This window comes from Bacillus sp. AR13-1 (assembly GCF_008042285.1).
Lineage (GTDB): Bacteria > Bacillota > Bacilli > Bacillales > Bacillaceae_G > Bacillus_A > Bacillus_A mycoides.
In genome coordinates, this window is record NZ_QNUA01000001.1 from 57672 (window position 1) to 141996 (window position 84325).

At 34.5% G+C, this 84325-nt stretch carries 82 protein-coding genes (1 of these 82 running past the window's edge); 15 read left to right on the plus strand and 67 right to left on the minus strand.

What is annotated here, in order from left to right; all coding sequences use genetic code 11:
- From DN408_RS00330 to DN408_RS00340, 3 genes are all read right to left on the minus strand, one after another.
- On the minus strand, position 1 holds a 1-nt sliver of the coding sequence (locus DN408_RS00330) for a ring-cleaving dioxygenase (protein WP_002167825.1). The gene continues 938 nt to the left of window position 1, outside the view; just 1 of its 939 coding nucleotides falls inside the window; the start codon is cut by the window's left edge — 1 of its three bases falls inside, at position 1; its stop codon lies off the left edge, out of view.
- A 486-nt stretch (positions 2-487) separates the two neighbouring features.
- On the minus strand, positions 488-2062 hold the full coding sequence (locus DN408_RS00335) for an FMN-binding glutamate synthase family protein (RefSeq protein ID WP_078178572.1): 1575 nt from the start codon (positions 2060-2062) through the stop codon (positions 488-490).
- Between the two features lie 71 nt (positions 2063-2133).
- The gene (locus DN408_RS00340; RefSeq protein WP_002128540.1) at positions 2134-3261 is read right to left on the minus strand and encodes an alkene reductase; all 1128 of its coding nucleotides are present in this window, start codon (positions 3259-3261) and stop codon (positions 2134-2136) included.
- Between the two features lie 432 nt (positions 3262-3693).
- Between DN408_RS00340 and DN408_RS00345 the strand changes: the two genes are divergently transcribed.
- Entirely contained in the window at positions 3694-4788 is a 1095-nt protein-coding gene (locus DN408_RS00345; RefSeq protein ID WP_078178573.1) for an NAD(P)-dependent alcohol dehydrogenase, read from the plus strand.
- Between the two features lie 538 nt (positions 4789-5326).
- Here the strand turns inward: DN408_RS00345 and DN408_RS00350 are convergent.
- The 6 genes from DN408_RS00350 to hutP all read right to left on the minus strand — a co-directional run bounded on the left by DN408_RS00350 (position 5327) and on the right by hutP (position 12057).
- Complete coding sequence (locus DN408_RS00350; RefSeq protein WP_170935206.1) at positions 5327-5788, minus strand: CarD family transcriptional regulator; 462 nt, start codon at positions 5786-5788, stop codon at positions 5327-5329.
- A gap of 292 nt (positions 5789-6080) precedes the next feature.
- Positions 6081-7052, minus strand: coding sequence for a formimidoylglutamase (hutG, locus tag DN408_RS00355; RefSeq protein ID WP_078178574.1), 972 nt, complete (start codon positions 7050-7052; stop codon positions 6081-6083).
- On the minus strand, positions 7031-8302 hold the full coding sequence (hutI, locus tag DN408_RS00360; protein WP_002128543.1) for an imidazolonepropionase: 1272 nt from the start codon (positions 8300-8302) through the stop codon (positions 7031-7033). Before hutI ends, hutG begins: the two co-directional genes overlap by 22 nt.
- A gap of 12 nt (positions 8303-8314) precedes the next feature.
- Complete coding sequence (hutU, locus tag DN408_RS00365; protein ID WP_002033512.1) at positions 8315-9973, minus strand: urocanate hydratase; 1659 nt, start codon at positions 9971-9973, stop codon at positions 8315-8317.
- 23 nt (positions 9974-9996) lie between these two features.
- Positions 9997-11514 carry a histidine ammonia-lyase gene (hutH, locus tag DN408_RS00370; protein ID WP_002033511.1) on the minus strand — a complete coding sequence of 506 codons (1518 nt, stop codon included), beginning with the start codon at positions 11512-11514 and terminating at the stop codon, positions 9997-9999.
- Between the two features lie 102 nt (positions 11515-11616).
- Positions 11617-12057 carry a hut operon transcriptional regulator HutP gene (hutP, locus tag DN408_RS00375; RefSeq protein ID WP_000926519.1) on the minus strand — a complete coding sequence of 147 codons (441 nt, stop codon included), beginning with the start codon at positions 12055-12057 and terminating at the stop codon, positions 11617-11619.
- Between the two features lie 181 nt (positions 12058-12238).
- Between hutP and DN408_RS00380 the strand changes: the two genes are divergently transcribed.
- A complete protein-coding gene (locus DN408_RS00380) occupies positions 12239-13207 on the plus strand; it encodes a class I SAM-dependent methyltransferase (RefSeq protein ID WP_179957865.1) in 969 nt (322 codons plus the stop codon).
- 13 nt (positions 13208-13220) lie between these two features.
- On the opposite strand, the gene DN408_RS00385 is transcribed toward DN408_RS00380, so the two are convergent.
- A complete protein-coding gene (locus DN408_RS00385; protein WP_002167821.1) occupies positions 13221-13793 on the minus strand; it encodes a DJ-1/PfpI family protein in 573 nt (190 codons plus the stop codon).
- On the minus strand, positions 13790-14368 hold the full coding sequence (locus DN408_RS00390) for an AAA family ATPase (protein ID WP_002128548.1): 579 nt from the start codon (positions 14366-14368) through the stop codon (positions 13790-13792). Before DN408_RS00390 ends, DN408_RS00385 begins: the two co-directional genes overlap by 4 nt.
- 253 nt (positions 14369-14621) lie before the next feature.
- On the opposite strand from DN408_RS00390, the gene DN408_RS00400 reads away from it, so the two are divergent.
- Entirely contained in the window at positions 14622-14918 is a 297-nt protein-coding gene (locus DN408_RS00400; RefSeq protein WP_002033506.1) for a hypothetical protein, read from the plus strand.
- A gap of 109 nt (positions 14919-15027) precedes the next feature.
- Positions 15028-15459, plus strand: coding sequence for a DUF2621 domain-containing protein (locus DN408_RS00405; protein ID WP_002142746.1), 432 nt, complete (start codon positions 15028-15030; stop codon positions 15457-15459).
- Positions 15460-16010: 551 nt separating this feature from the next.
- Here DN408_RS00405 and DN408_RS00410 read toward each other — a convergent pair.
- Together DN408_RS00410 and ccdA are read right to left on the minus strand one after the other, a co-directional pair.
- On the minus strand, positions 16011-16517 hold the full coding sequence (locus tag DN408_RS00410; protein WP_002014224.1) for a CcdC family protein: 507 nt from the start codon (positions 16515-16517) through the stop codon (positions 16011-16013).
- 90 nt (positions 16518-16607) lie between these two features.
- On the minus strand, positions 16608-17315 hold the full coding sequence (gene ccdA / locus DN408_RS00415; protein WP_033729854.1) for a cytochrome c-type biogenesis protein CcdA: 708 nt from the start codon (positions 17313-17315) through the stop codon (positions 16608-16610).
- 488 nt (positions 17316-17803) lie between these two features.
- Here ccdA and DN408_RS00425 point away from each other — a divergent pair, with 488 nt between their 5' ends.
- Together DN408_RS00425 and DN408_RS00430 are read left to right on the plus strand one after the other, a co-directional pair.
- On the plus strand, positions 17804-18712 hold the full coding sequence (locus tag DN408_RS00425; protein WP_002128551.1) for an EamA family transporter: 909 nt from the start codon (positions 17804-17806) through the stop codon (positions 18710-18712).
- Between the two features lie 88 nt (positions 18713-18800).
- Positions 18801-19961 (plus strand): M20 peptidase aminoacylase family protein, encoded by a 1161-nt coding sequence (locus DN408_RS00430; protein WP_002128552.1) that lies wholly within the window; start codon positions 18801-18803, stop codon positions 19959-19961.
- 22 nt (positions 19962-19983) lie between these two features.
- Here DN408_RS00430 and DN408_RS00435 read toward each other — a convergent pair whose 3' ends face one another.
- From DN408_RS00435 to alsR, 4 genes are all read right to left on the minus strand, one after another.
- On the minus strand, positions 19984-20931 hold the full coding sequence (locus DN408_RS00435; protein WP_147739913.1) for an ABC transporter permease: 948 nt from the start codon (positions 20929-20931) through the stop codon (positions 19984-19986).
- Positions 20924-21835: an ABC transporter ATP-binding protein gene (locus tag DN408_RS00440; RefSeq protein WP_050000637.1), complete on the minus strand. Its 912-nt coding sequence runs from the start codon at positions 21833-21835 to the stop codon at positions 20924-20926. The genes DN408_RS00435 and DN408_RS00440 overlap by 8 nt, the downstream gene beginning before the upstream one ends.
- Before the next feature lie 94 nt (positions 21836-21929).
- Positions 21930-22505: an FtsX-like permease family protein gene (locus tag DN408_RS00445; RefSeq protein ID WP_002128556.1), complete on the minus strand. Its 576-nt coding sequence runs from the start codon at positions 22503-22505 to the stop codon at positions 21930-21932.
- A gap of 253 nt (positions 22506-22758) precedes the next feature.
- Complete coding sequence (gene alsR / locus DN408_RS00450; RefSeq protein WP_002128558.1) at positions 22759-23667, minus strand: acetoin biosynthesis transcriptional regulator AlsR; 909 nt, start codon at positions 23665-23667, stop codon at positions 22759-22761.
- 151 nt (positions 23668-23818) lie between these two features.
- On the opposite strand from alsR, the gene DN408_RS00455 reads away from it, so the two are divergent.
- Positions 23819-24184: a CidA/LrgA family holin-like protein gene (locus tag DN408_RS00455; protein ID WP_000872360.1), complete on the plus strand. Its 366-nt coding sequence runs from the start codon at positions 23819-23821 to the stop codon at positions 24182-24184.
- Complete coding sequence (locus DN408_RS00460) at positions 24181-24858, plus strand: LrgB family protein (RefSeq protein WP_002137763.1); 678 nt, start codon at positions 24181-24183, stop codon at positions 24856-24858. Before DN408_RS00455 ends, DN408_RS00460 begins: the two co-directional genes overlap by 4 nt.
- Positions 24859-24870: 12 nt before the next feature.
- On the opposite strand, the gene DN408_RS00465 is transcribed toward DN408_RS00460, so the two are convergent.
- Positions 24871-25284, minus strand: a complete 414-nt coding sequence (locus tag DN408_RS00465; protein WP_002137764.1) for an NUDIX hydrolase — start codon at positions 25282-25284, stop codon at positions 24871-24873.
- Between the two features lie 143 nt (positions 25285-25427).
- Between DN408_RS00465 and DN408_RS00470 the strand changes: the two genes are divergently transcribed.
- The gene (locus DN408_RS00470) at positions 25428-25628 is read left to right on the plus strand and encodes a DUF3903 domain-containing protein (protein ID WP_002167816.1); all 201 of its coding nucleotides are present in this window, start codon (positions 25428-25430) and stop codon (positions 25626-25628) included.
- 320 nt (positions 25629-25948) lie between these two features.
- On the opposite strand, the gene DN408_RS00475 is transcribed toward DN408_RS00470, so the two are convergent.
- The 15 genes from DN408_RS00475 to DN408_RS00545 form a co-directional block, all read right to left on the minus strand.
- Positions 25949-26704: a sulfite exporter TauE/SafE family protein gene (locus DN408_RS00475; protein ID WP_002137766.1), complete on the minus strand. Its 756-nt coding sequence runs from the start codon at positions 26702-26704 to the stop codon at positions 25949-25951.
- Positions 26705-26812: 108 nt separating this feature from the next.
- Positions 26813-26959 carry a BC1881 family protein gene (locus DN408_RS00480; protein WP_002014405.1) on the minus strand — a complete coding sequence of 49 codons (147 nt, stop codon included), beginning with the start codon at positions 26957-26959 and terminating at the stop codon, positions 26813-26815.
- 166 nt (positions 26960-27125) lie between these two features.
- Positions 27126-28853 carry an S-layer homology domain-containing protein gene (locus DN408_RS00485; protein ID WP_002167815.1) on the minus strand — a complete coding sequence of 576 codons (1728 nt, stop codon included), beginning with the start codon at positions 28851-28853 and terminating at the stop codon, positions 27126-27128.
- A gap of 220 nt (positions 28854-29073) precedes the next feature.
- Positions 29074-29643, minus strand: a complete 570-nt coding sequence (locus tag DN408_RS00490) for a hypothetical protein (protein WP_002167814.1) — start codon at positions 29641-29643, stop codon at positions 29074-29076.
- Positions 29644-29767: 124 nt separating this feature from the next.
- Positions 29768-30802 carry a nuclease-related domain-containing protein gene (locus DN408_RS00495; RefSeq protein WP_002185132.1) on the minus strand — a complete coding sequence of 345 codons (1035 nt, stop codon included), beginning with the start codon at positions 30800-30802 and terminating at the stop codon, positions 29768-29770.
- Positions 30803-30941: 139 nt separating this feature from the next.
- Positions 30942-31988 carry a GH25 family lysozyme gene (locus DN408_RS00500; RefSeq protein ID WP_002190411.1) on the minus strand — a complete coding sequence of 349 codons (1047 nt, stop codon included), beginning with the start codon at positions 31986-31988 and terminating at the stop codon, positions 30942-30944.
- Positions 31989-32127: 139 nt separating this feature from the next.
- Positions 32128-33891, minus strand: a complete 1764-nt coding sequence (locus DN408_RS00505) for an ABC transporter ATP-binding protein (protein ID WP_060750835.1) — start codon at positions 33889-33891, stop codon at positions 32128-32130.
- Positions 33891-35642: an ABC transporter transmembrane domain-containing protein gene (locus DN408_RS00510; RefSeq protein WP_002033485.1), complete on the minus strand. Its 1752-nt coding sequence runs from the start codon at positions 35640-35642 to the stop codon at positions 33891-33893. Before DN408_RS00510 ends, DN408_RS00505 begins: the two co-directional genes overlap by 1 nt.
- Positions 35643-35766: 124 nt before the next feature.
- Positions 35767-35988, minus strand: a complete 222-nt coding sequence (locus tag DN408_RS00515; RefSeq protein ID WP_001132292.1) for a YneF family protein — start codon at positions 35986-35988, stop codon at positions 35767-35769.
- Between the two features lie 78 nt (positions 35989-36066).
- Positions 36067-36507: a sporulation inhibitor of replication protein SirA gene (gene sirA / locus DN408_RS00520; protein WP_002014415.1), complete on the minus strand. Its 441-nt coding sequence runs from the start codon at positions 36505-36507 to the stop codon at positions 36067-36069.
- 156 nt (positions 36508-36663) lie between these two features.
- Positions 36664-38664 carry a transketolase gene (tkt, locus tag DN408_RS00525; protein WP_016092115.1) on the minus strand — a complete coding sequence of 667 codons (2001 nt, stop codon included), beginning with the start codon at positions 38662-38664 and terminating at the stop codon, positions 36664-36666.
- Between the two features lie 301 nt (positions 38665-38965).
- Positions 38966-39769 carry a phosphonate ABC transporter, permease protein PhnE gene (gene phnE / locus DN408_RS00530; protein WP_147739914.1) on the minus strand — a complete coding sequence of 268 codons (804 nt, stop codon included), beginning with the start codon at positions 39767-39769 and terminating at the stop codon, positions 38966-38968.
- Entirely contained in the window at positions 39769-40563 is a 795-nt protein-coding gene (gene phnE, locus DN408_RS00535; protein ID WP_002137773.1) for a phosphonate ABC transporter, permease protein PhnE, read from the minus strand. The genes phnE (DN408_RS00530) and phnE (DN408_RS00535) overlap by 1 nt, the downstream gene beginning before the upstream one ends.
- Positions 40560-41333, minus strand: coding sequence for a phosphonate ABC transporter ATP-binding protein (gene phnC / locus DN408_RS00540; protein WP_050000633.1), 774 nt, complete (start codon positions 41331-41333; stop codon positions 40560-40562). Before phnC ends, phnE (DN408_RS00535) begins: the two co-directional genes overlap by 4 nt.
- A gap of 95 nt (positions 41334-41428) precedes the next feature.
- Positions 41429-42367 carry a phosphate/phosphite/phosphonate ABC transporter substrate-binding protein gene (locus DN408_RS00545; RefSeq protein ID WP_002137777.1) on the minus strand — a complete coding sequence of 313 codons (939 nt, stop codon included), beginning with the start codon at positions 42365-42367 and terminating at the stop codon, positions 41429-41431.
- Between the two features lie 185 nt (positions 42368-42552).
- On the opposite strand from DN408_RS00545, the gene DN408_RS00550 reads away from it, so the two are divergent.
- Positions 42553-44136 (plus strand): bifunctional metallophosphatase/5'-nucleotidase, encoded by a 1584-nt coding sequence (locus DN408_RS00550; RefSeq protein ID WP_002128579.1) that lies wholly within the window; start codon positions 42553-42555, stop codon positions 44134-44136.
- A gap of 40 nt (positions 44137-44176) precedes the next feature.
- Here the strand turns inward: DN408_RS00550 and DN408_RS00555 are convergent, their stop codons facing one another.
- A complete protein-coding gene (locus tag DN408_RS00555) occupies positions 44177-44416 on the minus strand; it encodes a DUF896 domain-containing protein (protein ID WP_002014431.1) in 240 nt (79 codons plus the stop codon).
- A 45-nt stretch (positions 44417-44461) separates the two neighbouring features.
- On the minus strand, positions 44462-45118 hold the full coding sequence (locus DN408_RS00560; protein WP_002128580.1) for a YneB family resolvase-like protein: 657 nt from the start codon (positions 45116-45118) through the stop codon (positions 44462-44464).
- 141 nt (positions 45119-45259) lie between these two features.
- On the opposite strand from DN408_RS00560, the gene lexA reads away from it, so the two are divergent.
- Positions 45260-45874 (plus strand): transcriptional repressor LexA, encoded by a 615-nt coding sequence (lexA, locus tag DN408_RS00565; RefSeq protein WP_002087894.1) that lies wholly within the window; start codon positions 45260-45262, stop codon positions 45872-45874.
- 103 nt (positions 45875-45977) lie between these two features.
- Here the strand turns inward: lexA and DN408_RS00570 are convergent, their stop codons facing one another.
- From DN408_RS00570 to hflX, 31 genes are all read right to left on the minus strand, one after another.
- Positions 45978-46781: a DUF4097 family beta strand repeat-containing protein gene (locus DN408_RS00570; protein ID WP_002014437.1), complete on the minus strand. Its 804-nt coding sequence runs from the start codon at positions 46779-46781 to the stop codon at positions 45978-45980.
- Positions 46782-47324, minus strand: a complete 543-nt coding sequence (locus DN408_RS00575) for a DUF1700 domain-containing protein (protein WP_002128581.1) — start codon at positions 47322-47324, stop codon at positions 46782-46784.
- Positions 47317-47640: a PadR family transcriptional regulator gene (locus tag DN408_RS00580; RefSeq protein ID WP_002066545.1), complete on the minus strand. Its 324-nt coding sequence runs from the start codon at positions 47638-47640 to the stop codon at positions 47317-47319. The genes DN408_RS00575 and DN408_RS00580 overlap by 8 nt, the downstream gene beginning before the upstream one ends.
- A 227-nt stretch (positions 47641-47867) precedes the next feature.
- Entirely contained in the window at positions 47868-49667 is a 1800-nt protein-coding gene (locus DN408_RS00585; protein WP_078178531.1) for an ABC transporter ATP-binding protein, read from the minus strand.
- Between the two features lie 11 nt (positions 49668-49678).
- Positions 49679-50866, minus strand: coding sequence for a nucleotidyltransferase domain-containing protein (locus DN408_RS00590; protein WP_002128583.1), 1188 nt, complete (start codon positions 50864-50866; stop codon positions 49679-49681).
- 1 nt (position 50867) lies between these two features.
- Positions 50868-51341, minus strand: a complete 474-nt coding sequence (locus DN408_RS00595; protein ID WP_033713202.1) for a lasso peptide biosynthesis B2 protein — start codon at positions 51339-51341, stop codon at positions 50868-50870.
- A gap of 36 nt (positions 51342-51377) precedes the next feature.
- Positions 51378-51686, minus strand: coding sequence for a lasso peptide biosynthesis PqqD family chaperone (locus tag DN408_RS00600; protein WP_002128586.1), 309 nt, complete (start codon positions 51684-51686; stop codon positions 51378-51380).
- A complete protein-coding gene (locus DN408_RS00605; protein WP_002128587.1) occupies positions 51649-52620 on the minus strand; it encodes an aldolase in 972 nt (323 codons plus the stop codon). The genes DN408_RS00600 and DN408_RS00605 overlap by 38 nt, the downstream gene beginning before the upstream one ends.
- Positions 52621-52696: 76 nt before the next feature.
- A complete protein-coding gene (locus DN408_RS00610) occupies positions 52697-52822 on the minus strand; it encodes a paeninodin family lasso peptide (RefSeq protein WP_000712621.1) in 126 nt (41 codons plus the stop codon).
- Positions 52823-52837: 15 nt separating this feature from the next.
- The gene (locus tag DN408_RS00615; protein ID WP_147739915.1) at positions 52838-54775 is read right to left on the minus strand and encodes a lasso peptide isopeptide bond-forming cyclase; all 1938 of its coding nucleotides are present in this window, start codon (positions 54773-54775) and stop codon (positions 52838-52840) included.
- Positions 54776-55062: 287 nt separating this feature from the next.
- Complete coding sequence (locus tag DN408_RS00620) at positions 55063-56226, minus strand: aminotransferase class I/II-fold pyridoxal phosphate-dependent enzyme (protein ID WP_050000629.1); 1164 nt, start codon at positions 56224-56226, stop codon at positions 55063-55065.
- A 30-nt stretch (positions 56227-56256) separates the two neighbouring features.
- Positions 56257-56952: an HAD family hydrolase gene (locus tag DN408_RS00625; protein WP_002128593.1), complete on the minus strand. Its 696-nt coding sequence runs from the start codon at positions 56950-56952 to the stop codon at positions 56257-56259.
- Between the two features lies 1 nt (position 56953).
- The gene (locus DN408_RS00630) at positions 56954-57931 is read right to left on the minus strand and encodes an ATP-grasp domain-containing protein (protein ID WP_033729827.1); all 978 of its coding nucleotides are present in this window, start codon (positions 57929-57931) and stop codon (positions 56954-56956) included.
- Complete coding sequence (locus DN408_RS00635; protein WP_002128595.1) at positions 57918-58523, minus strand: sugar transferase; 606 nt, start codon at positions 58521-58523, stop codon at positions 57918-57920. The genes DN408_RS00630 and DN408_RS00635 overlap by 14 nt, the downstream gene beginning before the upstream one ends.
- Before the next feature lie 615 nt (positions 58524-59138).
- Entirely contained in the window at positions 59139-61373 is a 2235-nt protein-coding gene (locus tag DN408_RS00640; RefSeq protein WP_147739916.1) for a right-handed parallel beta-helix repeat-containing protein, read from the minus strand.
- A gap of 334 nt (positions 61374-61707) precedes the next feature.
- The gene (locus tag DN408_RS00645; RefSeq protein ID WP_016120648.1) at positions 61708-63267 is read right to left on the minus strand and encodes a lipopolysaccharide biosynthesis protein; all 1560 of its coding nucleotides are present in this window, start codon (positions 63265-63267) and stop codon (positions 61708-61710) included.
- 18 nt (positions 63268-63285) lie between these two features.
- A complete protein-coding gene (locus DN408_RS00650) occupies positions 63286-64554 on the minus strand; it encodes a hypothetical protein (RefSeq protein ID WP_016120649.1) in 1269 nt (422 codons plus the stop codon).
- A gap of 43 nt (positions 64555-64597) precedes the next feature.
- Positions 64598-65566, minus strand: coding sequence for a polysaccharide pyruvyl transferase family protein (locus DN408_RS00655; protein ID WP_078178275.1), 969 nt, complete (start codon positions 65564-65566; stop codon positions 64598-64600).
- Between the two features lie 63 nt (positions 65567-65629).
- On the minus strand, positions 65630-66838 hold the full coding sequence (locus DN408_RS00660; RefSeq protein ID WP_002014461.1) for a glycosyltransferase: 1209 nt from the start codon (positions 66836-66838) through the stop codon (positions 65630-65632).
- 119 nt (positions 66839-66957) lie between these two features.
- Positions 66958-68130, minus strand: a complete 1173-nt coding sequence (locus tag DN408_RS00665) for a glycosyltransferase family 1 protein (RefSeq protein ID WP_002128602.1) — start codon at positions 68128-68130, stop codon at positions 66958-66960.
- Positions 68131-68165: 35 nt separating this feature from the next.
- Positions 68166-69227: an EpsG family protein gene (locus DN408_RS00670; RefSeq protein ID WP_078178276.1), complete on the minus strand. Its 1062-nt coding sequence runs from the start codon at positions 69225-69227 to the stop codon at positions 68166-68168.
- Between the two features lie 35 nt (positions 69228-69262).
- Complete coding sequence (locus tag DN408_RS00675) at positions 69263-70156, minus strand: glycosyltransferase family 2 protein (RefSeq protein ID WP_002128603.1); 894 nt, start codon at positions 70154-70156, stop codon at positions 69263-69265.
- Positions 70157-70161: 5 nt separating this feature from the next.
- On the minus strand, positions 70162-71271 hold the full coding sequence (locus tag DN408_RS00680; protein ID WP_002128605.1) for a glycosyltransferase family 1 protein: 1110 nt from the start codon (positions 71269-71271) through the stop codon (positions 70162-70164).
- On the minus strand, positions 71256-72413 hold the full coding sequence (locus DN408_RS00685) for a glycosyltransferase family 4 protein (RefSeq protein WP_050000627.1): 1158 nt from the start codon (positions 72411-72413) through the stop codon (positions 71256-71258). Before DN408_RS00685 ends, DN408_RS00680 begins: the two co-directional genes overlap by 16 nt.
- A gap of 29 nt (positions 72414-72442) precedes the next feature.
- Entirely contained in the window at positions 72443-74272 is a 1830-nt protein-coding gene (locus DN408_RS00690) for a polysaccharide biosynthesis protein (RefSeq protein ID WP_050000626.1), read from the minus strand.
- A gap of 306 nt (positions 74273-74578) precedes the next feature.
- A complete protein-coding gene (locus DN408_RS00695) occupies positions 74579-75241 on the minus strand; it encodes a CpsD/CapB family tyrosine-protein kinase (protein WP_002128609.1) in 663 nt (220 codons plus the stop codon).
- Complete coding sequence (locus tag DN408_RS00700) at positions 75190-75930, minus strand: YveK family protein (RefSeq protein ID WP_002128610.1); 741 nt, start codon at positions 75928-75930, stop codon at positions 75190-75192. Before DN408_RS00700 ends, DN408_RS00695 begins: the two co-directional genes overlap by 52 nt.
- Before the next feature lie 270 nt (positions 75931-76200).
- Complete coding sequence (glnA, locus tag DN408_RS00705) at positions 76201-77535, minus strand: type I glutamate--ammonia ligase (RefSeq protein WP_002014472.1); 1335 nt, start codon at positions 77533-77535, stop codon at positions 76201-76203.
- 48 nt (positions 77536-77583) lie between these two features.
- On the minus strand, positions 77584-77973 hold the full coding sequence (glnR, locus tag DN408_RS00710; protein WP_002014475.1) for a transcriptional repressor GlnR: 390 nt from the start codon (positions 77971-77973) through the stop codon (positions 77584-77586).
- Positions 77974-78147: 174 nt separating this feature from the next.
- The gene (locus DN408_RS00715) at positions 78148-79419 is read right to left on the minus strand and encodes a methionine gamma-lyase family protein (RefSeq protein ID WP_002128611.1); all 1272 of its coding nucleotides are present in this window, start codon (positions 79417-79419) and stop codon (positions 78148-78150) included.
- On the minus strand, positions 79412-80683 hold the full coding sequence (gene hflX / locus DN408_RS00720) for a GTPase HflX (protein ID WP_050000625.1): 1272 nt from the start codon (positions 80681-80683) through the stop codon (positions 79412-79414). Before hflX ends, DN408_RS00715 begins: the two co-directional genes overlap by 8 nt.
- Before the next feature lie 92 nt (positions 80684-80775).
- Here hflX and DN408_RS00725 point away from each other — a divergent pair, with 92 nt between their 5' ends.
- Both DN408_RS00725 and DN408_RS31170 read left to right on the plus strand, forming a co-directional pair.
- Positions 80776-81399 carry a trimeric intracellular cation channel family protein gene (locus tag DN408_RS00725; protein ID WP_002014478.1) on the plus strand — a complete coding sequence of 208 codons (624 nt, stop codon included), beginning with the start codon at positions 80776-80778 and terminating at the stop codon, positions 81397-81399.
- A 99-nt stretch (positions 81400-81498) separates the two neighbouring features.
- Positions 81499-81636, plus strand: coding sequence for a hypothetical protein (locus DN408_RS31170; protein WP_002087943.1), 138 nt, complete (start codon positions 81499-81501; stop codon positions 81634-81636).
- Positions 81637-81667: 31 nt separating this feature from the next.
- Here DN408_RS31170 and spoVK read toward each other — a convergent pair whose 3' ends face one another.
- Positions 81668-82624 (minus strand): stage V sporulation protein K, encoded by a 957-nt coding sequence (gene spoVK, locus DN408_RS00730; RefSeq protein ID WP_002014481.1) that lies wholly within the window; start codon positions 82622-82624, stop codon positions 81668-81670.
- 113 nt (positions 82625-82737) lie between these two features.
- On the opposite strand from spoVK, the gene DN408_RS00735 reads away from it, so the two are divergent.
- Positions 82738-83700 (plus strand): tyrosine-type recombinase/integrase, encoded by a 963-nt coding sequence (locus DN408_RS00735; protein WP_002128613.1) that lies wholly within the window; start codon positions 82738-82740, stop codon positions 83698-83700.
- A gap of 116 nt (positions 83701-83816) precedes the next feature.
- A partial coding sequence (locus tag DN408_RS00740; protein ID WP_129146776.1) for a collagen-like repeat preface domain-containing protein occupies positions 83817-84325 on the plus strand: 509 nt, incomplete at its 3' end.

The following is an 84325-nucleotide window of genomic DNA, read 5'->3' on the forward strand; positions in this document are numbered from 1 at the left end:
CTTTCTCCACCCCTTTTTTTATTTCATTACAAAAAACGTTTATTCGCTAAAATTCATTATTCATTTTGTCCATATGATAAAGTTCAATCCGCAATACTATCTTTTACAAAATTGAGGTATCTCTCTAAAAAACTAACACATTTCATTTAGTTCAAAAATTATCTCGAATTCGAGATAATTCACAAAAAAAACTACAGTTCTTATGATTATATTTTAAATATTGATTTTATGATTTTGACTATCCTTCAAAAAATATCTTGAATTCGAGATTTATTATAGTCTAATTAGTTTTTATTGTCAATGCAGATATCGTTTCATTTTTTCATCAAAAACAATATTCTGACAACTCATCTCCATCAAATAATTTGTTTGAAAAAGAGCAACCGAAAAACGGGAACATCCATGTAATAAATTTCTACTTTTCCCATAACCAAAAAAGCCATACAAATGTATGACTTTTTTGATTATTTTTTGTTCAGCTACATATTCACTTCCCAATTACGGAAGGAAACAATTCCGAAAGTGGAACTACTTTCCCAATCTCATCTTTAAACACAATATGCTCTCTCGTTAAATGGCGCGGGCTCTTTACCCCTGCTGCTGCCGCTAATGAAAACAAACTATATCTCATACTAATAACATAGTTCATTACTCGCCATTTTTTCTCATACGGATCTAATGCTTTTTGGTAGTGTGGATTCGTGGTTGCAACCCCAGATGGGCATTGCCCTGAATTACATTGAAGTGCCATAATACAACCGCTTGCCATCATAAATCCGCGTGCTGAATTTACGGCATCTGCACCGATAGCTAAAGCAATCGCCACTTTATCTGGCGTGATTAATTTCCCGGAGGCAAACACCTTTAATTTATCCCTGACACCGTAATGATTTGCTGTATCAATAAATGTAAGTAATGCCGGTATAAGCGGCAGCCCCATACTATCTGCCATCGATTTATATGTTGCCCCTGATCCACCTTCTGAACCGTCGATTGTAATAAAATCTGGATAGATGTTTAATTCTTTCATTGCTTTTAATAAATCTTCCAAAGGCTTCTGTTGACCAATTACAATTTTCATGCCCACTGGTTTACCACCGTTTTCTTGTAAATCTTGAATAAAATATAAAGCCTCTGCGGCACTACTAATAAATGAAAAACGATTTGGCGAATTAATCGTTTCTCCTTCTCGTACTTTCCGAACGGAAGCGATTTTCTCATTTACCTTCTGTCCTTCTAAATGACCACCACGTATTTTTGCTCCTTGCCCAAATTTCAATTCAAACGCTTTAATATTACTTTCTTTCGCCTTCTCCATAAATTCCTTCATCGAAAAATTCCCGTCCTCGTCACGGTATCCAAATAATCCCGGACCAATTTGGGCAACGATATTTGCACCCGTATGTAAATGTTCTGGAATGACGCCCCCTTCCCCAGTATTAATCCACGAACCACCTGCCATTTTTGCACCAAACCCAGCTGATAAAATATAATTTTCTCCAATCGCACCGTAAGATGTCGCTGACGCTCCAAACATCCCATACAGTTTCCATGGATATTTACGATTTTCGCCCACTATAATTGCATCTTCTTCTTCATACAACCAAAGGTTTGTTGTATCCGCTGTCAATTTTTCTCTTCTTGAAAATAACCCTTCTTTATGAATCATATATTTTTTCCCCTCACGTTCTTGCGTGAGATTCACACTTAATTCATCTGTTAATGTGGGGAATAATGTATTAGCAATATAATAGCCAGATTCCTCAAAATCTCGTTTTGATCCAAAACCAAGTATTTCAGAACGGTATTTTGCTAGAAACATAACACTTTGAAAATCGTAGCGCGAAAAGGGCTTTCCGTCAGTATCATGATCAAACCAATATTGCCGAAATTCCGGGCCTATTTTTTCGAGTAAATAGCGCATTCTACCTAAGTATGGATGCAGTTTTAATATAGAATGATGCGTCCGTTTTTTAATAAAAAATGTAATGATAAAAAAGACAATTAAAAGTAGCATCAAAAAGAGCAATATACTAATAATAATGAGTAGCGCTTCACTCATTCCGCTTCCCCCTATATATGAAATTCCATAATAAAAAGAGAACACTCCATGTGTTCTCTTTTTATCCTTATTCACACTAACGTAGCAAGATGCTCTTTCGCGTCATATTCAACCAAACTTTCAGCATTTTTAATTCGCTGAACAAAATCTGGATTAGCGATTAATGGTCTTCCGAACGCCGCTACATCAATTGTTCCTTCTTGCAGTGCTTCTTCTGCCTCTTTCGGATTCAAATTACCTACTCCTACGATAGTACTATCCCAATACTTTCTTACTAATTGATGAAAATTCTTGCCGTCAGCAATAACTTGCGTATAATTCATCGTTGAAGGGTGAATCATCGTTAATCCAACTTCTTTAAACATATTTACAAACGTTTCAATTGCAAGTTCAGGATGTTCCCACATATAAGTAGGATTATCACCTTTAAAGGCAGAGAAGCGAAGAAGCGTTTTATCAGCTCCAACTGCTTCAATTACAGCCTGAACAACTTCTTTCATAAACGTTAACCTTTGTTTTAAGTCACCGCCGTATTTATCAATACGCTTATTCGCAAATTCATAAGTAAATTGGTCAATTAAATATCCGTGTGCACCGTGAATTTCTACACCATCAAATCCAGCTTCTATCGCATTCTTTGCGGCTTGTGCATATTGACCGATAACTTCTTTTATTTCTTCTATTGTCATTGCTTCTGGTGTATCAAACGGTTTACGAAAACGCGGAACATTCCCCTCCGCAGCAATAGCAGAAGGTGCTTGCGGCATTTGATCACCAATTATTTCGTGATGACTCATACGTCCAACATGCCATATTTGAGCAATAATCGTTCCGCCTTCTTTATGTACTGCCTCTGTAACAGGTTTCCAAGAATCGACTTGCGCTTGTGTATAAATACCTGGTACTCCTGGATTCCCTTTTGCTCTCGGGCTAATGACAATTCCTTCTGTAATAATTAGTCCAATCCCATCAGCAGCACGTTTTCGGTAATATTCGACTACGTCAGCACCAACGACTCCAGTCTCATTATTTGCAAAACATCTCGTCATCGGTGCCATCGCTATGCGATTACGAAGAGACCAAGATCCAATTTGAATCGGATGAAATAACTTCGTTTCTTCAATATTTTCAAAAGACCCCCAAGCGTTTATATTTGTTCCTTCATAAATACTTGCCGCTTTATTATTCGAACTTGTCATTTTTCTTCCCCCTAAAAAAATCTAACTATAATCGCATCATACTTACTTTTAGATAGTAACGTCAATTTATACGCTCTTACGTAGAAATATTCGTATAATAAAACTAACCGTTTTTAACTTTAAGGGTTCTGAAATTCAAGAATCTACTGTTTATTCTAATGTCCAGTAAGTGGATGAGGAAAATACTTATTAAGTGGATGTTTTCTTTTTTTCTAGTTTTATTACTATAGAATATATTGGTAATTAATTATTTAACTATTTACTAACCAAAAAGAACCTGTTTCCAATGTACTATGTTCAAACTTACACTAACGAGGTTTCAATAATTCATTTGTTTTTTAATTATACCAACGAAATTTTAGGAACTAATAAAAGACTCCTAGATAGTTGAAAGTATTTTTTCTTATTTAACTTTTAGAAAGAAGGATAACATTGAAAACAAAAGCTATCGTTTCTACACCTGAAAAAGATTTTAATATGCAAGAAGTATACTTAGACGAGATTAAAGACGATGAAGTATTAGTAAAAATTATCGCTTCGGGTATATGTCATACAGATGCAACAGTTTTAGACGGTACAATGCCAACACCAAAACCAGTTGTTTTAGGACATGAAGGTTCTGGTATCGTGGAAAAAGTGGGAAGTAATGTAACATCGGTTAAACCTGGTGACCATGTTGTACTTGGATTTTCTTACTGTGGTCATTGTGAAAATTGCTTAGATGGTAATGCTGCCGCTTGCGAAAATATGATTGAATTAAACTTCTCTGGAAAAAACAAACGCCATGTAACACCTATACACGATCTTAACAATAATGACGTTTCTCAATTCTTCGGCCAATCTTCATTCGCATACCATGCCGTTGTTAATGAGAATAATGCTGTAAAAGTACCAAAAGATGTTGATATACGTTTATTAGGACCACTTGGTTGTGGAATTATGACTGGTAGCGGTACGATCCTAAATTCATTACAGCCAAAACCAGGTAGTAGCCTAGTTGTATTTGGAACCGGTGCTGTTGGCCTTAGTGGCTTAATGGCAGCTAAAATTGCTGGATGTACTACAATTATTGCCATTGATATTCATGATAGTCGTTTAGAATTAGCGAAGGAATTAGGGGCTACACACACGATTAATAGCTTAAACGAAGATCCAGTTGCCAAAATTAAAGAAATTACAAACGGTGGAGCTAATTACTCATTTGAAACAACTGGCGTAAATATTGTTACACTGCAATCCATTCAATGCTTACGAGTAAAAGGTACAATGGCAACTGTTGCTGTTGGTAAAAAGGATTTAACTTTAAACGTAACAAATGAAATTGTCGTAAAAGCTATTACAATTAAAGGGGTAGTTGAAGGTGATGCAGTACCACAACTATTCATTCCAAAATTAATTAATTTCTATCAAAAAGGACTATTCCCATTCGATAAGTTTGTACAATTCTATTCTTTTGAAGAAATTGCTCAAGCATTTGAAGATTCTAAAACAGGAAAAACGATTAAACCTATTATCGTAATGGAGTAACATTTGTTTACTTTTTCCCGATAACTAACAAAACAAAAATATCCTGAAATGGAATAAATAAAATTAAAAAGGTTTCCTAAGTAGGAAACCTTTTTTAGTTGACCATATAAGGCTAACAATTCGTTTATCTCTTTTAAATAAAGAAAATAAACAATTATTATCTCCTCACATATGGAAAATCTCTTAACAATAGAAGTGGGAGTGGTTCAGTATTCTTCTAAAAATAATAACTTATATACCTAAAACAATGAAAGCCCTACCTCTCTTTCATCCTTACGGCTCCTCGTCCGTGCCAGTGTGAATCAGGATTGCAAAAATCAAGTAACTATTTTATCGAGTTATTTAATTAAACTTCGAACATTCGTAAAAGAAATTAAAAAATAAAAATGGATTAAATTGTAGTAATAACAAAAGAGGTTAATGCTCTAAAAGTGGTTTGAAAGAGTTGAATGTCTTTGAAATGATTGATTTTCTATAATTATATTCCCAAAAAATTCAAGATCTTTTTTGGGATGTAATACATTATCTACAATGAATCTTAACAAAAGCTTTTTATTTGATTTTCTGTGATACCTTCAATTAATCCCAGCTCACTAATCAAAAATTCATGTGCGTTATCTAACATTTTCTTTTCGCTTGCATTAAGTGCTTTTTCTTTCTGCATACGTAATAAATCACGTACAACTTCAGCACCTTCTTGTATTTTACCCGTTTTTATTTTATCAGTGTTCAATTTATACCTTTGTTTCCACGTAAGTAATCTATCTGATTCCCCATGCTGAAAAATATCTATTATGTTTGTTAATGCCTTTATATCTGTAACTGGTCGTATATTTGAACTCAATATTTTCCCCATAGGAATCATTACTTCCATATTACTAGCCGACATTTTTATAACATAATACTGTCTTTTTTCTCCTGAGATTTCCTTTTCTTCTATGGCTTTAATTATACCTGCTCCGTGCATTGGATAAACGATGTTATCGCCAATTTGAAACAAATAATCCACCTCCATATATGGTAACCTTCTCAATCTTAACACACATTTATTTTTTTAGCAAAATTTTTATAATATCACAAAATTATTTTCTATGTCAATTTATTTACACATAAAAATTCAGGCTGTACAGAAACACTAAAAAACCCGCGATTTTGTTACATTTCTACACCCATTTTCTCCAATTTTATATACCTTGTAAAACAAAAAAAACACATCACTACATATAAGTAGCGATGTATTTTTATATAATGACAAAAACGGTTGCTTCAAAACTTCACACACGATCCTTCGCTTATATACTAACCTGTTTACTAATCGTTTCTCGCGCTAAAAGAAAACTCATAATCACTTGCGCAGCTACTCTACTCGTCATATCCCTAAAATCAAGAGTTGGATCAATCTCTACTATATCCATCCCTTGAACGAGTGGCTCTTTACCAAGGAATTCAATTGCATCAAGTAAAGTTGTACTATCCATCCCACCAGGGCCAATTGCTGGACAGCCCGGCGCAAACGCTTGGTCTAGTACGTCCATATCAAGAGAAATATAAATAGAAGTCACATCTTGTTTTCTTAATACTTCAATACTTTCTGAAATAAGATCTTTTATTTTTCGCTCTCTTACATCTTTCATTGTATACACTGTCACGCCATGCTCTTTTGCATATTCATGGTACGCTCGTGCATTTGAAAAATTACGAATCCCAATTTGAACGAGCTGTTTTCCTGTAATCACATCATTTTCTAGCAAACTACGGAACGGTGTACCATTTGATGGACCACCATCATCTAAATTACGTAAATCATGATGGGCATCAAATTGAATAATACCGATCTTCCCTTTACTATTTGCAAAACCAGTTATACTCGGAAAACTAATCGAGTGGTCACCACCAAGAACGATTGGTATCATTTTCGGATTTACTTTCGTCAAGTGACCAACTGTTTTCGCAATTCGGTTATGACTCTCTTTTATATCTGTCACATGCATCGTAATATCACCACAATCATGAAGAACACTTTCTTTCATATCGTGTTCTTCTGTAATTGCGTACGTGCTATATGCATCCAACATTGAACGAATTGTTTTTGGTGCAAAACATGCTCCTGAATGACTAATAGATGGTTTAGAAAGGGGCGCTCCAATTAAGGCAGCACCGAATATTTCCACACCTTCCTCCCAATTTTTAATCATTTCGCTCCACTTCGTCACTTCACGATCGATAAACTTTGCATTTTTCTTTAAATAGTGGCCGTGCTCCACGATTGTTCACCTCTTGTATATGCGATATTCCCATTCTTCCATACTGTATTTACATGACTTACGCCGTAATGGTACGGTACGTAAGCGTAATTATAAGCATCCCATAAAACTAAATCCGCCTTACGACCAACTCTAATTTTCCCAGCTACATCGCCTCGATTAATGGCATAAGATGAGTTCACTGTTACCGCATTCCAAACTTCTTCTGGTGTCATTTTCAGTTTCAGCATCGCAATGCTCATAATAAGCTGAATGTTTTCAGTTGGACAGCTACCTGGGTTAAAGTCTGTAGCTAAAGCAACTGCAACACCTTCATCAATCATTTTGCGGCCGCGTGCGAAGCTTTCTTTATTTAAATAGAAAGTTGTTCCTGGTAATAAAGTTGCTACTGTATTAGAATTCGCAAGCATTTCAATTCCTTTATCAGAAGCGCCAACTAAATGGTCCGCTGATGCTGCACCAATTTCAGCCGCTGCTTCCGCACCACCAAGAGGGTCGATTTCATCTGCATGAATTTTCACATCAAAGCCAAGCTCTTTCGCTTTTAATAAAAATTCTTTTGATTCTTCTACAGAGAACACACCTGTTTCACAGAAAATATCAACGAACTCAGCTAATTGCTTCTCTTTCATTTCTGGCAATAGATCTAGCATCCATTGTAAAAATTCTTTCGATTTTCCTTTGTACTCTTTCGGAACTGCATGAGCACCTAAAAATGTTGAAACTAAATCGATTGGATGCTCTTTTTGTAATTGTGCAGTTGCCTCTAATTGTTTCCATTCTGTCTCATCATCCAATCCGTAACCACTCTTCGCTTCTACAGTTGTAACTCCGAAAGATAGCATACGGTCTAAATGGAATTTAGCTTTTTGAACAAGTTCTTCTTTCGACGCTTGTTTCGTTGCATTTACAGTTGAAAGAATACCTCCACCTTGTTCTAAAATTTCCAAGTACGGAACTCCTTGTAGTTTTAGCGCGATTTCATTTTCACGAGATCCACCAAATACAAGATGAGTATGCGGATCAACAAGACCAGGAGAAACCATTTTCCCACCGCAATCAATAACCTCTTTCGCTTGTAATCCTTTAGCTTCTTCCGCTGTTCCAACGAAAGTAATTACACCATTTTCAATTCCAACCGCACCGTTTTCAATAACAGGAAGCGTATTCATCGCTTCCCGTCTTAACAAGCCATCTTCTTGATCCATTGTTAGTAATTGACCGATATTTATTAGTAAAGTGTCCAGCATGTTTCTTCCTCCTTATTTCATCATTGGAATGTTAACGCCTTTTTCTTTCGCAGTTTGAACCGCTAAGTCATAGCCTGCATCAACGTGACGAACAACACCCATACCAGGGTCAGAAGTTAATACGCGTTCAATACGTTTTGCCGCTGCTTCTGTTCCATCTGCAACGATAACCATTCCAGCGTGAAGTGAATAACCCATACCAACGCCACCACCGTGATGAACAGACACCCAGCTTGCACCGTTTACACTGTTAATTAATGCATTTAAAATTGGCCAGTCTGCTACTGCATCACTACCGTCTTTCATAGATTCTGTTTCACGGTTTGGAGATGCTACTGATCCACAATCTAAATGGTCACGGCCGATAACGATCGGTGCTGATAATTCACCATTAGCCACCATTTCATTAATAATGCGGCCAAATTTCGCACGCTCGCCATAACCAAGCCAACAAATACGTGATGGAAGACCTTGGAACTCAACTTGCTGACGTGCCATACGAATCCAATTACATAAATGCTCATTATCCGCGAACTCGCGTAAAATAACTTCGTCTGTTTTATAAATATCTTCTGGATCACCAGAAAGTGCTACCCAGCGGAATGGTCCTTTTCCTTCACAGAATAATGGACGGATAAATGCTGGAACGAATCCCGGGAAATCGAAAGCATTTTTTAATCCTTCATCGAAAGCAACTTGGCGAATGTTATTTCCGTAATCAAATGTAATCGCGCCTTTTTCTTGCATTGCAAGCATTGCTTCTACATGTTTTTTCATACTTTCTTTTGATAATTGTACGTAACGTTCTGGATCTTCTTCACGAAGCTTCGCTGCTTCTTCTACTGTGTAACCTACTGGAATATAACCGTTTAATGGATCATGGGCAGAAGTTTGATCCGTAACTAAGTCAGGGATAATATTACGGTTTACTAACTCAGGTAAAATTTCTGCTGCATTACCTAATAATCCAATTGAAATAGGCTCTTTCTTCTCTTTATATTCGTTTGCAATAGCCAATGCTTCTTCTAATGATTCTGTATACTTATCACAATATCTCTTTTCAATACGACGATCGATACTACGCTTATCTACATCAATAGCAATTACAACACCGCCGTTCATCGTTACAGCAAGCGGTTGTGCGCCACCCATGCCACCTAAACCAGCAGTAATCGTTACAGTACCTTTTAATGAACCATCGAAATGTTGACGTGCCGCTTCACCAAATGTTTCATATGTTCCTTGTAAAATCCCTTGTGTCCCAATGTAAATCCAGCTACCCGCTGTCATTTGTCCGTACATCATAAGACCTTTTTTCTCTAGTTCACGGAAGTGATCCCAGTTCGCCCACTTCGGTACTAAGTTTGAGTTCGCTAAAAGAACGCGAGGCGCATCTTCATGTGATTTAAAAATTGCTACCGGTTTTCCTGATTGAACAAGTAACGTTTCATCGTTTTCTAACGTTTTTAATGAATCAACAATTGCATGGTAGCTTTCCCAATTACGAGCTGCACGGCCAATTCCGCCATATACAACTAATTCTTCTGGTTTTTCAGCTACTTCAGGATCTAAATTGTTCATTAACATTCGAAGTGCAGCTTCTTGAACCCATCCTTTCGTTTGTAACTCAGTACCTCTTGCCGCACGAATTGTTTGTTGTACTTTTTCCATTTCAATCTCTCCCTTTTCTCGTTTTATAGTGCTGCATTTACATCCAATCTTTCCTTTATTGAATAATTCGTTTTTAACCAATGCGCGATATTTTCAATATCCGTTGAGAATATACGGTCATTTGTAATAGAAGGCACTTGCTGACGACCTTGATGATAGAACGTTTTTGTAACTGTACTCATGTTTTCAATTCCGCGATATTCTGCTGCTTGCATCGCACAGATCATCTCAATTGCAAGAACACGTCTTGCATTTTGAATAATTTGATGCGCATGACGTGAAGCGATTGTTCCCATACTTACGTGATCTTCTTGGTTAGCTGAAGACGGAATTGAATCTACACTCGCTGGATGAGCTAACGTTTTATTTTCTGAAACGAGTGAAGCCGCTGCATATTGCATAATCATGGCACCTGATTGAAGTCCTGGTTCTGGACTTAAAAATGGTGGTAAGTCATTTAATTGCGGATTTACTAGGCGTTCAATACGGCGCTCTGAAATATTTGCAAGCTCCGCCATCCCTACTTTTAAGAAGTCCATTGCAAATGCAATTGGTTGTCCGTGGAAATTACCACCAGAGATTACTTTTTCACCGCCATCAAAAATAAGTGGATTATCTGTTGCTGCATTCATTTCAATTTCTAATTTTTCTTTCACATAATTTAAAACTTGCCAAGAAGCACCGTGAACTTGCGGGATACAACGAAGTGAATATGCATCTTGTACACGAAGTTCTCCTTGTTTTGTCACAAGTTTACTATCATGAAGAATATCACGAATTCTGCTTGCCACTTCGACTTGCTCTTTATAACCACGCGCTTTATGAACATTTTCATCGAATGCATCAATAATGCCGCGTAATCCTTCCATTGTCATCGATGCAATTAATTCTGATTGATAAGCACTTGCTTCAGCTTCTATATAAGAAAGAACCCCTTGCGCTGTCATTGCCTGCGTACCATTGATTAACGCAAGACCTTCTTTTGCTTCAAGTTCAATAGGTTCAAGTCCTTCTTCTGTAAGAGCAACCATCGCATGAACTCGTTTTCCTTTGTAGAACACTTCACCTTCACCTAATAAAACGAGAGCAAGATGAGATAAAGGTGCTAAATCACCGCTCGCTCCTAGTGATCCTTGTTGCGGAACGACTGGATGAATTTTACGATTTACAAACTCAAGAAGCATGTTTACAACAAGTGGTCTAACACCCGATACTCCTTTTAACATCGTATTAGCTCGTAAAATCAACATACCGCGTGATACTTCTTCAGGGAATGGATCGCCTATTCCGCACGCATGTGACTGAATTAAGTTGTGTTGAAGTGCTTTTACATCATCTTTTTGAATAAGTACATCACTAAACTTTCCAAATCCAGTTGTAATACCGTAAACGACTTTTCCGTCCTCTACAATTTTCTCGACAACTTCGCGGCACTCTGCCACTTTTTGCATACTAGTTGGGCAAGCTGTTACACCTTCACCTTCAAGTAACAACCTCTTCATTTCTTCAACTGTCAATGTGTGTCCTGTTAACGTAATCATTCTTTTTCCTCCTTATAAAGGCAAAAGGGGACCTTATCTTTTTAAGACAGACTTCTGTCCTAAAAAATAAGGCCCCCTTCTAACTAATAGACTATGGGCAAATCATATGTGATTAATTCCTAAACCAATCGCCTCATGCTCAGATCCTTTTACAGGTGCACCAATCGTTCCATAAAGTGCAACAGCAACCCATTCGCCTTCTTTTTTTCCGTCGTATGGTGTACCGCGCACAATCGCAAAGCGAAGTCCTACTGTACGAAGAACGTCTGCTAACTGAATTTGACCTCTCGTCACTCCGTACAAAGCTTCCATAATTGCATGATAAAGTGCATGTGTTTCTCTGTAAACATCTGTTTCAATAACTCGGTTGCTCTTAGCCGCTGTTTCCATTGCTGCTACTACTTTTTGCGAATTCATAGAACCAACTTTCCCAGTACAATATTTCCAACCTTTCGGAATAGATAATACGGGACTTTCATTCTCATCCGCAAGTGCCAACAGCATGGCCATACGACCAATTCGATGTGTTCCTTGAAGAAGCATGTGACTCTCTCATTTCTTTTGAATTATTTGAATATTACTTAATTTAAGAATATATGAAAACGGTTAAATCGTCAATAGTTTAAAATATTATTCAAGCAATTTTTTATCCCTCTCATACTTGTACTTGTGTACACAATTTATTTACAGATTTTTTTCAGACGTGCTATAGTCTCACTAACAGATGCAAAGGGGCGAAATTTCAGTGGCGAAGCGAAAAGATATTCATTTTCGAATTGAAGAAAAATTACTTACAAGGTTTGAAGACGCACTCCATTACGAAGGTTTAAATAAAACAGATGTATTAACACATGCGATTCAGCAATTTTGCATAAAGGTGGAATGTGAAAAAATGAATGATGTAAAACGCCAATACAACGTAAGTAACCATTTACAAACACGTATCGATACGCATAAACATTACGAAGAAAAACAAGTGAATGTAGATGAAGTCGTCATTGAACATTTACAACTCCAAGGGGAAGAAAAAATATTAGAGGTCGGGTGTGCTAACGGAAAATTTCTTTCCCTTTTGCAAACTAATGGTCATAAAGGACATCTAACTGGTTTTGATCAATCCGAAACTATGCTTTCTGAAGCTGCTATAACGAATAATATGATTGAATGGAAACTCGGTGACGCTAGTAAACTTCCTTTCGAAGCTAATTGTTATGACCTGCTAATCGCAAGGCATATGTTATACCACATGAAAGATGTCGAAAAAACTATTCAAGGATTCCATAAGATAATTCGTCCTGGCGGCGCCCTTTTAGCTACAACAAATTCTAAAGTTTCATTACCTCGTATAGATGAAATGTGTAACAAAATGTTAGTCACATTTGATTTACCAAAAACATCACCGTCAGTAGCTCCATTTTGTTTAGAAAATGCTAAAGATCTATTACACTCTGTTTTTTCAACTGTTGAAGAAACAATTATTCATAATGCACTTGTTTTTCATCATGCCACTCCAATCGTTAACTATATTTCTAGCATGTTCCCGTCGTTGAATATACCTGATAATATGTCCCTTCACACCGAAATGAAGGAATGGCTAAAAGAAGAAATAGAAAATGATTTATCATTTCATAACGGTATATGGCGCGATCCGAAAACGTTAGTGATTTATCGATGTAAAAAAGAAAAGAGCTAGCATTCGCTAGCTTTTACACGTTTTCCGGTAAAAGATTCTCCATCATTATATTGCCCTTTCCACTATAAAAATTTGTATTATGTTCATTCACTACTCCAAAATAGGAGGCAATCGCTAGTCCAAATGGCACAAATGCATGTCCTTGTGCTGTAATAATATTTGCGTGCTGTACAACTTCTGTATACACAAAATTTTCTACTGGAAAACAATCTAATTTTTGATAATCTATGGTCACTGTATAAGAGATTTCTTTTAGTAAACCTGCCCTTGCTAACGCATACGGTCCAGCACAAATCGCTGCCACTAATTTTCCTTGCTCAGAAAATTGACGAATAACTGAAAAAAGCAGTTTCGCCTCTTTCATATGTATTTCATCTCCGCCCGGAATGATAATCCCCTCATATTCTTCTACACGCACTTCACTTAATTCTATATGCGGCTGTACTTGTAAGCCTGTTTCACTTATAATCATTTCTTTTGTTAAACCCGCTGTAATGATTTCATATTTCTTTTTCAGCAATGCTGTTGCTACCGTTATTTCAAACTCTGCAAATGTCGGGTATACGAATAATAATATTTTTTTCATAGCCTTTTCTCCCTTAGCCACCCTATAAAATATGCCTCTAATTCGTCCACTGATAATATATTAGTGTCCACATAAGTTACGGGAAATTGTTTATACCATTCTTTTTCAACTTCTACTAATTTAAATTGTTCCTCAAATGTACTTCGATTTCTTGTCCTATCATTATTTCTCCTATCATACAAACTCTCTTTCGAAACATCTAAATAAAAAATTGCATCCGAACGGCATTCTCTTAATTTATACAATTCATCTTTTAATTCTGTTTCTATACCCCACTCTTTCCCTATCATCTTCGGATAAAAGAGTGTATAAAATTCAATATCTTCTGGTCCACGATCAAAAATCACGACTGAGCTTTTCACATTTTGAAACTCTTTTATTTTTGCTTCAATAAACATTTTTTGATTTGTAATAAACCCCTCTTTTGAGTTCATATCTAAATGTAATTCTTTTCTTTTTTCTACAATTGGATATGGATTTTCGTATATAATTGAAAGCTCATATTGCTCTAACCTTTTTGCCAATGTTGTTTTCCCACTTGCCATCGGTCCTTGGAGTGAAATTACGTATGTCATCCCTCTCATTCCCTTGTACTGTATTACATAAATAATAAACAGAATTTTGAAAACTATCAACAAGATATATATCATCTTGTTTCTTATTCTTATCTAACTTATAATAAAAAATAGAGATTATGACGGACGCAAAATAATGTAAGCTTGGAAATCCAAGCTTACATTATTTTTTGCTTTCCCTTTTCTTATAAAAAGAGTATACTAGATTAGAACGTATGTTCTTAATAATTACATACAGTAAGGAGATAGAACAATGGTATACGACACAAAAGCAATTTCTTGGAATGCATCTTTAAAACAACTTCAACGCCGCTATACAAACAAACAAGTTGACCGAAAAGAATTTGAAGATATTGAACTGATGGAATTCTTCCGCGATAACGACTACATTCCTTTACCTACACATATAAGCGGCCTATCAACAACACGTTTTACTTCTTACTCTATTTTCACAACTGAAGATAAAGATCGTAAAGTTGGCACACTCATCATTGAATATGTAGAAAATGACAATGATATTTTATGTGTTGAACAACTATACTTCGTTTAAATCACAACGCTTGGTCAAAATGATCAAGCGTTCTTGCTTTCTATGAATCTCATTGCTTATAATATAAATAAAATACAAAATATTGCTTTCGTTAAAGGAGGGCATACAATTGCTTGAAGGATGGTTTAGTTGGTTTATAGTCGTTTGGACTGTTGTATTATTAGGGCTTATGTCCATTGGTGGATATTTCATGTTCAGAAAATTCCTAAAACGGTTGCCAAAAGAAGACGGTATGTCCATTTTGGATTGGGAAGATCACTATATTAATAAAACAAGACACTTATGGGCTGACGAACAAAAACAATTGTTAGAAGAACTAGTAAGTCCCGTTCCGGAATTATTTCGCGATGTTGCTAAGTCAAAAATTGCCGGTAAAATTGGGGAACTTGCAATAAAGGAAAACGCTCCAAAAATTACACAAGATTTAATCATACAAGGATATATCGTTGCCACACCGAAGCGCGATCATAAATTTTTAATTAAGAAACTACAAGAAAAAGAGATTGATTATTCTAACTATAAAACTTTACTTGCAAAGTAAGCCCATTATTCCTTATAAAAAAGATTGCTATTTTATAGCAATCTTTTTTATAAGCTCAACTTACAGTTACTGATTTTGTAGCAATTAATCTCGCTTTCGCTAAATCTATCTGTAACCCTACAGCACTCGTATAAATCGTATCACCAGTACCTGTAATATTTACAGAGGTATATGTTGTATTCGCAGCAATTCATCCTGTTGCATTTATATTTGCAATATTAGATTCGGCTCAAGACACTTAAGCTAAGCGAAATTTCGTCATTAACATTCCACTTTCATGTTGTATCAGTACCATCAAGTGGAGTAATTGTTAATGAAGGAACGTCTCCTATACGATCCAACCTAATCTAACTTAGCCACCAATTACCGGTGATAAAACTTCAAACCAAATAGTATTCCTTATATCGGTCCATTCATAACGTCAAACTTAAATTGCTTCTTCGATGGTCGACAATTTATACATCACAACTAGAATTGAGGAAGTTACCTTTCAGTGATTAACAAAAAACAACGTCTAATCAGACGTTGTTTCTTTATACATATAACACTCTTTACGTTAACTTCATATCTTTTTCATTATAAAAACCGTCTTCTTTTTCCATTTCCTTCTGTAATTTCGTAAAGGAACGGTACATTGCAATTCTCCATGACACAATCATCGCGAACGCCAGTAAGAAGAACATGCCACTAAGTTGTCCTAAATCAAGAGATTGGCTTAAGTATGTTTTAAATACAATCCGCACGACAAGTAATCCAATTAGTATAAAAACAAATGCTTTTGAACGCTTCAAATAAATCTCTTGTCCTCTAATTTCAAATTTAGATGTTTTAATAAGAAAAATAGAGAAAAACAAACCGACGCCAATTGCTTCTAACATTTCTGCTGGAGTTAATCGAAATTCAGGAAAAACAAACATCAACGCTCCCGTGCTCATAAAAAATGGGGGAAGTATAATTTTTTTCAATGTTGCAGGTTTCTTAGCTGCTTTTAAACGAATAAACATCGCACCGACAGCCATACAAACAGCAACGATACTTGATAACAGAACTATGTTCATATTTTCTCATCCTTTTTTGTGGCTATATGCAAAATATAATTTTATTATATGCTTTTCCGTTAGTATTTCCAACATTTTCACAGAATAATACTAAAAACCGGTAAAACCACCAAATAAACTTGAGAAATATACGATAATTTTCGTCATCCAGTTAAAATATAGGAAGATACCCATGACAATCATAACGTATCCTCCAATCTTCATGAATTTCATACTATTTCTTTTAATCCAAGACATTTTCGTAATAAAGAATGAAAGTAGGAAAAACGGGATAGCAAATCCAAGTATGTAAGCAATCATATAAATCATTGCCGATTCTGGATTTGTTGCAGCTAATCCAATTACAGACACTAATATAGGTCCAGTACAAGGTGTCCATCCAGCAGCAAAAGCCAATCCAATTAAAACTGAACCAAAATAACCACTCGGACGATTTTTAAACGTAAATTTACGGTCTTGCATTAAAAACTTCGGCTTAAATACACCGACAATAATAAGACCAAACACGATGATAAATATACCGCCTAACTGTCTAATTAAATCTTTATAATTTGTAAAGATGCCTCCAATAAAACTTGTACCAAATCCAATTGCAATAAAAATAATTGAAAAACCAAGTAAGAAAAACGCTGTATGTATCATACTTCTTTTGCGAAGCATTGCATTTTCTTCTTTCAATTCAGAAACCGACATACCTGTTATGTATGATAAAAATGCCGGATAAAGCGGTAAGCAACATGGGGATATAAATGATAAGAACCCAGCTCCAAACGCTAAAAAAATACTAATATCTTGCATTATTCCACTCCTCTCCTCTTCAATATTGTAGCAAAAACAATTGAAAATACTATGGACATTTCATGAATTCACTTTTCCAACATGACAATAAGAAAAACTACCCTTTCACACATTTTCTAATAAAACGTTTTCATTCCCTTCTATTATATAGAAAAATCTCAATTGAATTATGAAACTCTTTCTAATTGTTACTAACATAACAAAGGTTCCACAGTTTCTCAAATGATTAGCACATTACAATTGACTTCACACCTATTGGCCTTAAAAAATTTTTTTCAAATGCTGTCTTTATACAACATAAAGCTGATTTTACAATACTTTAATTATTATTAATTTCAAGATTATGCATAAATATCATACTTTTATTATTATTCTATAAAATTTTGCACTTTTCTTTCATTTGACCCTTCATTTTTAATTTTGTATACTTCCCTCTAGTTATATATGTCCGTTACGGAACAATTTCATATAGATGGGAGGAATTTTTCATGCTTCGTTATTCTCTTTTAGTTTTATTAGGAGCGTGTAGTTATGGGGTTTTAGCTATTTTTGTTAAACTTGCATATGCAGAAGGGTTTTCACTTGGAGAGGTAATTGGTAGCCAGTATTTGTTCGGTTGGATTATTTTACTTGCTATTACACTTCTATTTTCTAGACATCGTGTTCCACTAAAACAAATGTTAATTTTATTCGTCGCAGGAACGTCTGCAAGTTTTACTGGAATTTTTTATTACGCTTCTTTAAAAACTGTACCAGCTTCTATTGCAATTATACTTTTATTCCAGTTCGTTTGGGTTGGAATTATCATTGAAGCAGTCGCAACAAAAACATTACCTTCAAGAGAAAAAGTTATTTCAGTAATCTTCTTACTTGCAGGTACATTTTTATCAAGTGGGTTATTAGAAACATCAGCTGGTGATTTCGATACGACTGGAATCATTTTAGGCTTATTATCTGCTATTACATTTGCAACATACATTTTCGTAAGCGGGAAAGTTGCCGTTGAAGTACCTTCTTTACCACGTGGTGTCCTTTTAATGGCTGGCGCTTTAACTTTAGTCATGATCGTATTCCCGCCAACATTTATTTTTAACGGGGCGATCTCTCAAGGCCTTTGGAAATACGGCTTAGGATTAGGAATATTTAGTATCGTTATTCCGTCCATTGCCTTTACAATTGGCATTCCAAAAATCGGTTCTGGATTAGCAACTATTCTTGGTGCAGCAGAACTACCAGTTACAACTATTATGTCTGTATTCGTTTTAAAAGAAGCTGTACTATCTTCACAATGGTTCGGTGTATCACTTATTTTAATCGGTATCGCAATCCCGCAAATTGCATACGCAATGCGTGGGCGTTATCGAAAACAGCATACTCATAAAAAAGTTGCAGCATAAAACGCGAGAGGATTTTCATTTGAGAATCCTCTCTTTTATTATTGTATAATTAATACAAATACTTCACTTAAGAAAGAGGGCATAATAAGTGGCATCTATTCCTGATCAATTAACAGAAAAACTTATTTCCATTCGTCGGCATTTACATGAAAATCCAGAACTATCATACGAAGAATTTGAAACGACAAAAGCGATAAAAAATTGGTTAGACGAGGCCAATATCACTATTATTGATTCCAATTTAGAAACAGGAGTTATCGCTGAAATTTCTGGTAATAAAAACGGACCAGTTGTAGCGCTTCGTGCTGATATCGATGCCCTTCCTATCCAGGAAGAAACTGACCTTCCATACACTTCAAAAATACAAGGTAAAATGCATGCTTGTGGGCATGATTTTCATACAGCTGCTGTATTGGGTGCGGCTTACTTATTAAAAGAAAAAGAAGCTTCTCTTAATGGAATTGTCCGCCTTATATTCCAGCCAGCTGAAGAAAGTAGTAATGGTGCTTGCAAAGTTATTGAAGCTGGGCATTTACGTGGCGTGCAAGCTATTTTCGGTATGCATAATAAACCTGATTTACCAGTAGGTACAATCGGTATTAAAGATGGGCCACTAATGGCCGGAGTTGATCGATTTGAAATTGAAATCCATGGTGTTGGTACACATGCAGCTGTGCCTGATGCCGGCGTCGATCCTATCGTTGCATCATCTCAAATCGTTATGGCACTTCAAACGATTGTAAGCCGAAATATTAGTTCTTCTCATAACGCTGTCGTAAGTGTAACAAACATTCATTCAGGGAATACGTGGAACGTTATTCCCGAAAAAGCAATATTAGAAGGAACTGTCCGTACATTCCAAGCTGAAACACGTGAAAAGATTCCGGCATTAATGAAACGTATCATTAATGGCGTTTCTGATGCATTAGGTGTAAAAACAGAATTCCGATTTTATCCCGGTCCTCCTGCTGTTCAAAACGATAAAGTACTCACTGATTTTTCTATTCATATTGCAGAGAAAATGAATCTAAACGTTATCTCTCCTACACCATCAATGGCAGGAGAAGACTTTTCTTTTTACCAACAAGAAATACCAGGTTCATTCGTCTTTATGGGAACAAGTGGTACACATGAATGGCATCATCCAGCTTTTACAGTAGATGAAAAAGCATTGCCTATTAGCGCAGAGTATTTCGCCCTATTAGCCGAAGAAGCTATTCATCAATTATTACAAACAAAAAGCCGTTAAGTTACCCTTAACGGCTTTTTGTTTATGCTGTTAAATCTCGTTTTATAAATACAGTATAGGAAACCCCTAAAAATACAGCTAAGTATAGAAGAAGCATACAAGAAGCAAATGGGAATGTTACTCCATCAATAAAGCTTCCACCCTTTAAAAGCCCATATAAATCTGTATTCGCTGGTAATAAATATTTCGCCCATTCATATCTTGCTGCCGGAATTAGCGCTATTCCCCCTGATAATGCAAGAAATAAAGAAATCCCGATTGCACCTCCGCTCGATCTCGTTAAAACGGAAATCATAAAGGCAAATGCAGCATACACAAGAGTTGGTAACCAAGATAAAATATAATATTTACTTGCTTCTACGAAAATATTTTGTTTTATTATATTTCCATTTTGAACGACAAATTCAGCCCAAGCTGGTTGTTGGAATTTATAAATAATCAACCCGCATAATACGGAAAAAATCATATTAAATATAAATAATAATGCCGCAAATATAACGATTGCCAAAAACTTAGATGTTAAAATTTTAAATCGGCTCGCTGGACGAATTGTTAAAAATTTATATGTTCCCCAGCTATATTCATTCGCAAAAATCGTACTCGCATATACGAGAATAAACGGAAGTAAAATTGGAAATACGATAAAACCTGTATCTCTCATAAATGAAAGCGGAGAACTACTTGCTGGCGCTGTATTCGTATCTAAATGCTTCATTTTAAGCTGGTATTCCTTTACAAGCTCGTCTCCTGACTTTTCTGTTAAAATATCCTCTTTTTTCATGCCGAGCTTTTTCTCAATTTCTACAGTGCGTTCTGTATAATCCGCTTTCCACCCTTTTGTTTCTGGCTCTAAATATTTTACCGTAACCCATCCTAATCCAATAATTAATACCGCAATAACTGAAAAAGGAATAATCGTTCGCTTTCGCTTAAATATTTTATACAGCTCGTTATAAACTAAATTAAACAATATCTTTTCCTCCTGTTAATTCTAAAAACTGCTCTTCTAGCGTTTTTCTTTCTTCATATACACGATAAACTTGAATGTTTTTCTCCATCAATGTACGAAGAATATTTGGAACTTCTTCATCTTTCACGTTTATAATTAATTCGTTTTCTTTTACTAAAACATCGTATTCTAAAACCTCTGCCGCTTTATTCGCATCATCTACACGTATATGTATTTCTTCTTTTTCTTCCTTTTTATCACTTTGAATATTTTGTGTTGCGACATATTCTCCATGCTGAATAATAATAACCCTGTCACACATTAATTCAACTTCTGAGAGTAAGTGACTAGAAACAAGAACAGCTTTTCCTTGTTCATGCGCAATTTTCTTTATGTACATCCGCATTTCATGTATACCACTAGGATCTAATCCGTTCGTCGGTTCGTCTAGTATTAATACATCTGGATTATGTATAAGTGCCTGAGCAATTCCTAAACGCTGTCTCATACCAAGTGAATATGCTTTTACTTTACGGTCAATTACTTGTCCCATTCCTAACAATTGCACTACTTCATCGATACGCTCTTCAGTCACATTCCCATTCATTCGTCCGAAATATGTTAAATTTTCATAGCCGCTTAAGAAAGGATAAAATTCTGGTGTCTCAATTACAGCACCAATTTTCGCAGCGGTTTTTTCAAATTGCTGTTTTACAGATTGACCAGCAATCCATACTTCTCCTTCTGTCATACGAATCATTCCGACCATCATTCGCATTAATGTCGTTTTTCCAGCACCATTTGGTCCTAATAAGCCAACTACTTCACCTTTTTTCACTTCAAAACTAATATTTTCTACTAACGTCTTTGAACCAATTCGCTTTGTTAATCGATCAACTTTTACGATCGCTTGCTCATTTATCATTCCATACAACCTTTCTTCTTAACTCTTTTTTTCAGTTCTTCCCACTGTATCATGATTAATAACATGTGTAAAATGAAGAAAAAGCCATGATTTCTCATGCCTTTCTCCTCGTTTCATATGACTTTTCATCCTTTAACCTTTGTGTAAACCTACAACATTTCCACATTGATATTATAATGACAGTTATCATAACAACTGCTGTTATCACTACCGCATACATCGTAATCGGTGCATTGGTTATCCCTTGGATTCCTACTGCTTTCATAAAAATAATAATAAATAATTTCAAAAATAACATACCATGAATTAATCCGAAAACAAAAGCTCCTCCGTAAGTTAATAATTGCTCCTGACATAATAAACATAACATTTCTTTTCTTGTCATCTTCACTACTTCATACGATTTAAACTCCTCTCTTCTTACCCGTAAAAGAGAGGTTGTCATTTTATATGTAACGAAAATACACACAAAAACTATAAATAGAAACATAGCATAAAACCACTTTACAAATATAGGTGTATATTCCGCTTTACTTATTACAGCTTCATTGAATCGGAATGATATCATAAAAAAACAAATCATTGTATTCATAGCAATCCACATAAATTGTTTTAACCTTTGGGCAGCAAATGTTTGTATATTTTTTCTCGCTAACCGAAATAAAGACATAATTTCCCCCTACCTTGCTTCATAACATACGCATTCTATACTACTAGTGTATAAAAATATGACATTTTAAACATCGCACTTCAATCGGAATCTTTACTAAGCCTTTAGTCCTAGAAACCACGCATATTGATCTCCTTAGCATTGAATAAAAAACAAAAAACGGAAATGCACTTTAGTTACATTTCCGTTTTTTGTTTAACGAGGTGAATCTTTATATAACTTAATTATCATGACTATCCTGTAACTTCATCAACTATTCAGCCTTCGCATCTTCCACTTCAATCCTCTTTTTCTCTCTTGCAATTTTCAAAAACTCTAACAACTCTGGATTGTTATTCATTTTTTTATAAGCCACTGACATTTCTGCAACAAAATTAGAATCACATAACTCTTTATATACAACTTCTGTTCTATACAATTTATTTGCGGATACAGGTATTACCGTAATTCCAATACCTGCCGCTACAAGCCCCATAACAGTTTGATACTCCGTTGCTTCTTGTACAATGTGCGGACTAAAACCTACATCACGGCAAAGCGATAAAATTGTATCATATAACGCTGGCCATACTGGTCTCGTAATAAATACGAACGGTTCATCCCTTAAATCTTCGATATGTATTTCGTCCTTTTCAGCAAGAGGATGTGCCTTCGGTAAACATAACGTACATGAAAGTTTTTGAATTGGTTCTAACTCAAGTAATTGCGTTGGAATTGGCGGACGTAAAAATCCAATATCAATTCGATTATCATGAAGTGCATGCACCTGATCCGGTGTGGACAATTCATGTAATGCTACAGACACTCTCGGAAATTTCTTTCTATACTCTCTGACGATTGACGGTAAAATATCATATATCGCCGCACCTACAAAACCAATTGAAAGTGATCCAACTTCTCCCCTTTGAGCACTTTGTGCAACTTCTACTGCTTTTTCAATTTGTTCAAACGCTTTTTTTACTTCTTTTAAAAACATTTCTCCTGCTTCTGTTAATTCAACCTTTCTCTTCGTTCTTGAAAATAACATAACTCCCATTTCTTTTTCTAATTGCTGAATTTGTTGACTAAGCGGTGGTTGTGTCATTTGTAAACGAGCAGCTGCTCGTCCAAAGTGTAATTCCTCTGCCACTACAACAAAATATTGCAAATGCCGTAATTCCATTTTGGACACCCTTTTCACTTTCGATTAATACATCTAATATATTAATAACATATAATTTATATATTAGACAAATATTTCGAATGAACGTATAGTAGAAATTGTTAATTCTTTTTTACAATTTTTATGTAAAAAACAAAGAGGTGGTTACTGTATGAAATGGTGGAAGTTAAGCGGACAAATTTTATTATTATTTTGTTTCGCTTGGACAGGTGAATGGATTGCAAAACAGGCACACCTCCCAGTTCCAGGAAGTATAATCGGTATTTTTTTATTGTTAATCTCATTAAAATTTAATATAGTGAAAAAAGAATGGATACAAGACGGTGCAGACTTTTTATTAAAAGAACTTATTTTATTTTTCATCCCTTCTGCAGTCGCTGTCATTCGTTACAAAGATACATTATCACAATATGGAATCGATCTCATTTTAATTATCGTGATTAGTACACTTTGTGTTACTCTCGTAACAGGACTTTTAACAGAATTGCTATTAAAGCGGAAAGGATCAACACAATGATCGGCTTTCTTTGTTTACTATTAACACTATTCACATATTGGGTATCTAAAAAAATGTATCAACGCTGGAATTGGAGTCTGCTTTCTCCCCTTCTTGTATGCCCAATCATTTTAATAGCTTTATTACTTGGATTAGATACACCATACGAAACCTACGAATCTGGTAGTCATTGGCTAACAGAATTATTAAAACCTGCAACAGTTGCTTTCGCATGGCCAATCTATAAACATTTTGATCTATTAAAAAAACACGGCACTGCTATTTTAATTAATGTCATTGTCGGTTCTTTTCTATCTGTTATTACTTCCGCACTACTAGCTAATTTTTTTCAAATTGACTCTACAATAGAACAAAGTTTAGCACCGCACATTGTAACAACACCTATTGCAATGGCTATTTCAGAAATGATTGGCGGCATGTCACAATTAACAGCAGTTTTCGTTGTATTAACTGCCTTAACTGGAGCGTTATTCGGTCCTACACTCATACGCATATGCCGTATTAAAACAGCGCTCGCAAAAGGTATAATGCTAGGTACTAGCGCGAATGGGACCGGAACATCAAAAGCATTTGAAATCGGTCCTGTAGAAGGTACAATTGCAAGTTTATCAATGCTTTTAACAGCTGGAGCTAGTTTAGTTATCGTTCCACTTTTCTTATCTTGGATACACTAAAAAAGCAAGTATTTACACACTTGCTTTTTTATTTACATATCGGTATATTAGCTCGTAATCCTCTGGAAAAGCTAATGATAATTTTCCAACTTCATGTATCCCTTTCCAATCAATCTCATGTATTAACTCATCCGGATCTTGGATTTTCATATTACCGCCTATTTTTTTAACAAAGTAATAATGAACATACACCGGAATCCCGTATGTAATACCTTCTTTTTCGTATATTTTATTTACAACCTCCACATTGTAGCCTGTTTCCTCCCAAACTTCCCTGATACAACATTCTTCTAGTGTTTCTCCCTTTTCAAGTCCTCCACTTGGGACAGACCACCTTTTTTCTTCCCCTTCTTTTCCTTGCAATACCATTAAAATTTCATTTCTTTCATTCATACAAATAGCTGCCGTACCTATCCATCTCTCCATATACATCCCTCCCCTACTAAAATTCACCTTCTTTTTTATTTCCCCTTTGAAAAAAAAGAGGAAATAAGTAAAAAGATGCCGAAAGTTTACATCAACTTCATGAGCAGTCCCTTCTTAGAAATTCAAACCGGAAGGATGAAATTATGATTTCTAAATATGTTGTGGAATGTGTTTTTTGTGAAGAAAACCGAAAACCTCGGCAATCCATTGTCACAGTGCCTGCTACTTCTCAGCTACTAGCCATTCAAAAAGTACGAGCTGAATGTAAACGTCGCTTCGGAAAAACTTTATTATTGCAAACAGAAATTAAAGAAGACTTACTCATTGAACAAAAAGAAAGCTGACCATAAATTGGCCAGCTTTCTTATCCGATCATATTTTCACATGAAGATTAGGGGCATCCTCTTTAAGGATCGGGATTTACCCATTATGTGCGTTCCATAATGGTCATCGAACAATATATTTCTATACAATAAACTATTGAATAGAATAGGGCAAAACTTGTTCGCATTTTTAGAAAAGGGATAGGGATATAATTCAAGTAATACTTCGAATACTCGAACTTTATACTCATTATATTAAAGCAAATCCTTTTATATGAGAAATATGAATTACTTACATAATTCATTCGTAAAATATATTAATAGATTTCTATATATTCTCTTTAATCTACTAACAACATACATCCAGCTAATATTGGTGTCATAATCATCGAAAACCTTAGAAGCATGCGAGGTGCATAATTTGTAAACTTAGCTCCTATATATGCTCCTAACATTGTCCCGATTAAAACTTGTACTAATAATACATAATCTAAATACCCTTCCGAACTATATCCAAACCCACCTCCAATTGCGATTGGTAATATAACGAGCATTGTCGTCCCTACAGATTGACGGATTGTTAAACCTAATAAAACCATTAATCCGAGTTGGATAAAAGGTGCTGAGCCAATACCAAATGCACCTGCTAAAATTCCAGTCACCAATCCGAGGAATATACATTTAATCACGTTATCTTTCGAAAGTTCTTTATGCCCTTTTAAAGACGACTGTGATCTTTTTTGAAACATAATCAACCGAATAAACATAAAAATTGCCGATAAAAATAACATACCAGCTGTAAACCAATGCAACAGATGTGCTGGTATTAACGAACCAAACTTTGAACCAATAAAGGAACCAATCGCGCCAAATCCCCCAACAACTCCGCCTATTACAAGCACAACATTCCCTTCTCGGTAATGACTTACTACTCCAGATAATGTCGTAAATGCCATCGCAGTTAAAGATGTTGCAAGAGCAACATGAATAGGGATATGGAATACTAGAGTGAGTATCGCGATGATAAATCCTGCTCCCCCTGCTCCGACAAATCCTAATAAAACTCCCATTAATAACATTGTTATAATAATTGCCACATAATTCCCCTCCAATATCCCAATTATCTATCATATACACACTTCTATACAAACAAAAAGCACCCTAAGCGGATGCTCTGACTACTTTTCTTTATTGATAATATGTACTTAATCTTGATTAATTAAAATAACAGCTGGACCAGAAACAACTACTCCGGCCACTTCTATCTTTTCAAATTCCATCACTGTAATAGATATAACCCCTTCTCTTTCCATCAATTCCTTACTCAGGACTTCAGTCGGTATTGATTTCACCGTCCTACCTCCTTTTCATTTTATACAAAATTACAAAAAACTACCCAATGCATCTAAATATATGCATCACCTCCGCTTTCATTCCTTATTCCAGTCAAAATTCACATCACCTTTCTATAACATATTGAAAAATAAAAAAGCACTCGCCAAAGCGAATGCCTTTCCATTATTTACTCTCTATTACTTTTAACATTCTATTAATAAATGCTGCCGATTCCCCACGTGTTGCAGAACCTTTTGGCATAAACTCATTATTCTCATTCCCTTTTACGATACCTAACCCATAAACACGTTGAACCGCCTGTTTATCATACGCTAAATTTTGATCCGTAAATGGTAATGGAACTAAATTACCTTTAATATTTTTGAATTGCAATGCACGATCAATCATAATGACAGCTTCATCACGTTTAATCGTATCATTCGGAGCAAATATATCATTTCCTCGTCCACTTATAATCCCAGCACTAGCTGCACGATTAATACCATCTACTAGCGATGGATGAGCTGTGCTTAAATCTTTGAAATTCGATTTCCCCTCTGGTAATTGCAATGATCTTGAAACTAAATTCGCAAATTCACCACGTGTTACAAGACGTTCTGGCCAGTAAGAACCCTTCCCGTCTCCAACCATAATACCTCTTTTATCTAATTCACGAATATCCGCTTCATACCAACCGCCAGTTATATCATCTTTATGATTCGCATCATAATAAGCTTTCGTTCCCTGTAAAAATGGCTCCCACGCATTATTCCTTATCATAATGGCCGGACAATTCTTTCCGCTCCAAAATTGATGTTTTTTTACATTTTCTAAAGGAATATTTAATTCCCCCATTAAATAGGCTGCTAGTTTGCGAGCATTTTCCACAGCTTTATTATAATCACCATCTTGATTGACAGCAATTTCAATTGCAATTGATTCTCTGTTACCGGTTCCTTCTGATCCATCTCCAGCATGCCAACCATTTTCATTTAATGGTAGATGTTGATAAATTTCTTTATCATCTACTGTAAAATGCCAAGATGCTGAACGATCAGTCGTTCCTGTTGCTTGACTGTATAAATATTGTGCATGGTTTCTAGCATTTGCTCCAACACTATAATTATCTGTCTCATGAATTGTAATGTATTTTGGTTTCATCGCATAACCTGGACGAATATTTTCATTACCTGTTGGTACAATCATTTCCTTTAATGGTACACCGTAAATATCCGTTGTTTTCTCTTCTATTGGTGCAGTATACATAACCGCTGCACGTTTCGTACGAGTTGGAGTTGTGCTTTGAATAAGAGATGCTTTTGTACCCTCAAATTTTGCTGAAGGTGCATAAATCCATTTCACCTCATTATCTATTTGGACTTGGAACCACTCTCCAACTTGTCCAATTGCAATAATTGTTTGCGGTTGTAACACTTTCTCGTCTTTATATGAATTAAATGGTGCGGAATATGTGGCTGTCTCTTCATTAATTACTAATTTTTCGTTTGCCAAGTGATAAACTTCCTTAACCTCTACATTTCCTTCACTACTTTGTATCCACCCAGCTCCAGATTCTGTTTGTATATAGTAAGCGTTTCCTTTTTGTTTTTCGGCTTTCACTACTTGATTAGAAAGCTGAACACCTGTCGCTTTTTGTAACTCAGCAGAATCAAATAAAGATGCTGAACCTATTATATGTACAAAAAAATCTCCTTGTACTTCATTTGTTATTCCTTTGCTCTCTCCACGTCCATCTTCATCTTTCATATGGCTTTCAATACTTTTTAATGCTTGCTCGTCTGTTGAAATTGTTACGGTCTTTTCTACTGTGTCTGCATAGGAAAAACTTGGAATCGTTACCATACTAAATACAATTGATGCAGCTAAAACATTATAAAATTCTTTTTTCATACTAATTATTTAACACGTTTATATCTTAATTCGTGTTAACTTCCCTCCCTAATCTAAAATATTTAAGGCTATCTAGCAGACTTCTAAACTAAATAACCCTTTACAATATAACAAACTCTATCTCATTCGTATAGATAGGAATGACTACTATTTGCCTACTTTTTCTATATTGGAATATAGAAAAGAAGCTATAAAAGATATAGCTTCTCCTCTCACTATTTCAATCTCGTTGTACCTTATACTCTATAACTCTACCATCTTTATCAAATTGCAAAACAAGACATTCACTATCTATAGGAATGAAACCACGTTCATTCCCAAGATAGTATAGTGTAGTAATTCCCGTTTCCAAACTGCTTGTTTTCGTAGGGGCCCCTAACAATTTTGTAATTTCCTCGTTTGATTTCCCTATCAATTTATGCTCCTGTAATAGGTCATCTACCATATGTACTCGTTTTTCTTCATAATTTAACCACCGATCCTGATTAAAATTTGAAGTGTATTTATTTATACTTAATTGTACGGTGCATACTAGCAATGGAATGAGACCTACCATCATTATAGTGAACAGTTGTTTCTTACCTTTATCACGTCTTGCCGAAACATGTAAGATAGACTTTTGAATAATAACTAATAAAATAAAAGGCATTACTACCACCAAAATACTCATTACACTCAATGACACATGAACCATATCAATAACGAAAATAAACGCAATGTACATTAATATATGCAAACAAAAATAAATGTACAACATTCCCCACAATATAGAGCTTTTACCTTTCTCCACCCAAATAACACCTACTTTATCCCGCTATTTGCGGGCAGTTAGACTCCCACCTCAAAATTCGGCTGTAAAGGGTAGAAGTCGGGTTGCCCATAAACCCCCACTAATTAAAGTTTTACTTTATTTTTCACTTCGCAACATAATTCATCTGGCCAATCATATCTCTAATCTTTTGTAGTTCTCGTGCTGTATATATTACTTTACTTGTTAAAACTTCATTTCTGAAAAACGTTACAATTTGCTCTCTATCTTTAAATCTCGGCAATTCTTCATTAGAAAGATCAATAACTTCTTTTCCACTCTCATTTTCAAAATATACAATTGGTTTTACTTTTTCCTTTACAATATCTACTTGCATTTCTTCCAAACAATTATATAAAGTTTGAGATAGCATTTTCGCTTTATACGCTGGATTCCCTTCATTTCTTACTTGCAAAGTTAATGAAGTTCCATCCGTAATAAATTCAAATGTCTCTTCTTTTTCAATTTCATGTTGATACTTACCAATTTCCTCAATCATAAATGAATATATACCCGCATTTTCTTTCGTTAAGCCATGGATTAATTTCCCTGTCCATTCTTTCGTCTCAAGTAGATAAATACCAGTTTTACATAAGATAAGGTGATGAATTCGATTATCATTTATGTCACGTTTATCTCTATATTTATTGCGTATCATAAAAACGTTCGGTATAATATGAAACTCTTCTTCTAGTATTATTCCTTGCTCAACGAAACCTCGCTTCATATAATGTAATATTTCATGCGCATTCACTTCAGCACCATTTTTGGTATATTCTCGTAAATCCGCAATTAAATTTTGAAACATATGTACTTCACTACTATGCTTATCTTGCATTTCACTACGTTCTTTACTATGTTGAACAGCCAATTGATTTTTCATCATACGCATATTTTCAAGTTCTCTAGCTGTATTCACTTGTAAATCATTATATTTTTTCTGTTCCATATTCTTTAAAGTATCCTGTTGTTCTTTATGCCCTGTAATCGTAGCTGCAATCTCATTTTCATACGTTTCAATCGCTTGTTTCTTTTCAAACTCTACTTGCTGACTCTCTGATTCTAACTGTTTATTTTTATAAAACAGTACAAACACTACAGCTAATAATATTAAAATCCCACCTATTAGCACATACTCCATATTATTACTCCTTTATTTCATTTCCGATTATTTTTGAACATATATCAATTACATTATACTATGTTATCAATATATACTTTGTAAAAATTATATATTTTTCATAAAAGGCACCTCAGTCGAGATACCTTTTAGATTCACTTTATTGTACACCATACTGAATATAACTTGAATCATAGTATACCCATTGATTTGTCCCTAAGCAAAGCCATCCATCTTGCTTACTCCATACTCGATATGATTCACCATGATGTAACTGTCTTATAACATTCCCGTTTAATGATGGAGCATCTCGCAGATTCACATTATCGCCAGTAATAGTTGCTACATAATGTTTATACTGAATATAACTTGAATCATTATATACCCACTGATTTGTCCCTAAGCAGAGCCATCCATTTTGTTCTCCCCAAACTTCATATGATTCGCCACGATTCAATTGGCGAATTACACTAGACTGTAAAGATGGTCCACTTCGTAAATTCACATTATCTCCATTAATTACAGCAACTCCGTATACTGGAGTCGCATTATTAGGCGTGGAAACATTCCCTCCACCACTTGCTCCATTTCCTTGTAGAGCTTCTAATGAAACAGCTGCTGATACGTCACAATTTCCTACACCTGAAATTTGCCCAGAATCTGTGTACTGCCATGCTGTCCACTCTGTCCATCCACCAGCATCAGCAGGCGGTATACTAGAATATTTGGAAATCCAAAGTGGAATGTCACTTAACCCGCTAATTCCAAATTCATTAATATACCAAACTCCTGTATATAACATTACATTTTTCCCAGTAGCTTGTTTCACATAATTTACGAAACTTCTTGCCCAATTCGATATAGTCGCACCCGTTAAACTACTATTGCTAGTATCCGTTGGCGATTCTAAATCTAAAACAGGGATTAAGTCCGTCTGATTACTCTGTAATATATTCACAAAATGTTTCGCTTCTGAAATGGCATCATTTTGTTCTGGGTGCGCAAAATGATATGCACCAATTAATACATTCGCATCTCTCGCAGCTTGTACATTTTGAACGAAAGTAGGGTCAATATAGTTCACACCTTCCGTCGCTTTTGCATACGCTGCTGGAATGCCAGATGACTTCACAGCATTCCAATTAATGTTTCCTTCCCAATGAGACACATCAATAAATGTAATATTTGAACTGGATCTATTTTGCATATAAAAGCTCCTATCAAATTTTGTTATTCTATATACAATATGTACAACTCTAGTTAAAGGACACGACAAATCTCTCACATATTTCGAAAATTTTATTACATTTTAATATCTGAGAGAATAGAAAAAAGACCTTGTAATTCTACAAGGCCTGTTGCAAACTCCCTTTATTTTGTAGCAAGTACATATTGTAGTAAAGTCCTTGTTTACTAAGTAACTCTTGATGTGTTCCGCTTTCTACAATTTCCCCTTCATGCATAACAAATATTTGATCCGCATCTTGGATTGTAGACAATCTGTGCGCAATCGCTATCGTTGTTCTACCTTTTCGCATTTGCTGCAATGCCGTTTGGATAGCCTCCTCTGTTTCTGTATCAATATTTGCCGTCGCTTCATCTAACACTAATACTTTCGGATTGGTTGCTATCGTTCTAGCAAAAGCAATTAATTGCCTTTGACCACTAGAAAATGCAGCTCCTCTTTCGACAACTTCTGTATCATACTGCTCTGGTAATTTTTCAATAAACGTATTCGCTTGCACAAACTTTGCCGCTTCCTCTATCTCTTCATCCGTAATCTCTTCATTATACATACGAATATTTTGCTTTACATTTCCAGCAAATAAAAATGCATCTTGCAGCACAAGACCAATTTTCTTTCGAATTTCTTGTTCTTCGAACTTCTCTAAATCTACTCCGTCTATTACTATATTTCCTGATTTAATATTGTAAAATCTCATTAATAAATTCATAATCGTACTCTTTCCGCTACCAGTATGCCCTACGAAAGCAACCGTTTGCCCTGACTTTACGTGAAAAGATACATTTTTTAAAACGTCACGCTTTCCATCATATGAAAAAGTAACATCTTTAAACTGAATTTCCCCGTTAGCTACTCGTGGCTGTTCACTCCCCATTTGAACAGGAGCTAAATCTTTATCATCCATTAAATGAAATACACGCGATGATGAAACAAGCGCTTGCTGGAAGAAAGATAGTTTCATCATCATCTCATTTACCGGTTGGAAGAAACGATGAATATAGTTAACGAAAGCATATAAAACCCCTACTTCAACAGGACTCTTTAAAGCATCGATTCCGAATAAACCAAGTACTAACGCAATTGCTACAATATGAACAAGATCTGTTGCTGGACGTAAAAGTAATGCATCTAATTTCAATGTACGACGTCCAGCACTAAAATGTTTATTGTTCACTTCTTCAAATTCTTTTCTCATCCGCTTTTCTTGCCGGAACACCTGAACAATATTCATACCTTGAATGGACTCATTTAACTTTGCATTTAATATACTCAGCTGATTACGTACCTCTAAATAAAAAGCTGCACTTTTCCGTTGATACAACACCATAATTGCAAACATTACCGGAATTAATATGAGCGAAAATAGCGCTAATTTTACATCTAATAAAAACATCGCTACTAAAATCCCTACTAAAAAGACTACATTTTTCACGAATGTTGATAGTACACTAACATAAAAATCCTTAATCGCTTCTGTATCATTCGTTATGCGAGATACGAGCGTACCAATCGGCGTACGATCAAAGAAGCTTAATGACAATTTTTGAACATGTTCATACACTTCAACTCGCATATCTTGGACAATCTTAAAAGCGATATTTTGAAAGTACAATAAGTCTAAATAAGTAAATAATACTTTTAATAAATGAGCAATAATATACACTACAAATAGGGTTACAAGTGCTGATTGTTCAAAGTTACCTGGCACTAAGTGTTCATCAAGAAATTGTTTAATTAAAAAAGGACCCATCATTTCAGTTACAGTTGCACCAACTAGAAATAAAAATGCTAACGCCAATAACCCTTTATAGGGCCTCATATAAGAAAGCAACCTTCTTAAATCACTCCGTTTTTTCTCAGCCATCATACGCCTCCTTTCTCTACTAATGCCTCTAACTGCTGGCTTTCGTACATTTCTTTATACCAACCATTTTCTTTCATTAATTGCTCATGTGTCCCTCGCTGCATAACCCTACCTTCATCAATAACAAGAATAAGATTTGCATGCTGAATAGCACTTAAACGATGGGCAGTAATAATCGTCGTTTTCTCTGCCCTTTCTCGTTTCAATGCAGTTAAAATAGTTTCTTCTGTTTTTGCATCTACGGCTGATAAACAATCATCTAATATTAAAATTTCAGCATTTGTTAATAATGCACGCGCAATAGAGATTCTCTGTTTTTGACCTCCTGATAGTGAAACGCCCCTTTCACCTACTACAGTGTCATACCCTTCTGGAAATTGAAATATATCATTATGAATACAAGCAATATCAGCAGCTCGGCTAATTTCTTTATATGTAGCATCGGCCTTTCCAAAAGCAATGTTCTCCCCAATACTCGCTGAAAATAAAAAGTGATCTTGCGGTACATATGAAATTGCAGAACGCACACCGTGAAGTGTTAAATCTCGAATATCCCGCTCCCCAACTTTTAATTCACCATTAAAATGATCATACTCTCGAATTAAACATTTTAATAACGTCGTCTTCCCTGCACCGGTACGCCCTACAACTCCTAACGTTTCACCTTTTCTTAAGTTAAAGTAAATATCTTTTAAGTTTAATAGTTCATTCTTTTTATAAGAAAACGAATCAACAGCAAACGAAACATCACCACTTGCTATAGCATGTATAGCATTTTCCTTATTCACTACATCTGAAGTTTGTGAAAATATTTTCTCCACACGATCATACGAAGCACGTCCACGCTCCATAATATTAAATAACCATCCAAAAGCTAACATTGGCCATACAAGTGTCCCTAAGTACGTTGTAAATGTTACTAATTCCCCTACAGTTAATTCACCTCGTACGACTAATAATGATCCGTAACAAATTGCGATCAAAAATGAAAATCCGACAATTAGGGAAATCGTTGGATCGAATAACGAGTCAATACGTGCAACTAGCATATTTTTATGTACGACATCTTCAGATTTTTTCCGAAACGCTTGTAAATCCTCTTTCTCTTGTCCAAGTGAGCGAATTACCTTCATCCCACTCATACTTTCTTGCACTTTATCATTGATTTCAGAAAACGATTGCTGTGCCTTATGAAATCTTCTATGCAATAAAGTTCCATAATAATTTGTAGAAATAGCTACAATTGGCATCGGAATTAAACTTAATAACGTTAACTTCCAACTAATTGTAAATCCCATCGCTACGAGTACACATCCTCCAACAGCTAATGAATCAACGAGTGTTAAAACACCTGCCCCCGCAGTTTGCTGAATCGCCTGAATATCATTTGTCGCATGTGCCATCAAATCGCCTGTGCGACGTGATTGATAAAAGGATGGGCTCATCTTAGTAAAATGTTCATATAGATTCTTTCGCAGTTGACGAGCTAGTTTTAAAGAAGATCCAAAAATCATAATACGCCATAAGTAACGTAATATATACATCATAATTCCTACAACTACTAATAGAATAACCCAGTTCAACAATTTTTCAGACGTTAATGTTCCACTATTAATTTCATCTACTACAATCCCTAGTACTCTTGGCGCTACAAGTTCAAGAAGCGCGACACCAAATAACATAATAATTCCAATTATGTACGCTCGTTTTTCTTGCTTAAAAAACCAAGCTAAATTAAAAAACACTTTCATATTTATCCTCCTCCCTTAAAATGAGCGATGTTTTCAGTGTAACAAAAATACAGAATATTTAAAAGTTTTAAATATGTTTTATAACCAAAAGAAAAGGGCACTCGGTAAGAGTGCCCTTTTGCGCTTATTTTGTTTGTTGCTTGTTCATCGCGCTCATCATTTGATTGATTTTCTTTTGGGAAGGTTTTTGTCCCATTTGCATCATCATCATTTTTAACATTTGTTCGTTAATTGGTGGATTTTTTTGTAAGTAATTCATCATGTATTTGCGGGCAATGAAAAATCCTAACGCCACGCCTGCTACTAGTGCTACTACGCCCACTAGAATACCTAACCACATTGGCATATCTTTTCCTCCTTCATGTTGTCTACCTTACAGTGTACTAAAACCTTTTCAATAAGACAAGATACTATTCGACATTTTTTACACATATGTTCGTACTTGTTTGAGAGGATTTAACCAACCGTACTTTTTATTTTCATAATCCATCGCTAAAAATGTTAACTCACACTTTCTAAGCACCTCAAAGAAAGTTGTTTCCATGGATACATTTCCAGAAGTATTTATTCGAATATATTGTGGTTTCACCATTATTTCTCCGTATTCGGCTCCTGTATAAAGCGTATGAGTATGATTTGTTCTTTCATATTTACCAAGAACACGCAAAGCTTGTTCTAATTTATGATGAATTTTCATTACTTGTAACGGCATCGTAATATACGTCATTTGTTTATATAATACTTTCTTCTCCGAAAGGAACCCAGATTCTGAAAATCGAGCAAATAAATCAAAAAACAAATATTCACGACCAAAGTAAGCTTTCGCAATATCCTCTTGAATTAAATACAATTCATACGTTTTCATTTTTCCCCTCCCGATCTGGACAACCTTTTCCCTACATTATATAAGAGAAGATTTGCAATGATTGTCTGACTACGGAGAGAGAAAAAACTTTTCCTGTCGAAAAAACTCAATTACATAGAAAAATCTCCCCATGCTGGAGAGATTTTTCTAAAATCATTAAAGCATTTCTTTTACTTTACGAACAACGTTCTCTACAGTAAATCCATACTCTTCCATAATCTTCTCACCAGGAGCAGAAGCACCGAATGTGTCAATACCTAGTACATCTCCATCAAGACCTACATAACGGTGCCATCCCATTGTAGCACCCATTTCAATTGCGAAACGTTTCGTTACTGCTTTTGGTAGTACAGATTCTTTGTACTCAGCAGTTTGAGCTTCAAAGCGATCCATAGATGGCATGCTAACAACAGCTGCATCAACGCCGTCTGCTGCTAGAGCTTTTTGCGCTTCGATTGCTAAGCTTACTTCAGATCCAGTTGCAATTAAGATTACATCAGCAGTTTCTTTCTTGCTTGCAGAAACTACATATGCACCTTTTGCTACTTTTTCATAAGTATCGTCTTTTGCACCTTCTAATGTTGGAAGATCTTGACGAGTTAACACTAATGCAGTTGGTGTTTTTGTTGATTCTAGAGCTAGTCTCCAAGCTGCAACTGATTCGTTACCGTCTGCTGGACGAATAACAGAAACGTTTGGCATTGCACGAAGTGCTGCTAATTGTTCAACCGGCTCATGTGTTGGACCATCTTCACCAACAGCGATACTATCATGTGTGAATACATACGTTACAGGCAATTGCATTAATGCTGCAAGGCGAATTGCTGGACGTAAGTAGTCAGAGAATACGAAGAACGTACCACCGTAAGTTTTTAAACCGCCATGTAGTGCAATACCGTTCATTGCTGCACCCATCGCAAACTCACGAACACCGTACCAAATGTTTTTACCGCTGTAATCAGCTCTTGTGAAGTCTTTTTCGTTATTCATATATGTTTTGTTAGAACCAGCAAGGTCAGCTGATCCACCAAAGAATGATGGTACAGACTCTGCAATTGCATTAATTACAGCACCTGAAGAATTACGTGTTGCTGCTTTTGATCCTAATTCATAAGTTGGTAAGCTTTGTTCCCAACCTTCTGGAAGAAGACCGTTCATTGCTGCTTGCAGTTCGTTTGCTAATTCTGGATATGCTTGTGCATATTCACCGAGCATCGTGTTCCACGCAGCTTGCGTCGTTTCACCAACATCTTGTACTGTTTTACGGAAGTTGTCATATACTTCTTCTGCTACATGGAAGTCTTGTTCAGCAGTCCAAGCGTATGCTTCTTTCGTTAATTTTGTTTCGTCTACACCAAGTGGAGAACCATGTGAAGCTGATTTTCCTGATTTGTTTGGAGAACCGAAACCAATTGTCGTTCTTACTTCAATTAGCGTTGGGCGTTTTTCGTCAGCTTTCGCTTCTTCAATTGCTTTTGCGATTGCTTCAATATCGTTTCCATCCTCAACACGGATTACTTGCCATCCGTATGCTTTGTAACGATCTTCTACACTTTCAGAGAATGAACGATTTAAATCGCCATCTAATGAAATATCGTTTGAATCGTAAAGTACTACAAGACGACCTAATTGTAAATGAGCAGCTAATGAAGATGCTTCAGCAGAAACGCCTTCCATTAAATCTCCATCACCACAAATAGCGTATGTATGATGATCTACTACATTATACGCATCACGGTTGTATTTAGCCGCTAAATGTCTTTCAGCCATCGCCATACCAACAGCAGTTGCAATACCTTGTCCAAGTGGACCAGTTGTTGCGTCTACACCTGCTGTGTGACCGTACTCAGGATGTCCTGGAGTTTTGCTTCCCCATTGACGGAAGTTCTTTAAATCATCCATTGTTAAGTCATAACCAGATAGATGAAGTAGGCTGTATAGTAACATTGAACCATGACCTGCAGATAATACGAAACGATCGCGGTTAAACCACGTTGGGTTATTTGGATTGTGTTTCATAAATTGAGTCCATAATGTATAAGCCATTGGTGCTGCACCCATTGGCATTCCTGGGTGACCAGAGTTTGCTTTTTCAATCGCATCAATGGATAATGTGCGAATCGTGTTGATAGAAAGTTGTTCGATTGAATGTGACATGCTATTCTTCCCTTCGCGTATGTTAGTAAACGTTTTATACATTTATATGATAGCTTCCCACGCAAGATTATACAACATGTATCGACAAATATGTTGATGTTTTTTTGATTTTTCATAAAAAATACAGTGATTCAGGGAATGTATGGGCATTCAATATGACATACTTTTTAATTGTTTTTATTTTAAAAATAAAGATAATTATCTGTATATTTATACAAATATACTAATTTCTGATATATCTCTTTTTTGATAACCTTTAAAAATATAAAAAAGCATCTGAATTAGATGCTTTTAAAACAAATTAAATAATCCGCTTACGAATAGAACTTGAAATAAAATCAATTATAATTACCATTAAAATGATACCTAATAAAATAATTCCCACACGAGACCAATTACGTGAACTAAGTGCAAAAATTAATGGCGTACCAATACCACCTGCTCCAATAACACCTAAAATCGCAGCGGATCGTACATTAATTTCAAACCTGTATAACGTATACGATAGAAAATCCGGTGACACTTGTGGTAATACGGCATACCAAAGTATTTGAAACCGATTTGCACCCGTTGCTATTAACGCTTCCGTCGGTCCCTTATCTATATTTTCAATTCCTTCCGAATATAGTTTCCCTAACATTCCGATAGAGTGTAACCCTAAAGCTAGAACTCCGGCAAAAGAGCCTGGACCAACAGCTTTTATAAATAAAAGAGCCATAACTAATTCAGGAAATGTACGAACAAAACTAAGTACAAATTTCCCAGTTCCTGAAGTTAATTTTCCACTACTCATATTCGTTGCCGCCCAAAAAGCAAATGGAACAGATAAAAAAGCAGAAATAAATGTACCTAATATCGCAATTGCCAACGTATCAATTAAACCGTGTAATAAATCTTCACCATCTGGCAAAGATACATACGACCAATCTGGGTTCAATACGCCTGTCATAATTGCTTTTGTAATTTCTCCCGCCGTATTCTTTATTCCCTCTAACGGGACTCCTGAAAAGGCCCATACATATATAACTGTAAGTGCTATAAAAATAATCCAGCGATATATACTCGGTTTCTTCGGTTTTGGTACGATTATTGTCGTTTTACTCATTATAATTTCCCCCGCAACGCTGTACTTATATAATCAATTAGCAATACAACAACAAGGGTATAAATAATAATAGAAGCAGTTTGTTGATATTGTAAAAATCCAAGTGTACGATCATAATATAATCCAATCCCACCTGCTCCTACTAAACCTAGAACAGCTGCTGCACGTACATTCACCTCAAATGTATAAAGTACATAGGAGACGAAGTGCGCTTTCACTTGCGGAATGACCCCATAAACTATCCATTGCACCTTATTCGCTCCTACAGCTGTCATCGCTTCTAATGGACCTGGATCAATTGATTCAATTGACTCATACAATAATTTCGCTACGAGTCCAACGGAGAAACAAGTAAGAGCCAAAATACCTGGAAGTGGTCCTATTCCAAAAATCGCTACAAAAATAGCCGCTAATAATAAATCTGGTATTGTTCGTATAAAATTTAAAATCAATCGAGCTGGACTGTACAAAAATACACTAGTAAATACGTTACTTGCCGCAAATAGTGCAAGTGGAATGGCTAAAATCGCTCCTAAAGTCGTTCCAATAATCGCCATACGTATTGTATCTAACATTGCTGTTGTAATAATTTGAAAATAACTCCAATCTGGTGGCACCATTTCCTTCAATAAATCCATCATATTCGGAAAACCAACTACTAGTTTTGAAAATGATGCGTCGACCTGTACACTACTACCCCACAACAGTAAAATAACTAAAATAACCGTTAACATATGTTTCAATTTACTCGGCGGCTTCGGTATCGATTTCGAATATATCGTCACTTCATTCATTTAGCTGCCACCTCTAATAATGCGCTTTTCTGAGCTACGTCCCCATAAATTTCAGCGAATTTTTCATCCGTTGCCTCTTCTACTAATCCATCAAAAACAATTTCACCAGCATGTAATCCAATAATACGAGTAGCATATTGCCTCGCTAAATCAATAGAATGTAAGTTTACAATTGTCGTAATTCCAAAATCTTCATTAATTTTCTTCAAATCATCCATTACTTGCTTTGTTGTCAGAGGATCTAACGAAGCAACAGGCTCATCTGCCAATATGATTTTCGCTTCTTGTGCCAATGCTCTAGCAATTGATACACGTTGCTGTTGTCCCCCTGATAATTCATCAGCTCGTGCATATGCTTTTTCTGAGATATTCACTCTATTCAGCGCCTGGAATGCAAGCTCCACATCCTCTTTCGGAAACAGACCTAACGTTGTACGCAATGTAGAATGATATCCAACCCGCCCAGCTAATACATTCTTCAGTACCGTTGATCGCTTCACAAGGTTAAAGCTTTGAAAAATCATACCAATATCTCGGCGCATGCGTCGTAATCCTTTTCCTTTTGCAGCAGTAATAGACTCCCCTTCAATAATGATTTCTCCTTCTGTGATTTCATGAAGGCGATTTACCAATCTAAGAAGTGTTGATTTTCCAGCACCGGATAGCCCGACCATTACAACAAACTCACCTTTTTGAATTTTCAAGTTTATATTATTCAATCCTTTTGTACCATTCGGATACACTTTGGAAACATTTCGAAACTCTATCACACATCTTACCTACCTTCTATGTATTATCAATAACTGAAAAACGGCAAACTAACTGAAATCACACACTTTCCAGTTAGTCGCCATTTCCATATGTATTATTGCGTTTTCACTTTCTTTCCATATTCACGAACGATATCAAATTTACTATCATCAGATTTAACGTATCCTTCATGTGAGTATACTTCTTTAATGATTTTGTGCCCTTCCTCATTCTTTCCTATTTCAATGAAAGCATCCTGTAATTTCTTGCTCCACTCTGCATCTAAATCAGAACGTACAGAAATCGTATCGTTTGGAATTTTCTCCGTAAATTTTACTATTTTCGTTTGATCGAATATATTCGGATAATCTTTTTTTACAATATTACGAGCATCTTGGAATACAACAGCTGCATCTACATCACCATTTAAAAGAGCAATAAGTGACTGATCATGACCTTTTAATGTAACAGGTTTCACATCTTTCAACGGATCGATTCCCTCTTTTAACAATACAGCCGCAGGCCATACATAACCCGCTGATGATGTTACATCTTGATAGCCAATTTTTTTACCTTTTAAATCTTTTACACTATTAATATTAGAATCTTTCTTAACAACAAACTCTGATTTATAAACATCTACTAAATCCTTTGTGGGAGCTCCAGTTTCATCATCTACCCCAAAACGTTGCGCCTGTAAAATTACGTTTGCAGCCTTTTTCTCATGCGCTAACACATACGCTGTTGGAGGTAAAAAGCCTACATCTACTTGCTTAGATGCCATCGCTTCTACAATTGTATTGTAATTCGTTGAAATACTAACTTTTACCGGAATGTTTAATTTATCACTTAATAGCTTTTCCAATGGTTTTGCCTTCGCCTCTAACGTATCTGCATTTTGAGAAGGAACAAATTGAACATTTAGTGTCTTCGGTACATAACCTTTTTTCGTATCTTCATTTTTACTTGCACTTGATTCCTTCGTTCCACATCCACTTAATAATCCCGCTGCTAGTACAACTGTTGTGCTCATTGCAAAAACTTTTTTCAACATGTTAATGCCTCCATTTTTCGTTGTTATAAAATAACCTTCCATAAACATGAAGAAATATATCACATATTTTTACAAATAATTGCTTATTTACAGAATCTTTACATATTCTATACATTCACATTAAAATTCTTTTCATATATTTGATATGATTAATTGAAAGATAACTATAGAAAAGGTGAATGGCGTTGAATCAAAATCAAATTGTAACTTTAAATATTTTATTAACAAGCGATGTACATGGTACTGTGTATCCAATTCACTACCAAGATAACTCCAAAGCAGAAATTGGTTTAGCTAAAATTTCTACTCTCATAAAAAAAGAACGTTCTCAAAATGCAAACGTTCTTCTGATTGATAACGGGGACTTCATTCAAGGAACACCATTTACTTATCATTACGCTACATACGAAAAAGATATGGAAAACCCAATGTCCTTATTAGCCAACTACTTAGAGTATGACATTGCAATTATCGGAAATCATGAATTTAATTACGGAATGGATATATTAAATAATGCTGTGACTACTGCAAATTCCCCTTATCTATCAGCAAACATTTTAGATAAAAACAGAAAAGAACCTTATTTCGGAAAACCATATATAATAAAACATATTGAATCAAATATAAAAATTGCTATTTTAGGGGTGACAACGCATTACATCCCCCATTGGGAACAAGCACATCATATTAAAGATTTACAATTTGAAGATGCATTTGAAACAACAAAAAAATGGGTTTCTTACATCCGTAAACATGAAAAACCAGATTTACTAGTCGTAGCCTATCACGGGGGATTTGAACGTGATTTACAAACCGGAGTACCGACTGAAGTTTTAACAGGTGAAAACCAAGGATATGCAATGTGCCATGAAATTGAAGGCATAGATATTTTACTAACAGGCCACCAACACCGAGAAATCGCTCACACCGTGATTAATGGTGTAACAATTTTACAGACCGGATGCAATGGACACTCAGTTGGAAAAGTAACAGTAACATTCGAAAAAGCAGAACAAAAATGGGTGAAAAAAGAGAGTTATTCAGAGTTATTGCCCGTACAAGGAATTGCGGCAGACCAAGATGTTCTTTCCTTGGTTGCCAATTATGAAGAGAAAACACAAAATTGGCTTGATAAACCTATTGGAATAATTTATGGGGATATGCAAATTTCCGATGCTATGCAAACACGTTTGCAAGACCATCCTTTTATTGAATTCATAAATAAAATACAGATGGATATAGCTAATGTTTCAATTTCTTGTACAAGTTTGTTTCATAATACATCTCCAGGTTTCCCTAAACATGTAACAATGCGTGACATCGTTTCTAATTATATTTATCCAAATACATTAAAAGTAATTAGAATAACCGGAGCGGATATAAAAAATGCTCTCGAACTCTCTGCTTCTTATTTCACATTAAAAGCAGATGGAACCATCATCGTAAACCCTACCTATATAGAACCAAAACCACAACACTATAATTACGATATGTGGGAAGGGATTTCGTATGTATTAAACATTTCAAAACCAATTGGAGAGAGAGTAGAGTCTTTGCAGTATAAAGGCGCTCCTCTTAATATGAATGAAGAATATGACGTTGTTATGAATAATTATCGTGCAAGCGGTGGCGGGAACTTCTTTATGTTTCAAAATAAACCAGTAGTAAAAGACATACCAACAGATATGTCTGAACTTATCGCTAACTATATATTGAAGCATAAAAGGATAGAAGCAACGAAAAATGAAAACTGGAAAGTTATTAAATAACAATTTTAACAAATAAAAAAAGATGGGCTATGCCCATCTTTTAATTTAATTTTGCATTATCCTGCTTTTTTAAAGCTTTTAATTTCGCCGGTGTAACGTCCGTGCCTTCTTCGTTAACGACTTTAATTCCTTTTAATTCGTTTAACATATTTTGACGAAATCCTTTTAAATATTGTTCACGAAGCGATTGGCGCTCACGTTGTTCTTCTTCAGTTAAGCCTTCAGCTTTTGCTTTTTTCGCTAAGAAGTTAATGCGTTCAATGAGTTCTTGACTTGGCATCTCGAATCCCCCTTCTACTCAAAACTGATTATTATCATACAATAGTTAGTCCTCTTTATCAAGCAATTGCTTTGTATATTCTACATACCTTCGATGTACAGTTGCTTTTGAAACATCATGACCAAAACCACGAAGTGTTGCTGCAATTTCTTCAAAAGTTAATTCATTCCGGCGCAAACGTACAATTTCCTCAATTGGCACTTCTTTTTTCTCACGTCCTACGCTTAAATGACGATTTTTCAAATTATTTTCTGGACGAAATCCTTTCTCCACTGCTCTTTGCATGCCACGTTTAATTTTTAAATTGTGGATCTTTCTTTGATACTCTTCAACGATCCCAATTATATTTAGCACCATCGAATCAGAATCTGAAAGCTGTAATTCACCACTATGTGTGTGTGTATAAACTTTTATCCCCTCTTTATGTAAACAATGCATTAATGCAATCTTTGCATTTCCTCTACCAAGACGCGTTTCATCTTGTATAAGTAGTACATCAACTTGTTCATCTCGAATTGTATCTAGCACTTCTAATATGCCATCACGTTCAATTGTATAACCGCTAGCCTGCTCCTCAATTACCTTTGTAACATCCATTTGATAGCGCTCAGCTAAATGCAATAATTCATCTTTTTGACGCAATAATGATGTTTCCTGTTCTTCTTTTGTTGTGCTCACACGTGCATAAATAATTGCATTCATTTTGAACCCTTCTTTCTCACTATATTTTCCTTATAGTGTATCATAAATTTGCCTTTCGTTCGAACTTATGTTTGTAGAATGTTTTTTCGCATGTTATACTTAATAATAAGAAAAATGAAAGAAAACGAGGTGTTAGAAAACATGGAAAAGTTAACGAAACGCCAGCAAGACATTCTCGACTTTATTAAGCTAAAAGTACAAGAAAAAGGATATCCACCTTCCGTACGTGAAATCGGTCAAGCAGTCGGCCTTGCTTCTAGTTCTACAGTGCACGGACATTTATCACGACTAGAAGAAAAGGGATATATTCGACGCGATCCAACAAAACCACGCGCAATTGAAATTTTAGGTGACAACCGAACGGAAACACAATCTGTTATTCAAGTTCCAATCATCGGAAAAGTTACTGCCGGTTTACCGATTACAGCAGTCGAAAGTGTAGAAGATCACTTCCCACTTCCAGCTAGTATCGTTGCTGGAGCAGATCAAGTGTTTATGTTACGCATTTCTGGAGATAGCATGATTGAAGCCGGTATCTTTGATGGTGATTTAGTTGTTGTTCGCCAACAACAGTCTGCATACAACGGTGAAATTGTAGTTGCTTTAACAGAAGATAACGAAGCAACTGTTAAACGTTTCTATAAAGAAAAAGATCATTTCCGTCTACAACCGGAAAACTCTTCACTAGAACCTATTATTTTAAAACAAGTGTCAGTTATTGGAAAAGTAATTGGCGTATATCGTGATTTACATTAAAAATAATAAAAAGAAGATAATTCCCTTATTTATATAGGTAATTATCTTCTTTTTATATTTTGATAGATTTCCGTTCATTCAAAAGAATGCGTTTCATTAATTATTAACGCGTTTCAATAGTAACATCTCCAGCAGCGGTTTTACCGCTAATCTTTTTACTACCATTACCAATCGTTATATTTTTATTGTCTTCATTAAAAATTGTCACGTCTCCAGCAGCAGTTTGCCCAGTTATAACTGCATCTTGTGGTTTTTCCAATAAAGTAATATCTACATCTCCAGCAGTTGAACTTACCTCTAAATCATATTTAGAATCATGATCAATAATATCTATATCCCCACTAGCCGTTTTTGCTGTTACTTTCCCTATTACTTTTTTAAAATTCACCTCACCAGCTTTTGTAGACCCCTCCACACTCTTTGCTGTTACATGTTTCAAATCCACTTCTCCGGCGAGTGTTTCAACACTTACGCGGTCACTTTTCACATTACTTATTTCTATTTGTCCAGCGGATGAATTTACTTTTATCTCTTGATAAGAACGTTCAGGTACTAATATAGTCAATGTAGGCGTTTGAAATCCGAAATTGTAAAATGAAAAATCAAATGAAACACCTTTTTCTATTTCCCCTATGATTTTTAATGTATCACCATCTTCAGCAATACGAATCTCCTGTTTACTTACGTCTCCTTTTTGCTTTACATAAAAAGAGGAATCAGGAGATTTTTGGACAACAATATCTCCAGCATCTAACTTAACTTCTACATTTTTTAGCGTTTCGTTTTTAATTACGTCCTCTTTATCTCCTTTCTCTGCAGTTTGTACTGCTTTTTCATATGTTTGTGAAATCCCTATTACTCCAATAATGATACAAGCGATAGCTACTAATAATATCTTTTTCATCATCTACTCCCCTTTTATCATTTTGAAGTTCCAGACTACATAGCGTACACATAATCTTTTAAACCACTTCGTACTATAATAAGCTACAATACATAACAACAAACCTACTCCGACAAACGTTATACTAACGAAAAGATCCAACCATATAAAAGTGCCCATAAATACTTTTACAATAACGAAAAATGGTGTCACTACACTAGCAATCCCACCGACCCAAAAGGAAAATATAAAAGCTATAATTGCAACTAACGGGCCTAACACAATAATAAAATTAAACAAACTAAGTCCAACCGCTGCCATGACAGCTCTTGTCACATTTGAAGTCGACGGATCTTTTTTCATTTCATCAAATCGATACATCGCAAGTAAGTCTTTCGCAATTACTTTCGGAGAGCCAAGTCCCTTTATTATTTCTGATTCAGTTTTCCCCTCTTCCATCCCAAACTGAAAGTGCTCTTCATAATCAAATAAAATATCTTGTCGCTCTTCTTCTGGTAACTTTCTAAGATGACTTGATAATTCTTTAAGAAACTGCTCTTTACTCATCCCATTCCACCCCTTCAATAATTTCTTGAACACCTTTAGCAAAATCACGCCACTCTGTTACTAATAAAGTAAGTTGCATCTCTCCTTGCTCTGTTAGTTGATAATATTTACGGGGCGGTCCTTCCGTGGATTCTTTTAAATACGTTTGAAAATATCCCTCTTTCGTTAAACGACGTAATAACGGATATACAGAACCTTCCGATATTAAAAATTTATTAGAGATTTGCTGAACAAGTTCATATCCATAACAATCCTTACGTTTTACAAGTGCCAATACACACAGTTCTAACACACCTTTTTTAAACTGAACGTTCAAGGACAATCCCCCTTTCTCATTTTAGTACTGTTCAATAAACGGTAGCTATTTTATCCATAATATACCACTTAGTATTGTTTATTGCAAGGTACTGAATTATATTTATTCCCTAAATTTAGAAAACACAAATATAGAAGCCCGAATAAGATCTGTTGTAACTGACCATTATCCCGGCTTTCATTCAACTCGAATTACAATACTACAAGATTTCATTCAATCTTTCTCCTCTATGAACCCACTTCCATTTGTGACCCTAATAAATTTCGAAATACACCTTTTCTCTCTTTAGCCAATTGATTAAATTCACCTTTTTGAACAATCTCACCTTTTCCTAAAACAATAACTTGATCTGCATTGCGGATCGTAGATAACCGATGCGCAATAACAACAATAGTCATCGTTCCTTTCAACCTTTCTATTGCTGATTGAATTTTTACTTCATTTTCAGTATCTAATGCACTCGTAGCTTCATCTAATACTAAAATGGATGGTTGTCTTAAAATAGCTCGAGCTAGTACAAGTCGTTGACGTTCACCACCTGAAAGTCTCACTCCACGATCTCCAATGAGAGTATCAAGCCCTTTTGGAAGCATTCGTACAAATTCAGCTGCCGCCGCAAAATCTAATGCAGTCCAAATTTGTTCTTCACTCGCATTCGGCTCAATCATCAATAAATTTTCTCTTATGCTTGCATTAAATAAAAAAGGATCTTGTGGCACATAACTAATAGCCCGTCTCAATGACAATAAATTTTCACTTGTAAGAGGAGTTCCATCTATTAATACTTGACCTTTCTCTGGCTGAATCAATCCCATTAAAACATCGATTAATGTACTCTTCCCAGCTCCCGAATGTCCCACAATAGCCGTCATACTATTGATTGGTATTTTCACATTAATATTTTGAAGTGCATACAAATGCTCCTTCTTATTATATCGAAAATAAATACCCTTACATTCAATACCCTGCTCTATACAAATCGGCTTTATATGTTTTTGCTGATGTATATCCTGCATTTCAATTGCTTCATTACATTCCCCTTGTAATTCCCATAATGACTTAAAAGCAGGAATGCTTGCAGCAAGCTGTTCTAAATTTGACTGAATTGTCATAAATCGTGGCCATAGTCTCGAAAAGATGAGTATGATTAATAGTAATTGGGTGGGTTGAGCTTTAAATATACTTACTGATAATAATATAAAAAATGCAATTAAAATAGCCATTGAAACTTTATAAAACAATTGAGAGTTCGACCTTATTCTCATATACTCCATTTGTTCATTACTCATCTTTTCTGTTATAGATTGTAACCAATCTAAACGTGATGCTTCCAAAGTATTACTCTTTATATCTTTAATTCCATTAAAATGATCTGTTATACCAGAAAGATAGTCTTGTGCTAATTTCGAGGTCTTAACGCCTAGTATTCGTGCTTTTTTTATAAAAGCACGAGAAGCTACTAAGAATAATAAGCCAAAGACCAAAACAAATATAGTTATTTGGGGAGATAATAAAAACGCAAGCCCCACCTGTATGAATGTAAACAGAATAACAGCTAACAATTGTAAAATTAAATTAACCCCATAACTTACGCGAGCTAATTCTGTAGTTAATATATTTATTAGATTTGTTTTCCTTTTCTCTAAAAAAAAACTCCACTTCGCTTTTAGAATCATACTATATGTTTCTATTCTTAATTCTCGTACGAAAGCTTGTTGCGTTCTCGCATCCCTTAGCGTTATGTTTCGTTGTAATAGATTTTGACCTAACACTATTAGTATATATATACCTAAAATAGAAATTAGACTTGTTGTTTTAGGGAAATCCTGCAAAAATCTATAGACAGGTGCAATAAAAGCAGTCTCCTCACCTATATTAATTATTCCAGTCATACTTATCATAGGAATTAATAAAATAATACCTATCCCTTCAAGTAAACTTATTAAAACCATACCAAACAAATTCACATACAGAATTTTCCCTGCAGAAGAATATAATTTCTTGATAAAATATATAATATGATTCATCGATGTTCCCCCTATAACAAAGCAAGCTTCTTTGTTTTCCTCCAAAGACATAGAAACGGACGTAAAGGAAAATATAAAAAATGAAGGAATTTAGGTAACGGCAATGTTTTTGCATCAATTGGATAAGGATATAGTTGGCTCATAATATATAAAATCTTTTGCTGATTAGACATTAGTGAAAATAAATGTCGACTATGATAAGCAAGTACTTCTTCTGGCACAGGGTCGGTATGCAAGTTTATCATTTGCTTGAAATAAAACAACGCTTCTTGCGCTAACTGTTTTGAATGTTTTTTAGTTACTAATTCCATCATTCTTTCATCTAGTCGTACACCTAGCAATTGAGATGCCAAAATTAACGCTTGTCCTCCTAAATGAAGCATTTGATATTTTCTCATTAATTTATGAATCTCACTCCAATTAAGATCTTGATCGACAATTTTTTTTATGTCTACTAACCAACGTAGCCTGGACCAACCATGTCTGGCACCATGAGATACAAGAAATAAAAATAAGTCTTCCTTCCCTAACATATATACCGAATTACTCGTAAGTGTACTTTTTCTCTTTCGCTTCCAAAGCTCTTCAAACCCAGGTTCCTTACCCGGTCCGGGATTTAATCTCCAATGAATTTCAAGTTTGATCCGCCTTGTTGGGTGGAAAAATGTTATATGGTGATGCCTCCATTTCCAATCACTTAATATCGTTTGAATATAATCATCTTTCACATACCCTTGCTCTAAAAGTAGTTTTTCTGCTTTTTCTAAATTTTGAATAGGGATGAGAACGTCCAAATCACAGGATGTTCGTAAAGAAAGATCTCCATATAAGTCCTGAGATAGTACAGGCCCTTTTAGAAAAATCGTACGAATCTCATTTTCATTACATAATTTATTTATTCGTTCCATTTCAGCACTTAAATAAAGCATTTGAAATGTATTTCTTTTATATTTTCTAGTCAAGGTTTGTACAATATGTGAAGGAATCAGCTCCTTGTCCACCTGTTTAAGTTTTTGATATATCACCGGATAAACGCGATGATGCACGGCTTGCTCAAGAAATACTTCCCAATCAATATCCGAAAACCATTCATTACTGTAAGTTTGCATTGTTTCGTCATCTTGTAACTTCAAAATTGCAAAAAGAAGTTTCAATTCCTTAGACATGAACTCTACATTAAGACCAAAATCTTTCTCCATTTTACTCTCCTTTAATAGTGTCCTCACTTAACCTCTTTGCAAATGATCCAACGACAGTAAATTTCTCCATTCCTTCTGATCCAGTAACATAAAAAGAACCGCTCCGTAACCATGCATGCGCAATTAATTCACCATGACTATCCTTAGCAGTTCCTAAATAAAGAGTACTCTCAATGTGACGTTTTTCGAGCATTTTCATCCCAGCTATAGCTTTAACGAGACATTGACTTTCCCAAAAAGTATAACGACTCATAATAGAAATTGCTTCGGACACCTTTTTTAGCGTATCTCCGTGCGGTTGAATATGAGTACTTGAGGTTTCACTCATGTAATCCCCTAAAGAAGGTGCAACTTTGGAAAATGTAATATTTTTTAGTACACGTGCCCATCCTAAAAAAATAAAAGCCTCTAAAAATAAGAGCTTTGTTTTCATGTTTAGTGATAAAAACATCCTTAACCTTTTCACAATATTTATTAATCCCTTCCTAACAGTTCTTTTGAAATTACGAATCTATCTATTAGGCTGATCTTTTATTTGAATTAACCCTTCTTGAAACAAACACTCTAAAAAGGAAAGAACTTGCTCTTCACAATCTTTTCGTTCAATATCATAGTTAGATACTAGCATAGTAACAAGCTGATTAATTATTATTGGCTTTTCAATAAGCTCCCATATTTCTCCGCCTATTTCACCTAAGTTATAGTAATTTCCTTTCTGGACATTTAACATAACTTTTTCTCCATCCATATCGCTTACTATATTACCCTTACTTTGGACAACGTTATGTTCTAATGATATTTTTCTCGAGTGGACAACCATCAACCATACTCCCTTTCTGTATAGTATTTAAAATAACTTCCACAAGCTCATGAGCTGTAAATCTTGAAGCCGGGCGGCTTACTTGAAATATTTCCATTCCACTTGCAATATTAGATGAAGTTTCAAAATGCCATTCCATCAATCCTAATTTAGAAATCAAAGAATTCCTAAAAGTATGGCGGTATAATTTATACAAGCGTGCGAGCCCTTCTATACGGGTCATCTCGATATCTTCTCCCTGCGTTTTTACTAATTCAATAACACCAGCAAGAGGTAATGGATCAGGAAAGAATTGAGAATTCACAGGAACAGCATACTTCGTTTCCCTTTCAAATAAAGGGCTAAATTGCGCTACTTCCATTCCTAACTCATTTATGCTCTCTTGCCATAATTTTTGTTGTGCGTAAGAAGGATGAACTATTGCAGTATTTTTATTCAAAAGGGACACAGCAACTACATCATCACTTAAAAGCTTATATCCTTTATTCAAAAAAGCCGAGGCTAACGTTGATTTTCCAGCTCCTGAATCACCAATTAATGCATATGCTTTCCCATCTATAGCAATTACACTCCCATGCAATGGGAGTATTTTACGTTGCATTAAAAGCGCCCCCATACAAGTTCCCAAAATATATAGTCGAATTTTATCTTCTTCTGCATTTGCCATAGGTGAAAAGGTGATTTTCTCACCTGATTGTATAGCGAATATTGCAGTTTGAGGAACATGAAACATAACTATATCATCCTCCACTACTATCGTTTTTTGCTTTTCTGCGCTATATTCACCCCACTGTTCTGACAAATCAGTTATTTCAACTTGAACATCCGCCATCTCTTTTTTTTCATTCAGCTGAGACAATTCAGGTAATGGGATTTCACTTACTATTTTTAACCCGAAGGCTTGATATAACACATTCCCCATAGAATCAAACATCCTATCCCCCACATTGTCAATTTTTTGAAAGCTCTTATATAATAAAGCTATATAAGAGCTTTATTTTTCCAATGACTTAACTGTACTTCACTGGATCATCTGGGTCAGGTTGAACAGCATCTGGATATTTATGCCCAGGCCCCGCCATAGTCATATTAATATTAAGTACTTCTAATACAGGTTGTTTCCATTCCTTTTTCATACGTATCACCTCCTTTCACATTGCTTTTTTTATAAATCGATAGAAGATTAAGCTACGCATTAAAATTCTAAAATCTACATCAAATGCATATTCTGGTCGAGGTTCTTTACAAATTTTTGAGATAGCTTTCTTAATTACCTCGACATTTAGAAATTCAGAAATTACTGGATCTACACTAAGTTCTTCAACTTCCTCAATAAATTCATTCCAAAAAGGAGCCATGCGGTAAACACCATCTGCACCTTGAATACCTCGAACCCGTTGATTCAATCGTACTTTATCAGGAAGGAAATTCTTTGTGGCTCTCCGGATCAGGGCTCGATCCAAACCATTTTGAACATACTGTTCTTCTGGAACTGACAAACAAAATTGAATCAATCGTAAGTCATTTGTGGGATCACGATCCCATAAAGCATAACGTAATGATAATTTCGTTTCATACGTTCCATTTATGCTCCAATAATATGGTTTTTCAAACTGTTCTCTTTTCATGTCATATGCATTAGAGATAGAGGTGCCTGTTATATCGATGTCTTGTTCTCTGAGTCTGTCAAAAACATTCATTTCCCTTGCAAATTCCGGATTAATTATTGCGGAATTTGCATCTTGTTTCCCTGAAAAAAGTAACTGATGCAAAAATGGAAATGCCTTTCGTCTTACCACTTCAAAAACACGTGATTTTTTCACTCCTATATTTCTACTATATAAATGTAGTTCACGATAAAAACGAATCCAATGTAGCTTTTTCAATAACATTGCCTGGTAATCTAAAATAGGTCCCCACGATACTGTCCAATTACCTCTTTGACCACTAAGAAGTACTCCTATTCCATTCTGAGATGCTTTTTCATAAACTCCACTCAACCAAAAAGTATTCTCAAAAAATTTATATGGCATCTCCATTGTTTCCAGCCAATCATCAATTTCCGATAGTGGGCTTCTCTCCGGCAATTCTAAATAATAATCCTGTATATTCCCTACATGCTCGACAGTCGATTGAATAAATGGTCTTTCGTCAGCTATTCTACCTTTGTGTGTCCAATCTTCAAATCCTTCTACTGGAACATAACTGTACGTATGTAATTTTTTATTTTCAGCCCGTAAATCACTTGCAGCAAAACTAACGACAGAACCTGAGTCTAGCCCTCCGCTCAAATGAGCTCCTACTTGGTGATGTGTTCGTAAACGTGCCTTCACTGCACTTTGATACACCTCTCGAAACGCCTCTTCATACTCTTCATTTGATTTTAAATTAAGCATTTCCCCAACAGTTGGTGTATAGTATCGCGAAAACTTCACTTCGCCTTCCTTTACCAAAATAGTGTGTGATGGAGGCACTTGTTCTATATATTTGTAAACTGTTAACTGTGGATCTACCGATTCGAAATTTACAGGTATAGCTAGAAATTCAGCAATCCACTGCTTATTCAATTTCTTCTCAACATATGGTAGAGAAAATAACGGATTTATAATAGTACAAAAAGTAAATTTTTCCTCACCACGATAAAAATAAAGTGTCCGACTTCCTGAAAAATCTCTGGCACCAAAAAGAGTTTGTTTTTTCTCATCCCAAATCATAAAGGCAAAATCGCCTACCAAATATTTTGGAGCCGCTTCCCCCCATTTCTGATAAGAGAGTAAAATTAACTCGCTATCTGTCATGTTTTTTCTATCCGAATAATCCACTTGTAGTTTTTCAAATAACTCATCACGATTATCAATAATAGCATCTGCTGTAATTGCCAGTTGCTTTTCATAATTATAAAAGGGTAATTGTTCACCAACTGACTCTGGTGTAATCCATTGTGCATGACATCCTAGAAAAGCATTTTCTTTGTGCCATATTTGAATATCATCGGCAGGATATTTGTATAAACGACTCATTACTTCTCTTCCGTTCTCAATTGATACAGGCTCATTAGTAAAGTGGATAATGCCAGCTATAGCGCTCATTTCTTCCTCCTAATATATGAAAAGTTACTACAAATACTATTTACATATTAAATTCGTTAAACATACCTCTTTATCATTCTTTTTAACGAACGAAATTATTTGTTTTATTACTTTCTCAATTACATGCTTAAATTTACTTTCAGACTAAGATATAGATATTAAAAGCCTATAATTATCCCTTTTTTATGTCAATTGAAACTGAATGTCCCCAAACAATTCCCTTAAAAATTCATTATAAAGAACAAATGGTGGTACGTATACAAATCTAATTCCACTTTTACTTACTTTTAATTCTTCCATTCTACAGCTTTTAAAATACCTTGAATTACCCTTTGTTGATCTTCAGCTAACATATTAGATCCTGAAGGCAAACAAATCCCACTTTGAAATAGGTACTGCGACACATCTTCATTTTTGCTATGCGGATAATACTTCTTCTCTTTAAAGAGCGACTGCATATGAAGTGGCTTCCACATAGGACGCGCTTCAATATTCTCTTCTGCTAAAGTTCTCAACAATTTCCCAATAGAGATCCCGGATTCCTTTTCATCAATTGTCAATGTAGTAAGCCAACGATTAGAGCGAGTATTTTCTAATTCAGGCATAAAATAAAATCCTGGCATGTGAGATAGTGCTTCATAATACCGTTTATATATACACCTTCTAGTCCTCACTCTATCTTCTAACACTTCTAATTGCCCTCTCCCAACACCAGCTAATATATTACTCATTCTATAATTGTAACCTATCTCACTATGCTCATAATGTGGAGCTGGATCCTTTGCTTGTGTCGCTAAAAACCTCGCTCTTTCTAATGCTTCTACATCATTAGAAACTAGCATTCCACCACCTGAAGTTGTAATGATTTTATTTCCGTTAAATGAATAAACCCCAAACCTCCCAAATGTACCGCTTGCTTTTCCTTTATATGTAGATCCAAGAGATTCTGCTGCATCCTCAACTATAGGAACATTATATTGATTACAAAGTGAAAGAATTTCATCTAGTTTAGCACTCTGACCATATAAATGAACAAGAATGATAGCCTTTGGTAATTTCCCCACTTTATTAGCTTCATACAATGCATGTGCCAATGCATTCGGTGACATATTCCATGTTTCCGGTTCTGAGTCAATAAATACTGGTTCAGCTCCCAAATAAACAATCGGATTCGCACTCGCTACAAAAGTAAAACTTGAACAAAACACTGTATCTCCCTTTTGGACATCTAATAATCGCAAAGCTAAATGAATAGCAGCCGTACCTGAACTAACTGCAGCCCCACCTTTCACTCCTACAAAAGATGCAAGTTCTCTTTCAAATCCATCAACATTTGGGCCAAGAGGGGCAATCCAGTTTGTATCAAATGCATTTTGAATATATTTTTGTTCATTCCTACTCATGTGCGGAGAGGAAAGGTAAATTCGCTTTTTATGCTGAACTGTGTGCATGTAAACACATCCTTTATACATATTTAAATACTATGTATCTAAAAACATATGCTCTAATACAGATATATCAGATAATCTCCTTAAATTATCAATTGTATAATGTGCTTTATAAGCTTGCTCAACTATAAGATTATGGTGAATTCCACCTTCTCTATTAATATGGATCGTTAACCATTTCAATTTCTTGGCTGTTATAAAATCCTTACTTAAATTATCTCCTATATAGACACATTGCTGATGAGGCACCTGTAGTTCCTTACTTATTTTTTCATAAGGAATTTGGCTCGGCTTCCAATATTCTTTTCCCAGCTCATCAGTGAGAATTATCGAATGAAATCTCTCTTTTAACTTTAATGCATTAATTTTCTTTTCTTGGGCAACTAAATATCCGTCTGAAATAAGTCCTATTTTAACGGTATTAACTAAATTATTTAGTACCCAATCCGCTTCATCCAACAATTGAATATCTGGTTTATGAAACCTATACTGTTCTATCAAATTACTAATCAATTTTTCATCGTAAGGAATGTTTAACTTTTCTAGTGTTTCATTAAACACGAACCTTCTTTCCCCCGAATCGAATAATTGAATTGCAATATTATAAAATCCGGTTTTCTTATACTTTTCTTTAATCCAATCATCCACTGCTTTAAAACCACTTACAACATAATCTTTCTCTTTATATAAAGTATCATCCATATCAAAAACAATTGCTTTAATCATCATCTTAAATACTCTCCATAAAAACCGCTTCATCATATCTAAGCATTGTTAAATTTTCTCTCCAATTAAAGTCCTTATCTATAAAGACTTCCCCCTGACACATTTTAATTGTCCAAAGTGGAAAATTCGCTCCTGCTTCTATTGATAGTGGTATTCCTCCTCCAAAACGAGGGTTTATTTCAATAAACGTAATTTGTCCATCCTCCTTTTTAAAACATTGTAAAGTAATACACCCAATAGGATTAGGAAGAGCTTTTATTACAGTTTCTGCTGCTTGGATGATATCAAAATCCTTCTTGGTTATACCTTTACTTACCTCACCTGCTCGTGTCTCTATACGCAATCTAGGAACGATTGTTTTTATATTCCCACAGAAATCTACCATGACATCTATAGTGTATTCTTCTCCTGAAACGTACTCTTGTATCATAGCGTTAGGTATATAATCCTTAAAAAATTCCAATTCCTTTTCATTCATTATTTTTGTTACACCTTTACTAGAACTGCCATCATAAGGTTTAATTAATAGTGGAAATTGATATTCTTTTCTTCCAATCTCTTCATCACTATATACTCTAGGTGTTGGTATATTATTAGATGCAAAAAAGTTATATGTGTATTTTTTGTTATTAGCAATCTTATTTAATTCCATACTAGAAACTAATACTTTTACACCAATACCTTCGAAAACCTTCGAATTATTAGCCATAAGGGTTAATTCTGTATCAATTAACGGAATTATTAGATTTATCATTTCAGATTTACATATTTTTAATAATTCATTTATATATCCCTCTTCATTTACACGCGGAACAATAAAATGCTTATCGCTAAAGTAAATGGTGGGAGCAGTTTCTTTTAAGTCTGCAGTAAAGATTTTTCCTTTGATTCCTTCTTGTTTAAGTACTTCCTTAAATTTTTTAATTAAGGTGACCCTCCTACCAGAGCTAGTAAACAAAATATTCATTTTATTCCCCCCCATGCTCGATTCCCCCCTTAAAAACTGGCATAGTCACATGCTTATTATTTGTTATCCCTTCCGACTTTAAAACCTTACTAAAAGTTAGATATAAAATTTTCAAATCTAAAAGAAAACTTTGATTCTCAACATACCATACATCTAATTTAAATTTCTCATCCCATGAGATACTATTTCTTCCATTAACTTGAGCCCATCCAGTGATTCCGGGTCTTACATTATGCCTTTTAGCTTGCTCTTTCGAATATAAAGGCATATATTCTATTAATAATGGGCGGGGGCCCACCAAACTTAATTGACCTTTTAGCACATTTATTAATTGTGGTAATTCGTCTAAACTATATTTTCTAAGAAATTTTCCAACTTTAGTTAATCTAGCATGATCTTGTAACAGCTCCCCATTACGATCTCGCTCATTGGTCATCGTACGAAATTTATAAAGATAAAAAGGTTTTCCATGTAACCCTGGACGTTGTTGTCTAAATAAAATGGGTGATCCTATCTGAGTTTTAACTATAATTGCTACTAAAAGAATAACGAAAAAAAAGCAAATTAATAATAATAAAGAAATAAAGATATCAAACAGTCTCTTCATTACCAATCATTCCCCCATCTTAAATTATTACAAATGCTTTTCCAAAGTTAAATAATCTACAAAGTATTCATTACGGATTGAAATCAAGTATTCTTAAGTTGTAATTAAAGAATTGTATTCAATTTCTCTTTACTTATCACCTGCAAACATTTTCTATAGTACACAGCTTTAAAACTTAATAAGTAGAAGAAAGCAATACACATAGGTGCAAAATATATTTTTCCAAATGCTTATCCAAGAGACTATTACACACTGTAAAAATCTCAAAAAATATATTCACAAACACAGTTTTATAAACAACGCTTAGTAGTATATTAAAAAATCCATTTATTATTTAAAAATTCTCCTACACACTATTTTTTAGTATGCAGTTAACGTAATAATAAAAAGCTATTATGTTTATAAAAACATAATAGCTTTTCTCTATTCTATAGTAGTAACTAAAAGTCAATAAACCTATTATCTATTAGGAATTAGACTATTTCGAATAATTACATTGGACAAAATCCTTCCATGTACCATTATATAATACTTTATGGACATATTTATTAAGAGCCACTCTACTTCATTTCTCATAATTTTTTGAAACTATTCAAATTTAATTATCACCATGCATTAATTTGGATCTATTACACCATTAACTATATTCCCTTGCAGAAATTCCCTCCCTGTAATTGTAATTTTCGCATTATTCAACACGTTGTTTTGAATTACTACTAGGGGTGTAATACTCGTTGTTCTATTATCTATCCCAACTTGCATCAAATTTGTGGAATTTATAATATTATTTTGAATTATCACTTGCTTACCAGTAAACGCTGCATCCAAAACAATAATAGCTCTCTGAAGAGTATCATTTGTAATTTTTATAGTATTTCCCCCTAACACTATTTCATCAGATACATTTTGAATATTCAAGACCGTACCATTTGGTTTTTCTATATGACAATCCATCATCTTGAATGCTTTGAGGTTATTCACTGTAAATAACGTGTTATTTCTATCTATACTAAAGAACTTGCAATCTTTTAATTCTAAAGTGCTTCCTGTACTTGTTATCCCCAAAAAGGTTACGTCCTTAAAAAAGCAATTTGTATATGTCCCTGCAACTAAGGTTGGGTTTTTAACATTATTAAATATAATATTTTCAAATATCCATCCTGATTTAACTGTTCCTACTGGTACATAATTTAAATACAAAACGTCTTGTCCTTCAAATATACAATTTGAGATAGTTTGCGGCTCATTTTTCATCTCTAATGTCCACTGATACAATGATGACAAGGAATTTAGTTTATCTGCATCGTTTATAAAGCGACAGGAATCAACTTTAACCGCATATGGAAAGGGGGTATCAATAATCATTTTACTATTAGAAAAAATATTATCTAATATATTAATAGGTCGATTTACATATACACCTTGAACATTTACTTGCGCTCCGTATACATAATTATTGGAAAAAATAACATCTCCTAACAAAGAGACCTTGGTTAATCGGATATTATTCCCTGTTACGATTACCCTATCTGCACCACCATTAATAGATAGCCCAACATAAGCATTTGAAATGGTATTCATAATAGAATTATTCGATATATAGATAAATTTCCCATTTACAACAATAATATTATAATTTTTATTATCATGAAAATTATTTCTTTCAATGTATATATATTGATTTAAATCATATCCATCTTCAATATCTAGTCCACTTTGTGGATTGGTACCTGCGATGTGATGAATATCATTATCTCGAATATATACATTCTTTGCCCCACATACACTAATCCCTTGTCTACGGCAATCATGTAAATTACATTTTTCTATATAAGTATATTGTGAAAAAGAAGGCACCCGAACATTTATTAAACAATTTGCAGGAGCAGGAACATTCCCTTGATGCAAAACAATTTTAGCATAACTTACTCCATTAGGGACTTCTACTTCATCAAAGAATTGTACATTGGTTTTTGAAGATAAAAATATATTATTTGAAGTGTAAAAAATGACATCATAATAATCGCATTTTATTTCAGAACCCAATGCTCCAAATCCATTTCCATATAATCCAAAGTAACCATACTTTACAATAGCCATTTGGGTCATATCAATTTGCAAATTGGAACGTATCTTTGTTGTACTACTTACTAATGAACCATCTGTTGTATTAATTGCTCCCTGTTCAAATGAACTTGCTAATGCTGTAGGAAAAGGTGAAATCTGCCCAAAAGTACTGTTCAGTGTAATGGCATCTCCTGTACAATCTAAAATATCTAGATTATCTAAAGATACAAACCGTGTATTGTTCCCCCCATCAGCAGGTGGAGTAAAACTCCCCAATTCAATGCCGTACCCTGCCTCATGTGTTCCCCCACTAGAATAATCATGTGTATATCTATCTCCTTGGATAATACCATTTGTTATCCTAGAATATACTTGATTTCTACGAAAACTTATAATTGCATATCCAGTCAAATTATTTGTTTCCATTTTTAATGTTGAACCGTTTAGATTCAAAGTTAAATGACTTGGTGGTTCGATGGGTGTTTGTTTATCAATCAAATATATTCCTCTAGGTAACACAACTTCCGTATAACCTTGTTGAGCCGCCCAAACTAAAGCATTATTAATACCTTTGGAAGTATTGATAGCATCAGTCCCATCATTCTTAACATCCCATCTATCTAATTCTAATACATATATACTTGTAGAATTTGTAGCTTCAAATGATTTTGGAATCCATTTTAATTGCGTACTATCATAAGTTAAAATGTCATTATGAAAAGGAGGCTTGGACACCAAATCTAAATCATTCAAATTCCCAAGATTATCCCTTCTTCTCCACATCAATTCACACCTCTTTTTTGCTTTTCTACATCTTATGTTTCATAAGGTAAATTGATTGGATATAAGAGAAGTAACATCACTTTTTATTGTTTTTAGAGATCCATTATTTAGAAAGTCTTTTCACAATTCCTTTCTCCTTCCTAAATAGATCTATTCTTACTAGCTGTTTTTATTTCAATACCCTTTTATTTATACTATTTAAACTTACAATTTTATTAAAAAGACACTATGCTCTTTATACATAACTCCCCTACTATTATTTTCAGAACAACCTAAAATCTCTTCCGTAAATAAAGCATTCTTTACTGTGATATGGAAAAAATAAAATAATAATTTATGGATAATTATCATTCGAAACTTTCCGAGTTAATATTTTCGACTTTATTTTTTTTATTAATATTCGGGTTAAATTAAGGAAATATCTATACTCTTCCGCCTCTTTAAATACCATCCAAAAGATCAAATTCGGAATAATCAGGCACAAAATACTACGTATTACCATGTCCATAAATATATTTATGTGAAAAATATAACCAATAAAATCCGTTGCTATAACAGAAAATAATACAAGCACTACAAACAAAATATATCTAATAAAATATACTTTTACAGATTTTTTAAAAATCATTTTAAATATAATATAAGGATCATACCAAAAGTAAGTACATAATCTACTAATAACAGTCCCTAAAAGCACTCCTGCTATTCCTATTTGTTTCGCGAGAATTATAGAAACTACAATATTTATAATTGCCGCTATGATAGGTCTATACTTCCCTTTTTTAAATAAACCTGTGGTTTCTCTAAAAATTGTAGTTGTATTTTGCATTCCTGAAGTGAAAAAATTAAGTAATATGAAAAATAATACATACTTATTAAACACATATTCCTCACCTAACCAGAGTGTTATAAATGGATTTATCAAATTCCAAAGGCAAACTGTACAAAATCCATATATCCAAAAATTAAAAAAGTTAATTACACGAAAAATAAAATATTTTTTTTCTGCATTTTCTTTCACATTCAAATTTCCAACACTAGCAGTGATAGAATAAAACAAATAGCCTAATAAGGTATTTAATGTATTTAAGATCAACAAATAATTTGAATACACACCAACCCAAATAATTCCAATGAATTTCGATATAATTATATTATCTGTTGCATTAATTACTACACCACTAATTTTATATAGTAACAAGGAATACAAATTCTCAAAAAACTCTCGTCTGTCTGCCTTAGATAATTTCGCATTATTTTTTTCTTTTAAAAATGGATATAATTTATTTGCCTTATTTGCAATATATACATTCTCAATTACTTTCAATGTTAATTGAACTATCAGTACTACAATGTAATCACTAATAATTATTAATAAAACAATTTGTAATGCGTTAGATATAATTATGAACAAAGTGTGTATTTTAGAAATGATATAGTTACTTTGATCAGCAATAATAATAGATTGCTTATATACAAAATAATATGATGACACCGAACTTATTAAAAATAAAAGATAGATAATGTTAATGTCTTTAATCATAGTATCTGCATTCACTAAATAATCAAGAAATGGTAATAGAGATAACCCTAATAATAAAACTACTACTCCTATTAATCTGTATGCTTTTTGATATAAATTCATTAATGCCTGTATTTTATAGATATCCTTCTCAGCTAATGGCCTATATAAACTATAAATTATAGCTGTATCAAAGCCTAAATTAGCTAGGGAAAACATCAATAGTATACTTGTAAAAAGCCCATCCACACCTAAATATTCTATACCGAGTGTATAAATAAAAACAGTTCGAACAACAAATCCCATGCCAATACTAATTATTTGTCCAGACAAACCGAATAAAATATTTTTTAAGGAATTTTGTATTCTCATCGTAATACCTTCTATATTTTAGTTGTTTTGCGTACCCACTCTACTAAATTTGGCACTAATCTTCCTTTTTAAAATAGGGAAAAACTTTGTTATCCTGTATTTTAATAACGCTTTTCTTCGTTGCGCCTTGAAATCATAATCTAGAAACCAATTTAGTAAATTTTTATCTGTAATACAATCACAATTTTGTTTCATTCGCACTTGGATTAAATTCCAATACATTTCAATGAATGTATTAGTAAAAAACTTCACCTCACTATTTAAAGAAGTTTTAACGTACTGATAAAGATTACTTGGAATATTAAAACCATATTCACGAGGATCTCTCCCTTCAGCAATAATTCCCATAATTGTTCTTAAACATTTTTCACATTTACAACAATTTTCTTCATTTTTAAAACATACCCTGATATTAACAGGTTCTTTACTAGCTGAATAATGGTCCACAACAACTTTAATCTTTTCTTGCCTAGTAAGTTCGTATCCATCATGAAATACTGTTCCAGATGCATATTTTATTTCATTATCCACAGTTGGATCAGATGCACAAGTAACTTGATATAATGGAGAATTAGAGCTTGCAATGTATATACATTTTATCTTAAGTTTAAAAGCTATTGGAATAGCTGCAGATATTATAGCTAGACCATGATGCAATCCATGCCACCATGTATCGTTTAACTTTTCTCTAAAATCATGGTCAATGTTCCCTGCAATTATAAAGGTCCCATAGTTGGATTGTATAAAAATATTTTCTAGTCCATTATCCTTTACAAAATTTATGGCATTTTCTTTATCTGCCTCCCATACTTTACTACCCTCTATTTCATTTTCATGCCATCCATATTCAGTAACTAGCAAGGGTTTTTTATCTTTTATTCTTATAAATGTAGTAAGTGCATCTAATCCCCCACTAAATAAAGATGCCGCTTCAAATTCCGGAATGTAAACATTATCAATAATTTCTCCTACATCCACGGATCCTTTAAATTTCACACCAGGAAACATGTTTTGATATGCATTTTTTATATTATTTAAACAAATATAAAAAGATTTATCTAGTTCATTTATTACTATTGTTGAATTAGTAATCCATACAAGAGGAACTACATTTGCAACAAACGGAATAGCCAAAATACTTAAAGGGATATCAGATACATCATAGTTATATTCAAGAAACATATGATTACTTGTCTTAAAATACTTTTGTAAATCCCCCTTAATACTAAAAGAATAATCAACTCTATTATTTCTTACGACAATTTTATCGAGAATTATACTATTCATTTGAGCCTCCTAATAAATCGCCATTTTTATCAAAGTACATTTATTAATTAGAGAACTGTTTTAACCATTGATTTACTACATCAAAATTCACTTGAACATCCGTGATAAACTCTGAATTTATCATTTTTTCAAGATTATTTAAATCTTCTCTATCAATCAGATTTAAATTATACGTTTCGCCCATCCCCTTAGCTCTTTCATCTATGGAGATAATTATTGCACGTTTTTTATGACGCATAGCAAATATGCCGCCATGTAAACGTGTTCCAATATAATCGACGGCTGTATTTAGGATTTTTTCATACGCCTCTATAGTAGGAGGTATAATTTTTATGTCCTGTATACCCTCTAAATTTTTTAAATATTCAAAATCACCAGCGTCTTGTATCCAAAAATAGACATTTTCATAACTTTTGTTAAGTGTATCTATCAATAATTGATCTTTTTCACGATTTTTAGAATGATGGGTTAGTGTAAAAACAACCGATTCCGATTTTCCACTTGGAATTCCCCTACAAAAATCATGCGTAAAAGACCACAAAGTTGCACAACCAGTATTTAGAGCTTTAAAGCCCATTTCTTCTAAAATTTTTTTTGTTCTTTCATCTCTAACGCTATGTATATATTCATGTGATAAAACTTTTCTATATAACATTTTTGTATAGGGATTTATTTTATTCCCTTTTCCTGCACCAACTCCAACCAGAATACTCCCCTTTAAAGGACCATAATTAAATATATTAATATTCCACTGCGGAAAGTGCGTAAACATATCCATTGCTAGCAAATTCGAACCACCTACAAACTTATATTTCGCATCACTATAAATCTTTACCCTATTTGATTTTCTCGCTACTTGGTACCAATGAAAAGGTGAAACATGAGTAGGTAATGTTAAAACATATGCATTTTTAGTTATATCAGAAAGATGATGCTTTACACACTTCATTATTATATCGTCACCCTTGTTAAGAGAACCTACCGATGTATCTAATACTAAAACATTCTCCATAAAAATAATTCCCCCAAGTATCTTTTATAAATAGTAAAAGATTTTTTAGTTTTATAACTTAATCTATTCTAATTCAATTAACCTATATATCTTTTCCACTTCTATTTCATTACCATAATTTTTTTGGCTTACATTATTAACAATTTCACTTCTGAATTCAACATCATCAATCATTTTTTTTATTCCTTCGACAATTCCCTTTATACCCATTGGACAAATATATCCATCTACCCCGTTCTCCAGCTGACTTTTGGCAGTTGAAAAATTAGTTATTAATACTGGTTTCTTAAGAATTTGCGCTTCCCGAACTGTTACTGCCTTCCCTTCGTATCTAGAAGGTTGTACATAAATATCACATGCTTTTATGTACGGATACGGATTAATCTTCTTACCTAGTAAAACAAATTCATCTTGAAGTCCTAATTTATCTATCAACAATTTAAGTTCCGCTTCTTGAGGCCCATATCCAACTATGTACCACTCGATATCATACCCTTGATCTAATAGTTTTCTAAGCGCATATATAGCGTCATCAATTCCCTTAGCATGAGAAAGTCTAGCAACAGTAACTAACTTGATTCGCTCTCTATTTATTGGTATTTCCTGAGTAATATCTCCTTCATTAGATTGTTCGCGAACAAATTCAGAATCTATTATATTTTCTATCACTTGCACCTTTTTATTAATATAAGGCAGACTATTCAGGAATGTATCTCTACAACTTTCGGAAACCGCCACAATATCATCCATTTTCCTCCACATTTTACATTCCATTTCTTTGTTAAGTTGTATGTTCGAATAATCAGTATGAATCCACCCAATTTTTCTTTTCGCTCGAACTTTATCCCCTATAAAATAATGCGGCCATAAAAAACTTATCGCAACATCGTACTCTTCTCTCAACTTTGGAAGAAATGGAAGAGATATTCTCCATCCATATTGAATGACGAAGTATCCAGGTTCTTTACTATTTACATATCGCCCATGCATAACGCCCATAATTCTCCCTATTATCCTAGTAATCCCAATTGAGTAATGCCCTTCTTGTAATATCTGCTTAATTGATTTTCTAAAAGTAGTATATTGTTGCAATTCCTCTAATAAATTCGGCTCTTTAGGTAGTAAAGAGAAAAATCCACCTTCATGTTTAAATAACATTAAATCTATATCATACTTACTGTAATCAATTGTATTTAATAAACCAATCAAACTTCTTTCTACTCCACCAATTTCCATATCAAAAGATGTAATTAATATTCTTTTCTTTTTCATTATAGGATACCTCACAAAATCTATTATTGATTTCTCTTCCTCATTTTATATTTGTATTTTGCTGTTACGCTCAACAAATCTCCTTATACATCAGACATATAAAATGAAAATAAATTAGATTATCCTATTTCTTCCTTGCGCACAATTCCATATAACGATAGCCACTCGTAAATGTTATCGTTAATATCAAAGCCTAATTTCGATATATTGTTAATTATAAATTCCCTGTCAGGTCTTTCTTTTAACAAGGCTTTATAAATTTCTTTACACCATATTTCAATTTCTTCATCTAAGTCAACAAATGACATTATCCCTAACCCCATATCAGTATTATTAGGTAGCGTATCTGCTACAACACATGGTACACCTGCAGATTGCGCTTCTAAAGTTACAATACCAAACCCCTCAAACAAAGAAGGAAAAATAAAAACATCAAAACTCTTCATGAGTCGTGGAATATCCTTCCTAACCCCCAAAAATCTAATATTTTCAAAAATCCCTAATTGCTTTGCTTTTAATTCAATAGAAATCCTTAACGGGCCATCTCCTACTAAAATAGCAACAAAATTTGAATCTCGTTTTAAAATTTGCTTTAAAACTTTTAGGATAAAAATATGATTCTTTGACTCTGAAAAACTTCCTATATGTCCTATTAATTTTGTTGCATTCGGTATATTAAGTTCCCTTCTTACGCTGACACTACTCCCAGCGTCTATATCAGTAAATTGATTAATATCTATACCGTTTTTAATTAGTTCTATCCTCTCACTATGAAGCATCCTTTCGCCAAATAAAAAACGTGCTGCTTCAACGCTGCACGCACAATAATTAGTTCCAGCATATTTAATAATAGATTGCAAAACCTTTAGGATAACTCTTGCTTTTATTCCAGAGTCTTGTGGCCAATTATTACTATGCGAATGACAAATCCTCTTTTTTATACCAGCTATTTTTGCCGCTACAGCAACGAAACCACCTTGATAATCCGTATGTGCATGTACAACTTCATATTGATTATCCGACATAATTTTCACAAGTTCTTTAACATAGGAAAAAGGTCCTATTTGTCCTAAACTAGGTACCTTATATATTCTCCCACCTAACGCCATTATTTCATCTTCATAATCATTTTTCTCATTTCGATGAGATACAAAATCAAACTGAAGCTGCCTCTTATCTATTTTCCTATATATATTCATTAGTAACGTTTCAGCTCCCCCGCGATTCAGAGCGCTGACAATGTGTAAAACCTTCTTTTTATTTTTAGGTCTAAGCTTAGAATCTATCCCCATTTAACAATCCTCTCCCAGCATCTTGCACTTTATTATCAAAGTAGGTTACTCTTATAGATAATTCCCAGAGTAATTACATGTTCATATACAAAATAAATAAAATAGCACACTAGAACTGCATAATAAATCAACTTTTGATCTTTATCTGTAAATGACTTCACAACCCAAGAAATTAATATTAACTGATACAATCCAAAATATATGGAGAATCTAGCAAATATCCAATTTTGTGTTGAAATAATCATAAAAACAAGACCTAATATAGACATATTTACAATATAATCACTTTCAGGGAATAACGCCCTCATTTTATCTTTCCCAAGGTAAGCCAGTATAATTGGCACTATACTCACAGCAACCCTAAGTATATTGGCACCACCTTCATGAAATTCCTTATATTGACCATATTGAGTATTTCCAATTGCCGAAAATAAAACTTCCGAAAACTGATTAAAACCTATAACTACACATACTGCTAAAAAAAGAAGCAAATATGTCGTTCCTGACCAGGCTTTTTTTCTTACAAAAAAGTAGATTGGCACAAGAACTAATGCACTTGCATGAAATGTTGATGCGCATAATACAATTGCCATATATTTTTTCCATTTTCCTTCAAAAATATATTTTGTGGCAGCAAAAATAATTGCAGCGGCTAAATATTGCCTAATCCCATTCATTGATGTTAAATACATACCCGACGTAATATAAACATATAAACTCAATTCAATTAGTCTTGAATATTTATATAGTGTTGCTACAATGAGTACATTTGTTATCAATGCTGTAGTAAAAACCATTACTTGAGGATCATCCGCATATTTTTTCAAAACCATTTGAAAAATATTAAAGCCCATGTCTTTGTTAGTTTGAACATACTCCCAATTAAACTCCGTTATTTTATATGCATGCATATAAAAATAAGTATCCCCAATATTATTCCGAAGTCCCGCTACCAATACAAGTGATAGAGCCGCCATTAAAACCAATAATCTATTTGGCTTTATCAATGTAAAATTATTAGTTACAGGTATAGCAAAATACCTTGCAAAAAATGCGAGTATGAATACGATAAAAAGATTCATCCAAAGTATAGTCATTATTATGTCCTCTCATTTACTTACTAAGTAAATCCCTATATATTTACTTCCATTCTTGTTTTCATTGTAATGTAACTATAAAGAATAACTCCAAATGGCAATGCGCAAATCGTAAGACCTTTGCATGGCGACTCTTGCATAAATCTTTTATTTTTCGCTATAAAACTACTAGATACATAATGTACAGCTTGCCTATACTTGAATACTCGATTAGTAAATGGTAATTTCATAAGTTCCTTACGATAAAAAGCAAAACCTCTTGGATTTTTACGATATTGATTTAGCATATTCATTGATGAACCGTCAGGCATGTATTCAACATAGCAAAGAGGTTCGTTCATCAGTAACATCTCATACTGCTGATCTAACATATAATATTTATATGCTAACCCAACATATTTTTCATTTTTAAAAATTGGGTATGGATATTTCTTAGTCAATTCTGTGCGATAGACCAATTTTTTATCACCTGTGACACCATGTTTGTTGTAAAGATTAAACAACGTGGAATATTTAAGGTTTTCTGGTAACTTTGAGCCAATTATTTGCCCATTTGTATACAAATCCAATCCAATTATCCCACTAACTTCATCATTCCCATATCTACTCCAAAAAGAAAGGATTTTTTCTACAGCATCGTCTGGCATATAATCATCAGAATCAATACAAATATTTAACTCCGTATCAATCATTTCGTATGCTGTATTGTGAGCACCATGCATCCCTTGATTTTGTTGCCAATGATACATAATTTTTATATATTTTTCAGCAATCCAGCTATCCACCAATTCTTTTGTGTTATCACTAGATCCATCATCTATTATTAACCAAATAAAATTCTTACATGTTTGACGTTTTAAACTCTCATAACAATTTGTAAGACAATATGCTCTATTATAAGTAGGGGTGAAAATCGTTAAATTCTCCAAATTACTCACCTCGAAAGTACGGAATAATAGTCGTGAGTTAATTCTGCCGTATGTTTTATATCGTAGCCTTTCTCCAAAAATACTTGAGCTGGTATTTCCCTCGGAAAATTACTAATTTCTATATTTTTCATTTTTTCTATCCAAGCCATTTTATCTGCTAGAGGAACATGTTCAACTAGATTCATTCCCAAATCCACTTCTTTCGTAATAGCATCCGATATAATACAAGGCAAACCAACTCCTTGCGCCTCTATGAGAGTAAGTGGCAATCCCTCATGTATGGATGGAAAAACAAATACATCAAATGCTTGAAGTATCCTTTCTATATCAGCTCGTATCCCAAGAAACCTTATATGCTTCTCCAAATTTAATTCCCTCACTTGATTTTCAATTTCCATACGAAGTGGCCCTTCGCCAGCTAATAAAAGAATTGAATTCGGCCTAAATCGAGTTAACTGCGCAAATACTTCTATAAGGTAAGCATGATTTTTTTGATGAGCAAATCTTCCAACATGGCCAATAACAAGAGCGTCTTGCTCAAGCTGTAATTCTTCTCTTACATGTTTTCTCATTTCTGGAATGAACAAAAATCTATCACAATCAATTCCATTTTTTAAGATTCTAGCTGTATCAGCTTTATCTGCAAATAACCATCTCGCAGCTGCATTTGAGCATGCTAACAAATGCGTTGCACATGTACCTATAGATTTTCCTGCATACCATTTATAGATTTTTGCAGTAGCACCACCTTCACTACTAGTATTGTGACTATGTGCAATCCTAACTGGCACCCTTGCTTTTTTAGCTGAACGAAGTACCAATCCACTCATTTTATCCATATGTGAATGAACGATTTTATATTGCGGATGAGAGCTAAAGAAGGTATTTAATGCCTTTATATAGCCTCTATGACCAACATCCGTAACATATGGAATTCTATGAACTTTTCCGCCCAACTTTACTATTTCTTCATCAAACACTCCTTCTTTACATGTTAAAAAATCAAATTGAACTTTGGAACGATCTATATTGCGATATAAATTCATAATTAAAGTTTCGGCTCCGCCTCTATTCATATTTACGACTACATGTAATACTCTCAATGGAGTGCCCAATTTAAATCCTCCATTCCATCCATATATGTTGTATAAATTTCTTGTTTCTCTTTCAACACTTCGTTAACTGAATATTCACTTGTAATAATAGTACGTCCACACTGTCCAAACTGAGCTTGTAATTTAGTATTTTTAGAAATAGTATTTATTCTTTCAGACATCGTCTTTATATCATCACGATCTATAATCCAACCATTTTTATTACTAATAATTAGCTCCCTATGTCCCCGATTGTCCGTAGCGATAACCGGAATTCCACAAGCCATAGCTTCCATAATATTAACTGGTAAACCTTCCCGGTAACTCGATGCAACTGCAAGATCAGACATCTGTAACAAAGAGGCTATATCATTTCTATAACCAAGAAAGTGAACCATATTACTCACGCCTAGTTGAGTCGTTATTTTTTTGCACTCTTCCATTAACGGTCCTTCTCCAGCAAGCAAAAGCTTCGCATGTGGCATTTCATTTTTTAATTGTGCCAATACACGGATTAAAAAGCTTTGATTTTTATTCTTATTAAATTCAGCAGCATAAAACATTAAAAAATCTTCTGATTTATAGCCACATTGTAGCTTTAATTCTCGTTTCTCAATTTCAGTTACAAGAGTAAACCGTTGTACATCTATTCCTACACCGTGAACTAGCTTAATATCTTTCACTGGAAAGCGATGTTTAACTGCTAAATCATAATCTTCTTGGTTAATTGTTATTAGACAATCCGTATGAGAAGCTAGAATTCTTTCAATCGGATAATAAAGCAACCAATTCATATACGGTGATCCTTTACAAAAGTGAAATCCATGTGCTGTATATACGACTTTCGTTCCTTGCCGCCTGGCTTTCTGAGCAGCTAAACGAGCAATTACTCCTCCCATAGGCGTATGACAATGAATGATATGATATTTATTTTGATCAATAATTGATTTTAGTTTTTTATATGCGTGGATGTTTTGTATACTAAGAGGTGACCTTTGAATAGGAATATTATATTTTCGAGTTACGTACGGAAGATGTATATTCCCATTCGCTGCAACATGTACTTCCCATCCTTGTTCTGAAAACCATTTCAAATACGGTAAATGAAAAGCCTTAAAATGATAATCTACAGTTGCACAAAACAGAACTTTTTTAGACACCATCCCACGCACCCGTCTTATATAAATTTTTTCTATTGACCTGATACAGGTATTAACAGTTTTAAAGTTTTACGCTGATTTACTAACTTTAACAATCGTTTTCTTAATTCTACTTCGTTTAAATCTGTATAACTTGAAATAAACTCTTCAATTTCTTCTATACGAACATTCATTTCTTGTCCTACGTAAATCCTCGGATGAATTTGCTTTTCATTCATTTCATCTTCTTTTAGTAATTCTTCAAAAAGTTTCTCCCCTGGGCGTATACCAGTAAATTCTATTCCTATTTCATCCACAGAATTTCCTGATAATCGAATAAGATTTTTGGCAAGGTCGACTATTTTCACTGGTTCTCCCATATCCAATACAAAAATCTCTCCACCTTTAGCTAAAGCACCAGCTTGCACTACGAGTCTTGATGCTTCCGGGATTGTCATAAAATACCGAACCATATCAGGATGAGTAACTGTAACTGGTCCACCATTTTGAATTTGCTTCTTAAATAAAGGTATAACACTCCCTCTACTTCCTAAGACATTCCCAAAGCGTACAGTAACAAACTTTGTATGACTTATTTTATCTTTATGTTGAATTACCATCTCAGCTAATTTCTTTGTTGCTCCCATAACACTCGTCGGGTTCACAGCTTTATCAGAGGAAATCATAACAAACGTTCCTACTCCATGTGCTCTCGCTGCCTCTGATACATTCATAGTTCCAATCAAATTATTTTTAACAGCCTCTTCAGGATTATTCTCCATTAGTGGTACATGTTTATGTGCAGCTGCATGATATACAACATTTGGAAGATGTTTATTCATTATTGAATTCATCTTTTTTTCATCTTGTATATCTGCGATTTCAGGAATAAACGTGCCTTTCATATCTCCATATTTTCTGTTTAATTCCATTTCTATAGAATAAATACTGTTCTCCCCATGCCCTAGTAAAATCAACCTTTTCGGCCTAAATTTTGCAATTTGTCTACAAATTTCCGAACCAATCGAACCTCCTGCACCAGTAACTAAAATAACCTTGTCAGTTATATAATCTGAAATAATATCCACATCAAGTTCTACAGGATCACGCCCTAATAAATCCTCTACTTGAACATCCCTGAATTCGTTCACCGATACTTTACCCGTTACTAAGTCTTCTAACATCGGAAGAATTTGAGTTTTCATTTCTGTTTTTAAACATCTTTTCAAAATAACATTTTGCTCTCTTTTGTTTAATGAAGGAATTGCTAAAATTATTATTTCAATATTCAGTTTTTTAACAGCATACTCAATTTGATTCTTACCACCAATTACTGGAATACCCCAAATATCAAGGTTATGTTTTTTTACATTATCATCAATAAATGCGACTGGCATTAATTCGGCAGCACTATTCTTTAACAACTGCCTTGCAACCATTGTCCCAGCAGATCCCGCACCAACAATTAACGTTCTTTTTTTATCACCCTTTTTTACATAATAAATATCTCTGTACATTCTCCATATAAAACGTGAACCACCAATTAATAAAATATGAATCATCCAAGTTACAACTAACAGCCGAAAATACATTTTTTGCATGATTAGTTGCTGCACAACCGCTGTAGCAATTATAGAAAATGTAACAACTTTGCATATAATGAGTAATTCTCCTATACTTGCATATTCCCAAGCTTTATTATACAACTTATATATTAAAGCAAATAAATGATGACTGACTAGTAGAGTGATAGAGCTAATAATTGATGATAAAGTGATAACACTAAAGCTAGCATTTACAAAGAAATAACTAAAGAAAATAGCACTTAACACAATCATTGAATCCATTAAAAGCAATAACGATATCCTCCGCCGATACGTCATGTAACTTCCTCCTTTAATCAATTCCATACTTAACTCTTTCAAATTTAAAGTTTCTAACTATATTCTCTTTATTAAAAACACATAGTTAGAAACTTTAATAAAATAGGGGCATCTAACCCTCCCTCACATTACACTCTTGATGACTCGCATCTAAGGTTGTTTTCACAACCCACAGCATAATCGAGTGCCTCCGTTGATAGCGGTAAGGAGACATCACCACATCGTATCCCTTTAAAAAAATTCTTTATAAAGAACATCCTGATATAAGGATATTAAATTCATTTTTCTAAAGTACATTTATGTTATTTATACTTTTCCATTCAAAATCGCACCTAATATCCTACTTTTCGTAAAACTTAACGCCCTTTTCGTTTCAAGCGCATCTTCATTCACAGTATGATTATAACGTATCACCAATAATACACCTTCACACTTATCAGCCAATACACTTGTATCTGTTACTTCTAGTACAGGAGAAGAATCAAATAATATAATATCGTATCGTTCCAGCGCCTTTTGAATTAACATATCCATTGCATCTGAACTAAGCACTTCAGATGGATTAAATGGTACTGGTCCGCTAGTTAATACATCCAGACTTTCCATCTCTGTTTTTTTCACGGCGCCCTCTAAAGTTGTTTTTCCGTTCAATATATCAATTAATCCAATTGTATTTTCTACTCCAAACATTTCATGAATCGTTGGTGTTCGTAAATTTGCATCTATTACCAATACTTTTTCACCTTTTTGTGCTATTGAGACTGCTAAATTAACTGTAATCGTTGATTTTCCTTCACCATACCTCGGAGAAGTAATAACTATAGTTCTGCTTTTATGAATAGATGAAGATAATTGAAGGTTTGTTCGAAGCGAACGATACTGCTCCGAAATTTTCGATCTTGGAGCGGTATGTACAATTATACTTTCTCCTTTAACTTTATTTGTTTTTCGTCTATTTTTGTAAGCCACTCCGTTCCCTCCCCCAATAATACCGTATTTTTTTTACTGAATTTGTCTTTCACATTTTTTCTATTCATTTTAGATATTCCGCCCAAAACAGGGACATCTAACAATTGTTCAATTCGCCGTTCCGATTTGATTCTCTCATCAAGTGAATCCAATAAAAAAATGAATCCAATACTGAGCACCATACCTATAGAGAATGCAATTAGTATCGTCTTAAAGTGATTTATATTTATAGGCATAGAATTTTTTTGAACTGGGTCTTCTGGTAATATACTCACATTATTAAAATTCAGTATATTCGCTACTTCTTTCTTATAAACAACGGCTGTAGTATTTGCAATTTTATGAGCAAGCACAGGATCTATATCCACTACATTTATTCTCATAATCTGGGACCCTTGCACACTTTCTGTACTTATTTGTCCACTTAATGCACCTGCAGATCTGTTAATATTCAATTCAGCAGCCACTTTTTCTAATATTACAGGCTCATTTACCATCGCTTTCAATGTATTCATCGTTTCAGCATTAGCTTGAACAATAACTCTTGCTGAAGAGGCATATAATGGTGTTTTTACATATATAGTATACATCGCTCCTGCTACTGTTGTGAGAGTTGTAAATAATAGAATGATCCAAATTCTTTTCCGTATAATAGTAAATAGATTTTTCAAATTTATTTCCTTATCCATAACTTCCCTCCTCATTTAAAACCAATGAGCTTCAACTTGAAATTGGCATCGAAAACTTAAGAAAAAAAACAATATTTTCATTCTTTTTAATATACAAACATTTCTAGTTAATGCCATTTTAGTTCTTTATACAGAACGAGTCAACACAAATTATTTTCACTAAATTACTTCCTGATGACACTAAAAAAAATGCGACAATATTCGCGTTTTTTCACTGTAGATAAATGACGAAAAAGCCCTAATACCGTAGTATTAGGGCTTTTTTCTCTCTTAGTATAGAGACATATATTGGTCGCGTTCCCATTGGTGAACTTGCGTGCGGAAAATATCCCACTCAATTTCTTTTGCTTCAATGAAGTGCTCAAGTAAATGATCACCTAATGCGCCACATACGATTTCATTAGATTGTAAAGTAACTAACGCTTGCGCTAATGTTGCTGGTAAGTCAACGATACCTGCTTCTTCACGCTCTTCTTTTGTCATTACGTAGATGTTACGGTCTACTGCAGCTGGTGGAGTTAATTTATTTTTAATTCCATCAAGACCTGCTGCTAATAATGTAGCCATTACTAAATATGGGTTCGCAGCTGGGTCAACACTACGTACTTCTACGCGTGTACTAATACCACGAGATGCAGGAATACGCACTAATGGACTACGGTTTTGTGCAGACCATGCTACGTAACATGGAGCTTCATATCCAGGTACTAAACGCTTGTAAGAGTTTACAGTTGGGTTTGCTACCGCTGTAAATGCTGGCGCATGTTTTAAAATACCTGCGATGAAGTGACGAGCATCATCACTTAATTGTAAATCACCGTTTTGATCGAAGAATACGTTCTCACCATTTTTAAATAGTGATAAGTTACAGTGCATACCTGAACCGTTCACACCGTATAATGGTTTCGGCATAAATGTTGCGTGTAAACCATGTTTACGAGCAATCGTTCTTACAACAAGCTTGAATGTTTGAATGTCATCACATGAGCGAATTGCATTTGCATATTTAAAGTCAATTTCATGTTGACCTGGCGCAACCTCATGGTGAGATGCTTCAATTTCAAAGCCCATTTCTTCAAGTTCAAGAACGATATCACGACGACAGTTTTCCCCTAGATCCATCGGCGCAAGGTCGAAGTATCCACCGTTATCGTTCAATTCCAGTGTTGGATTTCCTTTTTCATCAACTTTAAATAGGAAGAATTCTGGCTCTGGTCCAAGATTGAAATCTGAGAATCCTAATGCTTCCATTTCTTTTAACACACGCTTTAAGTTGTTACGTGGGTCGCCATCAAATGGAGTACCATCAGCATTGTAAATATCACAGATTAAACGAGCTACTTTACCTTTTTCAGCTGTCCAAGGGAAAATTACCCAAGTATCTAAATCCGGATATAAATACATATCAGATTCTTCAATACGTACGAAACCTTCAATAGAAGATCCATCAAACATCATTTTGTTATCAAGAGCTTTTGTTAATTGGCTCACTGGAATTTCTACGTTTTTAATTACCCCTAAAAGGTCCGTAAATTGCAGACGGATATACTTTACATTCTCTTCTTTCGCCAAACGGAAAATATCTTCTTTTGTGTACCTAGCCATTATAAATTCCTCCTTAGTCCCTCTAAACACCTTCAGAATCAGTTATCTTTAGTGAAAAAACCTTGAAATGTCACCTTGTCGCAATGAGGTCCGATTAAATCTACCTGTATGTTGTAGTTCATCTCGAAGAATTTTGCGAAGCTCGGATTTTGAAATTTCTTTCGTTTCTTCTTTTACTTTCACTGCTTCTGTTTGATTTTCTTTCATTTGCAATACTTGTTTAATTCCGGCCATATTTAAGCCTTGATCTAACAAATCTTTAATTTCCAACAATTTATCTACATCGTTAAATGAAAATAATCTACGATTCCCTTTTGTACGGGTTGGAAAAATAAGATTATGCTCTTCATAGTAGCGAATTTGACGTGCAGATAATTGTGTTAAATCCATTACAATACCAATTGGAAACAGCGGAGCAGAACGTCTATCTTCTTTCATTGTTTCAGTTCCTCCTTCGCCTTAACTGTTTCTCATTTTACACCATGTTATGTTTAGTGTCAATAGATGTTAGCTTTTCTTACATGATTTTTTTATGATTTTTTTCATTTTTTTTCTAATGGCACAAATCATTACTTTCACACGAAAAAAGCTGCCGAAATCGACAGCTTTCCTTTAAGAAATTGTTAATAGTTTTTTTTCAATTAACGCATCAATCGCAGAACAAATCGCAATCTTTACATGCGAATAAGTTAACCCACCTTGCACGTAAGCAACATAAGGCGGACGAATCGGACCATCAGCCGACAGCTCAATACTTGCACCTTGAATAAACGTCCCCGCAGCCATAATTACATCATCTTCATAACCCGGCATATAGTTTGCATATGGAGTGAAATGAGAATTAATTGGAGATGCATATTGAATCGCTTGACAGAACGCAATCATACGATCTTTATCATCAAATTGAACAGACTGAATTAAATCTGTTCTTGGTGCATTCCAAGCTGGTGATGTATTCATCCCTAACTTTCCTAAAAATGCAGCTGTAAAAATCGCACCTTTTAGCGCTTGTCCCGCTACATGCGGCGCTAAGAAGAAACCTTGATACATTTCTTGCAAACTGTATAAAGATGCCCCTGCTTCCGCACCGATTCCTGGAGATGTTAGACGATATGCACACGCTTCAACATACTGCTCTTTACCAACAATGTAACCACCAGTTTTAACAATTCCACCGCCAGGATTCTTAATAAGAGAGCCTGCCATTAAGTCCGCACCAACATGACATGGCTCTTCTTCTTCAATAAATTCGCCATAGCAGTTATCTACAAATACAACAACATCAGGTTTAATCTCTTTCACAAACGCAATCATCTCTTTAATTTGTGAAACAGTAAACGACGGACGAGTAGCATATCCTTTTGAACGCTGAATACCAATCATCTTCGTATTACTATGGATCGCAGCTGCAACAGCTTCAAAGTCCACAAATCCCTCTTCAGTTAACGGAACTGCGTTATAACCAATATTATATTCTTTAAATGAGCCTACACCTTTTCCGCGTACACCAACGATTTCTTCTAACGTATCATATGGTTTTCCTGTTATGTATAGCAGTTCATCTCCTGGACGTAAAATACCGAATAGAGCTGTCGAAATTGCGTGAGTACCTGAAATAATTTGCGGACGAACAAGACCCGCTTCTGCCCCAAATACATCAGCATACACTTTTTCTAACGTGTCACGACCAATATCATCATAACCATAACCTGTCGTCGGAATAAAATGCGAATCGCTAATTTTGTGTTTACGAAAACTTTCTAATACACGAAATTGGTTACTCTCAATCACTTCATCCACATGTTTATGTACTTCTATAATTTGACTTTCTACTTCTTTTACGATTGGAGCAATTTTTTCTCCATTTTTCAAACGATCAAACATTATTTTCTCCTTCTTCCACTAAAAATCTCTTTAATTGCCCCTTAAGCGATGAATGAGCAAATATATACCCTGTACAATCATATACAAATTTATCTTCTAGAAACTCCATTTTAGTTAATATTGTTTCTGTCTTTAAAAGCGTTAATAACCTACCTTCACTCGGAGGGATTTCCACTTGATAATCATCCATTTCTTCCTTCATCTTCGTTTCTATCGCTTCTTTTATACGCAATAAATCACTTTCTTCAAAAGCACTAGTCATTAAGAAATCACTTTTCGGAAATGGAATGAAGTTTTGATGCAATTTATCTTTTTTATTATATAACGTAATAATAGGAATACGATTAATTTCAAGGTCCGACAATAATTGTTTTACTGTCTGCTCATGCCCTACATAATTAGGATCTGCAGAATCAACAACATGTAAAATAACATCCGCTTCCCCAGCTTCTTCTAACGTAGATCGAAAAGCAGCAATTAGTGACGTAGGTAAATCTTGTATAAAACCAACCGTATCAGTCAAAAGCACTGTATAACCAGAAGGTAACGGCATCTTTCTTGTCGTCGGATCTAGCGTTGCAAACAATAAGTTTTCTTCAAATGTATCAGCTTCCGTTAATCTATTAAACAACGTAGATTTCCCTGCATTTGTATACCCAATTAACGCAACTTGAAACACTTTATTATCTTTTCTTCTCTCACGATATCTCTTTCGATGCTCCACAACAACCGCAAGTTGTCTCTTTATTTCATCAATACGAGATCGAATATGACGACGATCTGTCTCAAGCTTCGTCTCTCCTGGTCCCCTTGTACCAATTCCACCACCAAGACGCGATAAAGCAAGACCTTGTCCCATAAGGCGCGGCATTGTATATTGCAATTGAGCTAATTCTACTTGAAGCTTACCCTCTCTCGATTTCGCACGTTGCGCAAAAATATCTAGTATTAACTGCGTTCGGTCAATCACTCTCGCATCTAATACTGAAGATAAATTCCGAATTTGACTTGGTGTTAACTCATTATTAAAAACAATAACAGCTGGTTCTAATTCTTCCGTCAACGCTGCAAGCTCTTCTAGTTTACCTTTTCCTATATAAGTCGCCGGATGAAACTTCGGGCGCTTTTGCGTCGTTGATACTAACACTTCCGCTCGCGCAGTTTTCGCTAGCGATGCAAGCTCTTTCATGGAATGCATAAATTTTTCATCATCATCTTGTGGCAATTGACAGCCAACTAATATGATTTTTTCTTTTTCTTCCATCAAATATGTTCACTCATCCTTTTCGAAATTTAAACCTTCTAATATAATAGCAGAGGAAGCACATTTCATCTAGTTAGCGGGGGAGAAAATTCATGGCATGGGAGATTTTTAGCATCATAGGCACAATCGCTTTCGCACTAAGCGGAGCCATTGTTGCAATGGAAGAGGATTATGATATTTTCGGGGTATATATTTTAGGAATGGCAACCGCATTTGGGGGAGGTGCCCTTCGTAATTTATTAATCGGTTATCCAATCGTCGCGTTTTGGCAACAAGACATGTTATTCCAAATCGCACTATTATCAATGACGATCATTTTTCTTTTTCCTAATAAATTAATTAAGCATTGGAAAAAGTGGGAAAACATCACAGATGCCATCGGCTTATCAGCGTTCGCCGTACAAGGAGCTCTATACGCCCAAAAATTAAATTTACCAATTAGCGCTACAATTGTAGCTGCTGTTTTAACTGGCATTGGCGGCGGTATTATTCGTGATCTTTTAGCACGTAGAAAACCTCTCGTCCTTCGAGCTGATGTATATGCGTTTTGGACGATTTTAGCCGGTTTTTTGATTGGCGCTAAAGTCATCGTTAGCGATTGGGCTCTATACACCTTATTCATTTTAATTGTTTGCTTCCGCATGGTTTCTATTCATTACAAATGGCATTTACCGCATAGACGCATCGATACAAAGGAGCGCTCAATGCATAAATAGCAATCTAACCTCTTTACATATCGTAAAGAGGTTTTTCTTTTCTAACGAGTTTTTCTTTACATAATGTTTATACTAATTTTTAAAGCGAGGTGAATGCAAATGACAAACCATGTTAATAAAGGAGCTCAAAAAAGCTCAGTAAACCAATTTGGACATGATCCAAATTCAGCGCACGAAAAGAGCGCTAAAATGGAACGTCTTCATAAAACTCACCAAGAAAAAGCAAAAAAAGAGTAAACGAACTTATGCATAAAAACAGACGCACAGTTTACGTACTGTGCGTCTCCTCTTCAAGCATTAAATCCATACTTGATATCCCAATTAAATCATATTTATCATACGTATCCTCTTGTAACAATCGCATAGCTTGTGTACGAATCGATTTTTCAACAATATTCCGTACGTATCGCCCATTACTAAACGATGTAATTTGCGACGAATACTTTACCGCATGTAAATGATCTCGAAATTTCCACTCCGCTTCTTTAGATAACTGATATTCACGCTCCTCATACATTCTCTTTCCAATTTCCAACAGCTGATTTACCGAGTAATCCGCAAATTCAATAATAAATGGAAAACGAGATTGTAACCCTGGATTTAATGAAAGAAAATGATTCATCTCTCTTGAATATCCAGCTAAAATTAATACAAAACCGTGCTGCTTATCTTCCATATGCTTCACAAGTGTATCAATAGCTTCCTTTCCAAAATCCTTCTCTCCCCCCCGCGCTAAAGAATACGCCTCATCAATAAACAAAATACCTCCCATGGCCTTTTTTATTAAATCTCTCGTCTTTTGCGCTGTATGACCGATATACTCCCCCACAAGATCAGCACGTTCTGCTTCAACTAAATGCCCCTTCGATAAAATATTCATCTCAAACAACAATTTCCCTATCATTCTAGCAACGGTTGTCTTCCCAGTACCGGGATTCCCCCTAAATAACATGTGAAGCACTTGCTTCTCAGATTTCAACCCCATCTCTTGTCTTTTTTTATTTACATAAATCCAAGCATAAATTTCTTTTATTATCTTTTTTATTTCATCCATCCCAACAAGCTTTCCCATCTCTTCTTCAATTCTCTGCAACATCTCATGTTTAGTAGTGGTTTCACTTGAAATTACCGTTTTATTTTCTGATGCCGGTAACGAAATTTTCTTTCGATGGTTTAATACAATATTAATTTGATTGTTATTTTTCTTACGCATCGATTGTTCCATACAATCACCTCATTTTATCCACTCACCAAATATTATTATTCCAGTCCCTCTTGCAAATGCCTATTTTCAGAAAAGTTTGCTATAATATAAGAAATAATCAAGGTGGTGGGACTATGGAAACAACGGAATTCCATGATACAATACAAGCCTTTTCTATTTTTTTATTGAATAAAGGCCGAAAGTCTTCAACCATTAAACGTTATGTTTATGACATTGAAGATTTTGGACATTGGTTAGAAAAAAACAAAAAGCTCCCTTCCAGTAATATATGGGCAACACTTTGTACAAAAGACTATGAAGATTACTTTTCAGACTTAAAAAAGAATCGACACTACTCTGAGAAAACAATGCATCGTGTATTTATTGTATTAAATAGAATGCATCATTTTCTTAACATTCCAAATCCATTGAATGATATGGAAATTACTATTCAACCAAACCGTGCATTGCGTAATGAAGATTTCATTTCATCCGATGAAGAAAAAAGATTAAAGCATATAGTCACTTCATTAGAAGGACTTTCAGAAAAACAACGTCCCGTTCGTCCATTATTAATGGATCGTAATATCGCTATTTTAAGTATATTAATCGACTACGGACTATCCTTACAAGAGCTTACAGCATTAACTATGCATCACGTTCATTTTGAAACTAATACACTTTCTATTCCAGCAACCGCAGGAGTAGAAAGAACAATCACATTAGCAATCGAAGACAAAAAACAACTGTACACATATTATAAAAGTATTCCAGAACCAGTTCGTCCTAAATACCATAGTAATGACCCGTTGTTTGTTGCATTCGATTTTAACCGCGGAACATACAGATGGGTATACGAAAACGATGCACCAAAAGCACTAACAGAAATCGCTATCCAAAAAATGATCCGACTTGAAGTAGCAAGAGCCAATTTACGTAAAGGCATTTCTGGACAACATTTCCGGAACACGTTTATTTTACGCCTAATAAAAAAACAAACCCCAGAGCCAGAAATCATAAAATTAGTTGGCTTCAAATCAAAAATTTCACTAAAGCGATATTATCAATATGCTGAAAATAAAAAAAACGCCCTATAATAAGGCGTTTTTTTATTTTTTTCTCGAAACACTCAATTTCACTATGACCATTTAACTATTCCCTGCATCTACTATGATGAGTTTCGTTCACATTCTTATCAGAAAGGAGAGATTTAATGTCTCGCTTTAACGACAATCAAAATAAATACTCCAATCCATGCTTTCCAACTAGCGCTGGACGAATTCCAACTACCCCAACGATTCCAATTACTAAAGCGCAAATTAGAACATTCCGTGCAATCATTAACGATTTAATAAAAATAATCCCTAAACTTTTCGCCAATCCATCTCCCAAAAACATTGAGAATCTAATAGATACATTGCACCTACTAAGCAAATTCATCTGTTCACTAGACACTACTTCCGCTCTGAAAGCACAAGGATTAGCCATCATTAAAAACTTAATAACTATATTAAAAAATCCAACCTTCGTAGCAAGTGCTGTATTTGTTGAACTTCAAATTTTAATTAATTATTTACTTTACATTACAAAGTTATTCCGAATTGATCCTTGTACACTCCAAGAACTCCTTAAATTAATTGCAGAGTTACAAACTACTCTAGTTAATTCAGCTTCGTTCGGCAGAGGACCTACTGGACCTACTGGACCTAGAGGTAACACGGG

Coding starts and splice junctions, on each gene's coding strand:
- DN408_RS00335 (WP_078178572.1), bottom strand. CDS start 2,062: ATGAGTGAAGCGCTACTCATTATTATTAGTATATTGCTCTTTTTGATG.
- DN408_RS00340 (WP_002128540.1), bottom strand. CDS start 3,261: ATGACAAGTTCGAATAATAAAGCGGCAAGTATTTATGAAGGAACAAAT.
- hutI (WP_002128543.1), bottom strand. CDS start 8,302: ATGCTGGACACTTTACTAATAAATATCGGTCAATTACTAACAATGGAT.
- hutU (WP_002033512.1), bottom strand. CDS start 9,973: ATGGAAAAAGTACAACAAACAATTCGTGCGGCAAGAGGTACTGAGTTA.
- hutH (WP_002033511.1), bottom strand. CDS start 11,514: ATGATTACGTTAACAGGACACACATTGACAGTTGAAGAAATGAAGAGG.
- hutP (WP_000926519.1), bottom strand. CDS start 12,057: ATGCTTCTTCAAGGAACACATCGAATTGGTCGTATGGCCATGCTGTTG.
- DN408_RS00380 (WP_179957865.1), top strand. CDS start 12,239: ATGCAAAGGGGCGAAATTTCAGTGGCGAAGCGAAAAGATATTCATTTT.
- DN408_RS00385 (WP_002167821.1), bottom strand. CDS start 13,793: ATGAAAAAAATATTATTATTCGTATACCCGACATTTGCAGAGTTTGAA.
- DN408_RS00390 (WP_002128548.1), bottom strand. CDS start 14,368: ATGACATACGTAATTTCACTCCAAGGACCGATGGCAAGTGGGAAAACA.
- DN408_RS00400 (WP_002033506.1), top strand. CDS start 14,622: ATGGTATACGACACAAAAGCAATTTCTTGGAATGCATCTTTAAAACAA.
- DN408_RS00410 (WP_002014224.1), bottom strand. CDS start 16,517: ATGAACATAGTTCTGTTATCAAGTATCGTTGCTGTTTGTATGGCTGTC.
- ccdA (WP_033729854.1), bottom strand. CDS start 17,315: ATGCAAGATATTAGTATTTTTTTAGCGTTTGGAGCTGGGTTCTTATCA.
- DN408_RS00425 (WP_002128551.1), top strand. CDS start 17,804: ATGCTTCGTTATTCTCTTTTAGTTTTATTAGGAGCGTGTAGTTATGGG.
- DN408_RS00440 (WP_050000637.1), bottom strand. CDS start 21,835: ATGATAAATGAGCAAGCGATCGTAAAAGTTGATCGATTAACAAAGCGA.
- DN408_RS00445 (WP_002128556.1), bottom strand. CDS start 22,505: ATGTCTTTATTTCGGTTAGCGAGAAAAAATATACAAACATTTGCTGCC.
- alsR (WP_002128558.1), bottom strand. CDS start 23,667: ATGGAATTACGGCATTTGCAATATTTTGTTGTAGTGGCAGAGGAATTA.
- DN408_RS00455 (WP_000872360.1), top strand. CDS start 23,819: ATGAAATGGTGGAAGTTAAGCGGACAAATTTTATTATTATTTTGTTTC.
- DN408_RS00460 (WP_002137763.1), top strand. CDS start 24,181: ATGATCGGCTTTCTTTGTTTACTATTAACACTATTCACATATTGGGTA.
- DN408_RS00465 (WP_002137764.1), bottom strand. CDS start 25,284: ATGGAGAGATGGATAGGTACGGCAGCTATTTGTATGAATGAAAGAAAT.
- DN408_RS00470 (WP_002167816.1), top strand. CDS start 25,428: ATGATTTCTAAATATGTTGTGGAATGTGTTTTTTGTGAAGAAAACCGA.
- DN408_RS00485 (WP_002167815.1), bottom strand. CDS start 28,853: ATGAAAAAAGAATTTTATAATGTTTTAGCTGCATCAATTGTATTTAGT.
- DN408_RS00495 (WP_002185132.1), bottom strand. CDS start 30,802: ATGGAGTATGTGCTAATAGGTGGGATTTTAATATTATTAGCTGTAGTG.
- DN408_RS00500 (WP_002190411.1), bottom strand. CDS start 31,988: ATGCAAAATAGATCCAGTTCAAATATTACATTTATTGATGTGTCTCAT.
- DN408_RS00505 (WP_060750835.1), bottom strand. CDS start 33,891: ATGGCTGAGAAAAAACGGAGTGATTTAAGAAGGTTGCTTTCTTATATG.
- DN408_RS00510 (WP_002033485.1), bottom strand. CDS start 35,642: ATGAAAGTGTTTTTTAATTTAGCTTGGTTTTTTAAGCAAGAAAAACGA.
- DN408_RS00515 (WP_001132292.1), bottom strand. CDS start 35,988: ATGCCAATGTGGTTAGGTATTCTAGTGGGCGTAGTAGCACTAGTAGCA.
- sirA (WP_002014415.1), bottom strand. CDS start 36,507: ATGAAAACGTATGAATTGTATTTAATTCAAGAGGATATTGCGAAAGCT.
- tkt (WP_016092115.1), bottom strand. CDS start 38,664: ATGTCACATTCAATCGAACAACTTTCTATCAACACGATTCGCACATTA.
- phnE (WP_147739914.1), bottom strand. CDS start 39,769: ATGAGTAAAACGACAATAATCGTACCAAAACCGAAGAAACCGAGTATA.
- phnE (WP_002137773.1), bottom strand. CDS start 40,563: ATGAATGAAGTGACGATATATTCGAAATCGATACCGAAGCCGCCGAGT.
- DN408_RS00545 (WP_002137777.1), bottom strand. CDS start 42,367: ATGTTGAAAAAAGTTTTTGCAATGAGCACAACAGTTGTACTAGCAGCG.
- DN408_RS00555 (WP_002014431.1), bottom strand. CDS start 44,416: ATGCCAAGTCAAGAACTCATTGAACGCATTAACTTCTTAGCGAAAAAA.
- DN408_RS00560 (WP_002128580.1), bottom strand. CDS start 45,118: ATGAATGCAATTATTTATGCACGTGTGAGCACAACAAAAGAAGAACAG.
- lexA (WP_002087894.1), top strand. CDS start 45,260: ATGGAAAAGTTAACGAAACGCCAGCAAGACATTCTCGACTTTATTAAG.
- DN408_RS00570 (WP_002014437.1), bottom strand. CDS start 46,781: ATGATGAAAAAGATATTATTAGTAGCTATCGCTTGTATCATTATTGGA.
- DN408_RS00575 (WP_002128581.1), bottom strand. CDS start 47,324: ATGAGTAAAGAGCAGTTTCTTAAAGAATTATCAAGTCATCTTAGAAAG.
- DN408_RS00585 (WP_078178531.1), bottom strand. CDS start 49,667: ATGAATCATATTATATATTTTATCAAGAAATTATATTCTTCTGCAGGG.
- DN408_RS00590 (WP_002128583.1), bottom strand. CDS start 50,866: ATGGAGAAAGATTTTGGTCTTAATGTAGAGTTCATGTCTAAGGAATTG.
- DN408_RS00600 (WP_002128586.1), bottom strand. CDS start 51,686: ATGGTTGTCCACTCGAGAAAAATATCATTAGAACATAACGTTGTCCAA.
- DN408_RS00605 (WP_002128587.1), bottom strand. CDS start 52,620: ATGTTTGATTCTATGGGGAATGTGTTATATCAAGCCTTCGGGTTAAAA.
- DN408_RS00610 (WP_000712621.1), bottom strand. CDS start 52,822: ATGAAAAAGGAATGGAAACAACCTGTATTAGAAGTACTTAATATTAAT.
- DN408_RS00615 (WP_147739915.1), bottom strand. CDS start 54,775: ATGAGCGCTATAGCTGGCATTATCCACTTTACTAATGAGCCTGTATCA.
- DN408_RS00620 (WP_050000629.1), bottom strand. CDS start 56,226: ATGCACACAGTTCAGCATAAAAAGCGAATTTACCTTTCCTCTCCGCAC.
- DN408_RS00625 (WP_002128593.1), bottom strand. CDS start 56,952: ATGATGATTAAAGCAATTGTTTTTGATATGGATGATACTTTATATAAA.
- DN408_RS00630 (WP_033729827.1), bottom strand. CDS start 57,931: ATGGGGGGGAATAAAATGAATATTTTGTTTACTAGCTCTGGTAGGAGG.
- DN408_RS00635 (WP_002128595.1), bottom strand. CDS start 58,523: ATGAAGAGACTGTTTGATATCTTTATTTCTTTATTATTATTAATTTGC.
- DN408_RS00640 (WP_147739916.1), bottom strand. CDS start 61,373: ATGTGGAGAAGAAGGGATAATCTTGGGAATTTGAATGATTTAGATTTG.
- DN408_RS00645 (WP_016120648.1), bottom strand. CDS start 63,267: ATGAGAATACAAAATTCCTTAAAAAATATTTTATTCGGTTTGTCTGGA.
- DN408_RS00650 (WP_016120649.1), bottom strand. CDS start 64,554: ATGAATAGTATAATTCTCGATAAAATTGTCGTAAGAAATAATAGAGTT.
- DN408_RS00655 (WP_078178275.1), bottom strand. CDS start 65,566: ATGGAGAATGTTTTAGTATTAGATACATCGGTAGGTTCTCTTAACAAG.
- DN408_RS00660 (WP_002014461.1), bottom strand. CDS start 66,838: ATGAAAAAGAAAAGAATATTAATTACATCTTTTGATATGGAAATTGGT.
- DN408_RS00665 (WP_002128602.1), bottom strand. CDS start 68,130: ATGGGGATAGATTCTAAGCTTAGACCTAAAAATAAAAAGAAGGTTTTA.
- DN408_RS00670 (WP_078178276.1), bottom strand. CDS start 69,227: ATGACTATACTTTGGATGAATCTTTTTATCGTATTCATACTCGCATTT.
- DN408_RS00685 (WP_050000627.1), bottom strand. CDS start 72,413: ATGGTGTCTAAAAAAGTTCTGTTTTGTGCAACTGTAGATTATCATTTT.
- DN408_RS00690 (WP_050000626.1), bottom strand. CDS start 74,272: ATGACGTATCGGCGGAGGATATCGTTATTGCTTTTAATGGATTCAATG.
- DN408_RS00700 (WP_002128610.1), bottom strand. CDS start 75,930: ATGGATAAGGAAATAAATTTGAAAAATCTATTTACTATTATACGGAAA.
- glnA (WP_002014472.1), bottom strand. CDS start 77,535: ATGGCTAGGTACACAAAAGAAGATATTTTCCGTTTGGCGAAAGAAGAG.
- glnR (WP_002014475.1), bottom strand. CDS start 77,973: ATGAAAGAAGATAGACGTTCTGCTCCGCTGTTTCCAATTGGTATTGTA.
- DN408_RS00715 (WP_002128611.1), bottom strand. CDS start 79,419: ATGTTTGATCGTTTGAAAAATGGAGAAAAAATTGCTCCAATCGTAAAA.
- hflX (WP_050000625.1), bottom strand. CDS start 80,683: ATGGAAGAAAAAGAAAAAATCATATTAGTTGGCTGTCAATTGCCACAA.
- DN408_RS00725 (WP_002014478.1), top strand. CDS start 80,776: ATGGCATGGGAGATTTTTAGCATCATAGGCACAATCGCTTTCGCACTA.
- DN408_RS31170 (WP_002087943.1), top strand. CDS start 81,499: ATGACAAACCATGTTAATAAAGGAGCTCAAAAAAGCTCAGTAAACCAA.
- spoVK (WP_002014481.1), bottom strand. CDS start 82,624: ATGGAACAATCGATGCGTAAGAAAAATAACAATCAAATTAATATTGTA.
- DN408_RS00735 (WP_002128613.1), top strand. CDS start 82,738: ATGGAAACAACGGAATTCCATGATACAATACAAGCCTTTTCTATTTTT.